Genomic DNA, 115,343 nt, shown 5'->3' on the forward strand with positions numbered 1-115,343 from the left:
CATTTTCTAACCATCGATCAAAATTGGTTGTATAAATAATTGGAAAGTCCAAATCTATAATCAGTTTATAAATTTCGGATTCCCCTACGTTAATGTCTTTATGATGCCAGAGTCGATCCATCCAACTTCTTAAAGAACCTAATGTTCCTTTTTGGTGATAATAATACTCTGCCATGATTAAAAAGTCATTGTTGCCCCATGATTTAAATTGTTCTGGATCATAGCCAAGATTTGCCGCCATTTGATTCATCAACTCTGAATAAACAGGTAGACCTAAATTTTTTGAGACGCCCGAACCGACAAAAAGAATCGCCTGTTTATTTTTAATGGCTTTAGCCAATTCTTGTATCATAAGACCTCCATTAATAAGAAAATATCGCTATCGCCTTACTATTTATAGTATGAGCATTTTTTTCTATAAGAACTTCTTCAAGTAAATAGTAAATTGTTTTGTGTTGTTCGACAAGTATTCTCCTTTGCAACTTTTTTTAGCGAATCTCTTCTTGTTTTGTCGCTGTTGCAGGAATGTAGGTAGAAACAGAGAAGCATTAAGATAAGGAGGGGTTCTATTGAATACAAAGTCTGTAGCCGATTTGCTTGGCATTTCAACTAGAACAGTTCAAAGATGGGTCAAACAACTGGGATTGGAAATGGCGAGGAATGATCTTGGTCACTTTATTTTTACAGAGGAAGATATCGAATTATTAAAACAGGTAAAAAAACAATTAGAGGATGGAGTCCTCCTCCAGGATATTACAGTAAAAGCAAATAATCGAACCGGTGTGGTAAGGAGCGTACAAACTGAAATGCAACAGACTGACTTAGAAGAAATTGAGGAAAAAATTAAAAACTTAGAATTAAGTTTATATCAAAAAGCAGATTCAGTTGTTTCCTATCAACTCCTTCAGCATCGTCGCGAAATTGAGGAATTACAGAATCAGATTACAAATCTTAAAGAACAAATCAGCAATTTAGAAAAGTTATTAATTAGAGAAGTACAAACAGCTGCCTCGTTAGAAGAAACGAAAATTAAACCGAGAAAAAAGAAGAGTTTTCTAAAAGGAATATTTGGCTTTTAAAAAAACAGCACAATGGTGAGTGCTGTTTTTTTCATTATGAAAATAGTAAAAAAGCAACCAATGGTTGCTTTTTTACAAATGTTTTACTTAATATTCATTTGATTCTTCATTTACTACGTTATTATAGTTATACTGGGATCGATCTACAGGGGTAAAGCCTTCAGGTGTATAAAACCTTAAGAGATCACCATTAACGACTTTGTCAGATAGGGCTAATTTATGTTCTACACTATCTTGTAATTGCTTAGCTTCTTCTAGTCGTTCAGTATCTAATTCTAACCCTGTTACACTATCAAAGAATTTTCCATCTGCAAAAGTAATGGTTGGACTTACAAATTCACCATTTCTGAATGGGATGAGTTCATCATGCTCTTCTGATAAAATATCTGTTCCTAAATGGACATAGTCTTTTGTATCCATTCCTAAAAGATGCAGGAGTGTTGGCAGCAAATCAATTTGTCCAGTTACTTCATGGTTCACTCCACCCTCTACTCCAGGAACACGAATAAATAACGGAACTCGTTGCAACTGAGTATTTTCATACGTACCGATTTCTTTACCTAAAATTTGCTCCATCGCTGTTGTATGGTTTTTAGAAATGCCATAGTGATCACCATACATAATTATGATGGAGTTGTCATATAATCCGGATTCCTTTAAATAAGCAAAGAACTGTTCTAATGCTTCATCAGCATATCGAGCCGTTTGGAAATACGTATCAACTGATTTATCCCCTGTCGTAGCCGGAGCAATGGTAGCTAATTCCTCATCTAATGGATATGGATAATGGTTTGTCACCGTAATGAACTTAGCAAGGAATGGCTGTGGTAAAGATTCTAATAATGGAATCGATTGTTCAAAGAAAGGCTTATCCATTAAGCCGTAATCGGCAAGATCTTCGGGATTCATTTCATAATAACTTGCATCGAAGAAATGATCATACCCAAAAGACTTATACATTTCATTTCGGTTCCAGAATGTTCCCGTGTTGCCATGGAACACGGCTGAAGTATACCCTTCCTGATCTAAAATTGCTGGAGCTGCCTGATAAGTATTAAGTCCTTTCGTTGTAAAAGCAGACCCTTGCGGCAATCCGTATAAAGAATTTTCAAGTATGAACTCTGCATCGGCTGTTTTACCTTGAGCCGTTTGATGGTAAAAATTATCAAAGTACATGGTGTTTCCTTCGCGTATTAACGAATTTAAAAAGGGTGTTACCTCTTCCCCATTAAGCTGATAATCCATTAAAAATGATTGCATGGATTCCAAATGTAAATAAATCACGTTCTTCCCTTTAGCCGCACCGAAATATTTTGGATTAGGCTCAGCATAATTAGATTGAGTGAAGTTAATCACTTCAGTGATATCATTACTGTCTGCCGTAACTCTTTGTGCGGAAGCTTTTGTACTTTGCACTGCATCATAAATGGTGTAGTTGTACATACCTAAATATTTAACAATATAATTACGGTCAAAACCTCTTGTTAGTAGTTGTGGTCGGTCTGCTTCAGCTAAAGCTAAGTTTAGACAAGAGATCCCTAAAGATAAAGAAATAATTGCCGTAGCAGTCCGTCGTTTCATATCTTTCATTTCAATTTTTATTTTTTTCGATAAGAGCAATCCAATGACCACAAAAATATCCACAAAAAATAATATGTCGTATGCATTTAAAAGCGATGGAACACTGGTACTTACATCGCCAAAGTTTTGTGTTTGAAAAATGGTAGGCAATGTTATAAAGTCATTAAAAAATCGATAATAAAGTACATTGGCATACAATAAAATGGTCAATACAAAATAAATGAGCATGAGCCAAGTATATTTCTTTCGGCCTTTAAATAAAAAGGCAAGCCCAAGAAAAAGCATGGAAGATCCTAGCGGATTTAATAATAGTAAGAATTGTTGCAAGGCACTTTCAATTCCTAAGTCAAATTGTGTAAATTGTATTAGATATGTCTTCATCCAAAGTAAAAATACAATTAATAAATAAAATCCAATAAATTTATTAAATATATTTTCCCCTTTATTTACCTGATTCATTTTAGTCCCACCTTCTAACGAACTATTATACACGGTTCTCTGTTGAATTTTCAAATATTTCGTGATAATCTCATAAACTATTATTAAACTTCATTGGCGAGAGTTAAAAGCCCTCTGAATGAAATTAAGCCTCCGGTGGATGCCTCTGACTTTTTAAATTAACTTATCAAGCGAGCTCGACGACGGACAGGACGTCCTAGTCAGGCGAAAGCCAGAGGATATGGCTTTTTAAAGTGTAATGAAAAATCCGGGCTGCAAATTCGGCAGGCGAATTTAATATATTTCCAATTTTGTGCAATTTACGATTATACGAATCTACATGTTTTTGCAGATTCTCATTATACTCCTTGATCGTAAAATGTCAAGATCTCAAAGAGCGTATGATTCTTACTATGTTTATAAAAGGTTGTCCTATATTTTATCTTAATATAGGTATGATTTCATGTATTGATAGTAATCTATAATGCTTTAATTGAAAAGAGGTCAAACATCCTCAATTCATTCGCAATCTTAAATAATTAGTAAATGATATGACGTTAAACAAGGTATTAAGTCATTATTTTTGGAAAGTATTATGATTTTCTCAAAACCATACAATTAAATTTTATAATTTATTATAAGGTATAAACGTTTATATATAAAATAAGTTTCAACTTTTTTTATAAACTTATCCCAATTCCCCACTAAATAAAGCGAAATCTGCATATCTATGAATATATAAACTTTAAATCTAAAATAAACATTGTGGGGGATTATATGAGCACTGAAGTTAATAATATTGGTTACTTTCACAACTTAAAAGAACGCAATATGAACTTTGAAGATGTTTTTGATCGGATTATTAAATTTATGAAGCTGTATCGCAATGGTAATTTCCGCCTAATGATCGGTACAGATTCCCAAGTCCATGATAAATATACTGTTTTCATAACAGGAATAGTTATCTTAAATGAAGGAAAAGGGGCTTGGGCATGTATTCATAAGGTCGTTATTCGAGAACGAATGAAACACTTACATGAAAGAATTTCAAAAGAAACCTCTTTAACCGAAGAAATTGTCTCCCTATTTAATGAAGAAAGAAAAAATATACTGATTAATATTGTTCTTCCTTATATTTATAAAGGGGCTAGCTTTACAATGGAAGGACATTTAGATATTGGTGCTGGAAATCGAAACAAAACAAGAATTTTTGTTGAGGAAATGATTTCAAGGATTGAATCAATGGGAGTTGAACCGAAAATAAAGCCAGACTCATTCGTAGCCTCTAGTTATGCCAATCGATTTACAAAATAATCATCAGTATCTCCACTTTTTTAATTAAACTTTCTTTGCGATAGTCATCATCTAAATATCGGTCCGATAAGGATAAAGGATAATAGATGTTGAAAAAATTAAAAACTCTGAAATAACATTTGTTTATTTATCAAGATATAAAGAATAAAAGGGCATCCAAAAGTCAGATGACATTCGGATACCCTTTCATCATATTAATTGATGTAATCGACTAACTTTTCTTTCGGTTCACCAAAAATTTCAACTTCCAGTCTACGTCCTGTTGGAGTTGCTGCTAAGCCGCCTTCTCCTGTTTCACGTAATGTTGTTGGAAGGGTTTGTCCGATGGCATACATTGCTCCAATTACTTCGTCACATGGAATTCGACTTGAAATACCAGCAAGTGCCATATCTGCCGCAGTTAATGCGTTAGATGCTCCCCCTGCATTCCGTTTTACACAAGGTACTTCAACTAAACCAGCAACAGGATCACAAACTAAGCCAAGCATATTTTTCAACGCTATTGCAAACGCTTCTGAACATTGTTGAGGTGTTCCTCCTGCCAATTCAACAATCCCTGCTGCTGCCATCCCTGCTGCTGAGCCGACCTCTGCCTGACAGCCACCTGCTGCACCTGAAATAAATGCATTATTGGCAACAACAAAGCCAAATGCTGCTGTTGTAAACAAGAATTCAATCATTTCTTGTCTCGTTGGATTTAGCTTTGATTGTACAGCGAACAATGTCCCTGGAACAACTCCAGCTGAACCAGCTGTAGGTGTCGCACAAATGGTACCCATTGCTGCGTTTACTTCATTTGTAGCCATTGCCTTACTTACAGCGTCTAATAATAGATCCCCAGATAGAGATTTCCCACTTTTTATATAGTTTTGTAAAAGGACGGAATCACCACCAGTTAGACCAGTATGAGATTTAACCCCTTTCAACCCTCGTTCAACAGCATTTTCCATAACGGTTAAATTTACGTCCATTTTCTTAATAACTTCTTCCCGTGTGAGACCTGTTACTTCGATCTCCTGACGGATCATAATTTCAGCAATTTTTACGTTATTTTGTTCAGCCATTGAAACCAGCTCTGCTACACTACGAAACATCACATTGCCCTCCTGATGTTGGATTTCTTTTCAGATGTACTATTTAAAATTAGTCAACGATGCGAATAACCCTTGTTACATTTTCAAGAGCTGTTAACTCTTCGATAACGGTTTCATTTATTTTTTCATCGACTTCAATAACCATAATAGCAGTTTCCCCTTTATCCTTTCGAGAAACTTCCATATGTCCTATGTTTATTTGATGTTTTGAGAATATGGTTGTTACAGAACTAATGATTCCAAAACGATCATTATGAAGAACCAATACAGCAGGTTCTCCCGACAATTTTAGTTTAAAACTATTAAGCTCAGTTATTTCAATTGAGCCCCCACCAATAGAAATACCAATTAATTCAAACTCACTGCCATTTTCATCGTACAAATTAATTTTAACGGTATTTGGATGTTCGGGTATAGCTGTTTCTTCTTTAAAAATAATTTCCATTCCAGATTGTTTCGCAATTTCTAATGCTTCTGGAAGCCGTTCATCAAAAGTATCAAAATCTAATAATCCTGCTGCAAGGGCAAGATCCGTTCCGTGTCCCTTATACGTTTTAGCAAAAGAACCATATAGTGAAATAATCGCCTTTTTCGGCTGCTTTTCAAATAAAGTTCGGGCCACTCGGCCAATTCGAGCTGCACCAGCTGTATGGGAACTAGAAGGCCCTATCATGACTGGTCCGATGATATCAAAAGCTGATCTGTATTTCATGACGATTCACCTATTTCCTAATAGAATTATATTTTGGTAGTGCTTTCACAAATTATTATACTAATAATTTGTTGTTGTCCTCAACTGTATTTTGAAGCCAAATAAATAATAACATATTCATGTTAGAATTAAAATCATTTATTAGATTTTTCTATAATTATTACAAGAAATAGAATAATTTTTAAATCAAATAATGAAAAAATGTACGAATACTCCTTACTTTTTAATCAGAAGACCAATTAATAATTTACCGTTTTAATCATTTTTAGTTTTCTAGAAAAAAGATAATCAAGCTGAGATTCAATAAAATCAGAAGAATGAAAAAGTTTTTTATTAGGGTCCAGCCCTCTTTAGCTAGAATCAAATAAGTTAACAGATCGACTGACCTTGATGTACCAAACCAGCACGATTCGTGTCTTGAATATTGAGTGCATCCGCCATTCCAAATGGCTGTGTAATAATCTAAATTAAATTTTACATAGTATGTTAGCATTTAGGTGAAAATACTTTATGATCATACAACGAAATGAGGGAACAAAGTGAAAGAGTTATTACAACAAGTGAAAATAGAACTAGAAAAGGCCTATGATTATCCAGAATCAACTGATTTAGATCGCAGTATAGAAACATTGGTGCAAGCGTTAGAGCAAAACGGAGATAAAGGTACGATGATTGAAAACGTTATTACGGCATTAACACAAGCTAGAAATGCAAAGGTCCAGCTACAGCAAGCTGGAGATGTATCATCATCAGCAGCCTTTGGGCAGGCATTCAATGCATTAGAACAAGCAATTGAATCTTATGAATAAGAAAAAACTCCGGAGACTTTCCGGGGTTTTTATAATATACAATTATAAAATATAGTAATTTTATTTAAATTGAAAAATTCATAGTATGGAGGTTTTACTTAATGGCTAGGGGCAATGTACAGTTAGCTTTAGAAACATTGGAGTTGCTTTATGATTTGGGTGATTGTCTCCTCATAAATTCCTGCATAAGCGGTGATATTGCTATTGCGTCGAATGAGTTATCCATGATTACCGCAATTCCATTATGGTAAAAGCTTTTTACGGCTTTTAAGCCCCCCAACTTGGCGAATAATGCCTGGTCAATCACTCGTAACCATATCAGTTTAGAAATATTCGTTATAAATCTAGGATTCATTTGAGATTTTTTATTAAAATTATTTTAGTGTAGAGAAAATATTAAGCCTTAAATTGACCTCCTTTGATCCCCCTTTGTTTCAATTTTAAAACATGCAAATAGTTGATTACTAATCCTAATGGGTTAAAATTGAGATACTACATAAATGAAACAGGGGTAATAAAATGGTAAAATTAATTGCTACTGATTTAGATGGAACCTTATTAAATGAACATAGTGAAGTAAGTGAAGAAAATGCGAATGCAATTAAAAAGGCAATGGATAAAGGGGTACAGTTCGTCGTAGCAACAGGGAGGTCTTTGTCAGCAGCGACAAAACCACTCCATAAGGTTGGTATTACCTGTCCAATTATTTGTTTAAACGGGGCAAATATTTATGATATAGAACGGAATCTTTTAAGAAGTATCCCAATGGATTTGGATTTATGTCGTGAAATTGTTAAGGCCTGCCCCACTGACGATATCTATTTAGAGTTTTATACAAACGATGGTGTCTATTCGGTGAGTCGAGAGTATTTTATTAAAGTTTTGATGGATATTGTAAAGTCGGCCAATCCAGATGCCACAGAAGAGGAACTTAGGGAGGCTGCCCATAATCGGATACAAAATGAGGATATTACTGTAATCAAAAGTAATGAGGATATTTTTACTTTCAAAGATCTTGTCATCTACAAAATTCTCGTATTTTCCTTAAAAAAGGAAGTCCTTTCTAGCCTTTATAAACGATTTGAGCATGAAACAAATCTAGCGGTAACGTCTTCAGGTGATATTAATCTAGAATTTAATCACCCTGATGCTCAGAAAGGCATTGCGTTGCAAATTTATTCGAGTTCACTGGGAATAAATATGAATGAAGTGATGGCACTAGGCGATAATTTCAACGATAAAGATATGCTGGAACGAGTCGGATATAGTGTTGCCATGGGCAATTCGCCTGATGAAATAAAGCGTTTATGCAAGTTTACGACAAAAACAAATGTGGAGTATGGGGTTGCGTATGCCATTGAGGAAATGTTAAAAGAGAATTTCAAATGATTTTAGAAAAGAGTTTAGCACTATGCTTTACTCTTTTTATCTGTTTTTTAGGGTTTTTAACAAATTAATATTTTTCGGGTTTTGTATATGAGAGAGTTGGAAAGGAAGTCGATGATGATTATCAAAAAAGTCGTCCTATTAGTCATCAGGCTGCTTACATAAAGCAAGGGGCTATTCGCCTGCTGTCAATGCCCTTCGTTATAGTACTTTCCTTTCGCTCAGGTAACAAATGACAGCAGTATTTTTGCGTTAAACACTCAATCTCTCAATAACCTTTTGAATAATCAACCAAATTAATAGAAGGCTTGTTTCCTGCTAGATATCCCTTTAAATTAGGGATGAAAATCTCTTCAATAACCCGTTGATTATAATATTCGGTAGAACCTGCGGTGTGCGGGGTGATGATTACATTATCCATATTCCATAGTGGGCTTTTTACATCAAGTGGCTCTTGTTCAAAAACGTCAAGTCCTGCGCCAGCAATTTCTCCTTCTTGTAAGGCTCTAACTAATTTTTCTTCATTAACAAGCGATCCTCGACCTACATTTATAAAAAAAGCGGTTGGTTTCATCTGTTTAAATTGTTCCTCGCTAAATAAATGGTATGTTTCTTTTGTTAAAGGTAAGGTAACGACAACATAATCACATTGTGGTAATACAAGATGCAACTGGTTAGGTGTGTACATTTCATCAACATGTTGAACAGGCAAACCAGAATATCGAACCCCCAAAACTTTCATTCCAAACGCTTTAGCGATTTTTGCTGTTTCTTTTCCAATTGCACCGACACCAATAATGCCAATTGTTTTCTTGTGAATCTCTTGTTTAATTCCTCCATGATGCCAAACTTTTGCTTGTTGATTTTTTACATATGTATTCAATTTTCTCGTTAGACTCAATAAATACGCAAAGATAGTTTCTGAAATGGGATACGCATGGACTCCATTAGCACTCGTTAACAGAATGTCGTTCTCGATAAATTGTTTAATTGGGAAATGATTAATTCCAGCACTTGAAGATTGAACCCATTTCAGATTAGCAAAAGTATCAAGTGAAAATTGATAGCCTACAATGATCTCGGCATCATTTATATGGGATCCTCCCCATACTTCTTTGTCTTTGCCAATAATTACTTCCCAATTAGGCACAATTTCTTCTATTTGGCGAACTAAATCTACATGTAAGTTTTTTGTAATTACTATTTTTCTTTTTGACACTTAGACCCTCCTAAACTAATGGATTTACAGCAATTATACATCAATTTCATAAAGGTTCCGTAAAGTTAGTCCATCTATTATAATATTTCCCTTGCCGTATCCATGTAGTGCATAGCCGAATTTAAATGTTGGTCTGATTTTGCTAGAAATGCGTTAGCATCATCCATCGTAAGGGCTAAGTTTTTTTGATTAGTAAGCAATTGTTTAATGACCTCATCTCGTTTTAAATGATGTTCCAAGCTGAGAAGAAATTGTGTTTTAGAAGCGGACAGATATTGTTGAATGGATTTGGGGAGTTGGTAGACGTAAGGGGCAGATTTAATTTGTTCCATTGCCTTTCCAGTTAAACGAATTCCATTGTCAATATTCCTTATATAAGCTTCAATCTCTGTTTCTTTGTTAAGAAGTTCCCGAATGGCTTTGTTTTTATTATAGTCGTCCACATAATTGTTATAGACAGTTAATAAATAAGCAAAGTAATCATCGACTTTTTGTTTCATTATAAGTTGATTTTCCTCTGTTTTCTTGTTTAAAAATTCTCTAGTGGGGGGATGATATACATCCTCTCTTTTAAAAAAACGTTTCAAAAAGTTCATTTAGTTACCTCCATGGATGTTTTACATTCTCCTTATTATTTCGACATAAACTTACAAACATCCTTTATATTCCAGGATATTAAATTGTCTGAACTGCACCCTGCCCGGCATTCGGATTAAATATATAATCTAAATACCAGAATGAGTGCAGTTCATTAACGTGAATTTCTAACCGTTATTTTAACAAATTTACTTTATTTTTTTTGCTTAAATGTTTTACAACAAGTTTCTGATGACTCATTCGCTTCTTCTGTTTTCCTTTCGAAACCTAACTCATTTGAGAACTCTGTGTCATACTTCGATGAATAATCCATATCAATTGTAATCTTATCGGCTCCACACACATTACCTTTAGCATGAAAAACACAATTGGACACAGAACATTTTACTTCAACGTTAGGCATTGTTTATCCTCTCCTTTCAGATATCGATCGGTTATTAGTTTTTACATTACGGATCACTTTATTTAAATCCTACAGCGAAAAATCTTTCCACGTTTACAAAAACTCATTAAAGTGAATAGTACAGTTGAATATAAAAAGATGCTCACAGGAATGAGCATCTTTTTATATCGCTGTTAAAAATTCAATTGTTTTTTCTTTGGCAAAATGAAAGGCATCAATTTCGGTGACCCGTTCTTTATAGGGTAATTTTTTATCCGATTCGAAATAATGGCGGAAAATTGGGTTGTGATCTTGCATGACGTGACGGAACTCGTGGAAAAGGGTTTCGATTAGAGAGATATGTTCGTCAAAACAGAAAATAAAAATGATGCCTAATTCTCTCCAATAAACTCCTGATTCATATCGTAAATATTCATTTTCTTCATCCCCTAATGCACTAATAATTTTATTAGCTTCAAGAGTTGAACAAAAAATAACAGGTGTATCATAAATAAAATCCATATGTTTAAAAATGGTCTTATATAGTGATTTAACATTCCAATTAAAATCATCATTTAGAACGTACCAATTTTTATAATGTTGATAAATTGTATGTTTTTGAAGAGCTTTCTTTAAATCCATCGACTCACCTTCACCACTTTCGTCAATTTCTTATAGATAATGCCCAAAAAGAAATTAATTATACGTAGGAGTTTTCTCGGACCATTTTATCAACGTTTATCACATATTTTGTCGGGTTTATTGATAACAAACATAAATGTTTTCCATGATAAAAAAAACGTAGAAAGATGCCGGAATTCGTTAAGGTTCTGCGACTTTTTTGAAAACTTTCTTCATTATATGATTGAGCTTTACTAAATTATGAAATAAACCGATAATTTTCTAATTAAATCCGAAGTTAATAAATTTGTTTTTGTTTATAAAACTAAAAAAGCCTTCTATAATAACGAAGGCTTTTAAGTAAATAGTTAGAAGTAATCAGAAAAATAAGGAGTTTGTCGTTCAATTAAATTCTCTAATATCTCTACAGTTTCTTGATCAGCAGTAAGGCGACCGATATCTGCTAAATAAGCAGGTCTTTTGTAGCTCAATAGCATGGTGGTCAGTGTTTGAATATCGAGAGAGGCAGTCGGTTGTTCATTACTTCGATGAAGAATCCCTTGACCAGATGGAGAAACTTGGAGTGAAAAAGTCCCCTGGTTCCAATCTAAAATAGGGTCGTGAAGCTGTAAGGTTAGCGTGAATTCTTTTCCAATATTTTTAAAAGGATATTGTTCAATAAATTGTTTTGCATCTACAATTCGTGCCATGTAATAAGGTGAAATTGTTTCTTTAATGTCCCCATCTTCTAACCAAAATGCTAGAGGTTCGTCCATATACGTACTGCCCACTACTTTTGTAACCATAGAAAAATGAGCACTAACAAAATTCCAAAGACCATTCCGTGCTTCTTGATTATTATAAACCATTTCTTTAATATGAAGAATATCTTCGGAAATCCAGTATAAAAGATAACCTTGAGGTTCGTGTGATGGATTATAGTAAACAGCTGCTGTTATATCATCCAAATCCCATCTCCAGTATTCATCCCAAGCCAGTTCATTTCGAATCATAGCCGCATGTTTTTTGCTGGAAAAAGTTTTGTATACAGCTTTAATATCGCGATGCTCTACATCTAAACGTTCAACATAACCTGAAACCTTTTTCGGTTTAGGAAATTGATAATCGCGAACCTCAAAGGTCATTTTATCGGAAATGATCTCCCAACCCCTTCGCCGGTAATAGGGAAAAGAATAAGGATATAAATAGGAAATTGATTGTTTTCGTTTTTGCATCTCAGCTAGGGCCTGTTGCATCAGTTTATTCATTAGTCCCATGTTTGCATATTCTGGATAAGTTCCAACTCCAGTTAGTCCCCCCATATCATAGATGCGTCCAAAGATATTGACTTTAAAAGGATAGACGGCTACTTGGGATATAAGTTTGTCTCCATCAAACCAACCGAGGACATCAGCCTGTTCTAACACTGGTAGTTTAGCTAATGCAATTTCGCGCTCTTCCCAGCCAACCATTAATAAATCTTTATTTGTTACTTGAAAAACATATCGTAATAATTGATTGAATTGCTGTAAATGTTTTGTTCCAACTTTCCTCATCTTGAGTCTCTCTAAACGACTCATACATATTCCCTCCAAATCTTTTCATACACTACATTTTATAATTATATAAAATATTTCATATTTCCCTCAATATTTAAAATAATTATTTTCTCTTTTTTCCAATATAATAGCCAACGAGAAAAATCAAAAAGCTGTAGCCCAAAAATATTAGGACCGGAGATAAAGTTTGTTTATGATTACTCCAGATCGATTGGTAATAACTAAGCAGCGCTTTTTCGGTTATTAAGTAATAATGAAAAACGACGACTCCAACAAAGAACAACATAATTGCAAACCGAAATAAATGAGACCATTCCACTTCTATTCTTTTTGTTCGTTTGCCGACTTTTTTTGTTGGTTTTGTTTTTTCACGTTTATATATTTGAGATTCGTCTGCTAGCATCTTTCTTTTTGACATGTTAAACACCTTCCATATTCTTTGTTCCAATTTATACTTTTCACGATATATAGAGTATTCTCCTGCTGAAATTGAAAAAAAAGGCTGCAAACAGCAGCCTTCGAGTTGTCTTTTGTTATTATCAGGGTTAAGGGACAGTAAGAAATGAACTTCATTTACTAATTTTTAAAGCTGATAATATTCCTTTTGGTATATATCATATAGAAACCCTTCGAACTTATTTTCTAATACATCTTCTAAGACAAGGAGTTCCTCCGTTGAATATCTGGATTGATACATAAGCCCATCTATATTAGAAAAAGGGATTCCCTCCCAACCATTGATGTGCTTGACTTCCATTGCCTTTACAAGGTGAATGATATCACTAATAATTTGCCATCTTAATGATTTCCTATGGTTTTGAACTGTTTGATCAGTAGGTTTTTTACTTTTTAACACATGTTCAACCGTTATCATAGTAGATAACTTCCCTTCTATCCACAAAAAGGTATGTGCGTTTATTCACAAAAGTGCAAACAAGAATAAACTAAATCTCTAGAGCTGCTTATCAATATGTGGTTATTTATATAAATTAAACCATCTATTAGTCTCCTTTTCAAGGTCTGAAAAACGAAGTTTTATGAATTTTAGTTGAACTTTTGCTGTTCATATAAAAAACACCATGTGCTTTGCACATGGTGTTTTTTGGAATACTCTTTATTTAGATAAAACAGCTTTTGCTTCTTTTTGTTGCATTAACTTTAGAAGATCTAAGAAATTATCATCCCTTGTTCGGATAGCTTCTTCACCGTGATCATCATATTTATAGAATCCTTGATTCGATCGAATACCCAGTTCATCCTTTTCAACCATTTCATTTAAGAATCCTGGTACTTCTCTTGTGTTAGAAAGATCCTTCATTATGTTACCGACCATTGCTTTTGTAGTATGAAGTCCTGCTAAGTCTTGGCTTTCTAACGGACCACAAAATGCCCATTTAAAGCCCATACTGCCTTTGACAGCAATATCAATATCTTCTGCCGTACAAATTCCCTGTTCAATTAAATTGAAACATTCGCGGAGAAATGCAACTTGAACACGGTTTACAATAAACCCAGTGATTTCCTTTTTAAGAACCACAGGTGATTTACCCGATTCTTTTAATAAGTCGTAAGCTGCCTGGACTACACTGTCATCAGTTTTCTCAAAGCGAGCAATCTCAACAATTGGTACAATTTGTGGCGGATTGAAATAATGAGTAATGATAAACCTTTCCGGATGCTTTGCTTTTTGGGTTAATTCTGCCAATGGAAAAGTTGATGTATTTGAAGCAATTATCGTTTTTTCAGAGACAACGCTTTCAATAATTTCATATGTAGCTAATTTGGTTTCAAGTACTTCTGGAATGGACTCAAGGATAAACTCAGTGCCCTCGATCGCTTCACGTAAATCTGTTGTATACGTAATATTAGCTAACGTTTGGTCCATCTTCTCTTGAGTGATCATTTCCTTTTCAACCATAATTTCTAAACTATTTGTAATAAGTTCTCTGGCATTTTCTAAAGATGACTCTCGTCTAGCCTGAATTCTTACCTTTTTTCCTGCTTGGGCAAATAATTGTGCAGCTCCATGCCCCATGATTCCTGCTCCTAGAACGGTGATGTTTTGCATTTCTATACCCCTTTTCTTCATTGTTGTTTCACATGCTTCAAATGGTTGTCATCATGTTTTTATAATATTTGTTTTTTTCAGTATAACATTTTTTTTTTGAAAAGATTGTAATTTAGATTACAATTTAATGAACGTTTATCAAAAACAATAAAAAAAGGCAGCGGAGATCGCTACCTTTAAAATTTCTATTGTAAAAGTTTCATCATTGCAATTAATTACATGAGAACATATTTTAATTCTCTTATTAGACTTTGCTTCTCTTTCATCCTCAAACTAAAAATTGTAATTTTTATCATCCTGATAATAGAAGTTTAAACCAATCGATCTTATACTTGTCATTTTAGTCCACTCTTAAGATGATATCTATAGTTTTTACCCTAGATGTTTAAAGTTATATAGGAATTAATTAAAAGGTTAATTGCTAGTCTGGGGTAAGAATTATTTCATCAAAATGTGTAATTAGCACACAGTGTTGTTTGAATGTTATGTTGAATAATAAATAAAAAGTTACGGATTTGTTTTCGCAACTTTACCGCCTAGGAATCAAACCCAGCAAACCTGGCATGCAGATCTCGGACGGTTATGAAAAGTTCCATTGCAGTCTACCCTTAAGTAAGTATTTTTAGCAACAGCTATATTTTAGTAAACATATAGTAAATAATTGTAGGGTAATTGCTAGTATGGGGGTAAGAGTTAATTTTTATTAATTGTGTATTTAGCACATAATGTTATTTGAATGTGGTATTGAAATATAAATAAAAAAGTTGCGGATTTGTTTTCGCAACTTTAGGAGTTTTTTATGTAATTTGGCGGGACCGCCTAGGAATCAAACCCAGCAAACCTGGCATGCAGATCTCGGACGGTTATGAAAAGTTCCATTGCAGTCTACCCTTAAGTAAGTATTTTTAGCGACAGCTATATTTTAGTAAACATATAGTAAATAATTGTAGGGTAATTGCTAGTACGGGGGTAAGAGTTTTTTATTAATTGTGTATTTAGCACATAATGTTATTTGAATGTGATATTGAAATATAAATAAAAAAGTTGCGGATTTGTTTTCACAACTTTAGGAGTTTTTATGTAATTTGGCGGGACCGCCTGGGAATCGAACCCAGCAAACCTGGCACGCAGGTCTCGGACGGTTTTGAAGACCGCGGGGGACACCAGTACCCCATTCAGCCCCATTTATATGTCATTTCCTCTAACTGACTTTATTATACCCCACCGAAACATGTAAAACAATGTCGAAATTCGTAACATTCTGTGTACATACTCAGAGAAATGAAATAATTAAATTTATTTAAAATTAAATTATGTTTAGTTTCATGTTAATAGATAAACTGCTATACTTGTCTGAATATAGTAAAAATTATATAATATTTTTATAGATTAAAAATGAAGGTGAGAAAGATGTTAGAAGGCTGGTTTCTCTGGTTTATCTTATTTTGGGTTGTTGTATTATTAGGTTCATTTGCAATCGGTGGATTTTTCATGTTTCGAAAATTCCTGAAAAAAATGCCTAAAGAGGATGGAAAATCAGACATGGATTGGGAGGAATACTATGTTAATGAAACAATTAATTTATGGAAGCAAGAAGAGAAGGAATTATTATCTGATTTAGTCTCACCTGTACCTGAATTGTTTCGAGATGTGGCTAAGCATAAGATCGCGGGGAAAATTGGAGAACTTGCTCTTAATGAAAAGGCTAGTAAAATTGATCAAGATTTAGTAATAAGAGGCTACATTTTAGCGACACCTAAAAGAGATTATAAGTTTCTTCGTAAAAAACTAGAAGAAAAAAGGATTGAATTAGAGCCTTATGAACACTTATTTCACTAAACAAGAGCACCAATAATTTGATTGGTGCTCTTGTTTATTTAATTAACATAGTCTTGTGGATTCAAACAGAATTCTGTCGTACTCGAGAATTAAGTTGTAAAAATAACCTTTTATAATCCCGATACATTGCCAATCTCCAAGGTAAAATCATGCTAAATGCTAACAAAAAGAACATGCCACTTAATTCCCCCATATCAATGGTAGAACTTAAAATAAGTTTGGCTACAATTCGAACAACTAATAATCCTATTAAAATAATGGCGAATGCACGTGACCGTTTTAAATATATATCTTTCCCTTTAATTTCAAATTTTGAAGTTTTAATCAATAGTAGAGAAAAAAGCATTCCGATAGCGACCGATTCCAGAATTTCCATTGGATTTAATCGAAATTCTGGAAATATGTACATTAGAGCACCCGTACTCATAAATAATGGAGGTAATAAAATTTTTCTTACTGAGGCTGGTTTTTTCGCAGCTTTCATTCTTACAATCATCGCAAAAATTGCCATTAGTATGGCACCGATTGAAGTTATTATAGCAATATTCATGTGCTTCATTCCTTTTCTACTAAATCCAATATCATTATACAATGAACATTGACGTAATCAAAAGCTGTCTGCATATTACAATTAAAAAAGCTGACCACATTTGGAAAGTATACAAATATGGTTAGCTAAATAATTTACTCAAGAATTCGGTTGATTGAATCGATCACACAGGCTTCATCAAAAGGTTTGACGATAAAATCCCTTGCTCCTGATTCAATTGCCTCAACTACCATTTTTTGTTGTCCCATGGCCGAGCACATGATTATTTTCGCATGAGGAAATTCTTTTTTTATTTCCTTTACTGCCTCAATCCCATTCATCTCCGGCATAGTAATATCTAATATAACTAAATCAGGTTGCAACTCACGGTATAGCCGTATAGCATCTTTTCCGTTTTCGCCTTCTCCAACAATTTCATAACCTGCTCTAGATAGTATATTCGAAATAGTCATTCTCATAAACTTAGCATCATCAACAATTAAAATTTTGGACATCGTCCATTCCTCCCTAAAGCCTTAAAATCCTGTAAAACCACCAAATAAAGCAGTTAAAAGTGAAATAATTACTGTCATCCAATCGAAAAATAAGAATATTCCCATAACAATCATGAGATATCCGCCTATTTTCATAATCTTTATATTATGTTTTCGAATCCAACCCATTTTTCCAACAAAAAATGAAAGTATCAAGAAAGGTAATGAAAATCCTAAAGAATAGGCAAGCATATAGATTATACCTGATTCTGGATTTGATCCAGCGAGCATAATCACAGACATTAAGATTGGTCCTGTACAAGGTGTCCACCCCGCTGCAAAAGCCATCCCAATTAAAATAGACCCAATAAAGCCAGATGGGCGACTTTTAAATTCCATCCGTCGATCTTTCATTAAAAATTCTGGTTTAATAAATCCTATAACCATCAATCCGAAGAGAATAATAAAGACTGCTCCGATTTGGCGGATTAAATCCTGATATTGGATAAAAAACTGTCCAATAAAGGATGTGCCAAATCCAATCGCAATAAAGATAATGGAGAAACCAATTAAAAAACAAATCGTATGTATGAAACTTCTCTTTTGAAGCCTACCATTATCATTTTTTAGTTCACCAATAGACATTCCAGTAATATAAGATAGAAATGCTGGATAGAGCGGAAGACTACACGGAGAAATAAAACTTAAAAAACCTGCACCAAATGCAAGAAATAAATTTATGTCAGTCATTATACTCCTCCCCAATTTAAATTCTTTATCAATTCTATCAAAGATAAACACGAAAAGATATTTATTAGTTTGGTAAATATTCTGAGAAAACAATTCAAATGATAACTATTGGCTTCCTCGCTTCCACTTATACTTTTTTTATCTAAAAAAGCACTCCATTTTAAGAGTGCTGATGATATAAAGGGGTTTAATACAAAATCATAAAAACAAGCCTAAAAATACTATATAGTAGACCAATAAACCATTATTTTAATTGGCCAATTTTTGCTTTAAAGAAAACTTGATAGACTTTTTCTATTCCATTACGAATAATTTCATATGAAATGTACTGACTTTTGTATATTCTTTGGTATTGATCAAAAATAAAACACTCGGCACCGTTTGTTTCTTTGCATGTTTCAATAAATCTAGATATTAAATGATCATCGGGATAACTATATTCAATTAATATTTCCTCATTTATAATATTAACAAGCTGCATTTTATACATAGAGCTGCCCCCTCTCTGCTAATAATTTAAGTATAATGTAAATTTACTAAGAGATTGGGGAAAGTTTGTGAAAATTATAAGAAGAATTGGTTACCAATTTGTTAAGAAAAAACCACTAAACGTTGAGTACTGATCAACATTTAGTGGTCTATTTTCTAACTGATTATTTAAAACTTCATTCCTATATAAAACTTTATTTTCCTTGTTGTTTATTCATTGCTTGCATCATTTGATTGATTTTCTTTTGTGATGGCTTCATGCCCATTTGCATCATCATCATTTTTAGCATTTGTTCATTAATTGGTGGGTTCTTCTTCAAGTAATTCATCATATATTTTCTAGCGATGAAAAAACCTAGCGCCACACCGGCTAATAAGCACAATGCACCAACTAGAATATACATTCCCATAAATACTTCCTCCTTCAAGTTGTCTACCATAAAGTGTACTAAACCAAAGGTTATTATACAATATTCTTGGGGAGATTTGTCCAACTTTTAGATAAATTTTCTTTCCTTTATAGGTTTTAACCAGCCACAATGCTGATTTTCAATGTCAATTGCTAAAAAGGATGATTCTGCTTTGCGTAATACTTCAAAAAAGACCGTTTCTGCGTCGAATTGGCCATTTGACTTTAATATGATAGAATGATTCTTTATTTCTAATTCAGCTCGACTTTTCTTCCCAGCTTCTAAATAGTATTTGCCATTTTTATGTTGAAAACTCATATATTTTTGTAAGTTATGCTGTAAATAATGTTGAATTCTGAAACTATTAATAGGTTTCGTAATAAAATCAATTTGTTTTTTTATAATATGTTTTAATTCTCCTGCAGCCTCATCATATTCTTTAAACAGTTGATAAAACAACCGCTCTTTTCCGAAGTAATGGGAGGCAAACTCTTCATCGATTAAATATAGTTGATACGTTCTCATCATGTTTCCTCCTCTATTAGTCTACCTTATTATTTATTATAGAAGATAAGTATTGAGGAGGTTGTCGCTTTACGTAAAAAAACAAGCCTTCTTTTGTCGAATTGGAAAAAGAATTCTACTGTAGAGTTAAACTGACAAAAATTATGGCATTTTCCTTCTAAAAGTAATCATTCGGTTTATAATAAAAGATAGTTTAAAAAGGGAGAGACCATTCATGTTGCAACAAATCAATTTAACACTAAATAAAATGATGCCTTTTACTACACCAGTAGCTGTCTTGGTTGGGATTATTTTTTCAGCGTATGTTAGGGATTTTTCATTTCTAGTCCCTTGGCTATTTGCTTTTATGACATTTGAAGGAAGTCTATCTATGAATCTGAAGTCTATTAAGGGAGTGATTACTCATCCCTTGCCTGTTTTTATGATTATTGCCTTTCTACATATTATTATGCCGCTTTATGCATGGTTTGTTGGTCATATTACCTTTAGCGGAGACCACTTAACGATTACGGGTATTATTCTTGGAATGGTCATTCCAACAGGGGTAACGAGTTTCATTTGGGTAACGATGAAAAACGGCAATGCTGCACTGACATTAACTGTCATATTAATTGATTCCCTTCTATCACCCATTGTCGTTCCTCTAAGCTTATCTTTATTAGTAGGACAAAAAGTAGACATGGACGTTACAAGTATGATGAGCGGATTGCTCTATATGATTGTATTGCCATCACTTGCGGGGATGGCTCTAAATCAGTTCACACATGGTAAAGTCGTATTAAAGTGGAAACCAAGATTTGCTCCAATATCTAAACTATTTCTATTTCTAGTTGTTTGTTTAAATGGAGCTGTAATTTCTCCTTATTTTAAGGATTTTAAGTTAAGCTATCTTTCAATCATTGTCGTTGTTATATTTGTTTCCTTTAGTGGTTATTTCTTGGCTTATTGGATAGGCAAACTCTTGAAGTATGACTATGAAATGTTGGTCTCTTTTACCTTCAGTGGTGGTATGAGGAATATAAGTACGGGAGCTGTAATCGCCATTTCTTATTTCCCTTCTGCAGTTGTATTTCCAGTTGTGGTTGGTATGCTCTTTCAACAAATTTTAGCCTCGATATTCGCTCGTGTACTTGATAAGCGTAAGGAAAAAATGTTGCAACAATCTGAAACAGTGAGCGCTTAGATAAAAGATAAGGAGTACGGGGGAATTATCCCTGTACTCCTTAATTTACTTTATTTTCTTAATAATGCTTTTGCTTTAGCAACAACATTCTCTACAGTAAATCCATACTCTTGAATAATTTTTTCACCAGGAGCTGATGCACCAAATTGATCAATAGCCAGTACATCTCCTTCATCTCCAACATATTTATGCCAGCCAAGAGATGCGCCCATTTCGATTGCTAATCGTGCTTTAATATTTTTAGGAATAATGGAATCTTTATAGGCTTGTGATTGTTTTTCAAAGCGATCCCATGAAGGCATAGAGATAACAGAAGCTGAAATACCTTCAGTTTCTAGTGCTTTTTGCGCTTCTACCGCTAAATTAACCTCAGAACCAGTTGCAAGTAAAAGAATTTCAGCTGTTTCTTTTTCTGCAGGTGAGATAATGTATGCTCCTTTAGCAACATTTTCATAAGCATTTTTAACAGTGCCTGGAAGTGTCGGTAAGTCTTGTCGAGTTAATACAAGTGCTGTTGGTTGATTTGATGATTCAATAGCAAGTTTCCAAGCCACAGCTGTCTCGTTCCCATCGGCCGGACGGATAACAGATAGGTTTGGCATTCCTCTTAAAGCGGAAAGGTGTTCAACTGGTTCATGGGTTGGACCGTCTTCTCCGACCGCAACGCTATCATGTGTAAATACATACGTAACAGGCAACCCCATTAGTGCTGCTAGTCTTATCGCTGGTCTTAAGTAATCGGAGAATACAAAAAATGTTCCGCCAAATACCTTTAAGCCGCCATGTAAAGCCATACCGTTGAGCGCCGCTCCCATTGCAAATTCACGAACTCCGAACCAAATATTTCTACCTTCATAGGACGTAGGTAAGAAGTCTGCAGATCCTTTAATTAATGTTTTGTTGGATCCTGCAAGGTCTGCTGAACCACCAAAGAACGATGGTAATTTTTTTGCAATTGCATTTAAGACTTCACCAGATGCTGCTCGACTAGCAAGACTTTTTCCTTCTTCATAAACGGGAATATCTTTCGACCAATCCGATGGTAATTCATGATTAATCGCCTGTTGTAGTTCGGATCCTAGTTCTGGAAAAGCCTCTTTGTATTTGCTGAAGAGCTCTTTCCACTCTCTCTCTTTATGCTCACCTTTTTCAAGGACTAGTTTTCGGAACTGATCATACACTTCTTGAGGCACATAGAAATCCTCTTCAAATGTCCACTTATAGGCTTCTTTCGTTAATTTTGTTTCTTCTACGCCCAATGGAGCTCCGTGTGAAGCTGCTTTGCCAGATTTATTTGGAGATCCATATCCAATAACCGTACGTACTTCTATTAATGTTGGTCGTGAATCATCATTCTTAGCTTCTTCAATTGCATTGGCAATAGCAGTTAAATCATTTCCGTCTTCTACACGCAAATACTGCCATCCATATGCTTTAAAACGATCTTGCACACTTTCGGAAAAAGCTTGATTTAAATCACCGTCAAGAGAAATGTCATTGGAATCATAAAGAACAATGAGGCGACCTAATTTCAAATGCCCTGCTAGAGAAGCTGCTTCAGCAGAAACTCCTTCCATGAGATCTCCATCTCCACAAATACTATATGTATAATGATCTATTAATGGATATTGCTCTTTGTTGTAAATCTGAGCAAGATGCCTTTCAGCCATTGCCATACCAACAGCCATAGCAATACCTTGACCTAATGGACCTGATGTTGCATCAACTCCTGGAGTATGTCCATATTCAGGATGACCAGGTGTTTTACTTCCCCATTGACGAAAGTTTTTGATATCATCCATGGAAACATCGTAACCCGAAAGATGGAGTAAACTATAAAGTAACATCGAACCATGTCCAGCTGATAGGACAAAACGATCCCGATTAAACCATTTTGGATTATTAGGGTTAATGTTCATATATCGGCTCCATAATGTATATGCCATTGGCGCTGATCCCATAGGCATACCTGGGTGTCCCGAATTTGCTTTCTCAATTGCGTCAATGGATAATGTTCTAATGGACGATATAGCTAATGAATCAATTTCATCAAACATTGTTAACATCCTTTCTCTAATAAAGTTATTAGATTGTGCGTAATGGATTACGTAATTAATAATAATGGGAACGTTCATTTTATTCAACAAATTAAATGAATTATTGTAAGAATGATACTTTTTTCGACAAATATCCCTTTGGTATTATTGGCATTAATAAGCTTTATAATGTAAAAGGAGTAAAACTTTTTATTAGAATAATCTATAAAAAAGTTTTACTCCTTTTATTTAGTGCTTTTCTTTTTGTTGTTGAACGATTTTAAGCTTTTCTGGTGTAACATCATTTCCTTCTGGATCTACTACTTTAACTGATTTTAAAGTATTTAGCATGGATGAACGGAAAGTTTGCAAATATTCTCCACGAAGTTTTGATTGTTCTTTTGCCTCTGTTTCTGTTAATCCAGTTTGTTTTGCCTTTTTCGCTAATTCATTTATTCTAGCTAATTTTTCTTTAGAAAGCATTTTATCCTCCTTATCAAATATGAACTTTATTTGATATCTATTCTATAGAAACAAAAGATAGATAAAAAAGCAAGAATATTATACTGGAACAAAACTAGAATTGGTATCTCATTATTGGCTAGCTAAATTACGGACTTTACCTAATTCGATTGGACTGATTGGAATCGGTAAGGTTAATTCATTCCCCGCTATAATAAAGTCTCTAGAAACTCCGTTGTTTTTCTCAACCCACTCAATAAATTGTAATTCTGAAAGACCATGCTGTTCTTCAAACCTTTGGCTAATTTCCCATAATGATTCGCCGCTCTGAACCGTTATGGTCATATATTGATGATTAGTAGATAAGTTAATTTTAATAATAGTTGTTGCAACTATTGAAATAACAACAAGAATAATAGCGTAAGAATAGTTTTTCCATAATCTTTTCAACAAATACACCCCATTTAGAATATATGTTCTGTTTAATAATTGAATTATAATACGAACACTTGTTTTAAGTCAAGCATCAATTCGAACTTATGTTTGTATACGGGTTATTTTCATGGTATAATATAGGAAATAAAATAGTGATGAGGGGTGAATTATAATGACAACAAAACTATCCAAACGGCAACAAGATATTTTAGATTTTATCAAAAGTGAAGTACGACAGAAAGGCTACCCACCTTCTGTTCGCGAAATAGGAGAAGCAGTGGGACTTGCATCAAGTTCAACCGTACATGGTCATTTAGCAAGACTTGAGAGCAAAGGTTTAATTCGAAGAGACCCTACGAAGCCAAGAGCTATTGAAATATTAGATAATGAACATTTAAATATCCCACAACCTAATGTAATTAATGTTCCAGTTGTGGGGAAGGTAACCGCTGGATTACCAATAACAGCAATAGAGAATGTTGAAGAATTCTTCCCATTACCTGAAAACCTTGCACCATCTGACGAGCAATTGTTTATGCTGGAAATTATGGGTGACAGTATGATTGAAGCTGGTATATTAGATGGGGATTATGTTATTGTTCGGCAGCAGAGTATAGCAAATAACGGGGATATTGTGGTTGCAATGACAGAGGATGATGAAGCAACGGTTAAGCGATTTTTTAAAGAGGCTGATTCTTTCCGTTTGCAGCCTGAAAACTCTACAATGAAACCTATTATTCTCAATAATGTTAGTATATTAGGCAAAGTAATTGGTGTTTATCGGCATATACATTAATGTTAGTAGTAAAGTAATCACTTAAACAATGGGACTTAGTGATGTTTACCTAGTTAAAATGATATTACTTTTCTACCTCTAATAATAAAAGGCGCAAGATTTTTAAACAATTTTGCGCCTTAGTCAATAGAATACTTTTTAATTCACTTAAACCAACCTTTTTCTTTTGATCGGGAGATTGCTTCAATTCTATTTTTTACTTCAAGTTTATCTAAGATAGTAGAAATATAGTTTCGGACTGTGCCAGACTTTAATTTTAATTCTTCAGCGATTTCTTTCGTATTTCTGCCATCTGCAACTAAACCAAGAACTTCTTTTTCACGTTCTGTTAGTGGATTTTCTTCACTGTAAAAGTCGTCCATTAGCTCTGGTGCATAAATTCGCTTACCTGCCATTACACTTCTAATCGTATTGGCTAATTCTTCGCTCGGGCTGTCTTTTAATAGATAAGCACACACTCCTGCTTTAAGTGCACGTTGAAAGTAGCCGGTTCTTGCAAATGTTGTTAATATAATTACTTTGCAATTTTTCCCTTTCAACTCTTCTGCAGCTTCTAAGCCGCTCTTCAATGGCATCTCTATGTCCATAATGCAAATATCTGGTTGGTGTTTATGAACTAATGCAATTGCCTCTTCCCCATTCTTTGCTTTCCCCACTACTTCTAAATCTTCCTCTAGATTCAATAGTGAGCCTAAAGCACCTAACATCATTTGTTGATCTTCTGCAATCACGATTGTAATCATGTTGTTCCTCCCCTTTTAATTACGTTTGGTATTTGAAAGATTACAGTCGCACCTTGATCTGAATTTACTGTTAAGTTCCCATTCACAAACTCTAGCCTTTCCTTCATACCTGCTATTCCATTTCCACCCTCAAATAATTCATTATCACGAAATCCTTTCCCATTATCAGTAATGGTAATCATGATTTCATTATTCGTTTGATTGATAGAAATACTACATTTCGTAGCATGGCTATGCTTTACTACGTTTGTGACAGCTTCTTTTAGGCACATACTTAATATGTTTTCAATAAACACAGGAACTCTAGATAAACCAAAATCACCCTCGATTTCCCATTGAATACCTGCAGCTTCTAAGATTTCTTTTACATGTTTGATTTCTTCCTTTAGTCGAATGCCGCGCATATCAGATACAAGTTTTCTCACTTCGCTTAAAGCCATTCTAGCGGTCTGTTGAATGTCTTTTAGTTCAGATCTCGCTTTCTCCGGGTCTTTTTCTAATATTTTTCTGGCTAAATCACTTTTCAAGCCGATAAGTGATAACTTTTGTCCTAATGTATCATGAAGATCACGTGCAATCCTTTGTCTCTCCTCTTGAACAATTAAATTAGCTATCCTTTTATTAGCAAAGGCTAACTGTTCCTCTAATTGTTCTCGCCGTTTTCTACTTCTGATACTGAATGGCATTAAAATTACGCTTATCAAAATAATAACAATAAATGGTAATTGTTGAATAAATAAATCAGTTGGTGTGATGAAATTGACATTAATAGCAATCGCCGTACTCACTAGGTGGATAATATAAAAGGTAATAAATGCGGACTTTTGCTGAAAATTCCCGATCAAGTAAGCTAAGAAAAAAGCAAAATATACGTAAGTAAAAAAGCTTGTCATAATGACAGATAAAACAATAAGTACACTGGTCCAACAATATCGTACCCACCCTTTCGAAATGAAAGCAAATCGGTAGGATATAAAGAAAAAGATAGATAGGATGATTCCTGTTACCATTTCAACTGTGGTAGACCACTGAATTATAAAATAAAACGGCAATATGGCAAATAAAGCCCAAATATAAGGTGATACACCTGTACTGCTTTGTATGATTCGAAATCCTTTTTTCATTTCATGCCTCTTTTTCTGAAAAGTTTCTAATATTATCATAACAAAGATTAAGAGGGAATACGTAAAATCCCCTCTTAATCAGCCAATTTTTGTGAAAGCTTGTGTTTCACAGCTTGCTTGTTAATGTCCTTAAAGCCGATAAACCGCTTACCTCTCTCATCCCAGAGACGGTATTGCAATGCCTTTAAACTAGTACGGACTGTTACAGTTAGAACTGAATTTAGCTCGCTATGATTATTGTGAACATCTTCCAAATAATAATTTGGTACTCTTGGACTTAAGTGATGAACATGGTGATAACCAATATTTCCAGTAATCCACTGAGCCCATTTGGGTAATTTGTAAAAGGAGCTCCCTTCAACCGCTGCTTTTACATAATTCCATTCTCTATCCTTTTCAAAATATGTATCCTCAAAATGATGTTGAATATAGAACAGCCAGACGCCTAGTGCACTTGCTATAAAAACGATGGGGCCTTGAATCATTAAAAAGGATTGCCATCCAATCAGCCAACACATGACTCCATAAATGCACACAATAGCAACATTTGTTAGATAGGTATCCAATCGTTCTTTAAAGCGCGCCTTTTTACGATTCATACGATTAGAAATTAATATTAAATAAAAAGGACCCAAGATGAACATAACAAGGGGATTGCGGTAAAATCGATAGGCAACACGTCGACCAACTGATGCATTTTTGTACTCTTCAACCGTCATTACCCATATATCACCAACACCGCGTTTATTCAAATTACCGCTTGTAGCATGGTGGACATTATGATCGTGACGCCATTGTTTATATGGAAATAATGTTAAGATCCCGGCTATTGTTCCGACAACCTCATTAGCCTTTTTATTATTAAAGAACGACATATGGCAGCAATCATGGAATATAATAAAAATCCTTATAAGGAGACCAGCTGTCGGTATAATCAGAAGAAATGTAATGAAAGACGATACCGTTAGTCTTGTAGGCAAGATACCATAGTAGTAAAAATGGGATGACGGTATTAACAATTTGCCAAATGCTGCTGGATAGTTTTGCCTTTTCATAAGGCGCTAGCTTCTTTCGTAGGTTCCTTTGAAACTCTTTTGTCATATGATAAAAATCCTCCTAGACTGTTATCGCTTTTTTATTTTTCCCATTTGTCTTTTTATTATAATGAAAAAGTGCAAAATCGATAAGTCATACCTGTCATGTGCAGGATATGACAATAGTCATTTATGTATCGGCTATGCTTGATGTTCATTAGTTTCTCGTTTTAGAATTTAGTCGACTAATTATCGGAGTCTTTTAAAAATCCATATGAAAAAAGATGAATATAATGAAAGGGACATAGGATAATGAAAGCTTGTTGTTTTAAATATCTAGTATGATATCAAATATAAAAACACCTCGGCAATTTCTGCCGAGGCTTTGTATATTAGTACATTTTCATATAATGTGATCTTTCCCATTCTGTAACTTGTGTTCGGAACATATCCCATTCGATTTCTTTTGCTTCAACAAAATGCTCATAAATATGGGGCCCTAGTGCAGATACAACTACTTCATTCGCGTGTAACTCTTCAAGAGCTCTAGCTAATGATGGTGGTAAATCGATAATTCCTTCTGCTAACCTTTCCTCACGATCCATCGCATAAATATTACGATCTACTGGAGCAGGAGGAGTTAATTTATTTTCAATTCCATCAAGTCCTGCTTTAAGTAAGACAGCTAAAGCTAAATATGGGTTTGCAGAGGGATCGACACTTCGTACTTCAACCCGTGTACTTAAACCACGAGATGCAGGAATCCGTACTAACGGTGAACGATTACTAGTAGACCATGCCACATAACATGGTGCTTCATAACCTGGTACTAAACGTTTGTAGGAATTGACAGTTGGATTTGTAATGGCAGTAAAAGCAGGTGCATGCTTGACAACTCCAGCAATAAATTGACGGGCAGTTTCGCTTAATTGTATGTCAGCATTTGGATCATAAAATACATTTTCACCATTTCTAAATAATGAAAGATTACAGTGCATTCCAGATCCGGCTACCCCAAATATTGGTTTTGGCATAAAAGTCGCATGTAATCCATGTTTCCGTGCAATTGTTTTAACGATTAATTTAAAGGTTTGAATATCATCACAGGCTCTAAGGGCATCTGCATATTTAAAGTCAATTTCATGTTGCCCAGGCGCAGTTTCATGGTGAGATGCTTCAATGTCAAATCCCATTTCTTCAAGCTCAAGTACGATGTCACGACGGCAATTCTCTCCTAGATCAGTAGGAGCTAAATCAAAATATCCACCGTGGTCGTTTAATTCAAGGGTTGGTTCCCCTTTCTCGTCTAACTTGAATAAGAAAAATTCTGGTTCTGGTCCGAGATTAAAATTAGTATATCCTAACTCTTCCATTTCTTTTAAAATACGTTTTAAGTTGTTACGTGGATCTCCTGCAAAAGGAGTTCCATCTGAGTTATGAATATCACAAATTAAGCGAGCAACCTTTCCTTTTTCCGCTGTCCATGGAAACACGACAAAGGTATCTAAATCAGGAAATAAATACATATCTGACTCTTCTATGCGAACAAATCCTTCTATCGAAGACCCATCAAACATCATTTTATTATCGAGAGCTTTCTCTAATTGACTTACTGGGATTTCTACGTTTTTAATGATCCCTAAAATATCTGTAAATTGTAGACGAATAAATTTTACATTTTGTTCCTCACACAATTTATGGATATCTTCTTTTGTGTGCTTTGTCATGCTGGTTCCTCCTGACTCTACCGAATCGATTATAATGCCATTGATCTACCAACTTTAGTTACTTTATATATTTCTATTATCTTTTTTGATATTATCATTGTCACTAGTCAGTTTCAACTATAGATTATGAAAAAATTCTTCTAGTTTCCCCAAGATCCAGTCATTCTTCATTCAATCTAACAACTAGATCTCTTATATATTTCTATCAATAATGGTAGGCTCAATTAACGGTAGGTAAAATAAACATTCCTTCTATAGCGTAATTAGTTTTTTCTCTAACAATGAGTTTAGTGCAATACATATAGCTATCTTAACATGTGAATAAGTTAAACCACCTTGGACATACGCAACATACGGTGGTCTTGTTGGGCCATCTGCAGTTAATTCAATGCTTGCTCCTTGAATAAAGGTTCCCGCTGCCATAATCACATCGTCTTCATATCCAGGCATATAAGACGGATAAGCTGTTACATGTGAATTTACTGGTGAAGCAAACTGAATCGCTTGACAAAAGGCGACCATTTTATCACGGTCATCAAATTGAACAGACTGTATTAGGTCTGTACGTTTACTATTCCATTTCGGATTGGCGTTCATGCCTAGTCTCTCAAGCATCGCTGCTGTGAACACAGCACCTTTTAAAGCTTGACCAACAACATGAGGGGCAAGAAAAAATCCTTGATACATTTCCTGTAGACTATAAAGTGATGCTCCTGCCTCTGCCCCAATACCAGGAGAAGTTAACCGATATGAACAAGCTTCTACCCATTTTTCTTTTCCAACAATATAGCCGCCTGTTTTGACAATTCCTCCACCTGGATTTTTAATTAAAGAACCTGCCATTAGATCTGCGCCAACATGACAAGGCTCTTGTTCTTCAACAAATTCACCATAACAATTATCAACAAATACAACAACATTTGGATTGATTTCTTTTACGAACGAGATCATTTCTTTGATTTCATCAACAGTAAACGAAGGTCTAGTATCATAGCCTTTTGAACGTTGAATTCCAATCATTTTAGTGTTCGGTTTCATCGCTTTGCTGACGGCATCGTAATCAACAGCGCCAGATTGTAGCAAATCAACACTTTGATAAGAAATGTCGAATTCCTTTAAGGACCCTGTTCCATTGCCTCGTAATCCGACAATTTCCTCCAATGTATCATACGGTTTTCCTGTTATGTATAGCAGTTTATCACCTGGTCGTAACACGCCGAATAAAGCGATCGAGATTGCGTGTGTACCTGAAATGATTTGCGGTCTGACTAATCCAGCCTCCCCTCCGAAAACTTGAGCATAAATTTTTTCGAGAGTATCTCGTCCATAATCGTCATACCCATAGCCCGTTGATGGAATAAAATGAGAGTCACTGACATGATGGTCTTGAAAACTCTTTAATACTCGATATTGATTTAAATCCATTAATGCATCAATTTTTTCATGAATAGGCTTGATTTGCCCTTCTACTTCAGTGACTACTGATTGTAATATTTCCCCATAATTTAATGAATCAAACATATTTTTCCCCTTATCTCTTTATCTGATATTGTTGGACTTGCCCAAAAATTGGATGATCGACAAATGTGAATCCTTTACAGATATATTTTTGATTGTCTTCGTCAAATGATAAATCACGTAAAATGGTCTCATTTTTTAATTGAGCTAATAGTTTTCCTTCTGAAGAAGGGACAACGACATGATATGGAGTCATCATCTCGATCATTTTTGTTTCAATTGTTAATTTTAACCTTTCACAATCTTCATCATTTAATGCACTGATTTGTATGGGTTCATTTCTTGTCGATGGAACAAAATCTACGTGTTGGGCATCCCTTTTATTATACACCGTTAATTGTGGGATTTGCTCAGTTTCCAACTCGCTTAATAAATGATTAACCGTTTTTTCATGTTGAAAGTAATCCGGGTTGGCTGAATCAACGACATGTAATATCAAATCTGCTTCTTTTACCTCTTCGAGTGTAGAGCGGAATGCTGCAATCAAACTCGTTGGTAAATCTTGAATAAATCCTACTGTATCCGTCATCAAAATCGTAAAGCCATTCGGTAAAATACATTTTTTAGTCATTGGATCCAGAGTCGCAAATAATTGGTTTTCTTCATATGAAGAAGCTTCGGTTAGCCGATTAAATAAGGTTGATTTCCCTGCATTTGTATAACCTGCAATCGATACTTGAAAAGTTCGGTTTTTCTTTCTTCTTTCCCGATAACGTTCACGATGTTCAACGATTCCTGAGAGCTGGGTTTTGATATCATGAATCCGATTTCGAATATGTCTGCGGTCCGCTTCTAGTTTCGTTTCACCTGGTCCTCTTGTACCAATCCCGGCACCAAGTCTCGAAAGTTGTGTACCTTGGCCGCCAAGTCTAGGTAATAAATATTGTAATTGCGCTAATTCAACTTGTAATTTACCTTCCTTTGAACGAGCTCTTTGAGCAAAAATATCAAGGATTAATTGGGTCCTATCGATGATACGGGCTTCAACTTGAGCAGCAAGGTTTCTAACTTGACTAGGAGATAGTTCGTCATTAAAGATAACCAATTTTGCCTCTAATTCATTGACCAGTGCAACAAGCTCCTCTACTTTTCCTTTGCCAATGTAAGTGGCTTTATCAACACGTTCTCGTTTTTGGGTCAATGTTGTCAAGACTTCACCATTAGCTGTTTTTGTTAATGAAGCTAATTCTTCCATTGAATATTGAAAAGGAAGATCATCTTCTGTCGTTTGGCATCCGACTAGAATGACTTTTTCTCGTTCTTTGCTTTGTTCCAATGAATATCCCTCTTTCTATTGTTTTTTAATAAAGATATCTATTTAACTAATCTTCTACATGTTTAATTTATCCTGACAATCAAGAAATAAACAAGCATTAGAGGGTTCAGTGTTCTTTATTAAGAAGACTTTACTCTGTACAGCATCGGTCTTTCATTTTCCCAATGTACACGGACAGGTAGGTCAAAAAACTGGCTCAATGACTCACTTGATATAATATTTAACGTAGGGCCTGAGGAGAAGACCTGTCCCTCTTTTAATAATAATGTCTTTTTAAATACAGGCAGGATTTCTTCAACATGGTGAGTTACATAGATCATGGTTGGAGCATTCTGCTCATGTGAAATTTTTTCAATTGTTTCTAAAAACTGTTCACGAGCGATAAAGTCTAGGCCGCTCGTTGGTTCATCAAAGATAAGAATGCTAGGATTGGCCATGAGTGCGCGGGCGATTAAAATACGTTGCTTTTCACCTTGTGAAAGGCTCTCATACATACGATCCCCATACTCGATGCAACCGAATTCTTTTAAAAGTCTAATTGCTTTTGCCCTAATCTCATCTGTTGGCTTTTCATACAAACCTACTGATGCATAAGCACCACTGAGAACAATTTCAAAGGCACTATCATTGTGATGAAACTTTTCTTGAAGGGCGGATGAAACAAACCCTATTTTTAAGCGTAGTTCTTCTCCAAGATAATGTTTGCCGAATTTCTTGTCTAGTACTTTAACACTCCCGGATGTAGGAAAGTATTCTGCATGAATCATTTTTAAAATCGCTGTTTTTCCTGATCCATTTAGTCCGAATAATAGCCAATGTTCCCCTTTCTCAATATGCCAATTCACTTCTTGTAAAATCCATGTACCATCTTTTTTTAGCGATACATTATCTAATTGAAGTACCATACAAGCTCCCCTCCTTCGAATCACTTTTCGGCTTCTATTTCATTAATTAAATGGTCCAAGTTTTCCTCTGTAAACACTTTAATCCCATGTCTTCGTAATAAGGCTGCAGTTACCCCAAGTCCTTGTTTTTTATTTCCGTTAAAGTCTCCACTATAAATATTAGACCCACCGCAAGAAGGGCTTCGTTCCTTCAATATAACGGTTGTTGCGCCTGCATTGAGAGCGATGGTCAATGTTTCGCGAGCTCCTTTTAGAAAAGCCTCTGTCACATCTTTTCCATATTTGGTGATGACTTTTGCCTTTCCATTGATCACATCATCACCATCACCTCCAACAATTTCGGCAGGATCTCTTGGTATTGATAACCCACCAAGAACTTCAGGACAAACAGGTATTGCTTTTTTATCTTTCAGCCAATTGTTAATTGTCTCCGTGAAATTATTTGATCCGTTATACTTGACATCATAACCAATCAAACAGGCACTTACTAAAATCAACGAACCCCTTCCTTCCCTAACTTATTTTTCGCCCATGAATTCTTATAATCAGTTTGCCAAAGCCTTCAGCAAAAGGCAATACAGATAGAGAACAAATTACATTAAATAAAACACTAATATGGGCAAGCTGCACTTCCGTTTTATTCGCAAGAGATGGTCCAAGTTCGGCGAGCGCACCAATAAATGGATAAAATGCTAACACCCCGATTAGATTTAACCATATATGGGCGTAAGCTGTTAATCTCGCTTCTCTGCCTCCACCAATTGAGGCTAAAAAAGCATCTACACATGTACCAATATTAGAGCCCAGTAGAATTGCGATACCAGTAGCTAACTCCATCGACCCCGCTGATAAGAAGCCCATAATAATTGCAGTTGTCGCCGTACTTGATTGAATAATTGCAGTTATGACTATTCCGGCTATTACACTTAGTAGGAGGCTATCATTCATAGAGGAGATAAAGCGATCAATCACTCCAAATTCTCTAAGTGGCAAGGCTAAAAATTCAAAGCCATCCATAGCTATAAATACAAAGGAAATGCCCAGCAAAACTAAACCAATGCTTTGGAACTTCTTTTTTTTCAAAAATAGAAGAACAATAGATAGAATGATTAGAGGAATTAATAAGGATTGAATATTAAAAGTTATAAGCTCAGTGGTAATCGTTGTCCCGATATTTGTTCCTAAAATAATCCCGATTGATTGGGGAAATGTTAGTATCCTTGCAGAAATTAGTCCAATCGTAATGATCATTACTGCGGAGCTGCTTTGCAGCAAACATGTGATAAGGATTCCTACTAAAAAACCTTTCCAAGGAACGTCTGTAGTACGAGTTAACCAACTTTTTAATGTCTCCCCTGATAAATGAAAAAGTCCGTATCTTAACATAGACATTCCTAAGATAAACAAACCAACTAATAAAATAAAGATTAATAGGATCATCTCCCCACCTCCCTTATTATTTCTATGGGACAAGAAATGAGGTGATGTCTATATTCTTTATCCTTCTTGAGGAAAAAGTAATTAAATGTTATATAGTAAATTTAATGTTATAATTAGTTGTATTGTTTTGAACGTATAAATAGTTGTTTTAACTTGACTACCTAGGGTTAATTCGGGCATAAATGGAAATAATGGAAATAATGTAAATGCATAAATGTAATTATTTTTGTAATGGAGGTTCGTTTAATTGGAAATTGTACGTGATATGGAATTTGAAATTAAAAGTAGCTTTATTCCTAATATTAGTAATTCACAAACATTAAAAGTATTAGAAGTAACAGATGCAAGTGTTGTTGTTCTAATGGATCATTCCGGCAGCAGAGGAGTTTTTCCACTCGATCATTTCCAATATTGGATCCGAAAAAATTCATTAATCCCTATTGATGAACATCAAGAAAAGTCTTCATAAAAAAACAACAAGTTATAGCATTTAAACTATAACTTGTTGTTTTTAATTTGATTGATTTTTTTAATAACTTTCTTCTACCTGGCATTCTTTTTCAAACACGGCAAGTCCGGCTAAAGCACACTGAACGTCTTCGTCTGCTGTTCCCCCTGAAACACCAATTCCACCAACAATCACACCATCATAAATTAATGGAATCCCTCCGCCGAATACTACCAAACGATTCGTATGTACGATACCAGTGAGCAATGCAGGATCATCTTTAATCATCGGATACCACTCATGTGTTGGTTTTCCAAATGCTGCTGCAGTATAAGCTTTATTTTCTGCGATTTCTCCACTTAGTAACGCAGCTTCATCCATTCGAATAAAGGCTTTTAAGTTTGCCCCTTCATCGACAATCGCTGCATTAATTTTAATACGTAATTCTTCGGCTTTATTAGTAATTGCTTCTAACATTCGAAACGCCATTGATTGTGTTAAAGCATACTTTTGATATAACAATTGTTTCACCTCTTCTAAATATTATAGCTTTTTCTCTAATTTTCATAATCCTCTATTGTAAAAATATTAAGATTACTTTCCGCTGTCAGGCAACATGCAAAGGCAAATTCCTATTCTAATTTTCATCTGAAAGAATCTCAATTGGACGAATTTATATAATAATTATATGATAGGCTACTACTTTGACAATTCTATTGTTTCTCTGTACGCAACAAGTATCCATAATTTAAGTTTTTATAATAATATCTCTATTTATAAAAAAATAAATTATTTAATTTTATGCAATTATTATATACCATTTTTTCGAATAATGCACATAATTAAAACTATTATATAATAATTTTAATATTAATAAAAAAACCCAATTACATTGAATTGGATTTTTCTTGGAACTACAAGGCATTTGTTGTCATGTTTGCATCCTTTAATAATTGAATCCATACATTTTTATAATCTTCCCTCATCGGAGGACCAATTTTTGTATACCGTAATACAAATAAATGGTTTTCGTAAGAGAATACACGAGCAACTTCATGCATATCTGGTTGAACAGGATCATTCGTTACCGTATATTCATAAATAGCATCCGTTGAAGTACTTTCAATCACTTGGAAAGTATAATCACCCGAAACGAAGCTTGGTATATTTTGTTCAAAGTTACGTAAATAATTTTCGATCCCGACATTGCTATGACTGTTTTCAAAAAATTGAATGGTGTATAATTCCGTCCAATTATCGAGTGTTTCCCCCGCTAACATGAACTCAGCTATTGCAGTTCCTTCTCCCTCTTCATAATAATTTTCAACCCACTGACGTTCATCTAGATAGAAATTCAACATCTCTATAGTCGATCTATATTTGTAATCTGCTGAACCATATGCTTCAGTATTTTCATCAAGAGGGTAACCAGATTCATCTAGATAAGTTGTGGTATCAATGGTAGTGGATGTAATCTTCCATTTGCCATTATCCGGCTTTAATGTGTGTGTACCAGTCGTTTCGGTATTTTGTGTTGGCGGTCCTTCAAGTTGGATGGTCGTTTGTTTGAATGAAATAATCGCTTGTTGTTCTGTTTTCTCAATTACCTTCAGATCGGATACTTTAACTTGGAAGACGTAAGTTTCCATTAACGCCTTTACATCTGCTTCGGTGGAGTTATAAATCGGTGACTGCGAATGAATGGTTTCCATGTAGCCTGCTAAATCGTTATTATTGAAAGCATTCGTGTTTGCTTCAATTATGTTAAATAGTTCTTCATCTGCTGGAATTTTTGATTTTGATGGATCTTCTTTTGAAGTTTGGTTATTTTCATTTTGTTTTTCTCCCCCTGAAGAGGTGGATGGTGGTACGGCAACAGGTTTACCAAGGCAACCGGCTAACAATAACATCAAGGTTACAGTCATCAATACCATAGACCATGTTTTTCTTTTCCTCATTAGAAGCCCCCCTTGTTGAGCAAAACATGGATGATTATTGTGTTCTCTGCATTATATTTCGACAAAGCTCATCCTACACCTAAAAAATTATAAACACATGAAAAAAGAGTGCTAGGAACCTTCCAATTGGAAGTGCCTAGCACTCTTTCACTTTATTGATTTCGTAAATTGAGTAATTTGGTCTTTAATTCGTTTTCCATAGAGACCAGTTCTTGTTCTGCTTGTTGACGTTTAACACGGCCTTCTGCTTGGATTCTCAACGTTTCTTCTAAAGTAGTTACAAGGCTTTCTTGAGTTTTCTTTAATGTTTCAATATCAACAATTCCACGTTCATTTTCTTTAGCTGTTTCAATCGTATTTGTTTTAAGCATTTCTGCATTTTTTAACAATAAATCATTCGTTGTCTTGGATACTTGTTTTTGTGCGTTTACGGCATGTTGTTGACGAATTAACGTTAGAGCAATAGCAATTTGATTTTTCCATAATGGAATGGCCGTCATAATTGATGATTGGATTTTTTCAACAAGGGCCATGTTTGTATTTTGAATCAATCGAATTTGTGGTGCACTTTGCGTTGTGATTTGACGGCTTAATTTTAAGTCATGCATTCGCTTTTCCAGTCGATCAGCAAATTGCAACATATCATTAACTTCTTGGTAATCCATTTGATTTTGAGTTTTTTCAGCCTTCTGCTTAAGTTCAGGGATGACTTTCGTGTGTAGTTCTTCGAGTTTGACTTCCCCAGCTGCAATATAAATATTTAATGCTTGGAAATAATCTTTATTTTTATCATATAATTGTTCAAGCATCATGTTATCAGACATAAGTGCTTTTTTACATTGTTCCAACTTTACTGTGATCCGGTCAATTTGGGCACCTGTTTTTTGATACTTAGACATAATTTCATTCACAGACTTTGATAATTTTCCGAATAACCTAGAAATGACATTTCGTTTTTCGGGTTTTAATTCATCTGGGTTAACTTGCTCCAGTTTTCTCATCAGGTCCGTTAAGATTTCACCAATTTCACCTGTATCTTTATTTTGTACATGGTCAAGCATAGAATGAGAAAAGTTCAATAACTTTGACTGAGCTTGTGTTCCATACACGGTGATGGATTGGTGATTGCGTGGGTCAATTTGTTGTGCTAACCCGATGGCCTTTTGTTTATTTTCTTCTGTCAATGTGTCAATGACCTTTAATGGACGGCCCGAACCTTCTGTTAAGGATGTTTGGGATTTTGGTTGTAATGAAGTCGTTGAATCAAATGTATCTAAGTCTCCAAATGGATTGTCTAATAATTGATCGAGTTCAGAATTTGCCTTATGTTCAACCAAGGTTACTGCCTCCTATTATCATCTTTATTTTCGGGAAGTCTACCAATTGTTTTCTTTGCAACATCTAGTTCGAAATGTAAGTCATCAATATCATCTTCTAATACTTTAAATAAATCTTGTTCTATAGAATCGGTTAATTTATCAATCGTAAGCCTTGTTTCTTTTAAAGAAATTATCAGTTCTGATGTCTTAGCTGGTTGCGAGTGAAGCAATGCATATTTTTCCGTTAACTCTACAACAGAGTCCAAATTAGTAAAATAAAATCGCTCTGCTTTGAAAAAGCGTTTTGGTTCTTTTTTAGTGGTTGAGTAAATTTTATTAACTAAACGAACGAGCTCTAAGTTTTGCTTAATATCGGAAAGATTACGAATCCGTAGCATTGCTTTTTGTAAACGATTTATTTTCTCCTTTGCCTCTTTCAAATTTTGTTTGACATATTTGTATTCCCGTCGACTAATCCCGTTGTCTTTTAAGAATTGTCGATTAAAAAGTCCACCTATTAGAAGAAACACAATGCCTCCACCTATTAGACCTGTCAAAAATGATGGAAAAATGGCTATATCAAATGAAAAGAAGCTTATTAACCAGACAAGAACTGTTGTTGAAATACCAGCTGCTGTTCGCAGAATAAATTGAAAAAAATATTTCATGATCCACCTACTCCTATCGATTCATTCCCATGAAGGTTCATCTAATCACATACAGGTTTATAATGATAAAACTACCGCCTCATTCGCATCTATATATACGATGCAAATGACGAGAAAGTTTCAACTCTATTTTAAAGGAGTTGTTCTATTTTTACTACTTGTTTCAACTAAAATAAATGCAAAGTATGAATAGAAACTACGACTTGAGGATGAGAGTAAAGTTAAAAAATACGGCTAGGTTAGGATCATGTTTACACGAATCATTCATTGCACATGAATGATTGCTCTTTTTAGGCACTTTGTATGTTAGCGGAATTAGGAGCGGATTAGGGAAATTCTTGCTATCCCGTCATTACTGGTTTTAGTGAATTTGGAACGATCTATGCAAATGTTTCACATTCCAACATGAGCGGTGGTCTAAGTATTTCGAATGATTCGGCATCATCTTATTACAGTATCAATCAGTTATGAAAATCACTTTTCCCCTTCTAGTAATTCATAAATTTGCCCGATAATAATGTTCTCGATGATCGGATGAAAGCCTAAATATTGACATAAAACCCATGTTGTACGACGGTCATCTTTAACCTTTCCAATCGCTGCTTGAATCGTTTTCATTAATATGCCAGTGAAGAAAAGGTAAGGAATGACAAAAACATGTTTCAAATGATGATCTTGGACCAGTTCGAGTCCTTCCTGAAGTGTTGGTCTAGTCGCGGCTAAAAAACAAACCTCAACTTTATTAATTTTTGTTTTTTGTTTTAGTTTCTCTCCGATTAAGAATAAGTCTCTTTTGACATCAGGATCACTGCTCCCACGCCCCACTAAAAGGACGCTATCTCCTTGCTGCAATGCCGCTCCTGTCTCTGAGATCTTTTCTAGCAAGAGGTCAACCATTTGATCATTTACGCCAATTGGGTGGCCATATTTCACCTTAACATTGGGAAACCGCTTCTGTTGAAGAGCTAACTCTTCAGGGATGTCCTTTTTGGCGTGTGCAGCTGTTAACAGTAAGACAGGAATAACAACAATGTTCGTTGCGCCCTGATTTACGCAACGTTCAAAACCTTGGGCAATACTTGGCTGAGAAAGTTCTATAAAAGCAATTTCTTGAATGGAAACGTCTACTTTTTTAATAATTTTATTAACAAATGAAACCGCTTGGTCAGTCGCTTCTTTCACTCGACTGCCATGACATATGTAAAGAATTGCGTTCATAATTTCACCTCAATAAAAATATAAAGGAAAAAGAGAGTTAATACAAACCTCCCTTTTTCCTTTATAGGATTAGATTAAATTTTTTTCTTTTAAATAGTGTATGATTTGTTCGACACTTTCTTCAATTGAGTTCAAATGACTTTCAATGATAATTTCAGGTTTTTCTGGCTCTTCATACGGAGAACTAATGCCTGTAAATTCCTTTATTACCCCTTGTCGAGCTTTTTGATACAACCCTTTTGGATCACGCTCTTCACAAGTTTCAATTGGACACTTCACATAGACTTCAATAAATTCGTTATCTTCCAGCAAGTCACGTACGAGCTTCCGATCTTGTTGAAACGGGGAGATAAAGGCTGTTAATACAACTTGACCGCTATCGACAAAAAGTTTAGATACTTCTCCAATTCGTCTAATATTTTCTGTGCGATCTTCATCGGAAAAACCTAAATCTTTATTTAATCCATGTCGAATGTTATCCCCGTCTAATACATAGTTTCTTACACCAGCGTGATATAATCGTGCTGCGAGTGCATTTGCCAGTGTTGACTTTCCTGAACCGGATAGACCTGTAAACCATAGGACAAAGCTATTGTGACCATTTTGTTTGCGACGGTCTTCTTTTAAAATCGATTGGTCATGCCAAACAACATTTGTACTCTTTGCCAACTTGCATCCTCCTCTTTTTCATATAAAAATGAAATATGAAACCCTTGCTACTTTTTCTTATTTAGATTGTACTGCATGTCGCTGTAAGCCTTTGATTAATACCTCAATAACTTCTTTACGGCTGAACGTGCTTGGAGGGATTTCCCCATTACGCAGCATTTCCCTAACTTTTGTACCTGATAAAATGACATGGTCTTCTTTACTGTGTGGGCATGTTTTTGCAGAAGCCATATTTTCACATTTTGTGCAATAAAAACTGTGTTCAAAGAATAATAGAGTAATCCCTAATTCATCAGGCGTAAAATTACTAAAAATCTCTTGGGCGTCATATGTACCGTAATAGTTCCCTACTCCGGCATGATCGCGGCCAACAATAAAGTGTGTGCATCCATAATTTTTTCGAACCATCGCGTGGAAAATTGCTTCTCTCGGACCTGCATAACGCATGGCTGCTGGGAATACAGCTAAAAATACACGATCTAATGGATAATAGTTCTTTAATAAAATTTGGTAGCTTTCCATTCTTACGTCAGCTGGAATATCATCTGACTTTGTTTCTCCAACAAGTGGATTTAAGAAAAGTCCATCTACAATTTCTAGCGCTGTTTTTTGAATATATTCGTGGGCACGGTGTACCGGATTTCTTGTTTGGAATCCAACAACTGTATTCCAGCCCTTTTCTTCAAAGGATTTTCTTGTTTCACTTGGATCCAAATGGAATTCACCGAATTGCTCTCTTTCAATACGTTTTACAAGTGTGATTTTTCCACCCACATATACATTTCCACGCTCGAACATTTTCTTTACTCCCGGATGAGCGAGATCTGTTGTTCCATATACGTTTGCTGCTTCTCTTTCTTTATCTGGAACATAGATATCTGAAACAGTTATGACCCCATATGTTTTTCCTTCGTATTCAAGACGAACTTCTTCCCCTACTTCTATCGTTCCTGCTTGTTCATTTGTTACAGGCAATGTAATCGGAATACTCCATACATATCCAGATGCTAAGCGCATATTTTCAACGACGGATACATAATCTTTTTCTGTTAAAAATCCTTCAATTGGGCTATACGCTCCTGTACCAATTAGCTCTAAGTCACTTAAGCTAATATTATCTAATTCTATGGACTTTTCGATTTTTGAAAAATCATATTCTCCATTCCAACGATTAATTAATGTTCCTCCATGTGGTGTACTTAATGACATAATTCAATTCCTCCTATAGATAATTACAATTATATGATTAAGGGGTTAAATACCTTCCCCATTTTCATAATAAGAACGGTTTTCTTGTTGAATCGTTTTGATTAAACTTAATATACCAATTGTGGCTAAACATACACTTAACAAAACAATGACGGTGTACACATCACTATCAATAAACAATTTCATTAAGCCATAGGAAATCACTAATGACACAACGGGTGAAACAAGCCATACTTTGATAATTTTGCTAATTACTTTATTGTTCACTTGATTCTTGCCTTTTTTGGAAACACCAATTCCCATAATTGCCGTACTTGTGACTTGAGTAAGTGGGACGGGTATTCCAAAGATCGAAGCTAATATTACGAGAGTTGCTCCTATGGATGAAATCGTTCCCCCTTCAAGTAAGGTAAATCTAGTAATTTTCTTTGCGTTAGTCTGCAAAACTCGACCACCAAGAAATAACACACCTGCTGCAATAAAAATTCCGCCTACTATAGTTCCTGTTGTCATTGAAACCAAATTGGCACCAACTAAAGGACCTATGGCATTTCCAACATTATTCATTCCTGCTGAAAAAGCTTCCAAGAATCCTACGATGATGACAAACACGGCTAAGATCCGTTGTGCTTTTTTCTCTTTTAATTGTGGATATTTCTTATTCACAATCGCAATGATTTTCCCGAAAATAAAGGCTAAAGTAAAACCAACTACTGGAACAATGACCCAAAAAGAAACAATGACTAAAATATTATTAACAAACAATGCTTGCTCGGCAATTCCAACCCCAACGACTGCACCTACAGTAATCTCACTCGTTGACAATGGAATACCTAACAAATTGGCAATAAACAAGGAAATCGCTGCTGATACTAAAATAATCAATACTACTTTTGCGGTTAACAGGGCTTGGGGGATAATTCCCGTTCCTATTGTTTTGGCGACTTCACTTCCACCAATAACAGCTCCTAAAAGGATAGCAATCGCACATAAAAGTAAAGCCTTTTTTCTACTTTGAATCGCACCTGAACCATAGGCAACACTCATCGCCGCAGCTGCACCACTGGCACCTATGTTCATTGCGAAAAAGAGTGCTACAATTCCTGCTATATACGTTATGATCATAGTTTATTCCTTCTTATCCTTTTATTGGTGTAGCCCACATTCTGTCTTTGCCTGCCCTGTCCACCTTCCTGAGCGTAAATCACCAGGATTAATTGCAGGTGCTGTACAAGGCTGGCAACCAATACTTGGATAACCTTTATCATGTAATACATTGTAATCAAGACCATTTTTGTGTTGGTAGCGCCAAACATCCTTCCATGTCCAATGGATGAGGGGACAAACTTTTACTGATTTAAATTTATGATCAGGATTCAGAAATTGCGTATGTTTTCTAGTTTCTGATTGTTCTCTTCTTAATCCAGATATCCACGCAGTTGCCCCTGATAGCACTTCGTTTAACGGAAGCACTTTACGGATTTCACAGCATTTATTTGGATTGTTTTTCCATAACTCATCTCCATGCTGTTCTGCCTGTTCTGCAAGTGTTAAACTAGGTTTCTTTAACTCTATTTGTAAAGATGGATAACGAGCTTTCACTTTATCAATTAATTCATAAGTTTCTTTAAAGTGAAGGTCCGTATCTAGAAAAACGATCTTAGCTTTGTTATTTACTTGTGCAATTAAGTCGATTAAGATAATCCCTTCTATTCCGAAACTACAAGCGTATACTAGCTTATCGCCGTAGTGTGAGTATGCCCATTTTAGAACTTGAAGTGCACCCTTTGTCTCATCGTCATAGGAAAACTCTTTAAGCGGAATTTCTTTAAATTTTTCATAGGTTAAGATCTCTGCCATGCCTCTACCTCCACATTTCTGTAGTCTTCGTTCTTAAGGTAATCTTCTTATCAAATGATATGTTTTTTACTTGTACATGGTTCAAAACTGCTTTTATTAATATAAAAGAGACAGTCTTAACCAATTTTTACAATCATTTGGTTAAAACTGCCTCTAGTTTCTCTAGTCAGCAATTTATTAAGTTATTTAAGTCTTACCTTTTCAACTTTTTCTAACTGAATTACTTTTCCATCCTGTACAACAAGTGTAATTGAACCATACTTCATATCTTCCAGCATTTGTTTTAGTTGCGTAAAGATGGCTTCATTTTGATTCTTTTCTCCCACAGTTCTCCCCCCTCGTAATAAGTGGAAATTAGAATAACAGGCAATAATAAATTCCACTTCGGAAAGGTTGCTTAAACAATTCACCATCAAAATTTTTGAGTAGTGAATTGCTTTGCAAATAAATTATTAAAGATTCATAGTAAACTAACTATTTTATAAAATTTTACCACAAAATTAATGTATGTCAATAAATTATATGTAATTACTCGGATTTAATTCCGTTAAATTGATTATATTATATGAATCTAAAATGAATCAAGCTCTTTTTGATTAAAATAACACTTTTACCAAATAAGAGTCGTACAACCTCTTTATCATGAATAGAATGGATACAAGCATATATTTCATGATGAGGTGTAAATATGGCGGTTTTTATTAGTTATATCTTTTTGGGGTTATCCTTAGCAGCTCCAATTGGGCCTGTTAACGCAGCACAGCTAGATCATGGGATCAAAAATGGATTTTTTCATTCTTGGATGGTAGGAGTAGGCGCCATGGTAGCGGACATGGTATATATGATGGCTGTCTATATGGGAATTGTTCATTTCTTGGAAATTCCAATCGTAAAATCATTTCTATGGCTGTTTGGTTTTTTTGTTTTAACTTATACAGGGATAGAATGTATGATGGGTGCGGGTAAAATTGATTCTCGTTCGAATACCAAGAAAAAAGAACCGGTTTCAAAGTCTTTTTTCTCTGGCTTTATAATGTCATTATCTAATCCACTAACCATTCTTTTTTGGCTTGGAATCTTTGGTTCGGTTTTAGCTAAGGCAGCCGCTACATATAATACATCCCAATTAATTCTTTACAGCTCTGCCATTTTTACAGGAATAATCATATGGGATTTAACAATGGCCTTACTTGCAAGTACGTTCAGAAGATATTTAACCCCTAGATTGCTCGCTTGGATTTCAATTGCATCTGGTCTATCACTCGTCGGTTTTGGTCTTTATTTCGGTTATGAATCATTTAATATTTTATTCTAAGTTTGAAATTTTTGAAAGTTCAAAATTATGTCATATGTATACATCATAATCTGGCTTGTTCGGGATTATAATAAAGATAAGAGGGAGGCAAACATTGACCCCTTATTACAGGGAAAGAAGGTGCTCCTGATGTCTATGGCGCAATTCGATGACCTTTATGAGATTTGCTGCGGTCGGATGGAGGAAGAAGAAGTGTTGTTGAAAAGTTCTAAGCCTGAGGAAACTCCTGTAGTAGCTGAAGCTTCAGTCACAACGAAATGGTGGGAAGAAGCACTTAAAGAGATTGAACGAGAAAGCGAAAACGAGTACGAACTATACCCTATTTGAAGTAATGACATGAATTACCCCCTCCTTTCATAAAGTGATGAAAGGAGGTTTTTTGTAATAGATTAAAACTCCGGCAGTTGATCTAAATTATTTTCCTTAATTCCATCAGGTTCACTGCGTAATATATCTCTGCCATATTTATGGAAAACGTCTATATGAGCAATGTTCCCAGCCTTGGCTTCGGTCAATGCTGTTAAGTAATCTAACTCACGACCCGATGCGGTTTTAAAGGCAATTAAGTCTCCGTCATCATTTTTTCTCACTGCTACGATCCTTTCTTTCCCATCCACTATACTGTCATTAGCCTCATTTATTGCATTTTGTTTTGATTGTTCTAGATAATCTTGATAGATTTGATTATAATCTTTATTTTCCATTTTAACACCACCTCCGAACGTACGTTAGTTTGTTCGGTTTAACAGGTTTTTATGCTACTTTTCTACATAATTCAGGAATACATTCTCGTCACTCACAATTTTTACGTTTTCAGGAACTCTTAAATAAATCATTCCTTCTGAGCTAGATGATGAGTGTGACATAATGCTATTTTGATTTAATTGTCGAACAGGCAGGGATGGGCCTAAAATGGAAACATGAATATCATTGACAGGCACAAGGATTTTGAGGACATCTTTTTGTTTTTCTAGTTCCATGTTTTCTAGAACTTCAGAAAAGTCCATTTGATTAAACGTTATAGCCGATTGAAAGACAAACGCCTCAATTTTACCATTATTTTCTGGTATTTGTTCAATAAATACTGAGATGCCATGATCATTTAAAGGAGATAGGATTCGTAATGGTGCCTCTAGACGATGTTCGAAAGTTTGTTCTAAAACCAAAAATTTATCTTTAATGGAGTCGATTTCTCCGTTTTGTAAATGGGCATACAATTGATTTATGACCTCATCTTGGTCCTGTTGATCTCTTGTTCCCTTTACTATTGTACTGTCAGCCATAAACGGAACTAAAGTTGTAGCAACAAGCAAAATGAGCAAATAGATCGCTAACAACCAATGTGTTACTTTGATCGTAATATATTTCTTTCCTAATTTATAAAATAAATAACCAATAGTTACCAAAATAAAAATAATGAGGAATGGCACGGTGGATGTTAACATACTCATTTTCGTACCTCCAGCCTATTCATAAGACTGACCGCCGGGATCAATAATAGAATGGTTGTTAAGACAGATTTGAGAAAAAACAAGATGAAATTTGATTCTCCAACATAGAATTGATATAACTTAACAAGAAATGGATCGCTTTGCGTTAAAAACAAAAGACCAATGATTAAAATGGGAATGAGAACAGTAAAAATTTTATTAAGTTGAACGAGTGAACCAATGAAATAACCTAAAGCACTAAACATACATAGGTACAAAAAGGTTAAAGCGATGCCTCCAATAAGATCAAGACCATTCGTTTCCATATAATATAGTTGTGTATTGGAAAATAGATACTTAATAAGGCTAATTACATTGCCCGATAAAATGGCTGTTAAGCTGCCTAATAAGTTCGCACACAACAAGAAAAGAATATTTGATAAACTACTGCTTAATCGATTTGTAACAAAGGTAAAATCTTGTAAACGATTTGGCTTAGTGGTTATTGTGATTGCCGTAGTAAAGCTCCAAATCATTGTAAAAACAATAACAAGATCCCCAGTAAAGTGTTGAATCTCGATCGAAGCTGCACCGAAAGATGACCACATCGTGGAAACTCCGCCAAACGAAAAGAGAATAGCAAGTAGTTGAACCCAAATTAGAGAGCTAAGAGAGTCAATATTGGCTTTAAGTTTAAACAAAAATTGTTTTCTAACTGTTTGAGCTAAACTAATCGTTGATAAAGACATCATCAATTCCACCTTTCCCTTGATTAGTTAAGTAAATAAATAAATCGCTGCTTCTAATCGGTAATAGTTCAACTCCTGATAAATAGGCATCTTGTCGCTCTTCTTGCGTTAGATCATTTTGAAAGACCACATAGGTTGAATGATTGCCAATACTTTTTCTATATAAAATTTCTCGATTCTTTAATAAACGTTCGACCGACTTTTTATGCCCTTTCATACCGATCCCCCACTCTTTCAGCTCAGATACAGGTAAATGAAAATAAGTTTTTCCATTTTCTAAAAGCAAGACATCCTCTAAAATATCCTCAATTTCATCGATATGATGGCTAGATAAGATAATCGTTCTTGGATGAGCCATATAGTCCTTTAATAAAACTCGATAAAAGTCTTTTCTAACCGCTTCATCCATCCCTGTTGTTGGTTCATCAAAAATGGTAAGTGGACATCGAGAAGCGATACCAATAATCATATTAAACGTGCTTGTTTTCCCTTTTGAAAGCCGACTATGGTAATCTGTGGGGTCAAAGGAAAAATAATCAAATAGCTTTTTAGCTAACACTTCGTCCCAATGAGGATAAAAACTTCCAGCGACATCTAAAATTTCACGAAGCTGTAGAGCAGGTGGAAACCCCATTTTATCATCCACAAATATCGAGTTAATTGAAACAGTTAAGCTATTAAATGGTTTTTCTGAAAAAACACTCATATGTCCAGAAGTTTCTTTAATATAGCCTGATATTATTTTTAATAAAGTTGTTTTTCCTGCGCCATTTCTTCCGATTAAGCCGGTGATACTGTTTTCCTTGATTGAAAAAGACAGCTTATTAAGAATCTTTTTGCGACCATATGTTTTAATTAAATCCTGACATTGAATGACGGTCATTGCCCATCCTCCTCACCATAAACCTCATCAATCATTTGTATTAATTCATTTTTACTAATGTTTAATCGTTTCGCTTCTAATACGAGTTCAGATACTAAATGTCGTAGTGTTTGATTTTTCCGCTTGTTTAAGATCTGACCTTTTGCTCCTTTTTCCACAAACATACCGAGACCTCTTTTTTTATAAAGAATCTGATCATCAACTAATAGATTGATGCCTTTTGCAGCAGTTGCCGGATTAATCGTAAACATATCCGCTAATTGATATTGAGAATAAACCTTTTGTTCCTCAATTAAGTGACCATTCAGTATTTCCGATTCAATCCACTCGGCAATTTGCATGTAGATGGGCTTCATACTGTCAGAGTTTAGAATGGTCATCGCCCCCTTTATATGTAGTGCATTACTGTTGTAACGTACTATAATTTTATAATATATCCATGGATCCCACAAGAGATAAAGGGGAAAAAATTGGAGACTTCGACTCTTGATAACAATCGTTTAGTAGAAACTTTTTAATGGATTATAATTACCGAAATTACTAGTTGATATCATGAAAGAGGGTCTTCATAACAAATATGAAGACCCTCTTTCATGATTTTTGATTAGGATATTTCTCTTTTAAAAAGCGAATAGATGCCTGAATTAATTTTTTCAATACATCGGTATCAATATCTGCTACTTTATTGATGTAAACACAGGCCTTACCGGTTGTATGCTTGCCGAACTCTTTTAACAGTTCTTCTCTCTCGGTTTCTCCAGTGGCAAAATATAAGCTGTGCTTAGCTTTACGCGGTGAAAACCCGACTAATGGAGCATCTCCTTCATGACCACTGTCGTACTTATAGTGATAAGACCCAAATCCAATAATACTTGTCCCCCACATTTTCGCCGGGTAACCAGTGGTTTCAACAAAGATATCTAACAGTTTATAGGCATCCTCACGTTTTTTGGGGTTATCTACACTCTCAATAAATTCAATTACACTGTGATCGCTTTCCTTTGTTTTTAATTCGTACATCTCTTCCCTACCCTTCTTGAACCACTCATTTCCTCATCATAGCATAATCGACTTAATTAAGAGAAGCGTGTACATAAAATGCATCTATTTAAATGAAAGCTCGGTATTTTTCGTCACTTCTTTCCTCATATACCATTTATGATAACTTCTAGATATATAATATGTAAGCCAAACCGTAATATAACTCCAATACCAGGTCCACTTTTTATAACGAATAATATTTGTATATTTTAAAGCGATCATCTCGAAACCCGTAATAAACCAAGTATGAACAAAATAGTATAGAAATTTAACTACGAAGTTTCTTTTTTCTGGATAATATAAATTAAACAATACACAAAGAGCGAGATAGACGAGATATTCAAATGTAAAACTAGACGTGAGCGTACGTCTAAATGGATACGTAATTAGTTTCTTCTCGACAACTAGGACTTCAAGTAGAAAGGTAATCGTTTGTTTTAATAAAGAAATAATGTTTGCTTCACGAAATCGATTCCGTGGAACATAAAATAATAATAATAACGCTGAAACTGCTATTGCACCTCATTCCATTTTTATTCCTAACTGATTTTTTCTCAAATTATATCACCCCTATGTTGTATTTTTCTCTTACTAGATTGTTTTCTTTGTAAAAAAAGAAACACATGGAACAGTTTAAAATCCATGTGTTTAAAATCTAGGCTAATCTCAGCCAACTATAACTTTTCCCTTTCTTTTTCCATCGCCGTTGCATGAACAGCAATACAATGGCAATAATGCCGACAAATAGCAAGCTTATAAAGAAGCCTGGCCGGCTTGCTTTCTCCAATAACGTTCCACTTACAGCTGCAAGAATTAAAAGGATTCCAGCCCATTGCTTGATTCTTCCCCATCCTGATAATTCGATTAACTTTGGATAAGCAAAAAGTACAAACGTCCAATTGTATAAAAGCATTAAACTGGCTGCCGTTGTAATGTATTCATAAACGCGATCAGGCATAATTCTTCCAAAAATGATGCTTGCGGCGAGTCCCCCCATTGTTAATAATAAGGCAAATGGTGCAACCTTTAACTTTTTGCCTTTTTTCGAAAATATCCCAGGTGCGTCTCCATCCTCTGATAAGGTGACTAAAATATTTGTTACAGCAAACAATGAGGCAGACATGGTTGAAAAGCCAGCAATAATAATGCCTCCATTAAAGACATGCGGAAAGAAACCGAGCCCATATCGTTCCATGGCGACTACAAATGGACTTTCATTCGGAGAAAAGGCATTGATTGGTGCTAATATAACTGCGAAGCCAACAGCGAATAAATAAATCGTTGTTAAAGTTAGCAGCATGATAGAATTTGCCTTTTTTGCATCCTCTTTTTTGCGAAGCCTAGGAGTCATCATCCCCATAATCTCAATTCCTCCAAAAGCATAGAAGCCAAAGATTAAAGCAGACCAAAATCCTAAAAATCCGTTTGCAAAAAATTCATTTCCTGCATTTGGGATATATAGGGTGTCGCTTCGTCCATTAATTACACCGGTTATCCCTAATATGGCCAGAATAATAAACATTAGGATAGCTGAGATTTTGATTACCGCAAAGATGTTTTGCGCTTTTTCAAATCCACCTGATCCTAATAAAACTACGACGATTCCTAAAGCCCCATAAATGGATGCAAATATCCATAAAGGAATAGTAGGGAACCAAAATTTAGTGAATAGCGATAATGCAGTTAATTGACTACCAATAATTAATATCTCGGATGCCCAGTAGGTCCACCCACATCCAAATCCCGCCCACCTTCCAAACGCCTTTTTAGAATAATAACGAAAAGAGCCTTTTTGAGGATCTTTTGCGGCCATTTTACCTAGTGCCTCACCGACAATATAGGTTCCTAATGCTGCGATGACAAATGCGAGTATGGCGGAAGATCCCGTTAAGCGAATCGCAATACCTGATGCTAAGAAAAAACCAGTTCCAATAATACACCCAACTCCAACTAGTGATAGCTGCCACCAGGAGAGTTTTCCCTCCTTTGAAGCGCTGTCTTGTTGCTTCATTTGTGTTAACCCCCTTCAAACAATCAAGATTATTTTGAGAGTCAATAAAGGTTTCTATGTACTAAAGACATATTCTATTTTTGGTAATTCCTGATTTTATTAAATTGATAAAAAGGATGCGATTTTTTCACATCCTTTTTCTTACTACTTAGAGGTTTTCATTTTGTTGCCTAATTTCATCACCAGTAATTAGAATGTTGGATTCTTCCAACTCTTTATGTCCATCTACGGAATTTCCAACGATTGTTTTTTCATTTGGGAATCTTGAACCATTTTCTATGGTTACTTGTTCTTTTTTTGGTGCAGTAGTGAGGAAATCCTTTATATCAGCCATTATAACAACTCCTTTATTTAAAAGTTTTACCGGCATTCCATATTCTATAACAGAAAGATTTCGCCAATAAAAAAAGCGCTAGGACTCTTCCGTAAGGAAGGGGTCAAGCGCTTTGTATAATTTTCCGGATCATTAAGTTCATGTGTGGATGTTTTAAGTTCTATCAGTGTTTGTGTCTCAGTATTCCAAAGGACAATTATTAGCAGAAAACTTTAATTATCTTTCCCCTTTGTCATTTCTTTCGCCACTTTGTTTAAGATGGTGGGGATATTGGTAAACGTTGAATAAAATATAGGTTTTTGTTCAAGAATGGCAAATTCTTTTACCTCCCACATGGCTTGATGTGAAATATACCGTGTCAAGACAATGAGAATATCGGCTTGGTTTAAATATTGATAAAATATTGGATCTAAATTTCGTGCATCATGAGTCAATACGATATAATTTAAATCACTCGCCACCTCTTTCGAACGGTAGCCCCCAATTATAAAAATATTTTTCCCACTTAATGGTTTTTCTGTATAGCTTTCTGCAAATTTAAGGGCCTTTTCAGTGAGCGCTGGCACCCCTCTACTCTCTACCTTATTTGGTTCTAGCTGCGAAGTTAATTGTGTGATTTCCGCTTTTAAGTCTTCAATTAATCCCTTTAACTGTTTAATTTTTATAATATCTGACTTATTTCTATCTGTTGTTAAACGGTGAGAAGCTTGTTCTAATGTTATTGTTTTATGATAAGCTTCACCCAGCTTTTGTGATAATCGGCCGTTTTCCTGTTGTAAAAGTTGTATTTGTTGCTTCTGTTGGTCAATTTCCTTCCTATAATCTGAAACAAGCTGTTTACTCTGCATAACTAGTGAATTTATGCGTCTATTATGAATAAATCTTAACTCTTCTGGAATTGGCAAGTATTTAAAAATAAAAATTGCTCGATGTTGTCCAATGATTTCTCTGTCTTTTGCTACATCCCAACCAAAAACAGTAATATTTAAATAATAATCAATTAAACTTTCATTTACTTTTCTCCAAAAAACATTTTTTTGATGATCGGAAAGATTCAGCTCTTTAAGCATTAAAAGCAATTCCTCGTGCGTAGCATTATTAGGTATATCTGATATGTAATGAGGCAAGATGAACTTAAGCTCTTTTACAGTTAGTTCTGCAATAAAAGTTTCCCATTGCTGGGAAGCGATATAGGAAAAAGCATTCCAAAAACTTTCCTGATGATCACGAAAGTAATTTTTATGCTCAATCGCTGCTAAAACGATTTCCTTATGGGCTATTTGATCGTTATGATATCCGAGAAAATCTAATTCTCCTAATGGCTTTTGATTGATCATTTTTCCAGTGATTTCATTCTTGACTATAATATTTTCTTTATCGACAACATTATAACAATGCTCACAAACAAAGTAATCCCCTAGAACAGAAATGAATAGATCGAATTGATGTTGATCTAGTTTGTCCTCATTGATTCTAACATTGGTTTTAATCGGCTGAAAAACATCTAGTTGACAATTAGTACAGAACCCTTGGACTGAGATTTTGATCAAACCATCTATCTGATCTTCTTTTAATACGGGGTTTGTGGTTGGTATCGTAGTTAAATATGTTTTTTGCTTGACTCTTTTTTCCTTTTGAACGATCTCGATTTTCTCTATATTAGTTAAAATTTGTGTTTTATAATTATTTATTAATTTTTCAAGAAGCTCATCTTCATCCATGTTCGTTGCAAAGTGAAAGTTAGTTTCAATAATTCCTTCAAATTCTTCTTCATTTATCATAAAAATAGTCAAGATGCTCATATAGTCATCAGCAACTTCACAAGAAATGGCATAGGATGAGCATAGTTCGATCTTAATACGATTAGCTAATGTTTGTACAAACTGATGATAACTTGCATCTAAATGCTCTTTAGCTTGCTTTTCTGTTTTATAAATAACTTCTCCTAAATTAATAACAGCCCTTTGATTAGCTAATGCCATCCCGTACAAATTAGGATTTCCTCTTTTTTGAACCCATTGATTATTATAGAAAACCTCTATTTTATCCAAGAAATATTGTCCTTTTTTCTGAAATGGGAATAGAAGAATGGCCCTTATCTCCTGTCTTTGATGATTGAAATATACCTCTACTCTTGTAAAGAAATGATGGTTTTGATCAAAATAGTGAATGATTGTATCAAAATTAGATCTAACGTTTGTTAATTTCATTGAATTCTCCCTGAGGGCTTTTCTTTTATAACTAATTCTACTATATCCTTTTTCTAATTGAAATTTAATGGAAGATAATGTTCTTTTGTATAGTTCATGTGAATGCTCAGCATACTATCGTTAAAGGAGTTGATATCATGAGACATTTACGAAATCTTGTTGTCAAATTTATTGCTACCTTTGCTGTGTTGTTTATTATTCTTGGTATGATTTATGACATGTCATTTGGGAATATTTTTTCCATATCATTAGTTTTAACACTTGCAGCATATTTAATTGGTGATATGCTTATTTTACCAAGAACGAATAATACGATGGCGACGGTTGCAGATTTTGGGCTAGCCTTTTTAGTGATTTGGTTAATGGGAGAAAATTTAACTTATGGAGACAGCTTATTAATGCCAGCTTTAATTTCGGCGGCAGCCATTGCTTTATTTGAAACATTTTTCCATAAGTCAATCGCCAATCAAATCAATCAGAATAATGGAAATCAGCAACAATCAGGAAATTTACGTTATCAAACAGAAGCATCAGAAGAACTGACTTCAAGCAATTCGAATAACAATAGAAACGAAAATGGACAATAAAGAAACAAAAAAGCATCTGATTTTTCTCAGATGCTTTTCTTTGTGGCTGATTAACCATATCGAATGAGGAGAATAATCTCCTCGTTGTTACTATTCAAACAATGTTAAAAATTGCTCATATCCCTCTTCTTTTAACTTGTCTTTTGGAATAAACCGAATGGCTGCAGAGTTGATACAGTATCGAGCTCCAGTTGGACCTGGTCCATCGTCAAACACATGACCCAAATGGGAATCAGCACTTTTGGAGCGAACTTCAATGCGTCTCATACCATGAGAGGTATCAAGTTTTTCTTCTATTTCACTGTGACGAAGGGGTTTTGTAAAACTTGGCCAACCACAACCAGCATCATATTTATCCTTTGAACTAAATAATGGTTCGCCTGAAATAAGATCTACATAAATTCCTTCTTCCGTATGATTCCAATACTCATTTTGAAAAGGTGGCTCCGTTCCATTTTGACGAGTGACTTGATATTGAATCGGAGATAATTCTTTTCGTAGCTCTTCATCACTCTTTTTCGTTTTCCAATTCTCACGGATAAACTTAGCTCTTCCAGAACCTTCTTTGTACATATTGTAATGAAAGGACATTTTTTTATAATAATCCTGATGTTTCTCTTCCGCTTCATAAAAAGTTGAGGCAGGAACAATTTCGGTTACAATTGGTTTATTAAATCGGCCACTCGCTTCTAGATTAGCTTTAGATTTTTCTGCTGCTTCTTTTTGCCCTTCATGATGATAAAAAATCGCCGTTCGATAAGATAAACCTCTGTCATTAAATTGACCACCTGCATCGGTTGGATCAATTTGCTGCCAATAGAGTTCCAATAGTTTTTCATATGAAAAGACAGCTGGATCAAATGTAATTTGAATCGCTTCATAATGGCCCGTTGTATCAGAACAAACTTCCTCATAAGTCGGATTCTCTTTATGTCCCCCTGTATAGCCTGATACCACCTTAATAATTCCTGGCTGTTCATCAAATGGTTCTACCATACACCAGAAACAGCCGCCTGCAAAGGTTGCTAACTCATATTGATTCGACATATGTATACACCCCTTTTTCTTCATATTCTTTTAATATACTCCATATGAGAACGTTCTACATTTATTTTGCCTTCACGTTCCATTATAACAGTTAATTTATTTCTTAGACATTTCTTCTATATTTGATTTCTCCCCCAATGATAGTCATTACAATTTTCATTGGTAGTAATTCATCAGCATCTTTCATTTGAAAAGGATCAGCTGAGAATACGGTCATGTCTGCTAACTTCCCCCTAGCGATGGTACCTTTTTGATCCTCTTCATTTGTTGGATAAGCAGCAAATTCGGTAAACAATTGGAATGCCTGTACCATTGATAGTTTTTGGTTTGGCTGATAACCTTGATGGATTTCTCCTGGTTTCTTTCGAGTGACAGCTGCGTGAATCCCTAATATCGGATCTATCGGTTCGATGGGAGAATCCGATCCACCAGCACATTGAACACCTGCTTCTATTAACGTGCGCCAGTTATAGGAGTATTGGATACGTTTTTTTCCAAGTCGCTTCTCCACCCAAGGAAAATCGCTAGCTACAAAACGAGGTTGTATATCAACGGTTCTACTCCGATTAATTAATCGCTTAATGAGATAATCATTTACCACTTGTGTATGAATAAGACGATCTCGATAAGACACAGGGGGAAATCGGTCCAAAAGATCTAATATATTTTTCAAAGCTTGATCTCCAATTGTATGAACTGCAACAGGCATATCTAAATTTCGTGCTTTTTTAATGATTTCATATAATTGTTCTTGACTGTACATTGCTTCACCGAAATGGTTAGGTTTATCACTATATGGTTCGGATAAGAGAGCCGTTCTTTTACCAAAAGCACCATCCGCAAATATTTTCACCGCGCCAATTTGCAGTGTATCATTTCCATAACCTGTGTACATTCCTAATTCTCTTAATTCGTCAAAAAACTCATGATTAATCAAAAGGTTTGTCCGTAGTCCTAACTGTTCTTTATTTAATAACTCGTCATAAATTTTCCAAGTTTGTTCAAGACCACCTAAATAGAGAGGGTCATTGCTATGCACACTCGTTAATCCTCTTTCCATCGCATACATGATTGTATTTCGCATGGCATTTTTCCAAGACTCGTAAGGATGATCGGGGATATGTTGTTTAATAAGGTTTATGGCAGTATCAAGAAATAGGCCTGTCGGTTGATTTGTTGTCTCGTCTAGTACAACTGATCCTCCTTCTGGTAGCAAAATATTCGGTTGATAATGGCTATACTCGAGAGCTTTGCTGTTCACGATCGCTGCATGCTGGCAAATTCTTGATATTAATAGCGGATTGGCTGGAGCAACGTGATCCAATTCTGTAAGGGTTGGAATGGAACCGTTTGTAAATAAATGTTCATCCCAGCCGCCCCCAATTAACCATTGATTAGGTTGTAATTGAGCCGCTCGTTCTTTGATTCTATCAAGCATTTCCTGTTTTGATGTAACCCCCGTTAAATTTAAGTTCATACTTTGATCTGCTATCATCGAGAGGTGAAGATGACTATCAATTAATCCAGGTGTCACCGTAAATCCTTCTAAATCAATGACTACTGTTGAAGGACGGTTCCATTGTAAGATTATTTCATCTGTTTCACCCATGTCAACAAATCGACCATTCTCAATGACGACAGATTGGACATGTGGTTTTTGTAAATTAAAGGTATAAATATTTCCATTTATATAAATTTTCCTCAAAACAATGATCCCCTTTGCTCGATAATGAGCTGTATCGAAAAAGTGGCTCGTTTATAACGTCCATATGATTAGTATTTGCCATTTTCTTCTAATTAACACATTTTCGCATTTCAGTATCTTTTACTGTAACAAGTAATTTGTTAAGATAAATGAAAACGATTCTGAAAGGAATGAAATATGTATTTATTTGTTGAGGAAAAAATAAAAAAGGCTGTGGATAATGGAGAGTTCGATGACATTCCTGGAATGGGTAAATCTCTAGATTATCGAGATGAGTTGCCAGGACTATCTCCGGAATTAAAGCTTGGTTTTAAAGTATTAAAAAATGCTGGTTATGTTCCATCAAATGATAAAGTACAGCATGAGGATGTAACCATCCAAGATTTATTATCTTATGCAACGGATGGAGAAAATAAAGGTTTTTTTCAAAAAAGGGTTCAATTTAATGAATTAGCACAAGAAAAAAAGTGGCAACATAATGCAAAATTCAAACAATATGCCCAGCAAATTTACCAGAAATTATTTAAGTAACCCCTCAACTTCCAAAGTTTGTGGGGTTTTTTTATTACCCTGTTTTTGAAGGGAAATGTAAAGTCCGCTATTTTGAGTTGTAATTTGCCAATATTTATATTTTTATAAAAAAATAGCAGGTTTTATGTAATATGATCGCGAATTAATGTTATAACAAGTGTTTTGAAAGGTGGAAAAAACATGGATCGAATTAGTTGTCTAGCTTTTCTTTTGTTTCAAGTCAACAATAAAAAACTACAAGAAGCTGCATTACAATTAGTTAGTGGAGATATTTCCATCCTAGAATTGAAAACAAACCTTGATTTTCTTCCTTTTATTGAAGAAGCTGAAGATACTTTGAAGAAATATACGCCTAACAAAAATGAGGTATGTGAATTTGTCGAAAGATATTTATATGTTTACTAATGAATATAGACTGTCTTTGTGTTCCTAACTTGTCACAGACAGTCTCTTTTTTCAGTTAACGTCTATTCCATGGATTTTGTCATAAAGTAACAAGGATGCTTGTTGCCTTGAAAGTCATTTCTCCTACTTTGGGAAATCTATTCTTCTCGAACAAGGCTTGAGTTTTTTATTTATGGAATACTCATCCATTTTTATGTAGCGAACTCTATTTTGTCTTGCTACCTCCTCTGCAAAAGTCATTAATTGAGATGTACTTCCCTCTTACAGCTGGGTCCACCACTATGCATAAAATAGTATGAGCATCCCCTTTGTTCTCCATAAAACGAATGGGTGATTTATTCTACTGGCAGGTATCGATCCATTGCGATTGATCCCATAACATAACGACCTTTTTCTAATACATACAATGATTTATTTTAGAAAGTCTAGCCGGATAAATTCCATTCCATTGATTGTTATTTTCCTTTAATATAATTGTTATGGTCCTCTCTATCATTTTCATAATTAACTTTAGATCGTCTTTATTTCTCTTCTGATCATTCGTTGTCCTCAAATAATTTATTTATTTGTATTACGGCTAAAAATACAAATAGGTGTTATCAGAGATTCGATAACACCTATTATTTTAATTATTCTGAATATTTTTCTTTTCACGATTGACTACATGTACCCCACCTGATGCTGAGATTACGCTACCTGTAATAAAATCTGAATTTTCCTCACATAAAAACCGAATAATTCTTGCAATATCTTCTCCTGTACCAGAGCGGCCAATCGGAGTGTCCTTATTTATTATATGTCTTGAATTCATGATATTGGATTCCTTCATTTCACCGATTATATCTCCTGGACAAACCATGTTCGCTGTAATGCCATATTCTGCCTCTTCCAATGCAATTGTTTTTGTTAGCGAGACCAACCCTACTTTCGCAGCACTGTAAGCAGATCGATATTTCCACGCGGGTGTATGTTCGGCATCTTGAAAACCGTATGTAATAATCCGACCGAACTTTTGATTTCGCATAATAGGTATACATAATTTCAAAAAGTAAAAGACAGAGGAGAGATTACCATCAATCATTTCCTCCCACTCATGGTCAGCATAATCAACTAATTTCTTTCGTTCAAAAATATACGGCCCAGCATTATTGATTAAATAGTCAATCCTGCCAAATCGATTCATTGCTTTTTCAACGATTAGTTTTATATGTTCCTTATTCGTAATATCCCCATAAACAAATTGTAATTGATTCTCATATTGCTTCCATTCTTTCTTCAATTGAGACACTCTAGCTGCATCATTTCTGTAATTGACAGTGACAGAGCAACCCATTTGTAGAAATTGCTCTGTAACCATTCTTCCGAGACCTTTGGAACCAGCAGTAATGACAGCATGTTTCACACCGCTTCAGCCTCCCTATTCCCCATTTTAATCTAATTTATCCGTCGAATTTTTGTCTCTACTTTAATTATGCTCGCTAGAGAAAATTATTCCCATCAAAATCCAGACATTCACCTAAGCTCAGGCTTTTCAGCTGAAATTTAAACCCCCACTTTTACAAGAGGGGGACTTGTGAACCTGTCGCAAGCTTTTGGTACAAAAAGCATTTATTGATTGAAGTTAAATTATCGATTTAATAATGTTAGAAACTCCATTTTTGATTCACCTTTTTCAGCAAATACTCCTCTAACAGATGTTGTCGTGGTCGAAGAATTGACTTTTTTAATTCCCCTGCCACACATACACATATGTTTTGCTTCAATAACAACCATTGTTCCATTGGGCTCTAAGATTTCTTCAATCGCCTCTGCAATTTGATTTGTTAATCGTTCTTGAACTTGGAAACGCTTTGCATAACCTTCCACCATTCTGCCTATTTTTGATAAACCCGTAATTTTTTCGTTTGGAATGTAACCAACATGCGCCACACCAAAAAACGGAGCAAAGTGATGTTCACACATTGAGTGGAATTCAATATTTTTAACAAGCACAAGTTCTTGATGATCCACATCAAAGACTTTCTCTAAATGTTCTTTTGGATCTTCACGATACCCTTCTGTATATTCAAGAAAGGCTTTTAAAACTCGAAAAGGGGTCTCTTCAAGACCGTTACGGTCCGGATCATCTCCACATAAACGGATTAAATCTTTAAGACCATCCATTATATTTTCAGATTGAGCTAGTTTTTTTCCTAGATTGGTAGGATCATTGTCTAGTAGCTCCATCAATGATTTTGTGTATATTGAACTTTCCTTTACAGCCATTTACAGTTACTCTCCTCTTTTAAAGATTAAACTCTATTATAACCATCCCTGCACGAAATTGGTATTCTAAATGTTAAAATTGAATAGAGTTATTGAAAAATGTTTATATTTTATATTAACATAAAAAACGCTTAGAAAGCGTTTTAAAGTATTTTCAAACATGATTAAATTAAATAATAAGAAACGATTAATTAATAAATTATTTAAAAGCAGTTGACCCTAACCTTTTTCCAATTTGGATTAATATATTGCCAACAATTATTCCTGGTATGACAGATAGCATTGGCAACCAAACAGGACCTATTGGAAAACCAAGAACATTTACTTTTGGCGAGTAAATTAAACCTACAGTAACAAAATAGGCACAGAAAACATAAGGGAGAAAGGAAAACTTATGTTTTGCACCCCCTGCATCTCTATACGCATCCCACATTGCATAAAAGTATATGCAGGGATAGAACATTAACCATTGATAATTAGTAAGAGAAAGTGCCTTTTCCGTTTCACCTAGGAAGCTTAAAACAATGAGTTCATTAAATCTTGATTGTACATTAATAATAATTTCCAATAAGATAAAAACAATTCCTTTTAGGAATCTACCGTTTAACAACTGCCCGAATCCCGGTAATGCAATACTCCATAAGAGTACCTCAATCGGTTGTCTCATGAGAATCTCCTTTTTTCCTTATAGTATGTTAACTGCTCCTTTTTTAGTATTTACAAAAGTTAGACATTAACTTATAGATTTTCTCAATACTTCTATGTGATTTAAATTTAAAAGATCCAGTGACTTCCATTTAATGCTGTTCACTGGATCTTTTTTTTTATTAATGTACTTTAAAACCATCTCTTTTTCTTAAACCATAGAATCATGAGGATACTTATTAAGAGCATGATCCCTAAAATAATAAAATAACTATACTCCCATCCTAACTCTGGTATATTCTTAAAGTTCATTCCATATATACCAGCAATAAATGTTAATGGCGAAAAAATCGAGGTAATGATCGTTAACACTTTCATCACATGATTCGTTTGGTGCGAATTTAAGGAAAGATAACTATCTCGGATATCAGCTGTTAATTCACGATTCGACATAAGCATCTCCGATATTTTTAGTAAATGATCATAAATATTAGAAAAGTATTCTCTCCGTTTATGAATTCCTTTAAGGTGGTGGGAATTTAACATTCGATAAAGCAAGTCACGCATTGGATTTACTGTATGTCTTAATGTTAAAACCATATAACGAACTTCGAACAGTTCATTCATTAAATAATCCATTGATTTGTTTTGTGTATTATCTTCTATCCGATCTAATTCGTCTTCAATTTGATAGATAATCGGAAAGTAATTATCGACAATCTTATCGAGGATATCGTAAAACACAAAATACGGGTCCCACTTATTAAGGTTCTTTCGAGCTAATAACCGATCCCACACTTGTGTAACTTCAATAACTGGTTGACGATGATAGGAAACAATGTAATCTTCCCCTATAAAGAAATTTAATTCCTCTTTAATAAGCTCTCTTCCCTCTTCTTTTACGGTATGAGTAACAAAAAAAGTATATGTATCGTAATAGTCTAATTTCGGCCGCTGAAGTCGATGGATACAATCTTCAATTGATAGTGGATGAAAATGGAAAGTTTTAGATAAATGGCTTAGATCCTCATTAGTTGGCTCCGTGAAGTCTACCCAATACCAAAGATACCGAGAAAATTTAACATTATTAATAGAAAGATTTGTTTCTAACTCATAATCGCTTGTTATTCCAATTATTCTAATCATAATTTAATCCAGCACCCTTTACATATTAAGGAATTCCCGTACTTATCTTATTCCTTTATTTTTAGGTTTCCCGCACTTCAGGTTTTATTTCCATGAGAAAAACTTCCTTTGTTTGGTAATAATTTGAAAACCTCTTGTACATTGTTACCTTAAAATGTATGGGATTAAATTTATTTTTTATAAGCGTAGGAGAGATATATAATGGAATTAGTAACGTTAAACAATGGGATTCGTATGCCACAATTAAGATTTTGCGTTTGGCGTGTAGATAACGAGCAAGCAAAACTGCACAGATTGTGTTACGCTGGCACATCCAAAACCATTCGATCGTGATTTCAAAATCAACTACAAGAAAACTTTGATATATTTGATTTTATATTAAGAACGAGGATATGAATCAAATCAATCGGTTAAATATAAATCGACGTAGAGGGAGAAACCCACTTGAGATGAATGACCTTTAACCAGTAGCAGAAGCAATTAATATTGCTTCTGCTTTTATTTGATTAGTGCATGTTCCTTCCTAATTTAATCATATAACCTTTTTTGTCGTACTAATATGTCAATTGTTTGGTCAGAGTAATTTCTTAGTTCACTCGTGACTGCTTGGTAGAAGTTCATTGAAGATTGATAATAACCTTCTTGAGCTTCATGAAAAATTTGCTGTGCTAACTGTCTTCTTTTATACTCGTTAGTCTCGTTGTTTGAGTTCAAGATTGAATTCCCCTTTCAACTTTTTTTCCATTGAATTGTTATATTTTGAGTAAAAGTCGCTCACATATTCTTATCTCGTATATCTTCCTTTACTATTCCCATTTCTTTTATTAATAATTTGAACGAGTATATAAATTTGGATTAATCATCTGTATTATGTACGAGAATTCTACTCTAATTATTGTGTATTTAGCACATAGTACTATAAGTTAATATTTCTTAGAATACACCAAATAAACAAAAAGCTAGCTGTTATAGGTCTGTAAATCAACTGTAATACTATTACATATTATTTCGTCATAGTAATGGTATTAGATACAAGCTTTCATAGGAGCAAATCTTATACGAACTAGGAGGACTTATTTTGAAAAAACTAACGACGCTTTTTATTATTCTCGGAACATTTCTTGTAACAACATCTGCATCTGCATACACGGTTGTAAAAGGAGACACGATGTCAAAATTAACACAGAATTACAACTTATCGTTAGATCAATTGGCAATCACCAATCCACAAATACAAAACTTTGATTTGATCGATGTTGGACAAAGGGTTAATATTGCAAGTTCAGATCCAACAACAATTCCAACCATCACTGCGAACAACCATGAAGTGACAGAAGAAGACCATAATATAATAGAGGTAAGTTCCCAGGCTGGTGCTGAGAATCATTTAACCTCTAATGAAAATACATCCTCTGTTGCAGGAATTGCAGAAAATATATCTAATGAAGTGGTTGATTTGTTGGCTCGTTTAGTTCGCTCAGAAGCCAATACCGAATCTTGTGAAGGAAAAAAGGCTGTAGCTGAAGTGGTCTTAAATCGGATGGAAAACTCACAGTTTCCTGACAGTATTACTGAAGTAATTTATGAGCCAGGCCAATTTCAACCAGTTACAAATGGTGAAATCCATAAACCAACTACTGAGGAATCCATGCAAGCGGTTCAAGCCGCCTTTTCAGATGGACATGATGTTACGGGGGACTCTTTATTCTTTTATAACCCAGATATCGCTACGAATCGTTGGTTAGATACAAGAGACACAACAGTTGTGATTGGAGATCATGTATTAAAAAAATAAGTTAAAAATGAAACCACCTTGGAGTTCCAAGGTGGTTTTTATTAAATAGCTGTTTGGTTTTCTCTCTTCTTTTTAGTCCCAGTAAAAAACCAACCACTTACAGCAATCAAAATCAATACGCCATAGAAAATTAACTTCCATTCTGTTGAATGTGCAAAATCATGTGGAATGATTCCAATGGCCTCATGTCCAAGAGTTAACACTGCTAATTTTACACCGACCCAGCCAACAATCGCAAAAGCAGCAATTTCTAGACCTGGTCTTGAATGAAGCAGCTTAACAAAAATGTTGGCCGCAAACCGCATAATGATTAAGCCGATTAACCCTCCTGCAAAAATAACAAGGAATTTTCCGCCATCCAAGCCTCCAATATTTGGCAAATTGGTATTTGGCAAGGTCATCGCTAGTGCAACTGCTGCTAATATAGAATCAATGGCAAAGGCAATATCGGCCAATTCCACTTTAAAAACGGTTCCCCAGAAACCTGATTTCTTTTTACTTGACTCTTCCTGTTCGTCCCTACCTTTTTTAAACGCAAGCTTTCGAACTATGTGATTTATAGCAATAAATAATAAATATAACGCGCCAATTGCTTGAATTTGCCAGACGTCGACTAAGTATGAAATGATAAATAAGGAACCGAACCGGAATACAAAGGCTCCAGCAAGCCCATAAAATAACGCCTTTTTCCGTTCCTTTTCCGGTAAATGTCTAACCATAATTGCAAGTACAAGTGCATTATCAGCGGCTAACAACCCTTCTAAAGCAATCAATAACAGTAAAACCCAACCGTATTCTAAGAGTAATGTAATTTCCAATTAAGAACCCCCTATTAATTCCGTTTTTTGACCCTTCAGACTGTGAACAACACGAATTAATTCATGGAGTTCTGTACTAGAAGTAAGTTTAGTCTGCTTAGTAACATGTTTGTTTCCTTCTATATATCCATTTTTCTAAAAAGAAAACCTTTACCCAGGTAAGGTAAAGGTTTTTAAACAATAAAAGACCTTTACCCAATTGGTAAAGGTCTTGCTAACAACAAGTTTGTTGCCAACAAAGCCGGGTGCTAATGCATCCGAAATGACGACTTTGTTGTAAAAGCTACTCCCCTTTAGGAGAAAGACTATTCAAATTTATATAATCAATATACAAGATTAACAGAGGAAATGTCAACGTCATTTAGCAACTTATTATAAAATTTACAATTGTGAAACGCTGACAGCTATATTTTATGTTATTCTATTCTATATACTTAATAAAACTGATCAATAACTTCAACTTATATAGTCGTGTCGTTTTTTGTTGGTAAAAATTATTTATCTGAATTTTCCATTTTTTCTAACAATATGGTATAATTAGTTTGTCATACTTTAAATATTTAATTATATATACTTTAAGTATGGGCTAGAAACTTATAAGCTAAAGGAGGAAACCGAATGTATAACATTAAAGAAAAAGAACAAATTTTTATTTACACAGGCCCAGATGGTTCTGGAAGAAAAACAATCGCTAAAATGGTCGCAACATCCTTTGATATGGAAACCGTTCTTTCCTATACTACTCGTTCCCCACGCCATTATGAAAAAGATGGCGAGGATTATTATTTTATAAATGAAGCTCAGTTTAAAAAGATGGAACAAAATCATGAATTTCTTGAATGTGTTAAAATTGATGGCTTTTATTATGGAATTCGTGAACAAGATATTGTCAATGCATTTAAGAAACACCAACTTGTCTATTTAACTCTTAATCCAGAAGGTACCGAAAAGTTAAAGCGAATGTATGGAGATCAAGTAACACGACTATTCATTTATGCCGATAAGGATACCGTCTATAATCGTTTGAAAGCTCGACAAGAAAGTGATGAGGATATAAAACGTCATATGAATCACTATCAAGAAAATATGAACTATAAAAATCAATGTGAACATGTTTTTGAAAATTTTGATCTCCCTCAAGTTTCATATCAAGTTAGTGAAGTTATTGAAGCCTTTTTAGAAAGAAATTTAATTATTACGGATTAACGTTAACGTTGTTCTAACATCTACGTTATTTGTATGGTACAGTGTTCAAAACCGGATGGAACCATGTACCATTTCCTCTCCAGGTATGTACCTTCTCCAGAGATAGGAGTATAAAAATTCTACTTTTGACATTACCTGCAAATAATTTTCAATAAAGTGAAACTTCCATCAGTGGAGTTTTCATTCATCCCCCACTGATGGTTAGTTGAGACTAGCAGCATGCTGGTCACGCAGACGTTGCCGTAGGCGTATTTAGTCTGTGTTCAACTTCCGGAGCTTTACGGGCAATTGATCCCCCACTTATCTTCTTTTATTAAACTTAGAATCTTGAGATGGAGGTCTTACTGCCCGTTAAGCCTGATAAAAGTTAAAAATGCACTCGATTGTTCCCGTTAATGAACTTTTGAGTGCATTTTTTAATATTATACGTAAAGTTTCTCCCTTGTTTCAAATATTGGGATATATTAATAGTCCGAAACATACTTACGTGGTAAAATAGGAAAATAAATCCAGTAATAGGAGGGACGAGTATGAACAAAACTGAAGCCGTGGCTAGGAAAATACTTGGTTGGAAATTAAATCGTCATGATCGATGGTATGATTTGGCAAGCAATCAATTCATCCCAACTTCTGATTTTCAACCAGAACATAATCTTACACATGCACTGCTAATCGTCGAAAAGTTAGAAGAGTATGGAATAAAGTATACCGAAAAAGGCGGGACAGAAGTATGTTTTGACGATTTTTGTGCAACTGGAGACACGCTTGCACAGGCCATTACAAATGCAGCGTCTCTAATTGCAGATACCAGTTCTGTTGATGATGCTTGGTTTTAAGCAATCTCCTGTCCATAACTATTGTGTTAGATATGGACAGGCCCCCTTACTTTCCGTCAACAACTTCCTTTAAAATCTCATAAGACCTCTTCTGTTTAACCTTATCATAAATATAGGAAACAGCCATGATTTCTTCTACATCATAATGTTCTTGAAATTTTATTAATTGCTGACGAATTGAATCCTTGCTTCCTAATAATGTCACACTTGTCATGGAAGAAGCCATTTCTCTTTCCATTGGTGACCAATTTCCATTTAACGATTCAACAGGTGGTTGCAGCTTCATTTGTGTGTTTTTAACGACATTTAGAAAGAACTGTTGCATCGTCGAAGATAAAAACTCTGCTTCCTCATCAGATTCTGCCGCAATTACATTTAAACAAACAATCATATATGGCTTATCTAAATATTGAGATGGTTGGAATTTCTCACGATAAATACGAATCGCCGCTTCCATATATCTTGGTGCAAAATGGGAAGCAAAAACATACGGAAGTCCAAGGCTTGCTGCTAAATGTGCCGAGTCTGTTGACGAACCTAGAATATAAATCGGAACTCCTGTTCCTACACCTGGATAAGCTTTCACATATGATTGGATTTCCTCTGGTCCAAAATAAGTAAGCAGTGATTTCACATCATTTGGAAACGTGAAAACAGAGTCATTTTGAGAACGTCTTAAAGCACTTGCAGTCATCATATCTGTTCCGGGAGCCCGGCCAAGTCCTAATTCCACACGCCCAGGATATATTGTAGCCATCGTTCCAAATTGCTCCGCTACAACAAGTGGCGAATGATTTGGCAACATAATACCCCCAGAGCCAATCGCTATTTCTTTTGTATGTTCCAGCACATGTTTAATCAAAATTGCTGTTGCTGAACTAACTAGATTAGATGAATTATGGTGTTCTGCAATCCAATAGCGTTTATAGCCCATTTTTTCTGTTGCTTGAGCTAGGTCTACCACCGCATCAATCGCTTCTTTTGGTTCATCTCCTTCTCTGATCGGTGCCAAATTTAAAACGGATACAGGTATATTTATTTTCGTCATAGTAACATTCCTTTCTTACATTCCTACACATATCGTAACAATCTTTGAAATGAGAAAAAAACTTTTTGCTTAGTATTTCTTTTTTATAATAACTATTTTTCGTTAATAGCAAATAATAATGTTATGTAAACTTATGCTTAATTATTCATAATCCTTCCTCTAACAACATAGCCTTGTTTAGAATAGAACTTAATTATTAAACTTGTATAAAAATAATTCTCCAATTATAAGGAGGGATCTGTTTGATTCAAATCATTGGTATGACTAGTTTTCCTCAAGACTTGTTGCCAACTGGTAGTGTAGAACATGCTATATTCCAAAAAATGCAGAATGATCCCAATTATTATTACTATCATTCCCTTAATGAATTGATCTTTGAACTAACATTACGGAAAAATATCATTTCGAGTGCCATTTCGATGAATTATAGTGGTGTATCATTTGAAGTATTTTCTACGTCGCGCTGTAATCCACAATATTGGAGTTTGACGAGCACAGGTGGTTTTTTACTTAAACCAGGGATCCCCCCTTCTGATGCCATTGAAGATATTTTTAAAAATGGCTTTCTTTACGGATTTGAATGCGCAACAGCCATTATGATCATTTTTTATCATGCTGTCCTAAAAAGCATCGATAAATTTCTTTTCAACCAATTGTTTCATAATCTTTATCTATATAGTTGGCATGCGGACACAGACTTAGGAATCCATTCTAAAAATATGGATCATATTTTACCAGGTGACGTTATTTATTTTAATAATCCTGATTTTGATCCGAACGTTTCTTGGTTAAGAGGAGAAAATGCAGTTGTACTTGGTGATGGCAAGTATTTCGCACATGGAGTTGGCATTCAAAGTGCAGAAGAAATAATTAATTTTCTTAATTCAAACCGTATACCAGGAAGTACACGATCGGCTTATCGAACCAATTACGTGACAAGGCCATCATTTAAATATTTAGCACAATTCATGCAACCATTGCGGGAAATTTCACAAAATACGTTTCAATATGCTATTATCCACCATAATCAAGCTTCAATTCCTTGTAATCAATATGAAGCTCTTTTATATCGATATTATCAGCCCACACACCCGCTTCGGATAAGGTGAAGTTTCCATCAATGGGGGTTCTTTCATCCCCCACTTATCTTCCTTTATTTTACTAATAACCTCAAGTTGGGGGTGTTAATGCCGGTTAAGCCTGTAAAATCAAATGAGCTGCTAACTCCATTAGTAAGATGGAGAAAAGCAGCTTTTTATATTTATTCTAATAAGTCCTTTACACAGGAAAATTTACCTGTCATTAGGTGATCGTTTTCAACCATTCTAATTAATGGAGGTGAAAACAATGGCACTTAAAAATCCTATTGGACGTCCTGTTGAATTTACGGGAAAAGTATTGGATCAACGAAATGACCTGACAGGTCCTGATGCAGGGAAAGCCACCTATCCTGAATTACCTAAAAATGTTTCGATTCAGCAACAAAGGGGTAAAGATAAATCGTAGTAGACATAGCAAAGGAGCTTTTTACACTTATGACAGAAGAAACCATTTTTATTAATGAAGCCACATCGGGTGAAACGATCCAACAAATTGAACAGTTCCTCCATGAATTAAATGGTGTGGAAAGAGTCTTAATTGACACGGCTGATGGAGAAGTAAAAATACAGTATGATGAAAAGAAGATATCGAAGGAACGCATTATTTCTACCTTAACACAACATAATTTCACGATTAATTTACAGTAACAAAGTCAAATGAAGCGGATCAATTGTTGATCCGCACTTATTATTTATAGACCTAGCTGTTTAATTTCGTCAACAATCGTTGTGATCTCTTCTAGTGTCTGAAATAATTCTGCATCTTCTAGAATGCTTGGGTCAAATTTCCCTTCCTCGATATGAGTTAAATATAGGTCAATACCTTCTTCAGCTTGTTGACTATAATCTAGTATTTGTTGATGAAGATCCGCTGTAATTTCTGGTGCTTGAACCTCACTAAAAGATTGAATTTCATTCTTCATATCAATAAGCTTTGACTCTAATTCAGTCAAAGTCTGTGGATCATTAACAGCTTCTGATGCAATAGCAGGTACTTCATTTACAAAGTCATTAACCTCATTTAAATAGCTTGTTGCCTCATTTACATAACTTACTGTGTTATTCGCTTCTTCGACAAAAGAACATCCACCAAGAACCAATCCAACGGTGATCAATATCCCGATCCATAATTTTCTCATTTATAAAGTTCCTCCAATCTTCCATTCAACAATGCTATCTATCTTTACGATTATTGGAATAAGAAGTTTCATTTATTTTTTCAATATAACTTCAAACATTGTCCGATATTTTCATTGCTAATCGGAACATTTGAACGTATATTTGAATTGAATTGAAATTACATAGATAGGTGTCAACCTAGATTCAGAAACAGGTTGGAATGGAGGATTTAGAGATAGTGAAGTTAGGTCCGCGCGTGATAAAGACTGGAATTGCCGTTGCCTTGGCATTATATATTTGTTCAGTACTCAATTTGGATCAAGCGGTGTTTGCAGGGATTGCTGCAATTCACACCATACAACCGTCCATTTATCGAACATGGAAACAGGGAAGAAATCAAGTGCTAGCCAATATAATGGGTGGAATCATTGCCCTTTTAGGTGTCTATTTTCTAGGGAATGACCCATTCTCAATTGGACTCGTCATGATTATTGTAATTGCAATTAGTTTAAAAATTAAAATGGCCGAAACCATTGCCCTTACTTTAGTCACCGTTCTTGCGATTATGAGCGCGCCTGGAAACGAGGATATCAGTTATGCTATTCACCGTTTCATTGTGACCTTTATTGGGTTAATTTCTGCCTTATTAGTTAATACGTTGATTTCGCCACCAAACTATAAGAAAACTTATATCGCAAAGGTCCACAGTGTTTTTCAAAACATGTCCATACTTATGAGAACTGCAATTTCAGATGAGATGACAGAGAAGTTTTTTCAAGAACAAATGAGTCAATTAGAAGATCACCTTTTACAATTAGAGGAACAATACAAACTTTTTAGTGAAGAACGGGGAAAAATAGGGAAATTGAATCATTTAGACTTGCGAGAAATCGTTGTTTTTAAACAAATGTTTAAATCACTCCAACAAGGCTTCATCGTATTAGAAGATATTGACTCTTTTTATTTTCGGTGTCAACCTACACCCGAAGATGATCAGTTGTTTGACCAAAAACTTGAGCAGCTTAGTAAGTATCATGAACTCTTTTTAATGAAATTTGATGGAAATATCAAAGAGAATGAACCACATTTTCATGAAGACTTTATGAATGAAGCTGAAATTTTTCTTGAAAATGTGATGACAGCTTACAGCCGGGATAAAAAACCTCAACTTACCGTCATCGGTTCTTCTATCTATAACTATGCTTATCAAATTGACCGCTTAAATACAGTTGTGGAACAATATATGAAAAAAGGTCAGTAGCCTTCTAGCTTTTTTACAAGGCGGCTTTTTCGTTTGTATGGTCTACGAAAAATGCCGCCTAAGTTATCATGTTCCACAAAAGGTTCGATAAGGTTGGTCAGTTGATGCAGGAAATTCACAATACTCTTCTTGTTGTTTGCTGTATGCATATGGATCTGCGAGTGCGTCTAGAAGTTTCTCCATGACACTTAAATCTTCTTCTTCAACAGCAGCATTAAGCGCTTCTTCAACTCGATGATTACGTGGAATAACAGCGGGATTGCTCTTTCTCATCAATCTAATCGCCGTTTCCTTCTCTTGCTGACTGTTCAACCGGTGCTGCCAACGTTGATACCATAGTTGAAAGCCTTCTTTCTCAAATAGCTTTTCCCCGTCTAACTTATCCAATGTCAACGCACGGAATGTGTTCGTATAATCTGCGCGATATTCTTGCATAAGTTGTAAGAGATCTTTAATTAATTCCTCGTCCTCCTGGCCTTCATCCATTAAGCCAAGTTTGGCCCTCATCCCATCTAGCCAATATTTACCAAATAGCTCTGAAAACTTAGAAATTTCCTTTTCAGCCAATTCAACAGCTTGTTCTTGATTATCATCTAATAATGGCAATAAAGCCTCAGCAAAACGAGCAAGATTCCACGCACCGATATAAGGTTGATTCCCGTAAGCGTAGCGGCCCTCTCGATCAATGGAGCTAAATACAGTTGCAGGATCATAAGTATCCATAAAAGCACACGGGCCGTAATCAATGGTTTCTCCGCTTATCGTTACATTATCGGTATTCATCACCCCGTGGATAAAACCAACCAATTGCCATTTTGAAATAAGAAATGCTTGACGATTTATCACTTCGCGTAAGAAATTTAAATAGCGCTCCTCACTCTGTTCTAGATCAGGAAAATGCCTATTAATTGTATAATCAGCCAGCGTTTTTAGGTTTTCCTTATCTCCCCAGTTGGCAGCATATTGAAATGTGCCAACACGTATATGACTTGAGGCAATACGTGTCAAAATAGCACCAGGCAAAACAGTTTCACGATGAATCGGCTCACCTGTTGTCACAACTGCTAAACTTCGAGTCGTTGGGATTCCTAGATTATGCATTGCTTCACTGATAATATATTCACGAAGCATAGGTCCCAGTGCTGCACGTCCATCGCCTCCTCGAGAATATGGGGTTCGACCTGAGCCTTTAAGCTGAATATCGAAACGCTCTTCATCAGGTGTAACATGTTCCCCGAGCAGGATTGCGCGACCATCTCCTAGCCTTGCAAAATGCCCGAATTGATGCCCAGCATATGCTTGTGCGATAGGGATCGCTCCTTCAGGAGTTTGGTTTCCAGCAAATACGGCTGCAGCCTCTTTTCTGTGTTCTATAATATTCAATCCAAGTTGCTTAGCTAAAACTTCATTAAAAATTACAATCTCCGGTTCTTCGACAGGATCGGGGTTTTGTTTGCTATAAAAGAGGGTAGGTAGCTTAACATAACTATTACTGAAATTCCAACCTAGAGATATTTGATCGTTTTTCATTGGGTCTCCTTTTTTAAAATTATAGATATTACAATGATATTGTCCACTTTTGATAGGAGGTTATGCAAGTAATAAGGCTGATAATGTGTGGTTAAAATTTCTAAGTAACACTTTTAAAAAAACATCAATAGTAAGCTCTTCTCTACTAAATGGATAATCAGATAAATATCCAATCATAATAAAGAGAGCGAAACATAGAAAAGCATAATTGGATTGGAGTTTGAATCATGAAGAAAATGTCTAATGTTTTTAATATTTCAGCTGGTATTTTAGCTTTATTAGTAATCATAGGAATTCTATTACCAAGGACGCTTGAAGCCGTCACAGCCAATGTTCAAGCATTTATTTCTAACGCTTTCGGTTGGTATTATTTAATCGTAGTCACAATTTTTCTGATCATCTGCTTGTATTTATTAATTTCTCCAGTTGGTAGATTAAAATTGGGCAAGCAAGATGATCAACCAGAGTTCTCTAGACCAACCTGGATTGCAATGTTGTTTAGCGCTGGAATGGGAATCGGTCTTGTGTTCTATGGATCTGCTGAACCGATTAGCCATTATGCTATAAGTTCACCAACAGGGATCACGGGTACCCCGCAAGCTGTTAAAGATTCTTTACGTTTTACATTCTTTCATTGGGGATTACATGCATGGGCCATTTATGGCATTGTAGCCTTGATTTTAGCTTACTTTAGTTTTCGAAAAGATTTACCAGTTACGATTAGTGCCACACTAAAGCCTATTCTAGGTGATCGTGTAAACGGAAAGCTTGGGAAAACGATTGATATTTTAGCAATTTTATCGACAGTTTTTGGAGTTGCGACGACACTTGGATTTGGTGCAGCCCAGATAAATGGCGGACTTTCTTATCTATATAACGTTCCTTCTAGTTTTTGGATCCAATTACTTATCATTATTGTTTTCACCGTTTTATTTATTGGGTCAGCATTATCTGGGGTTGGAAAAGGCATTAAAATATTAAGTAATGTCAATATGTTACTTGCCTTCATACTATTGGTTTTGTTGTTTAGCTTAGGGCCTACGATGTTCATTTTAAATATATTTACAGATACGATCGGTGGATATTTCCAAAATTTACCAAATATGAGTTTTCGCATCGCCCCATTAAATGCAGAAAATCGATTATGGATTAACGCATGGACAATCTTTTATTGGGCATGGTGGATTGCTTGGTCTCCATTTGTTGGCATTTTTATTGCAAGAATCTCAAAAGGAAGAACAATAAAAGAGTTTGTTTTTAATGTTTTGCTCATTCCTTCGGTTGTTGGATTTTTCTGGTTCTCTACTTTTGGGGGTACGGCAATTTCATTAGAGGCACGTGGGATTGCTAATATTTCAGAACTTGCTACAGAAGAATCTTTATTTGGAGTTTTCGCGAATTTTCCACTTGGCACAGTTATGTCCATCCTTGCGCTTATTTTAATTGCGGTATTTTTTGTCACATCCGCGGATTCTGGAACTTATGTTTTAGCAATGATGTCTAAGCATGGAGATCCCAATCCACCTAACCGTTTAAAAGTTATTTGGGGAGTTCTATTAGCGTTAATCGCGATCGCACTTTTATATTCAGGTGGACTTTTAGCGCTTCAAAACACAATGATTATTGCTGCCTTGCCTTTTTCAATTATTATGATCCTCATGACAGCTAGTTTACTGAAATCAATTAATGAGGAAGCAAAAGAATCAAATAAGCACATTGTTCCGAAACCATCAAAATCAAAATAAACCCTTAAAAGAGATCGTCAGACAACTTTTCTTAAACAAAAAGGGTGTCTTGTCAGGTCTCTTTTTTAATTATTTGTGTCCTTTCTGCTTCTAATTCTTTAAAAACTACATATACATCTTTTAAAGTTCAAAGGAAGTGACAATCCTATGGAATTAAAAGCCTTTATGAATATGTATGAGAATTTTTTGCAAGAACTTAAAGAAAGCTGGCATGTGGAAGTAAAAGAAAAAAGGTTTGGTTATCAACTCACTTCCATTACAAATGACGAAAATATTGAAGTCCAATTCTTCTTTGAAATTAATCTTGATCAAGTTGCGAAGATATCAGAGACTACGAACCAAAGTGTCTTAAAATATGGAGTGATCCGACAAAAAGGGACAGGGGATATTTTTGCTAAGGAAGTTCTCGATCGATTTCATTGTCATTTGGCCGAACATAAACCGAAGCATCGAACGAAATTAATTTATTATATTCCATAGCATTCCGTTCATAACAGGAGGCTCAAATGCAATTGTAGTCCCCTTTTTTGGGGGACTACTTTAAATTTTTATCTATAATTCCAAGCGTTTTCCCGATTGATTCACCAATCACATATGTATGACTACCATTGTCATATGGGGTATCCCCTTTATTAACAATAATCATAGGAACCCCTACTCTACGGTAGGTAGGAAAGTTTGAAAACGGTGTTACTTTTAGACTTGTCCCCAAAACTAAAATACAATCCGCTTGTTCGATCTTTTCAATTATTGAATGAAAACCTAGTGGGGTGAACCACTCTCCAGCATCACCATATAAAACAACATCTGGTTTAATATATCGTTCTCGTGAATGGACCGTTTGGCAGTGATTACAAATATAGAAATCATCCATCTGATTTCTTCGTGCAATCATATCATTCGTTGTATAACGCTTGCCACAATTTAAACATTTTGCAGATTCAACGGTACCATGAAACTCGATAACCTCTTTACTCCCTGCTTTTTGATGAAGACCGTCAATGTTTTGTGTAATAATACTTGAAACTTTTCCAATTTGTTCCCACTTTGCTAAAACTTCATGGCCTTGGTTCGGTTCAGCTTTTGGATGGTACAGATTTTCAATTGTAAATTGATAAAACTCTTTCGGATGCTGATAAAAATAATCAAGTGACAAAATATATTCAGGAGCTAATTGATAAAGACCTTGACTTGAACGAAAATCTTTAATCCCAGATTCTGTACTTATTCCTGCTCCAGTTAAAACAACAATATTTTTTGCCTCATTTATTATATTTGTGCATGTTTCGAGATTTGTATGGTTCATTATTTTCAACTCCTTAGCTTCCATTATAACAGGAATAAGACTTTCTCTAAAATGATTCTCTTTTTAGCTTGACAGAAAAAGAAAGCAACGTGTTGACTACGTTGTTTTTCCAACTTCATTCAGATAGGGATTGAGTTTTTTTATGATATTTTCAAGTTCTATTGATTGATTATAATACATTCTTTGTACGTTTTGATCTTTCGTTTGCAAAGCTAAGCGTTCAATACCTACTTGAACTTGTCTTAATTTTGCTGCGTAATTTGGCTTTTGTTTAGCCTGTTTTTCACTATTTTTATCATTAAATAAATCAACGTAAACATTGCCACTCGTATCTATCTGTGCCAAGAACACATCTTCAAATTTATTTGCACCTCGTTTTTTTATTTCCTGTAAAAGCCATTCCTTTGTATAACCTAAATAGTTTAAATGTTTTTCAATTAAGGCTCCATCGACAATAACGAGAGATGGGGCGTGGTCCTCTTCCACTTTGAGACCAATGTCTTTCGGTGTCAGTGGTTGATATTCCGGCTTTTTCATTACACTAATTTGACCATTTGTTTCCAGCATAGCTAATTCAACTTCTGAAATATTAAAGGCATCTTTTTCCCTTAATCCATTTAGTAAATCATTGAATGTCATTTTGTGCTTAGCCAAGGTTTTCTCCATTATTTTCCCGTCTTTGATTAAAATCGAAGGACTACTTTCCACTAGTTCTCTAAACTTAAACGATTTAATCGCACCAAAAGTAATGAGTAATGTTAGTAAAGTATATATAATTAATCCAATAAGAGGATCTATAAATTTCATAGAAGACTCTATTGCCATTGAAGAGGCCATATCCCCAATTCCAATCCCGACAACATAATCAAAGAATGTAAGTTGTGAAATTTGCTTTTTCCCCAGTATTCTTGCAAGCATTAATAAAATTAAAAAGGAAAAGACAGTTCGTATGGCTATTAATAGATATTCATTCATAACAAACAACCTCCATAAATAAAAAATTCTACTTATATTTCTTCTATCATCCTTGGGGAAGATTTATATAGGGGCGATTTTCATATTTAATTACAATTAATTTAAAGATTGTTTAGTAAGGATATAAAAAACCCAAACCCTCCATGTAAAAGGACAGTCTGGGTTTTTTGAATTCATTAGCTAATAGAGTTGCCGCCGTTTTGATTTTGAGCAGATTGTTGATTTTGACGTCTGACTTCCTCTGCATCTGTTCCAGCAAATCCTGGTTGGAAGATGGCATTTGGCCCCCCGAACGGTTCGTTGCCGACTCCATTTGAAGCTTGGAATCGTTGTTGTGTTTGGTTACTCATTTGTGGGTATTGTTGGATTAACTGTTGAATCTGAAATAATTTTTGTGCCGCTATTTGTTCTAAATTCGCCAATTCTTGCTGCTCTTGTAGGCTCATTTCTTGTCCTTGCAGTCTTTTCGCATTTTGTGCCTCCTGCTGTTCAAGCTGTCTTGCAATCTGGCTGACTTGATTAAGAATTTCTTGGGCATTTTGGGTCATTTTAAAAAGCTCCTTTTCAATAGCCTATGTTTAATTTGTCTTTTTTTAACCAAAGTTATTCTTTAGAAAAAAGATTTCTATCTTTATCGTTTAGCCTGCTGATTGTGAGTTTTAATTCTTCAAGTACTACCTCAGTATGATCAACAGAACTCTTTTTCTTCCTCAATCCGCTATACTTCATGTTGAACTAAAGGATCGCTGTTAAAACTTTCATTGCATTTATTCTGATTCTGTTATATTATTAATCTAATTACATAAATTTTCTTATTTCAATTAACTTGAAGTAAGGATAGAGGCGCAGATGCCATTAGTACATTATGTTGAGGATAATGAGGTCCGATGATCTTAATGGAAAGGGGTATTTGCCGAAGCTGACAGAGACTCATTTATCTCGAAGCTGGTTCTGTTATTGAATAAGTACAGAATTGTCATATAGGAAACTATATGGAGGGCTATCTTACGCACAGGAACAGAAATATGTTTCTATTGCAACAATGTAACCCTCGTTGTTGCTTATTTGCGTTACCTAAAATAATGCCCTTCTCCCTCTATTTGATAAAAAATTTTAAAGGATGTGGAGAAGTAATGAATTTTGGAGAAATTTTAACAGCTATGGTGACGCCATTTGATGAGCATGGTGATATTGATTTTAATGCAACTAGAAACTTGGTTAGTCATTTAATTGATAATGGTTCAGATGGATTAGTTGTGGCTGGAACAACAGGAGAATCTCCTACATTATCAACTGAAGAAAAGGTTGAATTATTTAAGTTTGTCGTTGATATCGTTGATAACCGTGTACCAGTTATTGCGGGTACAGGATCTTATAATACAAAAGCCTCTATTGAATTGACACGTTTAGCTGAAAAAGTGGGCGTCGATGGAGTTTTACTTGTCGTTCCTTATTATAATAAACCTTCACAAGAAGGCTTATATCAACATTTTAAAGCAATTGCTGAATCAACTTCCTTACCATGTGTGCTGTATAATATTCCTGGTCGTAGTGTCATCAATATGTCAGTTGAAACAACGATTCGCCTTGCACAAATTCCAAATATCGTATCTATTAAAGATGCCAGCAGTAATTTGGATGATATGGCAGAAATTATTGAACATACACCAGAAAATTTTACGGTATACAGTGGAGATGACAGTGTTACTTTACCATTACTATCAATTGGCGGAACTGGGGTAATCTCAGTTGCTTCTCATATCGTTGGAAATGAAATGAAAGAGATCATTTCAAAATTTAAAGCTGGGAACTATCAAGAAGCTGCTGCTATTCATCGTCGTCTGCTTCCTGTTTTTAATGGATTATTTACATCTCCAAATCCAACACCAGTTAAAGCTGCGTTAAGTCTTAAAGGAATTCCTGTGGGTGATGTCCGTTTGCCTTTAGTTCCTTTAACTGAAGAAGAAATCGAGACTTTAAAGATTACATTAGAAAAAGCGAATGTCTTAATGAAGGTTAATTAATTTTAAGAAAGGCCCATTACCTGAGGATAATGGGCCTTTCTCATTTTATCAAACCATCCATTTCAATTAAGAAAAAAAGCGAATATAAATACCTAGGGCAATAAAACCTAAGATGATTACAACCCCATACATGATCGTTAAATTTGTATAATTTTTTTTGGTTGAACTGCTATAGTTTGCATCTCCTTTACCCGCAACCAATATGGTAGAAACAGCGGATATAACGATAAGTGCAACAATTAAAATATACATAGTCATTTTGTTTCACCCCAAATTTTTATTAATATTTATCTCTACATTAACTTATATAATAATCATAACATTTTAAATAAAATGAATATAGCGATAAGTAATTTTTAAATTGCTATGTTAATTAAATAATAGTACAAAAAAACTTCCATTAACCGGATATCTTTTCCCGGCTAAATGGAAGTTTTTATCTTTTAGCTTTCCAAATCTGTTCGTTTACCTGGCTCTTCTTTACCGTTTGTTGAATTTCCTGTAGTAGCTGTATAACCTACTCGATAGCGAAAGTCCTTTTTTCCTTTTAAAGCTTTTGGCATCATATATTGTTCATTCCCTCTTTTTGGCATGCCTCTTCCTCCCTCGTTTTTGATAAGAGATAACCCTTTTTTACTATTCCCTATAAAGTAAACTTCCATCTGTGGGGGTTTTCTTTCATCCCCCACTCATCGTTAGTCACGCAGAGCCTGATTGATTTATCTAAGGGCTAAAGCCCATAGTTAAATCTTATTTCACCAATCGGTGCTTTACGGACAGTTGATCCCCCACCTATCTTCTTTTATCATACTTAAAATTGTGAGGTGGAGGTCTTACTACCCGTTAAGCCTGTAAATTAGAAGCTTCTTTAATTTTATCTCTAATACTTTCTAGTTCTTCTAAAGGAAGTTTTTCTAATGAATTTTTTATTTCTTCTTCAATTTTCTTTCTATTTCGCTCCCGATATTGATCCCACCAATCCCTGAGACCTTCTGTGTTATTGAGCAAATATTCAATATCGATCTCCTCTACTTCTTCATCTGATAAATAATCGAGGACAGCTGCTAACATATTATTTAAATGTTCGACTTCATCTTGTTTGTTATTTTTTTCATCTAGTGAACCTTCTGGATCCGACTGTTTTCTTGCCATTTCAGTACCCCTCGTTTTTCTGTTAATATATGCAGTTTTGGTATAAGTAAACGTGGAGGTTACAAAATATAGTGAAAGGGCGTGATGTGTTAATGAGGAATGATATTGTTATTGAGGAATTGAATACCCTTTTAAGAGGAACATTTATGGGGATACGTTCTCTGGAGCATTTTATCCAAAAAGTTGAAGATCAAGATTTAAAGAAAACATTTCAGTCAATGCAGCAGGATCATAAATTAATTAAATGCTAGCATCATCGCTGAGCGGATTCAGGATTTGGGTGGAGTCCCTGCAGATGATGAGGGTGTAACAGGCTCAATGCATAGTTATATGCATAAAATGATGCTTAGTAATGACCAGGAGAGGATTTTAAAGGATGCCATTAAAGGTTTTGAGCAATTTGGTGTTCAGTATTCCGAAGAGCTTGTTAGAGGGGATCTAGATAAAAATAGTAGACAAATTGCCGAGGATGTAATTGATACGAGTCGTAGGCATGCAGATCAGTTGAAAAACTTTATACATTAGGAATAGTTCGGACTGCTTAATAAATTAAATTGTGCAGTCCGAATATAATTTGAATTACTAATGGTATCTCCAGGGATTAAGATAAAGCGAAAATTTCATTAGTGGGATTTTCTTTTATGCTCTTCCTATTTACTCAGAATCTTGTGGGGGGGGTGACAGCACATTTGGCCAGATAAGAGATAAGAGATCATAGTCATTTATAATAAAACCTTACTCTTTATTCCAGCTTCAATAATGCATCAGCAAAGCGCAAAACAGCTTCTCTCATCTCTTCTTTTTTTAATCGTGCATAGGTAAACCGAGCATATCCATTCGGGGCCCCGTATACACTGCCAGGCATATAAAGAAATTTATTTTTGATCGCCTCATCTACTAATCGATGATCATCGACTTTCCCGTTCATTTTACACCAAATAAACAAGCCTCCAGATGGAATGGTAAAGCTTATTCGATCTCCTAATATCTCTTTCAATACCAAGGCCATTTCATTTCTTCGTTCTAATAATTCTTCTCGTAGACGCTGGAGATGGTTCTCATATTGTGATGATTGTAAAATTTTTGTCGCAATCAATTGTGGAAAAATACTTAAGCCAAAATCAATTTGATGCCGAGCATCTGAGAGACGATTAATAACTGATTGGGGGCCAATCACCCAACCTACTCGCAAACTTGAAGCAACCACTTTAGATAAAGATCCAACATAAAGCACATTCCCACTTTGATCAATCGATTTAAGTGGAAATTGTTTCTCCCCTTCCAAGGATATTAAACTAACCGGATCATCCTCAACAATTGGAATCCCGTATCGAGCGGAAATCTCCAAAACTTTCATTCGTCTTGATTCCGAAAGCACGGTCCCTGTTGGACTTTGGAAAGTGGGATTTAAAAAGATCATACGAATTTGATATTTTTCATACAATTTCACAATATCATCCGGATTTATGCCATCTTTATCAACCTGTAAACCATAAATGCGCACACCAGCTGATTGAAACAGTGGCAACGAATAACTATAAGAAGGTGCTTCAATGGCAACGGCATCCCCAGGATTTAATAGACACTGTGTGATCAGATATAGGGCCTGTTGTGCTCCGGATGTCACTAGAACCGAAGAACTCGTTGTATTAATACCATGTTCTTTTTTGACATAGGATGCAATAGCTTCTCTGAACAGAGGATGGCCTTGTTGATGGACAGATCCCAATTCGCTTGAAACCATTTGACCTGTGAATGATGATTGCAAAAGGCTGTTGGGAAACAAATCTGACGACAATTCACCACTAGCTAAATTAAAGCCATCTCTCATTTGTTTAGCTTCATCACGAATTTTCTTAATTAAAGGATAAGTGGGGATAAACGAGCCACTTTCAATATACCTTCTCCAATTTGTAACCCCTTTTGGAAGGATCCCCCACTTATGTGTACTAACACGTGTGCCGCTCCCTTTTTTTCTCTCAACCAATCCGGATGCCTGTAGTTCATCATAGACATGGGCAATTGTCATCCGATTGACACTTAGCTCCTGAGCTAATTTCCGTTCTGATGGCAGCAAACTGCCAGGCGGAAACTCTCCATAAGCAATTCTTTCCTCAATAATTTCATAGATTTGTTGATAGAGTGGTTTGTCTGCCTTTCGATTCAATGTCCATTCCACTTCTGTCACCGTCCTTTAGTCAAATTCGCCCCGTCGAATTTGCGCCCGGATTTTTATCACGCTTCAAAGCACCACATCCTGTGGTTTCGCCTTACTAGGACGTCCTGTCCGTCGTCGAGCTGGCTTGATAAAATACCTCTAAAAAATCCGTGGCATCCGCCGGAGGCTTAACTTCATTGTGCAAGGGTGTGAACCCCTGCACAATAAAGTTAAAGTGGATTAGTAGGACTACATCCAACTGGATGAGTACAACGATACTTTTTTAAATTATCATAATAATTAAAGAGTAACACGGAAATGGTGAAAGGTAAAACCGACAGATATTAAGGGGGCCATTAGATTGAGTTTTAAAACAAATGTAAGTGAGCTACGAAAGAATTTAAATATTAATACCGTTAGTGCTGGCTTAGTAGCATCAATTTTTGGATGCACAGGACCTGCTTTAATCATCATTGGCGGAGCGACAAACGGGGGGTTAACATATAGTCAGACAATTAGTTGGTTGTTTGCCGTTTATTTTTTTAGTGGCATCCTTGGAATGATTTTAACTTTAAATTTTCGTCAACCAATTTCAGGAGCTCATTCGATAGCAGGTGCTGTGTTAGTTGCGGGTGCGTTGACACATTTTTCGATCAATGAAGCTATCGGTGCCTATTTAATTGCCCATATTATCGTTATATTGCTTGGATTTACAGGGTTGATTGATAAAGTGATGAAATGGATTCCTGTACCAATAGTCATGGGGATGATTGTCGGTGTGATGATTCGATTTGCAACCGAAATGATTACATCTGTAACGATTTCGCCTCTATTAGCAGGTGTATCGATCCTCGTATTCCTATTATCAACAAAATTCTTTAAAAAAGTGCCACCTGTTTTAACAACTTTAATTGCAGCGATTATTTTAGCAATTGTTACGAATCAATTCCAATTTCAGGGTGCAGGAGATTTATTTGTTTTACCACAAGTCATTATGCCATCCTTTAGTTTGGATGCGATCGTTTCGATTGGAATCCCATTAGCATTATTGATTATTTGTACAGAAAATGCCCAGGCATCAGGGGTTTTAATTGCGCAAGGATATAAGCCGCCAAATTCAGCAATGGCTGTGTATGGGTCCACTGTTGGCTTAATTGCTTCCTTTTTTGGAGCACACGCCATTAACATTGCCGGTCCGATGACAGCCATATGTTCGGCAAAAGAAGTAGGTCCAAAAGAAGGTCGATATGCGGCATCTTTTGCAAATGGGGCTTTCTTTTCAGCGTTCGGTTTGTTTGCTTCAATGGTCGTCCCGTTTGTAGTTGCTATGCCAGGAGTGATTGTAACTGTCATTGCAGGACTTGCTATGCTAGGTGTGCTGATTAATTCACTTAAAACTGCCTTTTCCGATAATAAGTTTCAAATGGGTGCATTTTTCGCCTTAATTATTGGAATGTCAGGTGTAAGCTTTTTCAATATTAGTGCTCCTCTTTGGGCAATTATTGGAAGTTTAATCGTATCGTTCATTGTTGAAAAGGATCATTTTGTTTTGAAAGCGAAGGCAGAGAAGAAACGGAAGGTAAGTGTTGAAACAAGCGCTTAAACAGTTTAATTTCACTTTAAAGATGTCACGATCTTTTATAAATCATGGCATCTTCATTTTCACTTTACTAGCAGGTTTTCACTTTTCAATTGCAATTTATTTTTCTGTTTTTAAGTAAAATACTCTTTGACAAACATATAATATTGATGTAATTTAAATAATATACGAACAATATTATGTGTTAAACATTAAAATATTCGTGTTTAGGAGTGCGTACATATGATGGATACCGTTTTCGATTATGAAGATATACAATTAATACCAGCAAAATGTATTGTGAACAGCCGCTCAGAATGTGATACGAGCGTTACTTTGGGGGGACGTACCTTTAGACTGCCGGTTGTTCCGGCAAATATGCAAACCATTATTGATGAGAAAATCGCTGTTTATTTAGCCCAAAATGGGTATTTCTATATTATGCATCGTTTTAATCCTGAGAAACGAATTGCTTTTATTAAAGATATGAGCGCTCGCGAGTTATACTCTTCTATTTCTGTTGGGGTGAAGCGAGAAGAATATGATTTCATTCAACAAGTTGTGAATGAAGGACTTAAACCAGATTACATTACAATTGATATTGCTCATGGTCATTCAGAAAGTGTCATTAAAATGATTAAACATATCAAATCCCATTTACCACAAAGCTTTATCATCGCTGGGAATGTAGGAACACCAGAGGCCGTTCGAGAGCTTGAAAATTCTGGTGCCGATGCAACGAAAGTCGGGATCGGACCAGGTAAAGTATGTATTACGAAAATTAAAACAGGATTTGGAACAGGAGGTTGGCAATTAGCTGCACTTCGTTGGTGTGCCAAAGCCGCAAGTAAACCCGTAATAGCAGATGGTGGGATTCGTACTCATGGGGATATTGCGAAATCCGTACGCTTCGGGGCAACTATGGTCATGATTGGTTCATTATTTGCTGGTCATGAAGAATCTCCTGGTGAAACATATTCAAAAGATGGAAAACGTTATAAAGAATACTTTGGATCTGCATCAGAGTTCCAAAAGGGTGAGAAGAAAAATGTTGAGGGCAAGAAAATGTATGTAGAATACAAAGGTCCATTACAAGATACGTTAACCGAAATGGAACAAGACCTTCAATCTTCCATATCCTATGCTGGTGGAAATAAATTAAGTGCAATTCGTAATGTGGATTATGTTGTTGTGAAAAATTCAATCTTTAATGGGGATCGTGTTTATTAATCTCCTTCATCGGGACAAAGATTTATTTCCTTGTCCCTCATTTTTTAAAAAGATATTATTTAAACTTTTCGGGGAATTGCTTTACAATCCCATTTGTTAAAAAATCTCCCATTTCGATAAGATGTTCTTCATTTAAATCTGCTGTACGAATGTCCTCAGCCCACTCTTTTTTCAACCTGTGAGTTACTTCATCCGTTGTAAACTTTAAATGAGTATAGAACATATTTTGTAAATCCTGTTTAGACCAATTTGGGTTGGCGCTGGCAAGAAATTCAACAATTTCATCGGCATTTCTTAACCATTCTTTATTGTATTTATTTACGTTTGCTTGATCTCCTTTTTGGGCTGCTTCAATAATTTGACCAGCAATGACAATATGTTCTTTTAATAAGTCCGTTAATTTATTTCCTGCTTCTTCACCATAATAAGGTTTAATTATATTCCCTATCTCAACCTGATTTTGAAGCAAACGTTCTAATACATCCTTTTGGTCAGCAAGATCGGCTAGTTTGCTTACAATCAGACTTCTCGTCCACCAGGCATGTTCAATCCATAGCTTCTGAAACCCATACTTTAATTTAATAACGGACTCGTTTAAACATTCCTCGTTTGTTGAAGGGGTTTGCTCCTCTGCCCCCACAATTGCTGTTGTATTCATTAAAGCCACTGAAAAGATCATCATTACTAAGATTAATTTTTTCCTCAAGAATATAATCTCCTTTACTAGCTTTTTAAATTTTAATTTTAGTATCTATTTCTTTTTCTTGCTTATACCCTCTCCTTCAAAATAACCTAGCATTTAGTTGACATAATAATATTATTGGCAATTTAAAGACTTCATTTTATCCTATAAATAAAAAAGCACCTGAGCATTAAGGTGCTGTTTGAAAAAGTAATATTTATGTCAACTTTATCTTATCTTATTTAATAATCAATACAGGACAATGGGATAGTTGTGAAACCCTTTGACTAACACTCCCTAGCATTAGTTTTTTAAAGTTTCCTAAGCCACGACTCCCCATGACAATTAGTTGATAGTTCTCCTTCTCTGCTTTTTTTACAATTTGAATGGCAGGATCACCAAATACGTATATTGGTTCTATTTCAATTCCTTCTTCAGCTGCTAATGCAACCGCATGATCTAAGATTTCATTTCCCTCTTCCCGCAATGCTTTGTATATTTCATCGATTGATTCATTTGGGATCGTTTCAGGGATACGCAAGTTCTTTTCTACATGAATAACCCCTATTTTCGAATATCTCTCTTTCGCAAATTGAATTGCCGAATTTAATGCTTTCAGACCCATTTTCGATCCATCCACCGCGACCAGAATCCGGTTATACATTTTTCTAGCCTCCAAATAATATCTATATATTTCTTATTTTATCAAAAATCGACTCATATTCTTAATGATTTTTAACAAAAACATGAATATTGTTTTTTTCTATCCCTTTGAGCAATTAGAATCAATCTTTTTTACATGATTTGAGACAAAAACACTATTTATTAGGACTGATGAAATTACACCTAACGTAATATTTCTCTCTTGTATTAGCAATACTTTATAGGAGTACGACAATTTGATGGGGGAATTATATTGGATTATGCATGGCTGTCTATCATACCTTTTATAATAGTCATTGCAATGTCTATTTGGTTAAAGGATATTCTACCCGGCCTTGTGGTTGGGCTTCTTGTTGGCTCTATACTTGTTACTGCAGATTTATTGCAAGGGATCCAACAATCAATTACTTATATTGTGACAACCCTTTCAGACGAAGCCAATATTAAAATTATTAGCTTCTTATATTTATTTGGCGGGTTAGTCGGAATGATGAATATTTCAGGTGGCATCAAAGGTTTTGCTCAATGGATTGGAGCCAAAATCCATACAGAGCGGGGTGTCCTTAGTGTAATTTGGCTTACATTGCCATTTACTTTTATGATGCCAATGTTCCGAATCATGTTAATCGGACCCATTATTAAAACGCTTATCAAAAAAATGAATCTATCTAAACAAAAAGTGGGAATGACCTTAGATATCTCTACTGAATCTGTCATTGTCTTATTACCTGTGGCAACGGCTTTTGTGGGATTTATGGTCTCACTTGTTGAGGGTGGAATTTCTGGGCTAAATACGGAGATGTCCTCATATGAAATATTCCTTTTAAGTATTTTATTCGACTTTTTCGCCATTGTCATGTTATTGATTGGCATTATCCAAACTGTTTGGCCTTCAAGAAAAGGCATTACGAGTGAAATTAAAAGCGAAGCTCAACTAGAAGATATAGAACATGAATTCCATCGAATAGGAATTAAAAAAGAATTATCCATGGTAAAATCGCAACCTTGGAATTTAATCGTTCCCGTCTGTTTATTAATTGCATTAACCTTGTATTTATTGTGGCAAAATGGAATTTCACTAGGTGCTGAGACCATATTCAAGGCGTTTGCTATGGCTGATGCAACTTTTGTCATGCTATTGGCTGTTTTTATTACACTTGTCGTTACTTTTGTTTTCTATATTATGAGACGACAACCATTGAACGAGCTTTTGTACCACTTTTATGATGGCGGAAATCAGATGATGCAAGCAATCAGCTTATTAGTTCTGATTTGGGCACTTACTTTATCAGCAGAAGAACTTGGATTTTCAACCTTTATCAGCTCAACACTGGGTGGTTTTTTACCAGCGTTTATGACTCCTGCCACCATTTTCTTGATTGGTGCGGTAGTTGGTTATTTCATTGGCTCCTCATGGGGCACTTGGGGGTTATTTATGCCACTTGGAATCGCACTTGCGGTCTCAACAGGTGCTTCCATTCCCTTAACGGTTGGGGCTGTGTTTGCTAGTGGTGCATTTGGTGCGTTGACCTCGCCACTTGGTGATACTACAATTACAACTGCCTCGATACTAGACTTAGATTTAGTTAAATATGCGCGATATAAATTAAAATTGTCTTCGATCGGCGCAGGGATTTCAGTGATTTTATATATAGTTGCTGGATTAATGCTTTAATAAAAAAAGTCAGTTGCAATGCTTTTGTAAGCATTGCAACTGACTTTTTCTAAATGGGTATTAGTTTATGGCTTACGACCAGTGGCACCAATAGATTTGTCCGTATCACTCTGATTATTATAAGAATCATCATTGTACCCGCGATTCGGTTTTCCTTTATCCTTAAATGTACTATGTTTTTCAGCAACTTTAGTAAATTGTTCGATATCTGGATTAATCATTTTATAACCTCTCTCATTCTTAGTTAGTCAAATTATACTGATTACAAACAGACTGTTTTACAATTTTACACTTCTTCGATAAACACAACTTGATCGTGGCCGCAACTATTACATGACAATAAATGGGGGCATATTTGCTTTTTAGATGTGTTTGGATAGCCATCCCCCATTTTAACAGTTTCCTCGTCATTGTAATGGCCATAAGGATCAAGAAAATCAGATACTTTTCCAGAGTCATCTAATTCCGTTCCACACACAGAACAATACTTTTCTACCTCTTGAAGCCCATTGCAGATCAGACACATCGCCACCTACTTACACCCCTTTTTCACAGTTCCCTATTAGTATCGATTGATCAGAACATTAGTATGTAAAAAACTAGGGCATCCGACATCTTCCAAAAAACGGAAGGCACCCGAAACCCTAGTTTTCAAGTTCTTTTTCAATTAATAATCGATTATGATGATGAAATTTTTTCATGTTTCGGGGGAACCTACAATTTTTAATGAGATCGGTAATCCCCTTTTCGTTTTTTGCTGATATGTATTCTCTCATTTGATAAATGTAATGTAAGGACTCTTGCTGCCTTTTCTTAATCTCTGATGAATCTTTCGTTGGGTTGCCATGTCCGGTGACTAATAGTTGAATGTCAAACTGTGAAAGGATTTCATTCAATTTTAAAATGGTTTTTTCGTATTCATAACCGCTGTAATAAATATAAGGAAATTCAATATCTGAGAAGTAATCACCGCTTATAAACAAACCAATCGGTTCTATTACTGTAAATAATCCATCATTATTATGACCTGGCGCTTGGTAAAATGTTAATTTTGTTTGACCCATATCCACAGTAGTACCATCTCCATCGATTACGATATCCACCTTTGGATATTCAATGCTATAATCTCTAGAAATGTAGTACTCATCATCAAATGTGTGTATTTCTTCTATAATTTGCTTTTTTTCGGTTAACGGTTTTCGTCCAAACGCACCACTAGCGATCACTTTCGCATCTGGAAAAGCACGGTAGCCAATAATATGATCATAATCAGAATGTGTAAATAATAAATAGAGCGGCCGATCCTTTCTTATGATGTCAACATATCTTTTTATATCAGCTATTTCTTGAGGAAGCCAGTTTGGATCTACTACAATTACACAATCGTCAGTTGAAATAACTGTTGAAGTCGTCTCATATAAAGCACTGCGAAAAATTGTTGTATAATGATCCTTCCATATAATCATTGATATCACGTCCATTCTTTTAATTGACCCTCCTCTTTTTTACCATAAAAAATAAGAAGAAACCACACTTATAGCAGTGTGGTTTCTTCTTATTGATTGACAGCTTTATCAAAATCACCCACTTGATGATATTCTGAAAGTTGTTCAATTAACTTATTACTGTTTTAATTTTACATACTCTTCCTTAATTTCATTAATCGTTTGGTCAATTTCCTCTCCATAATGGTCATTGACTGTTTTAAAAACAACATTTCCACTATCATCCATTAATGCATAACCACGATAGGATGTATCTCCATTATTCATTCCCATGTAATCAATTAATTCCATCTCTGGGTCTGATATAAACGGAAGACTAATCCCAACCTCTTCCAATAACGCATCATGCAACATAGCCTGTTCTTCCGCAGTATCATTACTAATAATATACATAGGAATATCTAGTTCTTCTAATTCTGCTAAATTTTTATGCAACCCAACGAGTTGCTGCTGACAAAGTCCTCAGGTATATGTAGTTAGGAAAAAGAAAAGAGTAGGCTTTTCTAATGGAAATGTAACTTGCTTTTCTTCATGATTCAGTAAAGTTACTGGTTCGGCTAGACCTTTTTGTCCACATGCCGCTAAAAGAAGAATCGCGATTAATAACAACGGGACCCATTTCCTGTTCAACTGTTACCCCTCCATTCTTGTTGTGTTTTTATTCATTTTAGTCGGACTCTATTTATTAGTCAATTCAAAAGAGTCGAAACTAGCAATTGAAATTTTTGATGCTTAATCTATATTTTCGATGCATGTTAATTGAAAGAAACTACTTTTATATCCTAATAAAATTGGTTACAATTGTTATTGTGAATTTTGAAAAAAAAGAGGTTTAATAATGAGAAAAAATTCTTCCACTGATAAATCAATTGAGATAATCATTGAAATTAAAAGAAAAGAATTAATTGAAACTGGTCTCAAGCATGGTTTTAGTAGTTCCCAAACGTTGATTGCCAGTCAGCAACTTGACGACTTAATTCTTCAATATCAAAAAAGTAACCAATGATTTCTTCAAAAGTCTATTAAACCATCAATTGATTTGCTCCTCGAAATGAATTTTGATGAAAATGACTTAATAATAAGAAGAAATCCTCCTCTTTTTCGGGTAATTCTGTATCTTGATAAAAGGATAAAAGGATATATACATTGTTTTATATAGTTCTTTAACGACTTTATAATCATGTACATAACTTGTTTCTATAAACCCACATTTTTTCCAAAATTGAATCCTTACGGCATTAGTAACTGTCTGTTCTGCTTCAACTTCAATTAATATTCCACTGAAACCTCTCAACTGCGCCCATTTCTTGATTTCATGTACCAATTTTTTACCAACGCCTTGATACCGAACCTCTTTACTAACAGCTAAATAATCTATAAGAAGCATCTTCGAATTTTTCAAAATTCCAGTTAGTGCGATGGCAAAAATTTTCTCATTGTCTACTATATAATGAAAATGGCTAATTTTTTTGTTTAACATATTTTTGATTACTTTCTCCTGTTTTCCACCGGAATTACCAAATGCTTCATGATAAATAACTCTCCATTTTTTCCAAACCTCATCATCCCACTGATTGACTGTTTTCAACTTCAAGTCAAGACTACCTCCGTTTATTGAATCGTATCATTTAACTTCTTATACCACTGTTGGGTTTCTTTTGAATCCTCCCCGTTAATAAAAATAGTTTTATCTTTTGTAACAATTAATAAATAAGGTGAACCTCCCCGAATAAATAACAGACTACTTCCAAATGTTTCTAAATAAAAGTTTCCTTTTAATAAATTTCCCGCATTAAAGCCATTCTCTTTATAATGTACTTTAGGTAATTCAGTTAATACTTGAATTCTTTCAATATCTGCCAATTTCCACTCATTTCCATACATCCCACTAATCTCAAATGTATCCCTTTTCACAATTAAATCATTTGATTGGGATCCAATATAGAATAAAATAACAATAAATCCGATAACAACCGTACTAAAGATTGATCCGTACCAAAGACTTTTCTTTCTTTTAGCTGGTATTTCAAAACGAGATAGGTAGATGAAACCACCTAGTAAAAAAAGCGTCATAAATCCATATTGTACTTCAACTACATATGGAAAAGAGGTAAAGATAAGGGGAAAAAGCAGCAACATTCCAACTGCTGTATAAATTAACAAAGAACCAGCCTTTTGAGGATAACCTCTTTCGATTAATTCTTTCTGCTCTGCCTCAGGACGGTTATTAAAACCGGATAATAACATGTATTGTTCTTTAAAACGAATAACCCAACCTAATAGAAAAAACAAACCAATGACCATCAACTGGACAAAAATATGAATCCACATTATATACCCTCCTTTTCGACTTAAATTACCATCATTTAAGAAATTTATTAGGCTTAAACGGCAGTAATCCCCCCTTCACTAGTGGAAGTTTCATATTTGTACTAAGGATATTGTACATTACGAAAGAAGATTATAAGAGGTTTTTGTTATTTTATTTTCTCTAATATTAGCCCTAAAATGAAAAAAGGTCTCTAAATTAGAGACCTTTTTTCACTTTTAGCGTACAGATTTTAACGCTGTTGACCATGAAACAAGTTGTGTTAACATTTCATTCACAGTACCTTCATGCATTTCAGCTGGTTTGAAAGTTTCCCCATTTTCAAAATCGGTGAATAAAGAAAGAGCTGGATGTGTCCGGACATCTGCAATGGCTAATTCCCCTAAAATTCCACGAAGATGTTCTGCTGCACGTGCTCCACCAACTGAACCATAACTAACGATCCCTGCAGCTTTGTTATTCCATGCTTCACGTGCAAGATCAAGAGCATTTTTCAATGCACCAGTAATACTATGATTGTACTCTTGGACAATAAAAACAAATCCATCTAAGTTATTTAGCTTTTCATTCCAGGCTGCGATTCCCGGTTCTGATCCATCCGTTGTTCCTAAAAACGGTAGATTATACTCAGCAATATCGACGATTTCATAGTTCGCATCCCCTCGATTAGCCCCCAGAGATTTTACCCATTCTCCAACCTGTGGACTTAAACGCCCCTGACGTGTACTTCCCAATATAATTCCAATGTTTAACTTTGTCATTTGTTCTTCCTCCTGTCTTGTGTTTGCGGAACGCCCAAATAGTCTGTCTAGAAACCCCATGATTTGCACCGCCTAAAAAGTATTAGTTGAAAATTTTTTTTAAGTTTGGGTCAATAATATAATTCCACTATTTTGTCATTATAAACTCAAAACCAAATAAAAAATATCTCGATACAATCTATCTTTAATTAATTTATCATTAATTCAAGATAATAATATTACAATCCCCCCTACTCTGTCAATAGCTTTGTTTGTATAGATCAATTGAGCAGGTATGTGATGTAAAGTGATTTAAAATATACCAGATGACAGGAGGTTTATAAAATCAATCATTAAACATGTCCAAAAAAAATAAGGCAAACCCATTCGCTGACACGAACAAATCTGCCTGTTTTGTCCCTCATAAAGAGAGCCGTATATTCGGGACAGCTCTATGTTTTCAGATAGTCTCATCCTAGACATCATTAAAGTAACCATATTTAAGTTCATAAGTTTATCAACATCGATTATGAGTTTTCATGATCATTCTTATATGCAGCTATCCCCTTGTATTTAGCCCCGCCTACGCTAAATACGATGATGGCCACGCGTGCCATCCAACCTAATTTCATTATACTGGTAAGCGCTTTCATTTTCAACGAAAACCGTCCGATGAGTTTCGACATTTTTCACCTTTCTCCTGTTTATATATTGTTTTTATATACTCATTCAATTAATTGTAATATCCAATAATTTTTTAAGTCATCTAGAATATTATTAAATTCAGTAGACAAGCTACTACTATAGGAGGTGAATGAAAATGAATGAAAATTATGAGAGCAAAAATGAACAAAACACTCACTCTCTTCAAGATGAAGCAATGGAACGTGCCAATCAAACGTTTAATAAAATCAAACAAGAAGTTCAAGATATGATCCATGAAAATGGACAAGCGGAAAATATGGAATAATACGATAACTCACCTTTTTATATACAACTATTTAGATCAAAACCACGAGATTCGTTCTATTGGAAACAGAATCCCGTGGTTTTGTTTTGAATAGATCTAAATTAAATTCTCGTTTAGAATGGATTCTATAAACTGTGCAACCCCATCTTCATTATGAGTTGATGTAACGACATCACATACTTCCTTTACTACATTATCTGCATGGCCCATAGCTGCACTTTTGCCTGCGATTTGTAACATTGAAATATCATTATGATTATCCCCGATTGCCGCTGTTTGGGCTAGATCGATCCCTAATTCTGCAGTTAATAATCTTAATGCATTTCCTTTCGATGCCTCTTTATGTTGTAAATGGAAATTATAATTCCCTGATTGAACGACGGTTAAATTGGGAAGTTTGTTAAACTTTTTCCAACCGTCTCGAAGCTTTTCTTCAATATAGGATATCGCTAAAATATTATAAATATCGATATCACTATCCATTAATTCCTCGCAGGATGATATGAAGGAAAACCCTGATTGTCCGAATTGAATTTCAATCCCCCGACGAAATAATGCGGTTTCATTTTTCGTGAAGATTCCTTTTTCCAACTCATCAAATAATGTTTTTTCCCCGTACTTTGGAGCGCAGATCCTATTTTCAATAAAAACCTCATAATAAAATTGATCCTTTTCTAATTGAATAAGCATATCGATTGCCTGTTGTTTATCAAGAGGAATGGATTGATATAACCTGCCATCAGGCCGGTGAATTGTAGCTCCATTTGTTGAAATAATCCAAGGGCTTAAGCCTATTTCTTTAAAAAACATCGTAGCATCAAAGTTTGCTCGGCCAGTAGCCACGACGATCTCAATTCCCTGTTCAATGGCACGTTTAATCGCAGCAATATTTCTTTCACTAATTGTTGTTTCATCATTTAAGAGAGTTCCATCTAAATCGATGGCAATCAATTTAATCATGTATGAATTCCCCTTTATAACGTAAGATTTACCTAGAAAACCACAAGTACCATTAGGTCTTAAACAAAGTTTGTCATTTTTCTAGTATAATAATCATAACAGATTGAGAGATTGGTGGGTTAAAACATGGATATTCGACATTTACAATACTTTCTTGAAGTAGCCCGACAGAAAAACATGACAAAAGCCGCGGAAACTCTTCATATATCTCAACCAGCTTTAAGCAAAATGATTAAAAACCTGGAAGAGGAACTTGGATTGACGTTAATTATTCGATCTAATAAAGCAAGTGAAGTTACGGATGCCGGCCAAATTGTAATGGACTATGCGCAAAGAATGATCTCTCTAATGGAAGAAATGGCAACAACTTTGTCTGATATGACCAATTTACAGCGCGGCTCTATTCACATTGGGATTCCTCCGATTGCTGGAAGTTTATTCTTCCCAAAAGTTATTGCTGAATTCCATGCTACTTTTCCAAATATTAAAATAAACATTACCGAATATCCTGTACCAAAACTAACAAAAAAAGTACTGGATGGAGAGATTGATTTAGGCATTGCCGTTCTGCCAATTGATGAAGTTGAAATTCTATCCTATCCCATAGTAAGCGAAAAAATGAAACTAATTCTACATGTTGATCACAAACTTAGTGAAAACAAAGTAGTAAAACTCAATGAATTAAAAGACGAGGAATTTATTTTTATTAGCGAAGATTTTGCACTCCATGATATTATTTGGAACCATTGTATTCAAGCTGGATTTCAGCCTAGGATTTTATTTAAAAGTACGCAATGGGATTTTATGACTGAAATGGTTGCTGCTCATTTAGGCTTGACTATCTTGCCTGAATCGCTCTGCTACAAAATCGATAACGAATTAATAAAAATCCTAGATCTAGAGCCTGTTATCCCATGGAATCTCTCCGTTATTACAAAAAAGAACAAATATATTTCCAATGCTGCTCAAACGTTTATTGACTTTATGATTAAAGAACAGAAATAACCGCCTGAAAGAAGCTGTCTTAATAGAAGAGTGCTAACACATTTCTATTAAGACAGCTTTATTTTAATTAACAAATGAAAACCTTTTCTTATAGAATGTATCCTTGTCATAACTTTTGGTTATGACATTGATAAATTAAATGTATTTTACCAAAGATCTCCAACGGTTTATAGTAAAGTCATCAACGGATTGAAAAAACCAAGGAGTGATTCATCGTGAAAAAATTAATCACGATTACCATACAAATTCTATTTATACATATGTTTTTATTTCTCGGGAACGTAATAAAAACACTTGTCCCATTACTTATTCCCGCTTCCATGGTAGGCTTACTGCTCTTGTTCCTAGCTTTATGGCTTGGCATTATAAAGCTGGAGTGGGTAGAACAAGGCGGCAATTGGTTGTTAGCTGAATTATTGCTGTTCTTTATTCCTTCTGCAGTTGGAATTGTCAATTACGAGGAAATGTTGAGTTGGCAAGGATTAAAATCTGTTTTCTTAGTAGGATTAAGCACATTCATTGTCATAAGCTCGACGGCCTTTATAGCTGAAAAATTAAACAATTGGAAAGCGAAGGAGATGTTAAAATGAATATGATCATCCCTACTATTGGAACTTTTTTGATTTACATTTTAGCGAAAAAGGTCTATAAAAAATGGTCCTATCCATTTTTTAATCCTTTACTACTGAGTACCGTTACAATTATTGTATTAATTACCCTGTTTAAAATACCTGCAAGTACGTATATCGAACAGACAAAGGGAATTAGCCATTTACTTAGTCCTGCTACAGTAGCCTTTGCCATTCCAATTTATAAATATTTGCCCTTATTAAAAAAGTATTTAGGCAATATTCTAGTCAGTATTACGAGTGGATCCTTTGTTGCAATTGTTTCATCCTTTGTCTTAGCTTTCATTGTGCATTTAAACGAAGATTTAACGATGAGCCTGCTCCCCCGCTCGGTTACAACTCCGATTGCGATCGAAATTTCAAAGGAAATAGGCGGTTTGCCACCGTTAACGACGATTTTTGTCATTATTACCGGGATGATTGGTGGGATCATTGGGCCTTATATTATTAAATGGTTTTCAATTCAATCGCCAATTGCCAGAGGATTGGCTCTAGGAATGGGGGCGCATGGTTCAGGTACAAGTGCTGCAATGGAATACGGTGAAAAAGAAGCGACCTTTTCGATGATTGGTCTAATTCTTGCCGCATGGATTTCGCTTTTTATGGTCAACTCACTGGTTCCCTCTTTACTGCTCCTTATTCATTTATAAAGTGAAACTTCCATTAATGGGGTTCTTACTCCCTCTATAAATAAAGGATTATCTTTCGGCCCGTTCAGCCTGATAAAAGAGAACCCTCCCCAATACGTTTATTGAGGAAGGTTTCTTTTTAGTTAGAAAAATAATAAACAACTTTTGGTAGAAGTTTGTCAAAGTCGTGTGCTGTCATGGTTTGATCGCCATGTTGTTCTGTCCATTTATTCCCACATGCCCCATGGATATAAACGGCATTTGCGACTGCATCCTTTATCCCATCATGTGTATGGACACTCGCTACAAGCATCCCGGTAAGCGTATCCCCTGTTCCCCCTTTTGAAAGTGCACGATTTCCAGTCGGATTGATAACTCCCGATCCATCTGGGAAAGCAATGACCGTCCATTCTCCTTTAAGAACGACAATTACACCATTCTCTTGAGAAAATTGTGAGGCCAGCTCGATTCGATTTTTTTGGATATGTGCAGAAGACTCTCCTGTTAAACGACGAAATTCCCCAGGGTGTGGAGTTAGAATTGTTGGTGCTTGACGTTTCTTATACTCTCTCGGGCTTAGTGCCCCAGCATCTAAAATAACAGGGACTTCCTTGTTCAAAATATCATTTACAAATTGTTCTAGCTGTTGGTCAGGATTTAACCCTGGTCCAATGGCCATGCTAGAAAAAGCCTGTTGTTGAGTTAATGACCATTCATACAAAAAGGTTGCCTCTGGTGTAAATCGGCCAATAAAAATGGAAGCATGTCTTGTCGTTGCAACAGATAGCTTGCCAATTCCAAACCGAATGGCCCCGATTGCCGCTAATGCTGCACTTCCAGGCATCTCGTCACTTCCTGCCACTAGTAACCCTGTTCCAAAGGTTCCTTTATGTGTGTTGCCTGTCCTTTTAGGCAATGTGTTTCGGACTTCTTCTTCTGACCAAACCTTCCATCTACTACTTTGCAGAATCCCGATATCAATTACAGTCGTTTGCCCATAATAATGTGAGGATGGATAGAGAAAAGCGGATGGCTTATATCCATGTAGAACATATGTATAGTTGGCCTTTACAGCATTGTCATCCACATCGCCCGTGTCACATGCTACTCCTGTTGGAACATCTATTGCAATTACTTTAGCTTGTTGACGGTTGATCCAGTTTGTAATCTCCAAAACATCTTCACGGAGTGGCAACTGGCTACCGACCCCAAGCAATCCATCAATAATTACATCTGCTCTTATGTTTTCTGTAAAAGGATTAAAATCATAGCCGCAAGCTTCATAATAAGCTAAATGTTCCTCGGCTGTTTTCGTTTTTGGCAGACCTAAAGGAAACATTAAACTTACATGATAACGATTGTTTTTTAAATAGCGTGCTAAAACAATTCCATCTCCTCCGTTATTCCCCTTTCCCGCCAGAATGACAATTTTCTCGGTCCGCGTAATCGCCTTGCTAATTTGGTGATATAAGCCGTTTCCTGCATTTTCCATTAAAGTGAATAACGACATTCCATTTTGTTCTGCATGTGCATCTACATCTTTAATTTGCTGACCTGAGTAAATATACATAACGATCCTCTCCTCATTTTTCTATTTCCATTATAATCCTTTTTTTACTTTTTGTTTGAGATTATTCCTTTTATGAAACGATAGTGTATAATAACGATTGGAAACATTATGAGAGGATGCATGAAAATTGAATATTACCGAATACACTGTTGAACAAATTAAAGATCCTACTGGCATATTAACAGGTGAACGTTATGAATTTTTTCTCACGATTGAGGTGCCAGAAGACGATGAACTAGCTGAGGAACAAGGCCTACAATTGAAAGTCCTTTATGGGGTTGATGAAAACTCTTCTAAAATTCTTCAGTACCACTTTTATAATCGTATCGAAAATAAGTATTTGGATTTTGAATTAGAAGAAGATGAAGAAAAAATAGTGGAAGATTTTTGCCGGGCACACTATGGCGAAGATGAATAATTAGCTAATATTATTACAGAGACTTATAGCTATATTGGAATGATAAAAAGGAATGAAATCACGAAAGGTTTCATTCCTTTTTACTTTTAACTATCTATTTATTTCCTTCTTCCACTATATGAAACAATAAATGAGCTAAATGATGAATGGGACCATATTCTTGTTCCTCTTCTTCCGTCTCTTCTTCTTCTTGGAATTCAAGATCATTTAGATATAACGCCATGAATTCATAGTAATCATCCTTTTGAAAAGCATAGCACGCACTCGGATCTTCATTGTCCTCATCATACTGTAGAATTAGATGAGATTGTCCTCCTTTTTCATCAAAGGCATCAAAAAATATGAAAAATCCAATATTGGTGTCCAATTCAAATAAATGCCTCGTACCGCCTTCTGTTACTCGGTTAAAATCATCCTCCGATAACTTTTGAACAGTCATTGAATCAACCTGATCTTCTTTGTGAAATTGCACAGTGAAAGTATTCATTGTATCGCTCCTTATCTTTAGTCAACATTAAAAAGTATGTACAACCAGATCTCACTCTAATACATTTCGAAGAAATTTGCTATTGAATTCAGATATTGGGGGAAAGAAATAGTAACGGCCATTATTAGATGCGGAAAAAAGTAGACCTAATTCACGAAGATGGTTTTAGGCAATGGTCCGTGATGAGAGTTTTAAGAAGTGGCGGCCATCTGAATTGGCGATAGTTGAATGTAATGTAGATAATCATTAACGGCTTCAATATGAGCGTTCTGAGAAATGAATTGACAGCTTGGACAAATCCAATTAGCTGAAATGTTAGAACAACTTACACTAAATAGAATTTGATTCGGTTCTATTTTAAACTTTTGAAAAGGATCTTACATAGAATCAACATGCTTTTTTAACAAATATCGATTCAAGTTTTGCATTCGTGTTTTCACTAATTTAGATTGACGGTAAATTTTCTCAAACTTTATGACCTTTTCATAAAGCTGTTCATCATGAATCATGCAATTAATCAGATCTTGATTAAAAGAGTTTGTCTTTAAGATCATATAGGAATTTGTATTAAAAAAGCCCGCTAATCATTAGCGGGCTTTAAAACTTTTATATTTTTTGAACATTAACAGCTTGTGGTCCACGTTGACCTTGCTCTATGTCAAAACTTACTTCTTGGCCTTCATCAAGAGATTTGAATCCTTCACTTTGGATTGCAGAAAAGTGTACGAATACGTCGTCTCCACCTTCTTGCTCAATAAATCCAAATCCTTTTTCAGCGTTAAACCATTTTACTTTTCCTGTTGCCATTTACATTTTCCTCCTAGATATCATTGCAAAAAATCAGAATCTAAAATTCTGTCCTTATTAATATGTCTACATTTCTCGATTTTTATAAGGCAAAAACACTATTTTTATAAAATATTTTTTTCTGATTAACGATTACGGCTTCTTCTACGATCGCGATCACGGTCACGATCACGGTCACGAGAAGATGATGATGCACGTCCACGGTCATTTCGGCGTTTACGATCGAATTGAGGTTTCGGTTTTCTAGATCGTAACGGTTCAACAGCCGTTAATCTAACCGGTGTCGCATCAGGTTCTTTTGTAATCAATTTCAAAGCAGCTGCCAAAAGTGTTACCGAATCCATGTCTTCTAATAAATTTTCGGCAATCTTTTTATATTCTTGATACTCATTATTTTCAATTGTCTCTTGTAATTGATTAATTGCCGCCTGTTGATTCCCCGCCAACACGTCATGCATTGATGGAATTGGCATTTTGTTCATTTTCTTTTTCGTCATATTCTCAATGATTCTCAAATGATCAATTTCCCTAGGAGTTACAAATGAGACCGCTATCCCTTTTTTCCCTGCTCGGCCTGTACGTCCGATACGGTGAACATAGCTTTCTGGATCCTGTGGAATATCAAAGTTGTATACGTGAGACACTCCGCTAATATCAAGACCACGTGCAGCAACATCTGTTGCAACCATAATATCGATGGTTTGGTCTTTAAAACGACGAATCACTTGATCACGCTTTGCTTGAGCAATGTCTCCATGAATCCCTTCAGCTGAGTACCCTCTTTTAATAAGACCCTCTACGACTTCATCGACACGTTTCTTCGTCCGGCCAAACACAATCGCCAATTCGGGAGATTGAATATCCAGCAAACTACACAAAACATCAAACTTTTGTTTTTCATGCGCTTCAATATAATGCTGTTCAATATTGGTAACGGTCATTTCTTTTGCTTTAATTCTTACAATTTCAGGATTATCCATGAATCTCTCGGCTAAAGATTGAATCCGTTTTGGCATTGTAGCAGAAAACAGCATGGTTTGCTTTTCCTCAGGTGTTTTGGCAAGGATTTTTTCAATATCCTCAATGAATCCCATATTTAGCATTTCATCTGCTTCGTCTAAAATAACCATTTTGATATGATCAAGACGAATCGTTTTTCTCTCAATATGATCAATTAATCTTCCTGGTGTTGCTGCAATGATCTGTGGTCTATTTTTTAATGCACGAATTTGACGGCCAATATCCTGTCCACCATAAATCGGTAACGTACGTATGCCTTTAACTTGACCAATCCGATTCAACTCTTCTCCGACTTGAACAGCAAGTTCACGTGTTGGACATACGACAAGTCCTTGAATTCCAGCTTGAACGTCCATTAACTCTAAAAGTGGTACACCAAAGGCTGTTGTTTTACCTGTACCGGTTTGGGCCTGGCCAATCACGTCTTTACCTGTAAGGGCAATAGGAATTGCCTGCGCTTGAATTGGTGATGGTTCTTCAAAGCCCATATTGGAAATAGCTTTTTCAATTTCTTTACTCAAGCCGAAATCTGAAAATGTTGTCAAAATAAAATTCCTCCTTAGAAAACTCTTTTAAATATGGTTGATATAACAAGTATAGGTTTGCCATTAAACCATTCTTTTTTTCATAAAAATAAAATTATCATTAAAAAGTGGGTTATCAATATGCGGAAGGTAAGAAGTAAGAGGTTTCCTCACCTTTATCAATCACGAGGGGTAATCAATAACGCTCTTTAAGTGGTATGAAATCGCAAATGATCTAACGACATAAAAAAGTGATGCATGGGATACATGCATCACTTTTATCAGCGGTTAATTACGCTTTAACAACGTTAGCTGCTTGTGGTCCACGGTTACCTTCAACGATATCAAAATTAACAGCTTCACCTTCTTCTAAAGTTTTGAAGCCTTCAGATTGAATAGCTGAGAAGTGTACAAATACGTCCGTTCCTTCTGTAGATTCGATGAATCCAAAACCTTTTTCTGCGTTAAACCATTTTACTTTACCTGTGTTCATGGGTAGTACCTCCGAAATTGTTTTCACTCTAAGTTATACATATAACATTTTACCTAATAAAAAAGCCGAAGCTTTAAAGTAACTGTAGAATAAATAACGACTACAGTATTTTGCAGCAACGATCACTTATCCATTGAAAATATATACCGAACTTAATAGCGTACCCTTAATATAATCTTTTATTACCTATTTGTCAATACAAAATACAAAAATTTACTTTATGAATATGATCTTAAACATAAGTCTTTAAACCTAAAACAATAGAAGCCCTACCTCTCTCCTATCCCTACGGCTCCTGGGCCGTGCCAATAGAATCAGGTTCAATAAAAATAATGAAAATAAGTGTGAATTTTGTCGACGACATTGAAGTATTGTGGAGTATCATTGATTACAGAAGTATAATATAGGAAGGTTATCGTACTGAGTATTAACTGCGTGAGAACAGTCTTTCAAGAAACTAACTAATTATATGTGCATGATTTGTCCTTTTTAATCATATACGATTCTTCCACTTTTGTCAAAACAGAAGGATCGTTCGTTCGGCTTCTTCGATCACTCGTTTCAACTCCTCGGTATTATTTTTAATTTGTTCTTCATTCCAATTAAAGTATTTTGACATATATAGAATGACATCTGTACTATATTTTTTTACTAAAGAAATCTCAAAGTATAGTATCCCTGTTCGCCTTATAAAAAAATCAAGGGGTGTTAAGACCATTTCATGGTCTAGTGCATAGTTCAACTTGACAAAAAGTGAAAGAGGGATGCTTTGTTCCTGCTTATTTTTCTTCAAATACTCGAATACTATGTCTACATTTGAACCGTAGAATGAAACTAACTCCTTGGCTTCATCGAGGGTCAAACCATATTTAACACCTTCCACCGCCTTTCTTGACACATAGGCTTGAAACCGGGCGGACCCACCTTCAACATAGCCGCCAGAAATGGGGGTTTGGGCGGTTTTACAAGGCCTAAATAAGCGATCTTCAAATCGATTCGAGATTAAATCCAAAACTAGCTCAGCCATTTTTCGATATCCAGTAAGCTTTCCACCTGCAATTGTAATTAAGCCTGTCTCAGACTCCCAGATTTCATCTTTCCTAGAAATCTCGGATGGATTCTTCCCCTCATCCAAAATAAGGGGCCGGACTCCAGCCCAACTAGATTCGATATTTTTATCGGTTAATCTGAGACTAGGGAATCTTGAATTGATGCATTTTAATAAATATCCGCGATCTTCTCTCGTTACTTTCGGAGAGATCGGGTCTTCTTCAAAAAAGGTATCAGTAGTACCAACATAGGTTTTTCCTTGCCTTGGTATCGCAAATACCATTCTTCCATCATAAGTATCAAAATAGATCGCTTGTTTTAATGGAAAATCTCTTTTATCAAATACAAGATGAATTCCTTTTGTCCGCCTCAAATTTTTTCCTTTCAAACTGCCATCTTTCTCACAAATCGTATCAACCCAAGGGCCTGTTGCATTAACCACTTTTCTTGCCCTAACCGAATGGGATTTTCCTGTTATTATGTCTGTCACTGTTACTCCGTTTATCTCACCAGATTCATTATATTGTAAACTTTCAGCCTTTATATAATTTAAACAAAGTGCCCCATAATGGTAGGCAGATTTTATTACTTCAATTGTAAGTCGCGCATCATCCGTACGATATTCAACATAATAACCACCACCAATTAAGCCCCGCCGCTTTAAGAGCGGTTCTTTTTCTATACATTCCTCTCGGGATAACATTTTTCTTCGTTCTGATTTCTTAACAGAAGCTAGATAATCATAGACTTTTAGACCTATCGACGTTGTACAGCGTCTTAACGTTCCATGCTTGTAAATCGGCAGTAACATCTTTTCTGGAGTGGTAACATGGGGGCCGATATTATATACAACTTCTCTTTCTTTTCCTACTTCGCTTACTAACCGAAACTCCCATTGTTTCAAATATCTCAGACCACCGTGAATCAGCTTTGTCGATCGGCTTGAGGTTCCCGCAGAAAAATCCTGCATATCGATTAACGCTATTTTCATTCCACGTAACGTCCCATCTAATGCAATGCCAGCTCCAGTGATCCCACCTCCAATAACGAGTACATCAAATGTTTGAGATGTTAGTTGCTCAATAAAATGATTTCGATGTCGATTTGAAAAGTTCAATCTATCACATCCCCTCCAAAATCCTGCTTTTACTAACCTATGCAATTTGAGCTAAAACATGAAAAAGCATAGAGGTTTCTCGTCTTTATATGTAGACGTCAAACACCTATGCTTTCTATTTAATGTTTAAATGTCATTGCTGCTTTGACTGCTTTTGTCCAACCCTCATATAGAAGGTCACTATCTTGCTTCTTCATTACAGGAAAAAAAGTATTTTCTTTTGCCCATAGCTGAGAAATTTCATTTTGGCTCTTCCAGTATCCTACTGCAAGTCCCGCTAAATATGCTGCACCCAGAGCTGTTGTTTCATTAATTTGTGGGCGTTCTACTGGTACTTGTAAAATATCACTCTGGAATTCTAAGAGAAACCTATTACTCACAGCACCCCCATCAACCCGTAACGATTTTAGATTAATACCAGAATCCGCTTCCATCGCACTTAATACATCTTTTGTTTGATATGCCAATGACTCTAAGGTTGCTCGCACAAAATGCTCTTTCTCTGTTCCTCTTGTTAAACCAAAAACAGCACCTCTTACATCACTATCCCAATAAGGAGTTCCTAACCCAACAAACGCAGGTACCACATATACCCCTTCTGAAGAATCTACTCGTCTGGCATATCTCTCACTATCAGCTGAGTTCGAAAACATTCGTAGTCCGTCGCGAAGCCATTGAATGGCAGAACCTGCTACAAAAATGCTGCCTTCCAAAGCGTATTGAATTTTCCCGTTTAGTCCCCAAGCAATGGTGGTTAACAGGCCATTTTTCGAAACTACTAGATTTTCTCCTGTATTCATGAGCATAAAACATCCAGTACCATATGTATTTTTTGCCATACCTTTTTCATAGCAGGCTTGACCAAAAAGTGCTGCCTGCTGATCTCCTGCCGCCCCTGCAATGGGAACCTGTCTCCCAAAAAAATGCTCCTCTGTTGTAAGGGCATACAATTCTGATGATGACCTTACCTCAGGTAACATCGACTTTGGAACTTTTAATATCTCTAATAATTCATCGTCCCATCTTAAGTCATGAATGTTAAACATTAATGTTCTTGATGCATTCGAGTAATCCGTTACATGTGCTTTTCCGCCCGACAGCTTCCAAATTAACCAAGTGTCAATCGTACCAAATAACAATTCACCCTTCTCCGCTTTCTCACGAGCACCATCTACATGGTCCAATATCCATTTCACCTTTGTTCCTGAGAAATACGCATCAATTAAGAGTCCAGTTTTATGTCGTATAACGGGTTCATAACCCATAACTTTCAAATTTTCACATATTTCATTTGTTTGTCTCGATTGCCATACGATGGCATGATAGATCGGCAAACCAGTCGCTTTATCCCATACAACTGTTGTTTCTCGTTGATTTGTAATTCCAATCCCTGCCACTTGCTCAGGTTTAATCCCAGATTCTGTGAGGACAGTTGCAATTACAGCTAGAATGGAAGCCCATATTTCGTTTGCATTATGTTCCACCCATCCCGGCTTTGGAAAATACTGAGGAAATTCCCGCTGGGCAAGATGGACGATTTCTCCATTTCGATTAAATAATATCGCCCTTGAACTTGTTGTGCCCTGATCTAACGCTAAAATAAATGTTTCCATGAGATTCCCCTCTCTCATTTATCTTACTATATTTTACCATATATAACTTTGTCTTATCGTCATATTCAACTGATGCGGAATGAAGTTAACGGTTGTAACGATCTTCATAATAATGGAACAATATGACACAAGTTAATAGCCATGCAGTACCTGCTAGATAGCCTCCAACAATATCACTAGGATAATGAACACCTAAATAAATACGAGAAAGTCCAATGAAGAGAATTAACAATGCGTTAATCGTAATCGCGATCCAGCGCCCCATTTTTTTATGGACTAAATGGATGATGATACAAGCTAATGAACTATAAAAAATAAACGACCCCATTGCATGTCCACTTGGGAAACTATAACTTTCTTCACTGATTAATGGTAAAATATCAGGCCTTTCTCGTTTAAATAACCACTTTAACCACATATTGAACAAGGCCCCAATCCCACTTGCGGCCATCATAAAAATGGCTAATGATTTCTTTTTCTTAATTATCAATCCGACTGCTGTTAATATAACAAAAATGGTAATGCATTTAACAGATCCTAATTCAGTAACAAATAGCATCCAAGTCGTATTACGTTCACTAATTGTGGATTGGATAAAGCTAATGATTGCTTGGTCAAATAACACTAACGCATGACGAGAAACTTGTTTAGAAATATAGATAAATAATAAAATAAATATGCCAATTACAATAAGAGCAGAACGGATATATGAAATTTTTTTCGATTTATAAACGGTTAAACCCATATGTAATTCCCTTCTTAAAGGGGTCAGCTGTACTGGCTGACCCCCTTTATATTATGCTTCTTTTTTTAACTTTTTTGTTGTTGCTCTCTTCTTTTTCGTGGTAGTGGCTGTGGTTTCCTGTGGCTTAGTTTGATCAATAGATGCTTGTAGCGCTGCCATTAAATCAGTTACATTTGTTTTAACTTCTTTTTCTTTTGATGTAACAACTTCCTGACCAGTCCGTTTTGCCTCAATTAAATCCAATAATGCATTGCGATATTCATCGGTATACTTAGAGGCATCGAACTCCGTTGTTAATTGATCGATTAATAAAATAGCGGTATCAAGTTCTTTTTCAGTTACATTTTCCTCGGTTGGGACATTTGGTACATCACCAGCTAAGCGAACTTCATCCGGAAAATGAATCGTTTCCATGACAAGTGTATTTTGATACACTCGCAACACAGCCAACTGCTCTTTTGAACGGATCATGATGCGAGCAATTCCAACTTTTCCTGATTCCTTTAAAGCTTTTCGCAACAATGAGTATGCCTTTCCACCATTATCTCCAGGGGAAATAAAATAGCTGCGGGCAAAATAAATCGGGTCAATTTCTTCTATTTTAACAAAATCCATAATTTCTACCGACTTATCTTCTTTTTCTTTTTTTAACTTTTCGAGTTCTTCCTCTTCTAACACGACAAATTTACCTTTTGTATACTCATAGGCTTTAACAATTTGTTCTGCTTTCACTTCTACATTACAAACTGGACAAACCTTTTCATATTTTATTGGTGAATGACAATCTTTGTGAAGCGTTCGTAATTTTACATCTTTGTCTTCTGTTGCCGCATGAAGTTTGATTGGAATATTAACAAGTCCAAAACTTATACTGCCTTTCCATATTGTATGCATAGCGGATTCTCCAATCTTTATGATTACTTTTAATTTATGTAGGGTGTGGCACATCATACAATGAAATATTTTGAAATCATTTTCGTGAAATATTTTGTTTGAATAAGCTCACACTATTATTAAAAAAGGAGTTCCCTTATGATTTTACAGCCCATTGTCCCCTTTGAACCAGTAGCGTCAGAATTCATACCAGTTGGTTCTGATTGGATCTATCAAATCAAATGGGATGGCGTTCGTATCATAACTTACTATGATGGTGAAAACATTTCATTATTTAATCGAAAATTAAATGAACGTACTTTTCATTATCCGGAAATCACGAGTCATATCGCCGAGTATTTCAAGGGAAAATCTGTCATATTCGACGGTGAAGTCATTGCCCTTGATAAAAATGGTAAACCTTCTTTTCATGAAGTAATGCGTCGTGATGGATTACGGAATCTAGATAAAGTAAGGTTAGTTAAGGATGAAGTCCCGATTTATTATATGATTTTTGATATTCTTTATTTTAATGGAAATTGGATTAACGAACGTCCCTTAAAAGACCGTTTGGCTATTATTGAATCATGTGTTACACCTAACAAAAATATTCAAATCGTTCCGTCTCAACATGATGGGGATGGGCTTTGGAAAGTAGTAGAAGAATACCAATTAGAAGGAATGGTGTGTAAAAATCTGAACAGCCCTTATCGATTGGATGGCAAAGATAATAGTTGGCAAAAAGTGAAAAATTATCATGATTTAATAGCAGTTATTGCCGGTGTCACATACCGGGCAGGAACAGTTAATTCCGTACTCCTTGGCTTATACGATGACGATAAAAAACTTTGGTATATTGGTCATTGTGGTACAGGAAAAATGACGGGTAAAGATTGGAAAGACCTAACCATTCAAACCGATTCCTTAAAAATCGATGCTAAGCCTTTTTACAATGATCCTGAACGAATGAAAGGTGTTCAATGGATACGTCCCCAAATAACCGTAAAGGTCCAATTTATTGAATGGCCTGAAGGAAGAACACTAAGGCAACCAAGTTTGCAAGCGATAACAACTATTCCAGCAAGTGAATGTAAATTGCCACAGAAAAAGTCAGAGATGACAACTAAAACTAAAACTAGAACTAAACCAAAGGTAAAAAAGAAAGTCCCATTAAGAAAATTGGAAATGGAAATTACTCATCCTGAAAAACCGTTATGGGAGAATCCTTCAGTAAATAAAAAAAAATATCTCTCCTTTTTACAAGGGATCTATCCATACATTAAACCTTTTCTAACAGATCGTTTGCTTACTGTTATCCGCTATCCACACGGAATGTTTGGTGAACCTTTTTATCAAAAAAATTGTCCTGAATATGCACCCAATTTTGTCGATACATTTGAATCAGAAGGAATTAACTATATTGTTTGTAATAACGAAGAAACCTTTCTTTGGTTAGGCAATCAATTAGCGTTTGAATATCATATTCCTTTTAAAACGATCCATAGCATTGGCACCCCTAGTGAGATTGTCTTTGATTTAGATCCGCCGCCTTCTAAAAATGCCTTTTCATTAGCGATTAAGGCAGCCATTATGATAAAGGAAGTGTTAGATCGTCTAAATCTTATTAGTTTTGTGAAAACATCAGGTAACAAAGGCTTACAAGTTTATATTCCACTTCCTGAAAGTCGCTATACATTTGACGATACACGGCTTTTCACATCCTTTATCGCCAATTATTTAACAACACAAGACCCCGATTCATTTACAACAGAACGGATGAAAAAAAATCGGGGAGGACGACTGTATGTCGATTATGTTCAACATGCAGAGGGCAAAACAATTATAGCCCCTTATTCACCACGTGGAACGCAAAAAGCAACTGTTGCTACACCGTTGTATTGGACTGAAGTAAATGAAAGTTTAAAGATTGAATCGTTTCAAATTCCAACTTTGTTCGACCGGTTAAAGACAAAAGGAGATCCATTTGCTGACTATTTTCCGGCAAAAAAAAGACAAAACTTTGATCCTGTCTTGCAATTTCTAAAAAATCAATCCTCTACCTGAAAAGGATCGTTATTTAACAAGCTTAACGGGCAGGAAAGTCCCAACCTCAAGATTCCGTGAACAAAAAAAGAAGATAGGAAGGAAATCAACTGTCCGTTAAGCTCCGAAAGTCGAATAGACTAAAAACACCTATAGCACCTTCTGCGTGACCAACATCCTGCAGGCCACGTGATCCAGTAGCAGGAGATTTAAAGGAATTCTCCCACTGATGAGTGCCTTTCTTTTGTTAAAACGGTGTTCTTTTATTTTCTGAGGTGAAGTGATTTGTCCAATTTAAAGATACAGCATACAAACGAAACAAATCTCTTTCTGATATCTTTAACCTTTTGCATTTTTCACTAATTTTTCTCCAATTAGCTTGTTCAACAGCCTGCACTAGATCTAAGACTAGTTTGTATTCATTTTCCACTCCGATTAAAGCCTCATATAACTCATCTTTAATAGGGATGCCATCTAAAATCTCCTCCATTGACTCAACATTCATTTTTTCGATTGCCGAGATCAGTCCCATTAAGTAAAAACCTGAAGGATGAGGAGAACCAATCAATTTGCCCATTTTTTCACAAAGTTTTGCTCTCGTTAAGATTAAACGATTGATATCATTTGAAAGCTGAATGGGCGCTTTTATAGAATATCTAACCATAAGAAGCTGAATCCATTTCTTAACCTCTTCTAATCCAATTAACGTAATCGCTTTACGTATCGAACAAACTTTAGAAGATTGACTTTGGCTTGTATTAATCAATCTTAATAATTTAATCGAAAAAGATAAGTCCCTTTCAACCCATTGAACTAATTCATCTTCATTCATTGAATTTATCTTATCTTGAGCTAATAATTGATCGGTTTGATAAACCGTTGGTATTTCGAAAGATGATTCAATCATAGGTTCCGAAAATAAATACCCTTGAAATAAGGAGTACCCTCTATTTTTTGCCTCAATATAATATTCTCTCTTTTCGATTTTTTCAGCTACCAACTGAACATCGAATTTATTTGCTACTTTCTCTATAAGATCATGTTGCTGTGTTAACCCATCTGAAAAATCCACAGTCAAATAGTCTATATTGGCAAACAAAGCATCCATTAAAGGAAAATCAAAATTAATTAAGATGTCACTTATAATAATGCCATAGCCTAACTGTTTTAACTCATAAACCATTTTAATAAGTCGAGTGGTTAAAACAACCTCATTAGAAATTTTCACGAGCATTTCCTTAGGGTTAAAAAAAGTAGGAAGTTTCTGCTCCAGTAATTTTTCTGTAAACTGAATACAGTACAGTTTTCCTTCCGTGATTCGGTGAAGTCCAATATTTAAATGTGTATTTATGACAACCTCAGCTGTTGCCTGATCGCCATCGATTTGTGGAAATACATTTGTAGAGTCTTTTCTATATAAAAGTTCATAACCTACTAATTTTTCATTTGTATCATAGATTGGTTGTTTTGCCACATAAACCTTCATTATATCCTCCAACATTCGAACGCTAATTGTATTAGAACAAGTTAAAAACTAGTATACATCAAGCAAAAAAATAATTATGTCGAAAAATGGTAGATTATTTCCGAAAGTTTTATTAAATAAAAAAAGATGTAACATTTTCGTTACATCTTCAATGGAATATGAGTTACTTTGAAATTTTTCGATACAAATCAGCAAGTTCAATCGCCGTCACTGCCGCATCAAAGCCTTTATTGCCCGCTTTTGTTCCTGCGCGTTCAATAGCTTGTTCGATCGTATCTGTAGTTAATACACCAAAGATAATTGGCACACCTGTATCCATACCAGCTGCCGCAACTCCTTTAGTGACTTCACTACTCACATAGTCAAAATGAGGGGTAGCTCCTCTAATCACTGACCCTAACGTAATCACTGTATCATATTTTTGCGTTTCTGCTAATTTTTGGGCTGTTAATGGGATTTCAAAAGCACCAGGAACCCAGAAAATCTCAACATTTTCATCTTCAACACCATGTCTCTTTAGGGCATCTTCTGCACCTGCTAACAATCTTCCATTAATAAATTCATTAAATCTTGCTACCACGATTGCTACCTTCAAACCTGTTCCGACTAAATGTCCTTCAAATACTTTTTTCATCTTCTATTCTCTCCTTAATATTCATTTTTTCGTTGTTAACATGAACTTATCGATGCATTTAAAGTGTTAACATATGACCGAGCTTTTCCTTTTTAGTGTGTAAATATTTCTCGTTTTCCTTTTCAGTTGGCATTTGGATTGGCACTCTTTCAACAATTTCCAAACCATATCCTTTTAACCCAGCAATTTTCCTTGGATTATTCGTTAGTAGTCGCATTTTTCTGACTCTCAAATCTCTCAAAATTTGGGCTCCAATTCCATAATCCCGAAGGTCTGCAGCAAATCCTAATTTATGATTGGCTTCGACAGTATCATATCCCTCTTCTTGAAGTTTATAGGCCTTTAGTTTATTGATGAGTCCAATGCCTCTTCCTTCCTGCTTCATATACAGAAGCACTCCTTGACCTTCCTTTTCAATTTGAGAAAGTGCTGCATCAAGCTGAGGACCGCAATCACAACGTTTCGAGCCGAAAACATCTCCTGTTAAGCATTCAGAATGAACACGCAACAAAATCGGTTCAGTTTCATTGATTTCCCCTTTTACAAGAGCAATATGGTCTTTTCCGTCTAGTAAGCTCGTATATCCATAAGCTTTGAAATCTCCAAATGAAGTTGGTAACTGAATTTCTACTTCTCGTTTAACGTTGATGTCATGTTGTTGAATGCGATATTCAATCAACTGTTCAATGGATACTAATTTAAGGTCAAACTTTTCAGCTACTATTTTAAGGCTCTCTAATCGTGCCATTGTACCGTCATCATTCATAATTTCACAAATAATCCCAATGGGTTGGGCGCCTGCTAGCCGTGCAAAATCAATCGCTGCTTCAGTATGTCCAGCGCGCCTTAATACACCGCCATCTTTTGCAATCAGTGGAAACACATGGCCTGGCCGATTAAAGTCTGTTGCTTCACATTCTGGATCAAGCATTTTTGCCATTGTAAGATGGCGTTCAAATGCACTGATGCCTGTTGTCGTATCCTTATGATCAATTGTTACTGTGAAGGCGGTTTCCTTTGCGTCTGTATTATGTTCAACCATTGGATGTAAGTTTAAACGAGCTGCAATTTTTTCCGTAACAGGGGTACAAATTAAACCTCTGCCTTCTTTCGCCATGAAATTTACGGTTTCTGGTGTAGCATATTCAGCAAGAGCGAGGAAATCTCCCTCATTTTCCCGATCTTCATCATCTACGACTATGATAACCTTCCCTTGCTTTAAATCTTCAATCGCTTCTTCTATCGTATTTAACATCAAGAATCCCTCCTTAAAATGCAATTACGCACTTAGTAAAATCCATTTTCTTTCAAAAAATTAGTAGTTATTCCTCCCGGTTGAGAGACCTCATCTCTTTTTTGCATAAAGGAATAAAAATATTTGGCCATGACATCGAATTCTAAGTTCACAATTTCGCCTTCTCTTTTCAGCCCAATCACCGCTTCTTTAGCCGTGTGCGGAATTAGCGAGATTGTAACTGAATGATTGGTAGTTTTAAAAATAGTCAATGATGTTCCATCAATGGCAATTGACCCTTTTTCTAACACAAAATGGGAGAATTCTTCAGGTATCTCAATTTCAATTAAAATGGCATTTTCAATATGAGTCCGCTTTCTAATGGTTCCAGTACCATCAATATGACCGGTAACAAAGTGCCCGCCAAAACGACCGTTAGCAGCCATGGCTCTCTCCAAGTTAACCTTGGATCCTTCTTTCAACGTCGAAAGGGAGGTATGTTTAAACGTTTCAGGCATTACATCGGCTTCAAATTGTTTTTTTGTAAACTTGGTTACCGTTAAACAAACACCGTTAACTGCAATACTGTCACCTAAATGCAAATCACTCATAATCTTATCGGCTTCAATCACTAAAACCAACGTATTGCCTTTTTGATTAATTTTTTTCATTGTTCCCAATTCTTCAATTAGACCGGTGAACATAAGGTGGCACCTCCTTCTCTTAATTAGTGTGGATTAAGTCTTATAAGGATATCCAAAAAAGGGGAATTTGTTAGAGGATGGAAGAAGAGTAGAAGAAGAAAAATCCCATGGCAAAAAGACCATTAACCTAAATAAGCCCCATACAAATAAGTATGGGGCTTAAAAAAGCAATATGAAATAGACGTTGTAAACGGTTAAATTTAAACGTATGATTCCTATTCTTCTCCCATCCAGACTTTAACTGTCGGTTTTGGAATTTCACCAAATCCACCGTTTCCATTCATCATGAAACCGGGTCACGGACTAAGAGGTTGCCCTCATCACCGCCGGTTGGGAATTTCACCCAGCCCCGAAGAATTTCTTTATTTGATTGTGAGTTTATTATCATGGATAAAACCTATGTTGTCAAGGCATAAAATCGCTATTTTCGAATGTACGTTTCTATTCTGGGACGGAATGTTGTAATTTGTCAACAAATTGTCACTAATTACAATAAAAGATTCATAGAGATGGCCTTCTGAAATAAAAAAGAATTAAAAAACTACCCTCATAGTGAGGGCAGCTAGTCGAATCTATCTAATTAAGCGAAAGACTAGTGGAATTCGATACATTTCACCTTGATATGCTTTAACTGCAGCAATAATGGTAAAAATAATGCCTAAAATACCAACTAGCCAAATTGTCAAGAAACCAACTAAAACAACCATGAGTACTGTGCTTATGATTGAATAAACCGTATATGAAATTAGGAAATTCAAATATTCCTTTCCGTAATAATCTACAAAAGCTGAATCATCCTTTTTTAACAACCAAATAATTAACGGACCGATAAATACCGTAAAAAAACTCGAAACATAGATCAACATCGCTAACAACCGCTCATCTTTTGATGGCATCGTCCTCTCTCCCCTCTCTCTTTTATAATGCTTGTAACAGAATTTACCTATTACGTAACTTACCCTTATATGATACGTTTACACATCATAAAAGGATTCAATTTTTACCTATTCTGCTTCAATAAAGCTAGAACATTAAATGTAAAAAACTTTAAATTTTGTAAAAATTCATTCACAATTTTTTAATACTTTTTTACGAAAAAACCTATTTTCTTTTCGATTTATTTTTTGTAAAATAAACATAGAAGTGAAGATTAACTTTTTTCAAAAAGGGGTAGACAACTACAACATAACACCTTATTTTAAGGGTTTAACAAATATCATAATGATTTAGGTAAAGGGAAGGCAAATGGTGCGCCACCAGTCAAACTGGTTCTAGTGGGTTCGATTCCCACCCCGAAATTTTTTAGTAACTTTATAAAAAATTTCGAGGGTGGGCTATAGTCTCTTTTGCATGAGCTTAAACTGCCCTCATAAGGAGGTTGTAACCATGCTAAAAAAGCGGGATTTGAACGAATGTCATGAATTATTTGATTTAATGACGCACCCACAGGTCTTCCCTTTCGTTCGTCACAAAACGAACTCTTATGAAGAATTTTTATTTATTACAAAGCAGATTATAGAAGCTGAGGAACGTGGTGAGTTAATTTCTCGGACCATTTTAGATGAATGGGGTTCACCAATCGGTACGATTAGCTTATATGATATACAGGATCATGCAGGTTTTTTGGGC

At 35.3% G+C, this 115,343-nt stretch carries 130 protein-coding genes, 1 tRNA gene, 2 pseudogenes and 2 riboswitches (2 of these 135 only partly in view); of the genes and pseudogenes, 37 read left to right on the forward strand and 96 right to left on the reverse strand.

Annotation, left to right across the window (positions count from 1 at the left end):
- Positions 1-352 carry the beginning of an SIR2 family protein gene (locus R4Z10_RS11265; protein WP_338469404.1) on the reverse strand. The gene continues 461 nt to the left of window position 1, outside the view, so only the first 352 of its 813 coding nucleotides appear in the window; it begins with the start codon at positions 350-352; its stop codon lies off the left edge, out of view.
- 217 nt (positions 353-569) lie between these two features.
- On the opposite strand from R4Z10_RS11265, the gene R4Z10_RS11270 reads away from it, so the two are divergent.
- On the forward strand, positions 570-1,079 hold the full coding sequence (locus R4Z10_RS11270) for a MerR family transcriptional regulator (RefSeq protein WP_338469405.1): 510 nt from the start codon (positions 570-572) through the stop codon (positions 1,077-1,079).
- Positions 1,080-1,166: 87 nt separating this feature from the next.
- On the opposite strand, the gene R4Z10_RS11275 is transcribed toward R4Z10_RS11270, so the two are convergent.
- Entirely contained in the window at positions 1,167-3,119 is a 1,953-nt protein-coding gene (locus tag R4Z10_RS11275; protein WP_338469406.1) for an LTA synthase family protein, read from the reverse strand.
- Positions 3,120-3,875: 756 nt separating this feature from the next.
- On the opposite strand from R4Z10_RS11275, the gene R4Z10_RS11280 reads away from it, so the two are divergent.
- A complete protein-coding gene (locus R4Z10_RS11280; RefSeq protein WP_338469407.1) occupies positions 3,876-4,412 on the forward strand; it encodes a ribonuclease H-like YkuK family protein in 537 nt (178 codons plus the stop codon).
- Positions 4,413-4,606: 194 nt separating this feature from the next.
- Here R4Z10_RS11280 and sdaAA read toward each other — a convergent pair whose 3' ends face one another.
- Positions 4,607-5,506: an L-serine ammonia-lyase, iron-sulfur-dependent, subunit alpha gene (gene sdaAA, locus R4Z10_RS11285; protein WP_338469408.1), complete on the reverse strand. Its 900-nt coding sequence runs from the start codon at positions 5,504-5,506 to the stop codon at positions 4,607-4,609.
- A gap of 49 nt (positions 5,507-5,555) precedes the next feature.
- Entirely contained in the window at positions 5,556-6,218 is a 663-nt protein-coding gene (sdaAB, locus tag R4Z10_RS11290) for an L-serine ammonia-lyase, iron-sulfur-dependent subunit beta (RefSeq protein ID WP_338469409.1), read from the reverse strand.
- Positions 6,219-6,757: 539 nt separating this feature from the next.
- Here sdaAB and R4Z10_RS11295 point away from each other — a divergent pair.
- From R4Z10_RS11295 to R4Z10_RS11305, 3 genes are all read left to right on the forward strand, one after another.
- Positions 6,758-7,027 carry a hypothetical protein gene (locus R4Z10_RS11295; RefSeq protein WP_338469410.1) on the forward strand — a complete coding sequence of 90 codons (270 nt, stop codon included), beginning with the start codon at positions 6,758-6,760 and terminating at the stop codon, positions 7,025-7,027.
- A gap of 101 nt (positions 7,028-7,128) precedes the next feature.
- On the forward strand, positions 7,129-7,278 hold the full coding sequence (locus tag R4Z10_RS11300) for a hypothetical protein (RefSeq protein WP_338469411.1): 150 nt from the start codon (positions 7,129-7,131) through the stop codon (positions 7,276-7,278).
- A gap of 268 nt (positions 7,279-7,546) precedes the next feature.
- The gene (locus tag R4Z10_RS11305) at positions 7,547-8,416 is read left to right on the forward strand and encodes a Cof-type HAD-IIB family hydrolase (protein ID WP_338469412.1); all 870 of its coding nucleotides are present in this window, start codon (positions 7,547-7,549) and stop codon (positions 8,414-8,416) included.
- Positions 8,417-8,681: 265 nt separating this feature from the next.
- Here the strand turns inward: R4Z10_RS11305 and R4Z10_RS11310 are convergent, their stop codons facing one another.
- The 9 genes from R4Z10_RS11310 to R4Z10_RS11350 form a co-directional block, all read right to left on the reverse strand.
- Complete coding sequence (locus R4Z10_RS11310; RefSeq protein WP_338469413.1) at positions 8,682-9,632, reverse strand: D-2-hydroxyacid dehydrogenase; 951 nt, start codon at positions 9,630-9,632, stop codon at positions 8,682-8,684.
- A gap of 77 nt (positions 9,633-9,709) precedes the next feature.
- The gene (locus R4Z10_RS11315) at positions 9,710-10,228 is read right to left on the reverse strand and encodes a hypothetical protein (protein WP_338469414.1); all 519 of its coding nucleotides are present in this window, start codon (positions 10,226-10,228) and stop codon (positions 9,710-9,712) included.
- A gap of 194 nt (positions 10,229-10,422) precedes the next feature.
- Positions 10,423-10,632 carry a DUF1540 domain-containing protein gene (locus tag R4Z10_RS11320; RefSeq protein WP_338469415.1) on the reverse strand — a complete coding sequence of 70 codons (210 nt, stop codon included), beginning with the start codon at positions 10,630-10,632 and terminating at the stop codon, positions 10,423-10,425.
- A gap of 162 nt (positions 10,633-10,794) precedes the next feature.
- Entirely contained in the window at positions 10,795-11,253 is a 459-nt protein-coding gene (locus R4Z10_RS11325) for a DUF3920 family protein (protein ID WP_338469416.1), read from the reverse strand.
- 347 nt (positions 11,254-11,600) lie between these two features.
- Entirely contained in the window at positions 11,601-12,812 is a 1,212-nt protein-coding gene (locus tag R4Z10_RS11330) for a GNAT family N-acetyltransferase (protein ID WP_338469417.1), read from the reverse strand.
- A gap of 82 nt (positions 12,813-12,894) precedes the next feature.
- Positions 12,895-13,209, reverse strand: coding sequence for a hypothetical protein (locus R4Z10_RS11335; protein ID WP_338469418.1), 315 nt, complete (start codon positions 13,207-13,209; stop codon positions 12,895-12,897).
- Between the two features lie 165 nt (positions 13,210-13,374).
- Positions 13,375-13,665 (reverse strand): hypothetical protein, encoded by a 291-nt coding sequence (locus R4Z10_RS11340; RefSeq protein ID WP_338469419.1) that lies wholly within the window; start codon positions 13,663-13,665, stop codon positions 13,375-13,377.
- 240 nt (positions 13,666-13,905) lie between these two features.
- On the reverse strand, positions 13,906-14,859 hold the full coding sequence (locus R4Z10_RS11345; protein WP_338469420.1) for a 3-hydroxyacyl-CoA dehydrogenase family protein: 954 nt from the start codon (positions 14,857-14,859) through the stop codon (positions 13,906-13,908).
- A 1,086-nt stretch (positions 14,860-15,945) separates the two neighbouring features.
- A tRNA-Sec gene (locus R4Z10_RS11350) sits at positions 15,946-16,042 on the reverse strand.
- A 227-nt stretch (positions 16,043-16,269) separates the two neighbouring features.
- On the opposite strand from R4Z10_RS11350, the gene R4Z10_RS11355 reads away from it, so the two are divergent.
- Entirely contained in the window at positions 16,270-16,698 is a 429-nt protein-coding gene (locus R4Z10_RS11355) for a DUF2621 domain-containing protein (protein WP_338473224.1), read from the forward strand.
- A gap of 61 nt (positions 16,699-16,759) precedes the next feature.
- Here R4Z10_RS11355 and R4Z10_RS11360 read toward each other — a convergent pair whose 3' ends face one another.
- The 6 genes from R4Z10_RS11360 to sirA all read right to left on the reverse strand — a co-directional run bounded on the left by R4Z10_RS11360 (position 16,760) and on the right by sirA (position 19,895).
- Positions 16,760-17,248 (reverse strand): cytochrome c biogenesis protein CcdC, encoded by a 489-nt coding sequence (locus R4Z10_RS11360; protein WP_338469421.1) that lies wholly within the window; start codon positions 17,246-17,248, stop codon positions 16,760-16,762.
- Between the two features lie 134 nt (positions 17,249-17,382).
- A complete protein-coding gene (locus R4Z10_RS11365; protein WP_338469422.1) occupies positions 17,383-17,742 on the reverse strand; it encodes a response regulator in 360 nt (119 codons plus the stop codon).
- A gap of 21 nt (positions 17,743-17,763) precedes the next feature.
- Positions 17,764-18,471, reverse strand: coding sequence for a cytochrome c biogenesis protein CcdA (locus tag R4Z10_RS11370; protein ID WP_338469423.1), 708 nt, complete (start codon positions 18,469-18,471; stop codon positions 17,764-17,766).
- A 244-nt stretch (positions 18,472-18,715) separates the two neighbouring features.
- On the reverse strand, positions 18,716-18,961 hold the full coding sequence (locus R4Z10_RS11375) for a hypothetical protein (RefSeq protein WP_338469424.1): 246 nt from the start codon (positions 18,959-18,961) through the stop codon (positions 18,716-18,718).
- 193 nt (positions 18,962-19,154) lie between these two features.
- Positions 19,155-19,370, reverse strand: a complete 216-nt coding sequence (locus R4Z10_RS11380; protein ID WP_338469425.1) for a YneF family protein — start codon at positions 19,368-19,370, stop codon at positions 19,155-19,157.
- 87 nt (positions 19,371-19,457) lie between these two features.
- Positions 19,458-19,895, reverse strand: coding sequence for a sporulation inhibitor of replication protein SirA (sirA, locus tag R4Z10_RS11385; protein WP_338469426.1), 438 nt, complete (start codon positions 19,893-19,895; stop codon positions 19,458-19,460).
- Between the two features lie 214 nt (positions 19,896-20,109).
- Between sirA and R4Z10_RS11390 the strand changes: the two genes are divergently transcribed.
- Complete coding sequence (locus R4Z10_RS11390) at positions 20,110-21,078, forward strand: bile acid:sodium symporter family protein (RefSeq protein WP_338469427.1); 969 nt, start codon at positions 20,110-20,112, stop codon at positions 21,076-21,078.
- Positions 21,079-21,128: 50 nt separating this feature from the next.
- On the opposite strand, the gene tkt is transcribed toward R4Z10_RS11390, so the two are convergent.
- The 3 genes from tkt to R4Z10_RS11405 all read right to left on the reverse strand — a co-directional run bounded on the left by tkt (position 21,129) and on the right by R4Z10_RS11405 (position 24,026).
- Complete coding sequence (gene tkt / locus R4Z10_RS11395; RefSeq protein WP_338469428.1) at positions 21,129-23,135, reverse strand: transketolase; 2,007 nt, start codon at positions 23,133-23,135, stop codon at positions 21,129-21,131.
- A 228-nt stretch (positions 23,136-23,363) separates the two neighbouring features.
- On the reverse strand, positions 23,364-23,597 hold the full coding sequence (locus tag R4Z10_RS11400) for a DUF896 domain-containing protein (RefSeq protein WP_338469429.1): 234 nt from the start codon (positions 23,595-23,597) through the stop codon (positions 23,364-23,366).
- A gap of 111 nt (positions 23,598-23,708) precedes the next feature.
- A complete protein-coding gene (locus R4Z10_RS11405; protein ID WP_338469430.1) occupies positions 23,709-24,026 on the reverse strand; it encodes a LysM peptidoglycan-binding domain-containing protein in 318 nt (105 codons plus the stop codon).
- A 157-nt stretch (positions 24,027-24,183) separates the two neighbouring features.
- Here R4Z10_RS11405 and lexA point away from each other — a divergent pair, with 157 nt between their 5' ends.
- Positions 24,184-24,807, forward strand: coding sequence for a transcriptional repressor LexA (gene lexA / locus R4Z10_RS11410; protein WP_338469431.1), 624 nt, complete (start codon positions 24,184-24,186; stop codon positions 24,805-24,807).
- A gap of 143 nt (positions 24,808-24,950) precedes the next feature.
- Here lexA and R4Z10_RS11415 read toward each other — a convergent pair whose 3' ends face one another.
- The 9 genes and pseudogenes from R4Z10_RS11415 to R4Z10_RS11455 all read right to left on the reverse strand — a co-directional run bounded on the left by R4Z10_RS11415 (position 24,951) and on the right by R4Z10_RS11455 (position 34,574).
- Positions 24,951-25,550, reverse strand: a complete 600-nt coding sequence (locus tag R4Z10_RS11415; protein ID WP_338469432.1) for a response regulator transcription factor — start codon at positions 25,548-25,550, stop codon at positions 24,951-24,953.
- Positions 25,547-26,674, reverse strand: a complete 1,128-nt coding sequence (locus tag R4Z10_RS11420; RefSeq protein ID WP_338469433.1) for a sensor histidine kinase — start codon at positions 26,672-26,674, stop codon at positions 25,547-25,549. The genes R4Z10_RS11415 and R4Z10_RS11420 overlap by 4 nt, the downstream gene beginning before the upstream one ends.
- 74 nt (positions 26,675-26,748) lie before the next feature.
- A pseudogene (locus R4Z10_RS11425) lies at positions 26,749-27,775 on the reverse strand (fatty acid desaturase).
- A gap of 325 nt (positions 27,776-28,100) precedes the next feature.
- Complete coding sequence (gene glnA / locus R4Z10_RS11430; protein WP_338469434.1) at positions 28,101-29,435, reverse strand: type I glutamate--ammonia ligase; 1,335 nt, start codon at positions 29,433-29,435, stop codon at positions 28,101-28,103.
- Positions 29,436-29,687: 252 nt separating this feature from the next.
- The gene (locus R4Z10_RS11435) at positions 29,688-30,956 is read right to left on the reverse strand and encodes a methionine gamma-lyase family protein (protein WP_338469435.1); all 1,269 of its coding nucleotides are present in this window, start codon (positions 30,954-30,956) and stop codon (positions 29,688-29,690) included.
- A gap of 10 nt (positions 30,957-30,966) precedes the next feature.
- Positions 30,967-32,229, reverse strand: coding sequence for a GTPase HflX (gene hflX, locus R4Z10_RS11440; RefSeq protein ID WP_338469436.1), 1,263 nt, complete (start codon positions 32,227-32,229; stop codon positions 30,967-30,969).
- A 119-nt stretch (positions 32,230-32,348) separates the two neighbouring features.
- Positions 32,349-33,134, reverse strand: a complete 786-nt coding sequence (locus R4Z10_RS11445) for an ABC transporter ATP-binding protein (RefSeq protein WP_338469437.1) — start codon at positions 33,132-33,134, stop codon at positions 32,349-32,351.
- 20 nt (positions 33,135-33,154) lie between these two features.
- Positions 33,155-33,631, reverse strand: a complete 477-nt coding sequence (locus R4Z10_RS11450) for a DUF523 domain-containing protein (RefSeq protein WP_338469438.1) — start codon at positions 33,629-33,631, stop codon at positions 33,155-33,157.
- Positions 33,632-33,647: 16 nt separating this feature from the next.
- Positions 33,648-34,574 carry a Na/Pi symporter gene (locus R4Z10_RS11455; protein WP_338469439.1) on the reverse strand — a complete coding sequence of 309 codons (927 nt, stop codon included), beginning with the start codon at positions 34,572-34,574 and terminating at the stop codon, positions 33,648-33,650.
- Between the two features lie 247 nt (positions 34,575-34,821).
- On the opposite strand from R4Z10_RS11455, the gene R4Z10_RS11460 reads away from it, so the two are divergent.
- Positions 34,822-35,043, forward strand: a complete 222-nt coding sequence (locus R4Z10_RS11460; protein WP_338469440.1) for a hypothetical protein — start codon at positions 34,822-34,824, stop codon at positions 35,041-35,043.
- 60 nt (positions 35,044-35,103) lie between these two features.
- Here R4Z10_RS11460 and R4Z10_RS11465 read toward each other — a convergent pair whose 3' ends face one another.
- From R4Z10_RS11465 to R4Z10_RS11510, 10 genes are all read right to left on the reverse strand, one after another.
- Positions 35,104-35,553, reverse strand: coding sequence for a heme-binding protein (locus R4Z10_RS11465; protein WP_338469441.1), 450 nt, complete (start codon positions 35,551-35,553; stop codon positions 35,104-35,106).
- A 383-nt stretch (positions 35,554-35,936) separates the two neighbouring features.
- The gene (locus R4Z10_RS11470) at positions 35,937-36,980 is read right to left on the reverse strand and encodes a hypothetical protein (protein WP_338469442.1); all 1,044 of its coding nucleotides are present in this window, start codon (positions 36,978-36,980) and stop codon (positions 35,937-35,939) included.
- Between the two features lie 152 nt (positions 36,981-37,132).
- A complete protein-coding gene (locus tag R4Z10_RS11475) occupies positions 37,133-38,317 on the reverse strand; it encodes a toxic anion resistance protein (RefSeq protein WP_338469443.1) in 1,185 nt (394 codons plus the stop codon).
- 2 nt (positions 38,318-38,319) lie between these two features.
- The gene (locus tag R4Z10_RS11480) at positions 38,320-38,967 is read right to left on the reverse strand and encodes a 5-bromo-4-chloroindolyl phosphate hydrolysis family protein (RefSeq protein WP_338469444.1); all 648 of its coding nucleotides are present in this window, start codon (positions 38,965-38,967) and stop codon (positions 38,320-38,322) included.
- Positions 38,968-39,441: 474 nt separating this feature from the next.
- Positions 39,442-40,185 carry a sirohydrochlorin chelatase gene (locus R4Z10_RS11485; RefSeq protein ID WP_338469445.1) on the reverse strand — a complete coding sequence of 248 codons (744 nt, stop codon included), beginning with the start codon at positions 40,183-40,185 and terminating at the stop codon, positions 39,442-39,444.
- 69 nt (positions 40,186-40,254) lie between these two features.
- Positions 40,255-40,854, reverse strand: a complete 600-nt coding sequence (cysC, locus tag R4Z10_RS11490; RefSeq protein ID WP_338469446.1) for an adenylyl-sulfate kinase — start codon at positions 40,852-40,854, stop codon at positions 40,255-40,257.
- A 57-nt stretch (positions 40,855-40,911) separates the two neighbouring features.
- Positions 40,912-42,063 (reverse strand): sulfate adenylyltransferase, encoded by a 1,152-nt coding sequence (sat, locus tag R4Z10_RS11495; protein WP_338469447.1) that lies wholly within the window; start codon positions 42,061-42,063, stop codon positions 40,912-40,914.
- Between the two features lie 45 nt (positions 42,064-42,108).
- Positions 42,109-43,188, reverse strand: coding sequence for an inorganic phosphate transporter (locus tag R4Z10_RS11500; RefSeq protein ID WP_338469448.1), 1,080 nt, complete (start codon positions 43,186-43,188; stop codon positions 42,109-42,111).
- Positions 43,189-43,209: 21 nt separating this feature from the next.
- Complete coding sequence (locus R4Z10_RS11505; protein WP_338473225.1) at positions 43,210-43,914, reverse strand: phosphoadenylyl-sulfate reductase; 705 nt, start codon at positions 43,912-43,914, stop codon at positions 43,210-43,212.
- Positions 43,915-44,105: 191 nt separating this feature from the next.
- Positions 44,106-44,249, reverse strand: coding sequence for a YezD family protein (locus R4Z10_RS11510; RefSeq protein ID WP_338469449.1), 144 nt, complete (start codon positions 44,247-44,249; stop codon positions 44,106-44,108).
- Between the two features lie 362 nt (positions 44,250-44,611).
- Between R4Z10_RS11510 and R4Z10_RS11515 the strand changes: the two genes are divergently transcribed.
- Complete coding sequence (locus R4Z10_RS11515; RefSeq protein ID WP_338469450.1) at positions 44,612-45,238, forward strand: LysE family translocator; 627 nt, start codon at positions 44,612-44,614, stop codon at positions 45,236-45,238.
- 129 nt (positions 45,239-45,367) lie between these two features.
- Positions 45,368-45,565, forward strand: coding sequence for a hypothetical protein (locus tag R4Z10_RS11520; protein ID WP_338469451.1), 198 nt, complete (start codon positions 45,368-45,370; stop codon positions 45,563-45,565).
- 62 nt (positions 45,566-45,627) lie between these two features.
- Here the strand turns inward: R4Z10_RS11520 and R4Z10_RS11525 are convergent, their stop codons facing one another.
- The 10 genes from R4Z10_RS11525 to R4Z10_RS11570 all read right to left on the reverse strand — a co-directional run bounded on the left by R4Z10_RS11525 (position 45,628) and on the right by R4Z10_RS11570 (position 53,896).
- Positions 45,628-45,942 carry a DUF3892 domain-containing protein gene (locus R4Z10_RS11525; protein ID WP_338469452.1) on the reverse strand — a complete coding sequence of 105 codons (315 nt, stop codon included), beginning with the start codon at positions 45,940-45,942 and terminating at the stop codon, positions 45,628-45,630.
- 54 nt (positions 45,943-45,996) lie between these two features.
- Positions 45,997-46,689, reverse strand: coding sequence for a hypothetical protein (locus R4Z10_RS11530; RefSeq protein WP_338469453.1), 693 nt, complete (start codon positions 46,687-46,689; stop codon positions 45,997-45,999).
- Entirely contained in the window at positions 46,686-47,417 is a 732-nt protein-coding gene (locus R4Z10_RS11535; protein WP_338469454.1) for a hypothetical protein, read from the reverse strand. The genes R4Z10_RS11530 and R4Z10_RS11535 overlap by 4 nt, the downstream gene beginning before the upstream one ends.
- Positions 47,398-48,300: an ABC transporter ATP-binding protein gene (locus R4Z10_RS11540; RefSeq protein WP_338469455.1), complete on the reverse strand. Its 903-nt coding sequence runs from the start codon at positions 48,298-48,300 to the stop codon at positions 47,398-47,400. Before R4Z10_RS11540 ends, R4Z10_RS11535 begins: the two co-directional genes overlap by 20 nt.
- Positions 48,297-48,656: a GntR family transcriptional regulator gene (locus R4Z10_RS11545; RefSeq protein ID WP_338469456.1), complete on the reverse strand. Its 360-nt coding sequence runs from the start codon at positions 48,654-48,656 to the stop codon at positions 48,297-48,299. Before R4Z10_RS11545 ends, R4Z10_RS11540 begins: the two co-directional genes overlap by 4 nt.
- A gap of 235 nt (positions 48,657-48,891) precedes the next feature.
- Positions 48,892-49,320: a DUF1801 domain-containing protein gene (locus R4Z10_RS11550; protein WP_338469457.1), complete on the reverse strand. Its 429-nt coding sequence runs from the start codon at positions 49,318-49,320 to the stop codon at positions 48,892-48,894.
- A gap of 84 nt (positions 49,321-49,404) precedes the next feature.
- Complete coding sequence (locus R4Z10_RS11555; protein ID WP_338473226.1) at positions 49,405-49,857, reverse strand: CBO0543 family protein; 453 nt, start codon at positions 49,855-49,857, stop codon at positions 49,405-49,407.
- A 139-nt stretch (positions 49,858-49,996) separates the two neighbouring features.
- Entirely contained in the window at positions 49,997-51,352 is a 1,356-nt protein-coding gene (locus R4Z10_RS11560; protein WP_338469458.1) for an amino acid permease, read from the reverse strand.
- 148 nt (positions 51,353-51,500) lie between these two features.
- On the reverse strand, positions 51,501-51,686 hold the full coding sequence (locus tag R4Z10_RS11565) for a hypothetical protein (protein WP_338469459.1): 186 nt from the start codon (positions 51,684-51,686) through the stop codon (positions 51,501-51,503).
- Positions 51,687-51,898: 212 nt separating this feature from the next.
- Entirely contained in the window at positions 51,899-53,896 is a 1,998-nt protein-coding gene (locus R4Z10_RS11570; protein ID WP_338469460.1) for a hypothetical protein, read from the reverse strand.
- Between the two features lie 137 nt (positions 53,897-54,033).
- On the opposite strand from R4Z10_RS11570, the gene R4Z10_RS11575 reads away from it, so the two are divergent.
- Positions 54,034-54,483, forward strand: a complete 450-nt coding sequence (locus R4Z10_RS11575) for a DUF2512 family protein (protein ID WP_338469461.1) — start codon at positions 54,034-54,036, stop codon at positions 54,481-54,483.
- A 90-nt stretch (positions 54,484-54,573) separates the two neighbouring features.
- Here the strand turns inward: R4Z10_RS11575 and msrB are convergent, their stop codons facing one another.
- Both msrB and R4Z10_RS11585 read right to left on the reverse strand, forming a co-directional pair.
- Positions 54,574-55,530 carry a peptide-methionine (R)-S-oxide reductase MsrB gene (gene msrB, locus R4Z10_RS11580; protein ID WP_338469462.1) on the reverse strand — a complete coding sequence of 319 codons (957 nt, stop codon included), beginning with the start codon at positions 55,528-55,530 and terminating at the stop codon, positions 54,574-54,576.
- A 103-nt stretch (positions 55,531-55,633) separates the two neighbouring features.
- Complete coding sequence (locus R4Z10_RS11585; protein ID WP_338469463.1) at positions 55,634-57,235, reverse strand: amidohydrolase; 1,602 nt, start codon at positions 57,233-57,235, stop codon at positions 55,634-55,636.
- A gap of 177 nt (positions 57,236-57,412) precedes the next feature.
- Here R4Z10_RS11585 and R4Z10_RS11590 point away from each other — a divergent pair, with 177 nt between their 5' ends.
- Together R4Z10_RS11590 and R4Z10_RS11595 are read left to right on the forward strand one after the other, a co-directional pair.
- On the forward strand, positions 57,413-57,766 hold the full coding sequence (locus tag R4Z10_RS11590; RefSeq protein ID WP_338469464.1) for a DUF1992 domain-containing protein: 354 nt from the start codon (positions 57,413-57,415) through the stop codon (positions 57,764-57,766).
- 180 nt (positions 57,767-57,946) lie between these two features.
- Entirely contained in the window at positions 57,947-58,171 is a 225-nt protein-coding gene (locus R4Z10_RS11595; protein WP_338469465.1) for a hypothetical protein, read from the forward strand.
- A 625-nt stretch (positions 58,172-58,796) separates the two neighbouring features.
- On the opposite strand, the gene R4Z10_RS11600 is transcribed toward R4Z10_RS11595, so the two are convergent.
- The 5 genes from R4Z10_RS11600 to R4Z10_RS11620 all read right to left on the reverse strand — a co-directional run bounded on the left by R4Z10_RS11600 (position 58,797) and on the right by R4Z10_RS11620 (position 62,941).
- On the reverse strand, positions 58,797-59,573 hold the full coding sequence (locus tag R4Z10_RS11600; RefSeq protein WP_338469466.1) for an SDR family oxidoreductase: 777 nt from the start codon (positions 59,571-59,573) through the stop codon (positions 58,797-58,799).
- A gap of 224 nt (positions 59,574-59,797) precedes the next feature.
- A complete protein-coding gene (gene folE, locus R4Z10_RS11605) occupies positions 59,798-60,436 on the reverse strand; it encodes a GTP cyclohydrolase I FolE (RefSeq protein WP_338469467.1) in 639 nt (212 codons plus the stop codon).
- Between the two features lie 199 nt (positions 60,437-60,635).
- The gene (locus R4Z10_RS11610; RefSeq protein ID WP_338469468.1) at positions 60,636-61,103 is read right to left on the reverse strand and encodes a hypothetical protein; all 468 of its coding nucleotides are present in this window, start codon (positions 61,101-61,103) and stop codon (positions 60,636-60,638) included.
- A 170-nt stretch (positions 61,104-61,273) separates the two neighbouring features.
- Positions 61,274-62,227 (reverse strand): magnesium/cobalt transporter CorA, encoded by a 954-nt coding sequence (corA, locus tag R4Z10_RS11615; protein WP_338469469.1) that lies wholly within the window; start codon positions 62,225-62,227, stop codon positions 61,274-61,276.
- 528 nt (positions 62,228-62,755) lie between these two features.
- The gene (locus tag R4Z10_RS11620) at positions 62,756-62,941 is read right to left on the reverse strand and encodes a hypothetical protein (RefSeq protein WP_338469470.1); all 186 of its coding nucleotides are present in this window, start codon (positions 62,939-62,941) and stop codon (positions 62,756-62,758) included.
- A 364-nt stretch (positions 62,942-63,305) separates the two neighbouring features.
- On the opposite strand from R4Z10_RS11620, the gene R4Z10_RS11625 reads away from it, so the two are divergent.
- Positions 63,306-64,022, forward strand: a complete 717-nt coding sequence (locus R4Z10_RS11625; protein WP_338469471.1) for a cell wall hydrolase — start codon at positions 63,306-63,308, stop codon at positions 64,020-64,022.
- Positions 64,023-64,063: 41 nt separating this feature from the next.
- On the opposite strand, the gene R4Z10_RS11630 is transcribed toward R4Z10_RS11625, so the two are convergent.
- Positions 64,064-64,840 carry a TerC family protein gene (locus R4Z10_RS11630; protein WP_338469472.1) on the reverse strand — a complete coding sequence of 259 codons (777 nt, stop codon included), beginning with the start codon at positions 64,838-64,840 and terminating at the stop codon, positions 64,064-64,066.
- A 618-nt stretch (positions 64,841-65,458) separates the two neighbouring features.
- Between R4Z10_RS11630 and R4Z10_RS11635 the strand changes: the two genes are divergently transcribed.
- Together R4Z10_RS11635 and R4Z10_RS11640 are read left to right on the forward strand one after the other, a co-directional pair.
- Positions 65,459-66,046 carry a guanylate kinase gene (locus R4Z10_RS11635; protein ID WP_338469473.1) on the forward strand — a complete coding sequence of 196 codons (588 nt, stop codon included), beginning with the start codon at positions 65,459-65,461 and terminating at the stop codon, positions 66,044-66,046.
- Positions 66,047-66,576: 530 nt separating this feature from the next.
- Entirely contained in the window at positions 66,577-66,882 is a 306-nt protein-coding gene (locus tag R4Z10_RS11640; protein WP_338469474.1) for a hypothetical protein, read from the forward strand.
- Positions 66,883-66,928: 46 nt separating this feature from the next.
- Here R4Z10_RS11640 and R4Z10_RS11645 read toward each other — a convergent pair whose 3' ends face one another.
- A complete protein-coding gene (locus R4Z10_RS11645) occupies positions 66,929-67,930 on the reverse strand; it encodes an LLM class flavin-dependent oxidoreductase (protein ID WP_338469475.1) in 1,002 nt (333 codons plus the stop codon).
- A 242-nt stretch (positions 67,931-68,172) separates the two neighbouring features.
- Between R4Z10_RS11645 and R4Z10_RS11650 the strand changes: the two genes are divergently transcribed.
- The 3 genes from R4Z10_RS11650 to R4Z10_RS11660 all read left to right on the forward strand — a co-directional run bounded on the left by R4Z10_RS11650 (position 68,173) and on the right by R4Z10_RS11660 (position 69,678).
- Positions 68,173-69,039, forward strand: a complete 867-nt coding sequence (locus tag R4Z10_RS11650) for a protein-glutamine gamma-glutamyltransferase (RefSeq protein ID WP_338469476.1) — start codon at positions 68,173-68,175, stop codon at positions 69,037-69,039.
- A gap of 238 nt (positions 69,040-69,277) precedes the next feature.
- Complete coding sequence (locus tag R4Z10_RS11655; protein WP_338469477.1) at positions 69,278-69,436, forward strand: hypothetical protein; 159 nt, start codon at positions 69,278-69,280, stop codon at positions 69,434-69,436.
- 29 nt (positions 69,437-69,465) lie between these two features.
- A complete protein-coding gene (locus tag R4Z10_RS11660; protein ID WP_338469478.1) occupies positions 69,466-69,678 on the forward strand; it encodes a hypothetical protein in 213 nt (70 codons plus the stop codon).
- Positions 69,679-69,722: 44 nt separating this feature from the next.
- Here R4Z10_RS11660 and R4Z10_RS11665 read toward each other — a convergent pair whose 3' ends face one another.
- Positions 69,723-70,169, reverse strand: coding sequence for a DUF6376 family protein (locus R4Z10_RS11665; protein WP_338469479.1), 447 nt, complete (start codon positions 70,167-70,169; stop codon positions 69,723-69,725).
- 218 nt (positions 70,170-70,387) lie between these two features.
- Here R4Z10_RS11665 and R4Z10_RS11670 point away from each other — a divergent pair, with 218 nt between their 5' ends.
- Positions 70,388-71,410: an aromatic acid exporter family protein gene (locus tag R4Z10_RS11670; protein WP_338469480.1), complete on the forward strand. Its 1,023-nt coding sequence runs from the start codon at positions 70,388-70,390 to the stop codon at positions 71,408-71,410.
- A 66-nt stretch (positions 71,411-71,476) separates the two neighbouring features.
- Here R4Z10_RS11670 and R4Z10_RS11675 read toward each other — a convergent pair whose 3' ends face one another.
- Positions 71,477-72,940: a YdiU family protein gene (locus R4Z10_RS11675; protein ID WP_338469481.1), complete on the reverse strand. Its 1,464-nt coding sequence runs from the start codon at positions 72,938-72,940 to the stop codon at positions 71,477-71,479.
- Positions 72,941-73,167: 227 nt separating this feature from the next.
- Between R4Z10_RS11675 and R4Z10_RS11680 the strand changes: the two genes are divergently transcribed.
- Both R4Z10_RS11680 and R4Z10_RS11685 read left to right on the forward strand, forming a co-directional pair.
- Positions 73,168-74,685, forward strand: coding sequence for a BCCT family transporter (locus tag R4Z10_RS11680; protein WP_338469482.1), 1,518 nt, complete (start codon positions 73,168-73,170; stop codon positions 74,683-74,685).
- Positions 74,686-74,832: 147 nt separating this feature from the next.
- Entirely contained in the window at positions 74,833-75,165 is a 333-nt protein-coding gene (locus tag R4Z10_RS11685; RefSeq protein ID WP_338469483.1) for a hypothetical protein, read from the forward strand.
- A 55-nt stretch (positions 75,166-75,220) separates the two neighbouring features.
- Here the strand turns inward: R4Z10_RS11685 and R4Z10_RS11690 are convergent, their stop codons facing one another.
- The 3 genes from R4Z10_RS11690 to R4Z10_RS11700 all read right to left on the reverse strand — a co-directional run bounded on the left by R4Z10_RS11690 (position 75,221) and on the right by R4Z10_RS11700 (position 77,514).
- Complete coding sequence (locus R4Z10_RS11690) at positions 75,221-75,991, reverse strand: NAD-dependent protein deacylase (RefSeq protein ID WP_338469484.1); 771 nt, start codon at positions 75,989-75,991, stop codon at positions 75,221-75,223.
- 96 nt (positions 75,992-76,087) lie between these two features.
- Positions 76,088-76,966, reverse strand: a complete 879-nt coding sequence (locus R4Z10_RS11695) for a DUF421 domain-containing protein (protein ID WP_338469485.1) — start codon at positions 76,964-76,966, stop codon at positions 76,088-76,090.
- Positions 76,967-77,142: 176 nt separating this feature from the next.
- Positions 77,143-77,514 (reverse strand): hypothetical protein, encoded by a 372-nt coding sequence (locus tag R4Z10_RS11700; RefSeq protein WP_338469486.1) that lies wholly within the window; start codon positions 77,512-77,514, stop codon positions 77,143-77,145.
- A gap of 282 nt (positions 77,515-77,796) precedes the next feature.
- A riboswitch (Lysine riboswitch) is annotated at positions 77,797-77,977 on the forward strand.
- 122 nt (positions 77,978-78,099) lie between these two features.
- Between R4Z10_RS11700 and dapA the strand changes: the two genes are divergently transcribed.
- Complete coding sequence (gene dapA / locus R4Z10_RS11705) at positions 78,100-78,990, forward strand: 4-hydroxy-tetrahydrodipicolinate synthase (protein WP_338469487.1); 891 nt, start codon at positions 78,100-78,102, stop codon at positions 78,988-78,990.
- A 66-nt stretch (positions 78,991-79,056) separates the two neighbouring features.
- Here dapA and R4Z10_RS11710 read toward each other — a convergent pair whose 3' ends face one another.
- The 3 genes from R4Z10_RS11710 to R4Z10_RS11720 all read right to left on the reverse strand — a co-directional run bounded on the left by R4Z10_RS11710 (position 79,057) and on the right by R4Z10_RS11720 (position 80,142).
- On the reverse strand, positions 79,057-79,248 hold the full coding sequence (locus R4Z10_RS11710) for a hypothetical protein (protein ID WP_338469488.1): 192 nt from the start codon (positions 79,246-79,248) through the stop codon (positions 79,057-79,059).
- A gap of 185 nt (positions 79,249-79,433) precedes the next feature.
- Positions 79,434-79,583 carry a hypothetical protein gene (locus R4Z10_RS11715; protein ID WP_338469489.1) on the reverse strand — a complete coding sequence of 50 codons (150 nt, stop codon included), beginning with the start codon at positions 79,581-79,583 and terminating at the stop codon, positions 79,434-79,436.
- Between the two features lie 250 nt (positions 79,584-79,833).
- Positions 79,834-80,142: a hypothetical protein gene (locus tag R4Z10_RS11720; RefSeq protein ID WP_338469490.1), complete on the reverse strand. Its 309-nt coding sequence runs from the start codon at positions 80,140-80,142 to the stop codon at positions 79,834-79,836.
- A gap of 71 nt (positions 80,143-80,213) precedes the next feature.
- Between R4Z10_RS11720 and R4Z10_RS11725 the strand changes: the two genes are divergently transcribed.
- The gene (locus R4Z10_RS11725; RefSeq protein ID WP_338469491.1) at positions 80,214-80,393 is read left to right on the forward strand and encodes a DUF2383 domain-containing protein; all 180 of its coding nucleotides are present in this window, start codon (positions 80,214-80,216) and stop codon (positions 80,391-80,393) included.
- A gap of 25 nt (positions 80,394-80,418) precedes the next feature.
- Complete coding sequence (locus R4Z10_RS11730; RefSeq protein WP_338469492.1) at positions 80,419-80,667, forward strand: hypothetical protein; 249 nt, start codon at positions 80,419-80,421, stop codon at positions 80,665-80,667.
- Positions 80,668-80,884: 217 nt separating this feature from the next.
- Here R4Z10_RS11730 and R4Z10_RS11735 read toward each other — a convergent pair whose 3' ends face one another.
- A complete protein-coding gene (locus tag R4Z10_RS11735; RefSeq protein WP_338469493.1) occupies positions 80,885-82,321 on the reverse strand; it encodes a PLP-dependent aminotransferase family protein in 1,437 nt (478 codons plus the stop codon).
- Between the two features lie 340 nt (positions 82,322-82,661).
- On the opposite strand from R4Z10_RS11735, the gene R4Z10_RS11740 reads away from it, so the two are divergent.
- The gene (locus R4Z10_RS11740; RefSeq protein WP_338469494.1) at positions 82,662-83,903 is read left to right on the forward strand and encodes a benzoate/H(+) symporter BenE family transporter; all 1,242 of its coding nucleotides are present in this window, start codon (positions 82,662-82,664) and stop codon (positions 83,901-83,903) included.
- A 222-nt stretch (positions 83,904-84,125) separates the two neighbouring features.
- A complete protein-coding gene (gene guaC / locus R4Z10_RS11745) occupies positions 84,126-85,109 on the forward strand; it encodes a GMP reductase (RefSeq protein ID WP_338473227.1) in 984 nt (327 codons plus the stop codon).
- A gap of 55 nt (positions 85,110-85,164) precedes the next feature.
- On the opposite strand, the gene R4Z10_RS11750 is transcribed toward guaC, so the two are convergent.
- Both R4Z10_RS11750 and R4Z10_RS11755 read right to left on the reverse strand, forming a co-directional pair.
- On the reverse strand, positions 85,165-85,815 hold the full coding sequence (locus R4Z10_RS11750) for a glycosyltransferase (RefSeq protein WP_338469495.1): 651 nt from the start codon (positions 85,813-85,815) through the stop codon (positions 85,165-85,167).
- Positions 85,816-86,029: 214 nt separating this feature from the next.
- Positions 86,030-86,455: a universal stress protein gene (locus tag R4Z10_RS11755; RefSeq protein WP_338469496.1), complete on the reverse strand. Its 426-nt coding sequence runs from the start codon at positions 86,453-86,455 to the stop codon at positions 86,030-86,032.
- 252 nt (positions 86,456-86,707) lie between these two features.
- Here R4Z10_RS11755 and R4Z10_RS11760 point away from each other — a divergent pair, with 252 nt between their 5' ends.
- Positions 86,708-88,129: a Na+/H+ antiporter NhaC family protein gene (locus tag R4Z10_RS11760; RefSeq protein WP_338469497.1), complete on the forward strand. Its 1,422-nt coding sequence runs from the start codon at positions 86,708-86,710 to the stop codon at positions 88,127-88,129.
- 65 nt (positions 88,130-88,194) lie between these two features.
- Here the strand turns inward: R4Z10_RS11760 and R4Z10_RS11765 are convergent, their stop codons facing one another.
- From R4Z10_RS11765 to R4Z10_RS11785, 5 genes and pseudogenes are all read right to left on the reverse strand, one after another.
- The gene (locus R4Z10_RS11765; RefSeq protein ID WP_338469498.1) at positions 88,195-88,350 is read right to left on the reverse strand and encodes a hypothetical protein; all 156 of its coding nucleotides are present in this window, start codon (positions 88,348-88,350) and stop codon (positions 88,195-88,197) included.
- Positions 88,351-88,415: 65 nt separating this feature from the next.
- Complete coding sequence (locus R4Z10_RS11770) at positions 88,416-88,655, reverse strand: hypothetical protein (RefSeq protein WP_338473228.1); 240 nt, start codon at positions 88,653-88,655, stop codon at positions 88,416-88,418.
- A gap of 118 nt (positions 88,656-88,773) precedes the next feature.
- Positions 88,774-89,610, reverse strand: coding sequence for an MBL fold metallo-hydrolase (locus tag R4Z10_RS11775; RefSeq protein WP_338469499.1), 837 nt, complete (start codon positions 89,608-89,610; stop codon positions 88,774-88,776).
- A 141-nt stretch (positions 89,611-89,751) separates the two neighbouring features.
- Positions 89,752-90,078: pseudogene (locus R4Z10_RS11780) on the reverse strand (hypothetical protein); the annotation flags it as partial.
- An 18-nt stretch (positions 90,079-90,096) separates the two neighbouring features.
- Positions 90,097-90,264, reverse strand: coding sequence for a lipoprotein (locus R4Z10_RS11785; protein ID WP_338469500.1), 168 nt, complete (start codon positions 90,262-90,264; stop codon positions 90,097-90,099).
- 208 nt (positions 90,265-90,472) lie between these two features.
- Here R4Z10_RS11785 and R4Z10_RS11790 point away from each other — a divergent pair, with 208 nt between their 5' ends.
- Entirely contained in the window at positions 90,473-90,640 is a 168-nt protein-coding gene (locus tag R4Z10_RS11790; protein WP_338469501.1) for an aspartyl-phosphate phosphatase Spo0E family protein, read from the forward strand.
- Positions 90,641-90,706: 66 nt separating this feature from the next.
- Here the strand turns inward: R4Z10_RS11790 and R4Z10_RS11795 are convergent, their stop codons facing one another.
- From R4Z10_RS11795 to R4Z10_RS11810, 4 genes are all read right to left on the reverse strand, one after another.
- A complete protein-coding gene (locus R4Z10_RS11795) occupies positions 90,707-91,228 on the reverse strand; it encodes a GNAT family N-acetyltransferase (protein WP_338469502.1) in 522 nt (173 codons plus the stop codon).
- Between the two features lie 17 nt (positions 91,229-91,245).
- The gene (locus R4Z10_RS11800) at positions 91,246-91,965 is read right to left on the reverse strand and encodes a DUF3784 domain-containing protein (RefSeq protein WP_338469503.1); all 720 of its coding nucleotides are present in this window, start codon (positions 91,963-91,965) and stop codon (positions 91,246-91,248) included.
- A 216-nt stretch (positions 91,966-92,181) separates the two neighbouring features.
- A complete protein-coding gene (locus tag R4Z10_RS11805; RefSeq protein ID WP_338469504.1) occupies positions 92,182-92,784 on the reverse strand; it encodes an NADPH-dependent FMN reductase in 603 nt (200 codons plus the stop codon).
- Positions 92,785-93,230: 446 nt separating this feature from the next.
- Positions 93,231-93,389 (reverse strand): hypothetical protein, encoded by a 159-nt coding sequence (locus R4Z10_RS11810; RefSeq protein ID WP_338469505.1) that lies wholly within the window; start codon positions 93,387-93,389, stop codon positions 93,231-93,233.
- Between the two features lie 134 nt (positions 93,390-93,523).
- Here R4Z10_RS11810 and R4Z10_RS11815 point away from each other — a divergent pair, with 134 nt between their 5' ends.
- On the forward strand, positions 93,524-93,673 hold the full coding sequence (locus tag R4Z10_RS11815; protein WP_338469506.1) for a hypothetical protein: 150 nt from the start codon (positions 93,524-93,526) through the stop codon (positions 93,671-93,673).
- A gap of 96 nt (positions 93,674-93,769) precedes the next feature.
- On the opposite strand, the gene R4Z10_RS11820 is transcribed toward R4Z10_RS11815, so the two are convergent.
- Positions 93,770-94,633 carry a Cof-type HAD-IIB family hydrolase gene (locus R4Z10_RS11820; protein ID WP_338469507.1) on the reverse strand — a complete coding sequence of 288 codons (864 nt, stop codon included), beginning with the start codon at positions 94,631-94,633 and terminating at the stop codon, positions 93,770-93,772.
- A 126-nt stretch (positions 94,634-94,759) separates the two neighbouring features.
- On the opposite strand from R4Z10_RS11820, the gene R4Z10_RS11825 reads away from it, so the two are divergent.
- The 3 genes from R4Z10_RS11825 (at position 94,760) to R4Z10_RS11835 (ending at position 96,917) form a co-directional block, all read left to right on the forward strand.
- Positions 94,760-95,638: a LysR family transcriptional regulator gene (locus R4Z10_RS11825; protein WP_338469508.1), complete on the forward strand. Its 879-nt coding sequence runs from the start codon at positions 94,760-94,762 to the stop codon at positions 95,636-95,638.
- A gap of 215 nt (positions 95,639-95,853) precedes the next feature.
- Positions 95,854-96,228 (forward strand): CidA/LrgA family protein, encoded by a 375-nt coding sequence (locus tag R4Z10_RS11830; RefSeq protein ID WP_338469509.1) that lies wholly within the window; start codon positions 95,854-95,856, stop codon positions 96,226-96,228.
- Positions 96,225-96,917: an LrgB family protein gene (locus R4Z10_RS11835; RefSeq protein WP_338469510.1), complete on the forward strand. Its 693-nt coding sequence runs from the start codon at positions 96,225-96,227 to the stop codon at positions 96,915-96,917. The genes R4Z10_RS11830 and R4Z10_RS11835 overlap by 4 nt, the downstream gene beginning before the upstream one ends.
- Before the next feature lie 118 nt (positions 96,918-97,035).
- Here the strand turns inward: R4Z10_RS11835 and R4Z10_RS11840 are convergent, their stop codons facing one another.
- Entirely contained in the window at positions 97,036-98,466 is a 1,431-nt protein-coding gene (locus tag R4Z10_RS11840; RefSeq protein ID WP_338469511.1) for an NAD(P)H-hydrate dehydratase, read from the reverse strand.
- 127 nt (positions 98,467-98,593) lie between these two features.
- Between R4Z10_RS11840 and R4Z10_RS11845 the strand changes: the two genes are divergently transcribed.
- Positions 98,594-98,884, forward strand: coding sequence for a DUF6509 family protein (locus tag R4Z10_RS11845; RefSeq protein WP_338469512.1), 291 nt, complete (start codon positions 98,594-98,596; stop codon positions 98,882-98,884).
- A gap of 94 nt (positions 98,885-98,978) precedes the next feature.
- Here R4Z10_RS11845 and R4Z10_RS11850 read toward each other — a convergent pair whose 3' ends face one another.
- The 9 genes from R4Z10_RS11850 to R4Z10_RS11890 all read right to left on the reverse strand — a co-directional run bounded on the left by R4Z10_RS11850 (position 98,979) and on the right by R4Z10_RS11890 (position 107,634).
- Entirely contained in the window at positions 98,979-99,371 is a 393-nt protein-coding gene (locus R4Z10_RS11850; protein ID WP_338469513.1) for a cytosolic protein, read from the reverse strand.
- A 377-nt stretch (positions 99,372-99,748) separates the two neighbouring features.
- Positions 99,749-99,925 (reverse strand): hypothetical protein, encoded by a 177-nt coding sequence (locus tag R4Z10_RS11855; RefSeq protein WP_338469514.1) that lies wholly within the window; start codon positions 99,923-99,925, stop codon positions 99,749-99,751.
- 52 nt (positions 99,926-99,977) lie between these two features.
- Complete coding sequence (locus tag R4Z10_RS11860; RefSeq protein ID WP_338469515.1) at positions 99,978-100,178, reverse strand: cold-shock protein; 201 nt, start codon at positions 100,176-100,178, stop codon at positions 99,978-99,980.
- Between the two features lie 125 nt (positions 100,179-100,303).
- Positions 100,304-101,743, reverse strand: coding sequence for a DEAD/DEAH box helicase (locus tag R4Z10_RS11865; RefSeq protein WP_338469516.1), 1,440 nt, complete (start codon positions 101,741-101,743; stop codon positions 100,304-100,306).
- 271 nt (positions 101,744-102,014) lie between these two features.
- Positions 102,015-102,215, reverse strand: coding sequence for a cold-shock protein (locus tag R4Z10_RS11870; protein WP_338469517.1), 201 nt, complete (start codon positions 102,213-102,215; stop codon positions 102,015-102,017).
- Between the two features lie 517 nt (positions 102,216-102,732).
- Complete coding sequence (locus R4Z10_RS11875; protein WP_338469518.1) at positions 102,733-104,382, reverse strand: FAD-dependent oxidoreductase; 1,650 nt, start codon at positions 104,380-104,382, stop codon at positions 102,733-102,735.
- A gap of 119 nt (positions 104,383-104,501) precedes the next feature.
- The gene (glpK, locus tag R4Z10_RS11880; protein WP_338469519.1) at positions 104,502-105,995 is read right to left on the reverse strand and encodes a glycerol kinase GlpK; all 1,494 of its coding nucleotides are present in this window, start codon (positions 105,993-105,995) and stop codon (positions 104,502-104,504) included.
- An 85-nt stretch (positions 105,996-106,080) separates the two neighbouring features.
- A complete protein-coding gene (locus R4Z10_RS11885; RefSeq protein WP_338469520.1) occupies positions 106,081-106,740 on the reverse strand; it encodes a phosphatase PAP2 family protein in 660 nt (219 codons plus the stop codon).
- A 51-nt stretch (positions 106,741-106,791) separates the two neighbouring features.
- The gene (locus R4Z10_RS11890; protein WP_338469521.1) at positions 106,792-107,634 is read right to left on the reverse strand and encodes a Ku protein; all 843 of its coding nucleotides are present in this window, start codon (positions 107,632-107,634) and stop codon (positions 106,792-106,794) included.
- 138 nt (positions 107,635-107,772) lie between these two features.
- Here R4Z10_RS11890 and ligD point away from each other — a divergent pair, with 138 nt between their 5' ends.
- Positions 107,773-109,677, forward strand: a complete 1,905-nt coding sequence (gene ligD, locus R4Z10_RS11895; RefSeq protein WP_338469522.1) for a DNA ligase D — start codon at positions 107,773-107,775, stop codon at positions 109,675-109,677.
- Positions 109,678-109,903: 226 nt separating this feature from the next.
- On the opposite strand, the gene R4Z10_RS11900 is transcribed toward ligD, so the two are convergent.
- From R4Z10_RS11900 to R4Z10_RS11920, 5 genes are all read right to left on the reverse strand, one after another.
- Positions 109,904-111,142, reverse strand: coding sequence for an HDOD domain-containing protein (locus tag R4Z10_RS11900; RefSeq protein ID WP_338469523.1), 1,239 nt, complete (start codon positions 111,140-111,142; stop codon positions 109,904-109,906).
- A gap of 163 nt (positions 111,143-111,305) precedes the next feature.
- Entirely contained in the window at positions 111,306-111,776 is a 471-nt protein-coding gene (ribE, locus tag R4Z10_RS11905) for a 6,7-dimethyl-8-ribityllumazine synthase (protein WP_338469524.1), read from the reverse strand.
- A 58-nt stretch (positions 111,777-111,834) separates the two neighbouring features.
- On the reverse strand, positions 111,835-113,031 hold the full coding sequence (locus R4Z10_RS11910; protein ID WP_338469525.1) for a bifunctional 3,4-dihydroxy-2-butanone-4-phosphate synthase/GTP cyclohydrolase II: 1,197 nt from the start codon (positions 113,029-113,031) through the stop codon (positions 111,835-111,837).
- A 32-nt stretch (positions 113,032-113,063) separates the two neighbouring features.
- Entirely contained in the window at positions 113,064-113,714 is a 651-nt protein-coding gene (gene ribE, locus R4Z10_RS11915) for a riboflavin synthase (RefSeq protein WP_338469526.1), read from the reverse strand.
- Positions 113,715-113,928: 214 nt separating this feature from the next.
- Positions 113,929-114,075, reverse strand: a riboswitch (FMN riboswitch).
- 211 nt (positions 114,076-114,286) lie between these two features.
- Positions 114,287-114,610, reverse strand: a complete 324-nt coding sequence (locus tag R4Z10_RS11920) for a DUF4870 domain-containing protein (RefSeq protein WP_338469527.1) — start codon at positions 114,608-114,610, stop codon at positions 114,287-114,289.
- A gap of 490 nt (positions 114,611-115,100) precedes the next feature.
- On the opposite strand from R4Z10_RS11920, the gene R4Z10_RS11925 reads away from it, so the two are divergent.
- Positions 115,101-115,343 carry the start of a GNAT family N-acetyltransferase gene (locus R4Z10_RS11925; protein ID WP_338469528.1) on the forward strand. The gene runs 315 nt beyond the window's last position, so 243 of the gene's 558 nt are visible here — the first part of the coding sequence; it begins with the start codon at positions 115,101-115,103; its stop codon lies off the right edge, out of view.

It is taken from the genome of Niallia sp. XMNu-256, from assembly GCF_036670015.1.
Lineage (GTDB): Bacteria > Bacillota > Bacilli > Bacillales > Cytobacillaceae > Bacillus_BD.

Excerpts from the sequence above, each read along its gene's own strand:
- R4Z10_RS11355 (WP_338473224.1), top strand. The coding sequence starts at position 16,270 with ATGTTAGAAGGCTGGTTTCTCTGGTTTATCTTATTTTGGGTTGTTGTA.
- R4Z10_RS11345 (WP_338469420.1), bottom strand. The coding sequence starts at position 14,859 with ATGCAAAACATCACCGTTCTAGGAGCAGGAATCATGGGGCATGGAGCT.
- R4Z10_RS11365 (WP_338469422.1), bottom strand. The coding sequence starts at position 17,742 with ATGTCCAAAATTTTAATTGTTGATGATGCTAAGTTTATGAGAATGACT.
- R4Z10_RS11900 (WP_338469523.1), bottom strand. The coding sequence starts at position 111,142 with ATGAAGGTTTATGTGGCAAAACAACCAATCTATGATACAAATGAAAAA.
- ligD (WP_338469522.1), top strand. The coding sequence starts at position 107,773 with ATGATTTTACAGCCCATTGTCCCCTTTGAACCAGTAGCGTCAGAATTC.
- R4Z10_RS11280 (WP_338469407.1), top strand. The coding sequence starts at position 3,876 with ATGAGCACTGAAGTTAATAATATTGGTTACTTTCACAACTTAAAAGAA.
- R4Z10_RS11415 (WP_338469432.1), bottom strand. The coding sequence starts at position 25,550 with ATGATTACAATCGTGATTGCAGAAGATCAACAAATGATGTTAGGTGCT.
- glnA (WP_338469434.1), bottom strand. The coding sequence starts at position 29,435 with ATGACAAAGCACACAAAAGAAGATATCCATAAATTGTGTGAGGAACAA.
- R4Z10_RS11675 (WP_338469481.1), bottom strand. The coding sequence starts at position 72,940 with ATGAAAAACGATCAAATATCTCTAGGTTGGAATTTCAGTAATAGTTAT.
- R4Z10_RS11825 (WP_338469508.1), top strand. The coding sequence starts at position 94,760 with ATGGATATTCGACATTTACAATACTTTCTTGAAGTAGCCCGACAGAAA.
- R4Z10_RS11390 (WP_338469427.1), top strand. The coding sequence starts at position 20,110 with ATGTTGCAACAAATCAATTTAACACTAAATAAAATGATGCCTTTTACT.
- sat (WP_338469447.1), bottom strand. The coding sequence starts at position 42,063 with ATGTCATTAAGTACACCACATGGAGGAACATTAATTAATCGTTGGAAT.
- R4Z10_RS11635 (WP_338469473.1), top strand. The coding sequence starts at position 65,459 with ATGTATAACATTAAAGAAAAAGAACAAATTTTTATTTACACAGGCCCA.
- R4Z10_RS11485 (WP_338469445.1), bottom strand. The coding sequence starts at position 40,185 with ATGAACGCAATTCTTTACATATGTCATGGCAGTCGAGTGAAAGAAGCG.
- R4Z10_RS11790 (WP_338469501.1), top strand. The coding sequence starts at position 90,473 with ATGAGAAAAAATTCTTCCACTGATAAATCAATTGAGATAATCATTGAA.
- R4Z10_RS11565 (WP_338469459.1), bottom strand. The coding sequence starts at position 51,686 with ATGGCTGATATAAAGGATTTCCTCACTACTGCACCAAAAAAAGAACAA.
- R4Z10_RS11775 (WP_338469499.1), bottom strand. The coding sequence starts at position 89,610 with ATGGACGTGATATCAATGATTATATGGAAGGATCATTATACAACAATT.
- R4Z10_RS11870 (WP_338469517.1), bottom strand. The coding sequence starts at position 102,215 with ATGAACACAGGTAAAGTAAAATGGTTTAACGCAGAAAAAGGTTTTGGA.
- R4Z10_RS11370 (WP_338469423.1), bottom strand. The coding sequence starts at position 18,471 with ATGACTGACATAAATTTATTTCTTGCATTTGGTGCAGGTTTTTTAAGT.
- R4Z10_RS11840 (WP_338469511.1), bottom strand. The coding sequence starts at position 98,466 with ATGTATATTTACTCAGGTCAGCAAATTAAAGATGTAGATGCACATGCA.
- R4Z10_RS11815 (WP_338469506.1), top strand. The coding sequence starts at position 93,524 with ATGAATGAAAATTATGAGAGCAAAAATGAACAAAACACTCACTCTCTT.
- R4Z10_RS11315 (WP_338469414.1), bottom strand. The coding sequence starts at position 10,228 with ATGAACTTTTTGAAACGTTTTTTTAAAAGAGAGGATGTATATCATCCC.
- R4Z10_RS11520 (WP_338469451.1), top strand. The coding sequence starts at position 45,368 with ATGTCTATGGCGCAATTCGATGACCTTTATGAGATTTGCTGCGGTCGG.
- R4Z10_RS11375 (WP_338469424.1), bottom strand. The coding sequence starts at position 18,961 with ATGTATAAAATGCAGCTTGTTAATATTATAAATGAGGAAATATTAATT.
- R4Z10_RS11720 (WP_338469490.1), bottom strand. The coding sequence starts at position 80,142 with ATGGCAAGAAAACAGTCGGATCCAGAAGGTTCACTAGATGAAAAAAAT.
- R4Z10_RS11655 (WP_338469477.1), top strand. The coding sequence starts at position 69,278 with ATGGCACTTAAAAATCCTATTGGACGTCCTGTTGAATTTACGGGAAAA.
- R4Z10_RS11480 (WP_338469444.1), bottom strand. The coding sequence starts at position 38,967 with ATGAAATATTTTTTTCAATTTATTCTGCGAACAGCAGCTGGTATTTCA.
- R4Z10_RS11665 (WP_338469479.1), bottom strand. The coding sequence starts at position 70,169 with ATGAGAAAATTATGGATCGGGATATTGATCACCGTTGGATTGGTTCTT.
- R4Z10_RS11810 (WP_338469505.1), bottom strand. The coding sequence starts at position 93,389 with ATGTCGAAACTCATCGGACGGTTTTCGTTGAAAATGAAAGCGCTTACC.
- R4Z10_RS11335 (WP_338469418.1), bottom strand. The coding sequence starts at position 13,209 with ATGTCAAAAAGAAAGATGCTAGCAGACGAATCTCAAATATATAAACGT.
- R4Z10_RS11300 (WP_338469411.1), top strand. The coding sequence starts at position 7,129 with ATGGCTAGGGGCAATGTACAGTTAGCTTTAGAAACATTGGAGTTGCTT.
- R4Z10_RS11765 (WP_338469498.1), bottom strand. The coding sequence starts at position 88,350 with ATGATTAATCCAGATATCGAACAATTTACTAAAGTTGCTGAAAAACAT.
- R4Z10_RS11320 (WP_338469415.1), bottom strand. The coding sequence starts at position 10,632 with ATGCCTAACGTTGAAGTAAAATGTTCTGTGTCCAATTGTGTTTTTCAT.
- R4Z10_RS11680 (WP_338469482.1), top strand. The coding sequence starts at position 73,168 with ATGAAGAAAATGTCTAATGTTTTTAATATTTCAGCTGGTATTTTAGCT.
- tkt (WP_338469428.1), bottom strand. The coding sequence starts at position 23,135 with ATGTTTGATGAAATTGATTCATTAGCTATATCGTCCATTAGAACATTA.
- R4Z10_RS11920 (WP_338469527.1), bottom strand. The coding sequence starts at position 114,610 with ATGCCATCAAAAGATGAGCGGTTGTTAGCGATGTTGATCTATGTTTCG.
- R4Z10_RS11560 (WP_338469458.1), bottom strand. The coding sequence starts at position 51,352 with ATGAAGCAACAAGACAGCGCTTCAAAGGAGGGAAAACTCTCCTGGTGG.
- R4Z10_RS11435 (WP_338469435.1), bottom strand. The coding sequence starts at position 30,956 with ATGTTTGATTCATTAAATTATGGGGAAATATTACAATCAGTAGTCACT.
- R4Z10_RS11755 (WP_338469496.1), bottom strand. The coding sequence starts at position 86,455 with ATGTATAACCGGATTCTGGTCGCGGTGGATGGATCGAAAATGGGTCTG.
- R4Z10_RS11535 (WP_338469454.1), bottom strand. The coding sequence starts at position 47,417 with ATGTCTTTATCAACGATTAGTTTAGCTCAAACAGTTAGAAAACAATTT.
- R4Z10_RS11400 (WP_338469429.1), bottom strand. The coding sequence starts at position 23,597 with ATGCTTTCTAAAGAAAAATTAGCTAGAATAAATGAATTAGCGAAAAAG.
- R4Z10_RS11500 (WP_338469448.1), bottom strand. The coding sequence starts at position 43,188 with ATGATCATAACGTATATAGCAGGAATTGTAGCACTCTTTTTCGCAATG.
- R4Z10_RS11820 (WP_338469507.1), bottom strand. The coding sequence starts at position 94,633 with ATGATTAAATTGATTGCCATCGATTTAGATGGAACTCTCTTAAATGAT.
- R4Z10_RS11850 (WP_338469513.1), bottom strand. The coding sequence starts at position 99,371 with ATGAATACTTTCACTGTGCAATTTCACAAAGAAGATCAGGTTGATTCA.
- R4Z10_RS11690 (WP_338469484.1), bottom strand. The coding sequence starts at position 75,991 with ATGAACCATACAAATCTCGAAACATGCACAAATATAATAAATGAGGCA.
- R4Z10_RS11910 (WP_338469525.1), bottom strand. The coding sequence starts at position 113,031 with ATGTTAAATACGATAGAAGAAGCGATTGAAGATTTAAAGCAAGGGAAG.
- R4Z10_RS11610 (WP_338469468.1), bottom strand. The coding sequence starts at position 61,103 with ATGAGACAACCGATTGAGGTACTCTTATGGAGTATTGCATTACCGGGA.
- R4Z10_RS11445 (WP_338469437.1), bottom strand. The coding sequence starts at position 33,134 with ATGGTACTTCAATTAGATAATGTATCGCTAAAAAAAGATGGTACATGG.
- R4Z10_RS11710 (WP_338469488.1), bottom strand. The coding sequence starts at position 79,248 with ATGACTATGTATATTTTAATTGTTGCACTTATCGTTATATCCGCTGTT.
- lexA (WP_338469431.1), top strand. The coding sequence starts at position 24,184 with ATGACAACAAAACTATCCAAACGGCAACAAGATATTTTAGATTTTATC.
- R4Z10_RS11325 (WP_338469416.1), bottom strand. The coding sequence starts at position 11,253 with ATGGATTTAAAGAAAGCTCTTCAAAAACATACAATTTATCAACATTAT.
- R4Z10_RS11570 (WP_338469460.1), bottom strand. The coding sequence starts at position 53,896 with ATGAAATTAACAAACGTTAGATCTAATTTTGATACAATCATTCACTAT.
- R4Z10_RS11890 (WP_338469521.1), bottom strand. The coding sequence starts at position 107,634 with ATGCATACAATATGGAAAGGCAGTATAAGTTTTGGACTTGTTAATATT.
- R4Z10_RS11275 (WP_338469406.1), bottom strand. The coding sequence starts at position 3,119 with ATGAATCAGGTAAATAAAGGGGAAAATATATTTAATAAATTTATTGGA.
- ribE (WP_338469526.1), bottom strand. The coding sequence starts at position 113,714 with ATGTTCACCGGTCTAATTGAAGAATTGGGAACAATGAAAAAAATTAAT.
- R4Z10_RS11470 (WP_338469442.1), bottom strand. The coding sequence starts at position 36,980 with ATGAGGAAAAGAAAAACATGGTCTATGGTATTGATGACTGTAACCTTG.
- R4Z10_RS11515 (WP_338469450.1), top strand. The coding sequence starts at position 44,612 with ATGGCGGTTTTTATTAGTTATATCTTTTTGGGGTTATCCTTAGCAGCT.
- R4Z10_RS11530 (WP_338469453.1), bottom strand. The coding sequence starts at position 46,689 with ATGAGTATGTTAACATCCACCGTGCCATTCCTCATTATTTTTATTTTG.
- R4Z10_RS11885 (WP_338469520.1), bottom strand. The coding sequence starts at position 106,740 with ATGGGTTTAACCGTTTATAAATCGAAAAAAATTTCATATATCCGTTCT.
- R4Z10_RS11330 (WP_338469417.1), bottom strand. The coding sequence starts at position 12,812 with ATGAGTCGTTTAGAGAGACTCAAGATGAGGAAAGTTGGAACAAAACAT.
- R4Z10_RS11525 (WP_338469452.1), bottom strand. The coding sequence starts at position 45,942 with ATGGAAAATAAAGATTATAATCAAATCTATCAAGATTATCTAGAACAA.
- R4Z10_RS11660 (WP_338469478.1), top strand. The coding sequence starts at position 69,466 with ATGACAGAAGAAACCATTTTTATTAATGAAGCCACATCGGGTGAAACG.
- R4Z10_RS11695 (WP_338469485.1), bottom strand. The coding sequence starts at position 76,966 with ATGAATGAATATCTATTAATAGCCATACGAACTGTCTTTTCCTTTTTA.
- corA (WP_338469469.1), bottom strand. The coding sequence starts at position 62,227 with ATGATTAGAATAATTGGAATAACAAGCGATTATGAGTTAGAAACAAAT.
- R4Z10_RS11835 (WP_338469510.1), top strand. The coding sequence starts at position 96,225 with ATGAATATGATCATCCCTACTATTGGAACTTTTTTGATTTACATTTTA.
- R4Z10_RS11575 (WP_338469461.1), top strand. The coding sequence starts at position 54,034 with ATGAGACATTTACGAAATCTTGTTGTCAAATTTATTGCTACCTTTGCT.
- R4Z10_RS11700 (WP_338469486.1), bottom strand. The coding sequence starts at position 77,514 with ATGACCCAAAATGCCCAAGAAATTCTTAATCAAGTCAGCCAGATTGCA.
- dapA (WP_338469487.1), top strand. The coding sequence starts at position 78,100 with ATGAATTTTGGAGAAATTTTAACAGCTATGGTGACGCCATTTGATGAG.
- R4Z10_RS11455 (WP_338469439.1), bottom strand. The coding sequence starts at position 34,574 with ATGATCCTATTAATCTTTATTTTATTAGTTGGTTTGTTTATCTTAGGA.
- R4Z10_RS11800 (WP_338469503.1), bottom strand. The coding sequence starts at position 91,965 with ATGTGGATTCATATTTTTGTCCAGTTGATGGTCATTGGTTTGTTTTTT.
- R4Z10_RS11420 (WP_338469433.1), bottom strand. The coding sequence starts at position 26,674 with ATGAAAAAAGGATTTCGAATCATACAAAGCAGTACAGGTGTATCACCT.
- R4Z10_RS11380 (WP_338469425.1), bottom strand. The coding sequence starts at position 19,370 with ATGGGAATGTATATTCTAGTTGGTGCATTGTGCTTATTAGCCGGTGTG.
- R4Z10_RS11855 (WP_338469514.1), bottom strand. The coding sequence starts at position 99,925 with ATGATCTTAAAGACAAACTCTTTTAATCAAGATCTGATTAATTGCATG.
- R4Z10_RS11540 (WP_338469455.1), bottom strand. The coding sequence starts at position 48,300 with ATGACCGTCATTCAATGTCAGGATTTAATTAAAACATATGGTCGCAAA.
- R4Z10_RS11770 (WP_338473228.1), bottom strand. The coding sequence starts at position 88,655 with ATGTGTCTGATCTGCAATGGGCTTCAAGAGGTAGAAAAGTATTGTTCT.
- ribE (WP_338469524.1), bottom strand. The coding sequence starts at position 111,776 with ATGAAAAAAGTATTTGAAGGACATTTAGTCGGAACAGGTTTGAAGGTA.
- R4Z10_RS11305 (WP_338469412.1), top strand. The coding sequence starts at position 7,547 with ATGGTAAAATTAATTGCTACTGATTTAGATGGAACCTTATTAAATGAA.
- sdaAA (WP_338469408.1), bottom strand. The coding sequence starts at position 5,506 with ATGTTTCGTAGTGTAGCAGAGCTGGTTTCAATGGCTGAACAAAATAAC.
- R4Z10_RS11340 (WP_338469419.1), bottom strand. The coding sequence starts at position 13,665 with ATGATAACGGTTGAACATGTGTTAAAAAGTAAAAAACCTACTGATCAA.
- R4Z10_RS11860 (WP_338469515.1), bottom strand. The coding sequence starts at position 100,178 with ATGGCAACAGGAAAAGTAAAATGGTTTAACGCTGAAAAAGGATTTGGA.
- guaC (WP_338473227.1), top strand. The coding sequence starts at position 84,126 with ATGGATACCGTTTTCGATTATGAAGATATACAATTAATACCAGCAAAA.
- R4Z10_RS11805 (WP_338469504.1), bottom strand. The coding sequence starts at position 92,784 with ATGGGGTTTCTAGACAGACTATTTGGGCGTTCCGCAAACACAAGACAG.
- R4Z10_RS11360 (WP_338469421.1), bottom strand. The coding sequence starts at position 17,248 with ATGAATATTGCTATAATAACTTCAATCGGTGCCATACTAATGGCAATT.
- R4Z10_RS11590 (WP_338469464.1), top strand. The coding sequence starts at position 57,413 with ATGTATTTATTTGTTGAGGAAAAAATAAAAAAGGCTGTGGATAATGGA.
- R4Z10_RS11715 (WP_338469489.1), bottom strand. The coding sequence starts at position 79,583 with ATGCCAAAAAGAGGGAATGAACAATATATGATGCCAAAAGCTTTAAAA.
- R4Z10_RS11545 (WP_338469456.1), bottom strand. The coding sequence starts at position 48,656 with ATGAAGCCCATCTACATGCAAATTGCCGAGTGGATTGAATCGGAAATA.
- msrB (WP_338469462.1), bottom strand. The coding sequence starts at position 55,530 with ATGTCGAATCAATATGAGTTAGCAACCTTTGCAGGCGGCTGTTTCTGG.
- sdaAB (WP_338469409.1), bottom strand. The coding sequence starts at position 6,218 with ATGAAATACAGATCAGCTTTTGATATCATCGGACCAGTCATGATAGGG.
- sirA (WP_338469426.1), bottom strand. The coding sequence starts at position 19,895 with ATGAGAACGTATCAACTATATTTAATCGATGAAGAGTTTGCCTCCCAT.
- glpK (WP_338469519.1), bottom strand. The coding sequence starts at position 105,995 with ATGGAAACATTTATTTTAGCGTTAGATCAGGGCACAACAAGTTCAAGG.
- R4Z10_RS11640 (WP_338469474.1), top strand. The coding sequence starts at position 66,577 with ATGAACAAAACTGAAGCCGTGGCTAGGAAAATACTTGGTTGGAAATTA.
- R4Z10_RS11645 (WP_338469475.1), bottom strand. The coding sequence starts at position 67,930 with ATGACGAAAATAAATATACCTGTATCCGTTTTAAATTTGGCACCGATC.
- folE (WP_338469467.1), bottom strand. The coding sequence starts at position 60,436 with ATGGCTGTAAAGGAAAGTTCAATATACACAAAATCATTGATGGAGCTA.
- R4Z10_RS11685 (WP_338469483.1), top strand. The coding sequence starts at position 74,833 with ATGGAATTAAAAGCCTTTATGAATATGTATGAGAATTTTTTGCAAGAA.
- R4Z10_RS11595 (WP_338469465.1), top strand. The coding sequence starts at position 57,947 with ATGGATCGAATTAGTTGTCTAGCTTTTCTTTTGTTTCAAGTCAACAAT.
- R4Z10_RS11550 (WP_338469457.1), bottom strand. The coding sequence starts at position 49,320 with ATGTACGAATTAAAAACAAAGGAAAGCGATCACAGTGTAATTGAATTT.